This is a genomic window from Streptomyces sp. PTL18, from assembly GCF_059510295.1.
This window is the reverse complement of record NZ_JCAJZO010000001.1, coordinates 732414-846390: the sequence shown is the minus strand read 5'-3', so window position 1 is coordinate 846390 and position 113977 is coordinate 732414. Positions and strand designations below refer to the sequence as shown.

Annotated in this window: 92 protein-coding genes and 4 pseudogenes (2 of these 96 only partly in view); 56 read left to right on the top strand and 40 right to left on the bottom strand. The window is 72.1% G+C overall.

Features of this window, described 5'->3' with window-relative positions:
* Positions 1-603, bottom strand: partial view of an STM4015 family protein gene (locus AC5WS8_RS03940; RefSeq protein WP_496101817.1) — the 5' portion only. Its footprint begins 354 nt before the window's first position; the window shows 603 of its 957 coding nt (coding positions 1-603); the start codon lies at positions 601-603; its stop codon lies off the left edge, out of view.
* 172 nt (positions 604-775) lie between these two features.
* Here AC5WS8_RS03940 and AC5WS8_RS03935 point away from each other — a divergent pair, with 172 nt between their 5' ends.
* The 3 genes and pseudogenes from AC5WS8_RS03935 to AC5WS8_RS03925 all read left to right on the top strand — a co-directional run.
* Positions 776-1102: a DUF8820 family protein gene (locus AC5WS8_RS03935; protein ID WP_496101816.1), complete on the top strand. Its 327-nt coding sequence runs from the start codon at positions 776-778 to the stop codon at positions 1100-1102.
* Positions 1103-1122: 20 nt separating this feature from the next.
* Positions 1123-2166 (top strand): DUF6745 domain-containing protein, encoded by a 1044-nt coding sequence (locus tag AC5WS8_RS03930; RefSeq protein ID WP_496101815.1) that lies wholly within the window; start codon positions 1123-1125, stop codon positions 2164-2166.
* A 22-nt stretch (positions 2167-2188) separates the two neighbouring features.
* Positions 2189-2431 (top strand): annotated as a pseudogene (locus AC5WS8_RS03925) (FCD domain-containing protein); the annotation flags it as partial.
* Between the two features lie 252 nt (positions 2432-2683).
* On the opposite strand, the gene msrA reads toward AC5WS8_RS03925, so the two are convergent.
* The 3 genes from msrA to AC5WS8_RS03910 all read right to left on the bottom strand — a co-directional run bounded on the left by msrA (position 2684) and on the right by AC5WS8_RS03910 (position 4504).
* Entirely contained in the window at positions 2684-3196 is a 513-nt protein-coding gene (msrA, locus tag AC5WS8_RS03920; protein ID WP_496101814.1) for a peptide-methionine (S)-S-oxide reductase MsrA, read from the bottom strand.
* Positions 3197-3361: 165 nt separating this feature from the next.
* Positions 3362-3964 carry an Rv1733c family protein gene (locus AC5WS8_RS03915; RefSeq protein ID WP_496101813.1) on the bottom strand — a complete coding sequence of 201 codons (603 nt, stop codon included), beginning with the start codon at positions 3962-3964 and terminating at the stop codon, positions 3362-3364.
* A 117-nt stretch (positions 3965-4081) separates the two neighbouring features.
* Positions 4082-4504, bottom strand: coding sequence for an STAS domain-containing protein (locus AC5WS8_RS03910; RefSeq protein ID WP_496101812.1), 423 nt, complete (start codon positions 4502-4504; stop codon positions 4082-4084).
* Positions 4505-4681: 177 nt separating this feature from the next.
* Here AC5WS8_RS03910 and AC5WS8_RS03905 point away from each other — a divergent pair, with 177 nt between their 5' ends.
* The 4 genes from AC5WS8_RS03905 to AC5WS8_RS03890 all read left to right on the top strand — a co-directional run bounded on the left by AC5WS8_RS03905 (position 4682) and on the right by AC5WS8_RS03890 (position 9331).
* The gene (locus AC5WS8_RS03905) at positions 4682-5122 is read left to right on the top strand and encodes a pyridoxamine 5'-phosphate oxidase family protein (protein ID WP_496101811.1); all 441 of its coding nucleotides are present in this window, start codon (positions 4682-4684) and stop codon (positions 5120-5122) included.
* 182 nt (positions 5123-5304) lie between these two features.
* Positions 5305-7566 carry a formate C-acetyltransferase gene (gene pflB / locus AC5WS8_RS03900; RefSeq protein ID WP_496101810.1) on the top strand — a complete coding sequence of 754 codons (2262 nt, stop codon included), beginning with the start codon at positions 5305-5307 and terminating at the stop codon, positions 7564-7566.
* Entirely contained in the window at positions 7563-8342 is a 780-nt protein-coding gene (gene pflA, locus AC5WS8_RS03895) for a pyruvate formate-lyase-activating protein (protein ID WP_496101809.1), read from the top strand. The genes pflB and pflA overlap by 4 nt, the downstream gene beginning before the upstream one ends.
* Before the next feature lie 71 nt (positions 8343-8413).
* Complete coding sequence (locus tag AC5WS8_RS03890) at positions 8414-9331, top strand: universal stress protein (RefSeq protein WP_496101808.1); 918 nt, start codon at positions 8414-8416, stop codon at positions 9329-9331.
* A gap of 72 nt (positions 9332-9403) precedes the next feature.
* Here the strand turns inward: AC5WS8_RS03890 and AC5WS8_RS03885 are convergent, their stop codons facing one another.
* The 3 genes from AC5WS8_RS03885 to AC5WS8_RS03875 all read right to left on the bottom strand — a co-directional run bounded on the left by AC5WS8_RS03885 (position 9404) and on the right by AC5WS8_RS03875 (position 13382).
* Entirely contained in the window at positions 9404-9856 is a 453-nt protein-coding gene (locus tag AC5WS8_RS03885) for a pyridoxamine 5'-phosphate oxidase family protein (protein ID WP_496101807.1), read from the bottom strand.
* 180 nt (positions 9857-10036) lie between these two features.
* Positions 10037-12748 carry a bifunctional acetaldehyde-CoA/alcohol dehydrogenase gene (gene adhE / locus AC5WS8_RS03880; protein ID WP_496101806.1) on the bottom strand — a complete coding sequence of 904 codons (2712 nt, stop codon included), beginning with the start codon at positions 12746-12748 and terminating at the stop codon, positions 10037-10039.
* A 250-nt stretch (positions 12749-12998) separates the two neighbouring features.
* Positions 12999-13382, bottom strand: a complete 384-nt coding sequence (locus AC5WS8_RS03875) for a hypothetical protein (protein ID WP_496101805.1) — start codon at positions 13380-13382, stop codon at positions 12999-13001.
* A gap of 376 nt (positions 13383-13758) precedes the next feature.
* Between AC5WS8_RS03875 and AC5WS8_RS03870 the strand changes: the two genes are divergently transcribed.
* Complete coding sequence (locus AC5WS8_RS03870) at positions 13759-14451, top strand: response regulator (protein WP_496101804.1); 693 nt, start codon at positions 13759-13761, stop codon at positions 14449-14451.
* A 190-nt stretch (positions 14452-14641) separates the two neighbouring features.
* Positions 14642-16363, top strand: coding sequence for a sensor histidine kinase (locus tag AC5WS8_RS03865; protein ID WP_496101947.1), 1722 nt, complete (start codon positions 14642-14644; stop codon positions 16361-16363).
* Positions 16364-16423: 60 nt separating this feature from the next.
* On the opposite strand, the gene AC5WS8_RS03860 is transcribed toward AC5WS8_RS03865, so the two are convergent.
* The gene (locus tag AC5WS8_RS03860) at positions 16424-17128 is read right to left on the bottom strand and encodes a CBS domain-containing protein (protein WP_496101803.1); all 705 of its coding nucleotides are present in this window, start codon (positions 17126-17128) and stop codon (positions 16424-16426) included.
* A gap of 27 nt (positions 17129-17155) precedes the next feature.
* Complete coding sequence (locus AC5WS8_RS03855; protein ID WP_496101802.1) at positions 17156-17611, bottom strand: Crp/Fnr family transcriptional regulator; 456 nt, start codon at positions 17609-17611, stop codon at positions 17156-17158.
* 685 nt (positions 17612-18296) lie between these two features.
* Between AC5WS8_RS03855 and AC5WS8_RS03850 the strand changes: the two genes are divergently transcribed.
* The 11 genes from AC5WS8_RS03850 to AC5WS8_RS03800 all read left to right on the top strand — a co-directional run bounded on the left by AC5WS8_RS03850 (position 18297) and on the right by AC5WS8_RS03800 (position 31188).
* The gene (locus tag AC5WS8_RS03850; protein WP_496101946.1) at positions 18297-19712 is read left to right on the top strand and encodes an APC family permease; all 1416 of its coding nucleotides are present in this window, start codon (positions 18297-18299) and stop codon (positions 19710-19712) included.
* A gap of 27 nt (positions 19713-19739) precedes the next feature.
* Positions 19740-20954, top strand: a complete 1215-nt coding sequence (locus AC5WS8_RS03845; protein WP_496101801.1) for an arginine deiminase — start codon at positions 19740-19742, stop codon at positions 20952-20954.
* Between the two features lie 18 nt (positions 20955-20972).
* Positions 20973-21974: an ornithine carbamoyltransferase gene (argF, locus tag AC5WS8_RS03840; protein ID WP_496101800.1), complete on the top strand. Its 1002-nt coding sequence runs from the start codon at positions 20973-20975 to the stop codon at positions 21972-21974.
* A gap of 3 nt (positions 21975-21977) precedes the next feature.
* Positions 21978-22901, top strand: a complete 924-nt coding sequence (locus tag AC5WS8_RS03835) for a carbamate kinase (protein WP_496101799.1) — start codon at positions 21978-21980, stop codon at positions 22899-22901.
* Positions 22902-23269: 368 nt separating this feature from the next.
* Entirely contained in the window at positions 23270-23902 is a 633-nt protein-coding gene (locus tag AC5WS8_RS03830; protein WP_496101798.1) for a hypothetical protein, read from the top strand.
* A gap of 148 nt (positions 23903-24050) precedes the next feature.
* Positions 24051-24956, top strand: a complete 906-nt coding sequence (locus AC5WS8_RS03825) for a universal stress protein (protein ID WP_496101797.1) — start codon at positions 24051-24053, stop codon at positions 24954-24956.
* Positions 24957-24983: 27 nt separating this feature from the next.
* Positions 24984-26006 carry a zinc-dependent alcohol dehydrogenase gene (locus tag AC5WS8_RS03820; protein ID WP_496101796.1) on the top strand — a complete coding sequence of 341 codons (1023 nt, stop codon included), beginning with the start codon at positions 24984-24986 and terminating at the stop codon, positions 26004-26006.
* A gap of 5 nt (positions 26007-26011) precedes the next feature.
* A complete protein-coding gene (locus AC5WS8_RS03815; protein ID WP_496101795.1) occupies positions 26012-26881 on the top strand; it encodes a universal stress protein in 870 nt (289 codons plus the stop codon).
* 354 nt (positions 26882-27235) lie between these two features.
* Positions 27236-29932 (top strand): bifunctional acetate--CoA ligase family protein/GNAT family N-acetyltransferase, encoded by a 2697-nt coding sequence (locus AC5WS8_RS03810; protein ID WP_496101794.1) that lies wholly within the window; start codon positions 27236-27238, stop codon positions 29930-29932.
* A gap of 13 nt (positions 29933-29945) precedes the next feature.
* Positions 29946-30677 (top strand): CBS domain-containing protein, encoded by a 732-nt coding sequence (locus AC5WS8_RS03805; RefSeq protein ID WP_496101793.1) that lies wholly within the window; start codon positions 29946-29948, stop codon positions 30675-30677.
* A 16-nt stretch (positions 30678-30693) separates the two neighbouring features.
* Positions 30694-31188 (top strand): flavodoxin domain-containing protein, encoded by a 495-nt coding sequence (locus AC5WS8_RS03800; protein WP_496101792.1) that lies wholly within the window; start codon positions 30694-30696, stop codon positions 31186-31188.
* A 27-nt stretch (positions 31189-31215) separates the two neighbouring features.
* Here the strand turns inward: AC5WS8_RS03800 and AC5WS8_RS03795 are convergent, their stop codons facing one another.
* A complete protein-coding gene (locus AC5WS8_RS03795) occupies positions 31216-31425 on the bottom strand; it encodes an adenine nucleotide alpha hydrolase family protein (protein WP_496101791.1) in 210 nt (69 codons plus the stop codon).
* A 259-nt stretch (positions 31426-31684) separates the two neighbouring features.
* On the opposite strand from AC5WS8_RS03795, the gene AC5WS8_RS03790 reads away from it, so the two are divergent.
* The 3 genes from AC5WS8_RS03790 (at position 31685) to AC5WS8_RS03780 (ending at position 36725) form a co-directional block, all read left to right on the top strand.
* On the top strand, positions 31685-32587 hold the full coding sequence (locus AC5WS8_RS03790) for a universal stress protein (protein WP_496101790.1): 903 nt from the start codon (positions 31685-31687) through the stop codon (positions 32585-32587).
* 16 nt (positions 32588-32603) lie between these two features.
* Positions 32604-35288 carry a pyruvate, phosphate dikinase gene (gene ppdK, locus AC5WS8_RS03785; RefSeq protein WP_496101789.1) on the top strand — a complete coding sequence of 895 codons (2685 nt, stop codon included), beginning with the start codon at positions 32604-32606 and terminating at the stop codon, positions 35286-35288.
* 231 nt (positions 35289-35519) lie between these two features.
* Positions 35520-36725, top strand: a complete 1206-nt coding sequence (locus tag AC5WS8_RS03780) for a globin domain-containing protein (protein WP_496101788.1) — start codon at positions 35520-35522, stop codon at positions 36723-36725.
* Positions 36726-36866: 141 nt separating this feature from the next.
* On the opposite strand, the gene AC5WS8_RS03775 is transcribed toward AC5WS8_RS03780, so the two are convergent.
* Genes AC5WS8_RS03775 through AC5WS8_RS03755 form a run of 5 tightly spaced genes read right to left on the bottom strand, consistent with a single transcriptional unit; the run spans position 36867 to position 44229 of the window.
* On the bottom strand, positions 36867-37424 hold the full coding sequence (locus AC5WS8_RS03775) for a vitamin K epoxide reductase family protein (RefSeq protein WP_496101787.1): 558 nt from the start codon (positions 37422-37424) through the stop codon (positions 36867-36869).
* 44 nt (positions 37425-37468) lie between these two features.
* On the bottom strand, positions 37469-38233 hold the full coding sequence (narI, locus tag AC5WS8_RS03770; protein ID WP_496101786.1) for a respiratory nitrate reductase subunit gamma: 765 nt from the start codon (positions 38231-38233) through the stop codon (positions 37469-37471).
* Positions 38230-39009, bottom strand: a complete 780-nt coding sequence (narJ, locus tag AC5WS8_RS03765; RefSeq protein ID WP_496101785.1) for a nitrate reductase molybdenum cofactor assembly chaperone — start codon at positions 39007-39009, stop codon at positions 38230-38232. Before narJ ends, narI begins: the two co-directional genes overlap by 4 nt.
* On the bottom strand, positions 39006-40529 hold the full coding sequence (gene narH / locus AC5WS8_RS03760) for a nitrate reductase subunit beta (RefSeq protein ID WP_496101784.1): 1524 nt from the start codon (positions 40527-40529) through the stop codon (positions 39006-39008). Before narH ends, narJ begins: the two co-directional genes overlap by 4 nt.
* A gap of 1 nt (position 40530) precedes the next feature.
* Positions 40531-44229 (bottom strand): nitrate reductase subunit alpha, encoded by a 3699-nt coding sequence (locus AC5WS8_RS03755; protein WP_496101783.1) that lies wholly within the window; start codon positions 44227-44229, stop codon positions 40531-40533.
* Between the two features lie 338 nt (positions 44230-44567).
* On the opposite strand from AC5WS8_RS03755, the gene AC5WS8_RS03750 reads away from it, so the two are divergent.
* The 3 genes from AC5WS8_RS03750 (at position 44568) to AC5WS8_RS03740 (ending at position 49987) form a co-directional block, all read left to right on the top strand.
* Positions 44568-45605: an Acg family FMN-binding oxidoreductase gene (locus AC5WS8_RS03750; RefSeq protein WP_496101782.1), complete on the top strand. Its 1038-nt coding sequence runs from the start codon at positions 44568-44570 to the stop codon at positions 45603-45605.
* Positions 45606-46147: 542 nt separating this feature from the next.
* On the top strand, positions 46148-47383 hold the full coding sequence (locus AC5WS8_RS03745) for an MFS transporter (protein WP_496101781.1): 1236 nt from the start codon (positions 46148-46150) through the stop codon (positions 47381-47383).
* Between the two features lie 219 nt (positions 47384-47602).
* Positions 47603-49987, top strand: a complete 2385-nt coding sequence (locus tag AC5WS8_RS03740) for a phosphoketolase family protein (RefSeq protein WP_496101780.1) — start codon at positions 47603-47605, stop codon at positions 49985-49987.
* A 34-nt stretch (positions 49988-50021) separates the two neighbouring features.
* Here the strand turns inward: AC5WS8_RS03740 and AC5WS8_RS03735 are convergent, their stop codons facing one another.
* Entirely contained in the window at positions 50022-51761 is a 1740-nt protein-coding gene (locus AC5WS8_RS03735; RefSeq protein WP_496101779.1) for a sensor histidine kinase, read from the bottom strand.
* A gap of 190 nt (positions 51762-51951) precedes the next feature.
* On the opposite strand from AC5WS8_RS03735, the gene AC5WS8_RS03730 reads away from it, so the two are divergent.
* The 4 genes from AC5WS8_RS03730 to AC5WS8_RS03715 all read left to right on the top strand — a co-directional run bounded on the left by AC5WS8_RS03730 (position 51952) and on the right by AC5WS8_RS03715 (position 57158).
* Entirely contained in the window at positions 51952-53538 is a 1587-nt protein-coding gene (locus AC5WS8_RS03730; RefSeq protein ID WP_496101778.1) for a Na+/H+ antiporter, read from the top strand.
* A 432-nt stretch (positions 53539-53970) separates the two neighbouring features.
* The gene (locus tag AC5WS8_RS03725) at positions 53971-55068 is read left to right on the top strand and encodes a sugar ABC transporter substrate-binding protein (RefSeq protein ID WP_496101777.1); all 1098 of its coding nucleotides are present in this window, start codon (positions 53971-53973) and stop codon (positions 55066-55068) included.
* A 42-nt stretch (positions 55069-55110) separates the two neighbouring features.
* On the top strand, positions 55111-55893 hold the full coding sequence (locus AC5WS8_RS03720; protein ID WP_496101776.1) for an ATP-binding cassette domain-containing protein: 783 nt from the start codon (positions 55111-55113) through the stop codon (positions 55891-55893).
* Complete coding sequence (locus AC5WS8_RS03715; RefSeq protein ID WP_496101945.1) at positions 55890-57158, top strand: sugar ABC transporter permease; 1269 nt, start codon at positions 55890-55892, stop codon at positions 57156-57158. Before AC5WS8_RS03720 ends, AC5WS8_RS03715 begins: the two co-directional genes overlap by 4 nt.
* Positions 57159-57502: 344 nt before the next feature.
* On the opposite strand, the gene AC5WS8_RS03710 is transcribed toward AC5WS8_RS03715, so the two are convergent.
* Positions 57503-58495, bottom strand: coding sequence for a phospholipase D-like domain-containing protein (locus AC5WS8_RS03710; protein WP_496101775.1), 993 nt, complete (start codon positions 58493-58495; stop codon positions 57503-57505).
* 273 nt (positions 58496-58768) lie between these two features.
* Between AC5WS8_RS03710 and AC5WS8_RS03705 the strand changes: the two genes are divergently transcribed.
* On the top strand, positions 58769-59269 hold the full coding sequence (locus AC5WS8_RS03705; protein WP_496101774.1) for a hypothetical protein: 501 nt from the start codon (positions 58769-58771) through the stop codon (positions 59267-59269).
* Positions 59270-59365: 96 nt separating this feature from the next.
* Here the strand turns inward: AC5WS8_RS03705 and AC5WS8_RS03700 are convergent, their stop codons facing one another.
* The 6 genes and pseudogenes from AC5WS8_RS03700 to AC5WS8_RS03675 all read right to left on the bottom strand — a co-directional run bounded on the left by AC5WS8_RS03700 (position 59366) and on the right by AC5WS8_RS03675 (position 67405).
* Positions 59366-59908, bottom strand: coding sequence for a hypothetical protein (locus AC5WS8_RS03700; RefSeq protein WP_496101773.1), 543 nt, complete (start codon positions 59906-59908; stop codon positions 59366-59368).
* Between the two features lie 25 nt (positions 59909-59933).
* Positions 59934-60337, bottom strand: a pseudogene (locus tag AC5WS8_RS03695) (hypothetical protein); the annotation flags it as partial.
* 335 nt (positions 60338-60672) lie between these two features.
* Complete coding sequence (locus AC5WS8_RS03690) at positions 60673-61818, bottom strand: substrate-binding domain-containing protein (protein WP_496101772.1); 1146 nt, start codon at positions 61816-61818, stop codon at positions 60673-60675.
* Positions 61819-61852: 34 nt separating this feature from the next.
* Positions 61853-62932 (bottom strand): ABC transporter permease, encoded by a 1080-nt coding sequence (locus AC5WS8_RS03685; protein WP_496101771.1) that lies wholly within the window; start codon positions 62930-62932, stop codon positions 61853-61855.
* Positions 62929-64554 carry a sugar ABC transporter ATP-binding protein gene (locus AC5WS8_RS03680; RefSeq protein ID WP_496101944.1) on the bottom strand — a complete coding sequence of 542 codons (1626 nt, stop codon included), beginning with the start codon at positions 64552-64554 and terminating at the stop codon, positions 62929-62931. Before AC5WS8_RS03680 ends, AC5WS8_RS03685 begins: the two co-directional genes overlap by 4 nt.
* Positions 64541-67405: a SpoIIE family protein phosphatase gene (locus AC5WS8_RS03675; protein ID WP_496101770.1), complete on the bottom strand. Its 2865-nt coding sequence runs from the start codon at positions 67403-67405 to the stop codon at positions 64541-64543. Before AC5WS8_RS03675 ends, AC5WS8_RS03680 begins: the two co-directional genes overlap by 14 nt.
* Positions 67406-67774: 369 nt before the next feature.
* Between AC5WS8_RS03675 and AC5WS8_RS03670 the strand changes: the two genes are divergently transcribed.
* From AC5WS8_RS03670 to AC5WS8_RS03645, 6 genes are all read left to right on the top strand, one after another.
* Entirely contained in the window at positions 67775-68254 is a 480-nt protein-coding gene (locus AC5WS8_RS03670) for an SH3 domain-containing protein (protein WP_496101769.1), read from the top strand.
* Positions 68255-68477: 223 nt separating this feature from the next.
* The gene (locus tag AC5WS8_RS03665) at positions 68478-69281 is read left to right on the top strand and encodes a helix-turn-helix domain-containing protein (RefSeq protein ID WP_496101768.1); all 804 of its coding nucleotides are present in this window, start codon (positions 68478-68480) and stop codon (positions 69279-69281) included.
* A 137-nt stretch (positions 69282-69418) separates the two neighbouring features.
* Positions 69419-70063, top strand: coding sequence for a hypothetical protein (locus tag AC5WS8_RS03660; RefSeq protein WP_496101767.1), 645 nt, complete (start codon positions 69419-69421; stop codon positions 70061-70063).
* Between the two features lie 211 nt (positions 70064-70274).
* Positions 70275-72116, top strand: coding sequence for a phosphatidylglycerol lysyltransferase domain-containing protein (locus AC5WS8_RS03655; RefSeq protein ID WP_496101766.1), 1842 nt, complete (start codon positions 70275-70277; stop codon positions 72114-72116).
* Between the two features lie 153 nt (positions 72117-72269).
* Positions 72270-73283: a permease gene (locus AC5WS8_RS03650; protein WP_496101765.1), complete on the top strand. Its 1014-nt coding sequence runs from the start codon at positions 72270-72272 to the stop codon at positions 73281-73283.
* Positions 73280-74047 (top strand): TIGR03943 family putative permease subunit, encoded by a 768-nt coding sequence (locus AC5WS8_RS03645; RefSeq protein ID WP_496101764.1) that lies wholly within the window; start codon positions 73280-73282, stop codon positions 74045-74047. Before AC5WS8_RS03650 ends, AC5WS8_RS03645 begins: the two co-directional genes overlap by 4 nt.
* A gap of 207 nt (positions 74048-74254) precedes the next feature.
* On the opposite strand, the gene AC5WS8_RS03640 is transcribed toward AC5WS8_RS03645, so the two are convergent.
* Entirely contained in the window at positions 74255-74869 is a 615-nt protein-coding gene (locus tag AC5WS8_RS03640) for a DNA polymerase ligase N-terminal domain-containing protein (RefSeq protein ID WP_496101763.1), read from the bottom strand.
* Between the two features lie 89 nt (positions 74870-74958).
* Here AC5WS8_RS03640 and AC5WS8_RS03635 point away from each other — a divergent pair, with 89 nt between their 5' ends.
* Positions 74959-75414, top strand: a complete 456-nt coding sequence (locus tag AC5WS8_RS03635) for an RpiB/LacA/LacB family sugar-phosphate isomerase (RefSeq protein ID WP_496101762.1) — start codon at positions 74959-74961, stop codon at positions 75412-75414.
* 22 nt (positions 75415-75436) lie between these two features.
* On the opposite strand, the gene AC5WS8_RS03630 is transcribed toward AC5WS8_RS03635, so the two are convergent.
* Positions 75437-76216 (bottom strand): CDP-alcohol phosphatidyltransferase family protein, encoded by a 780-nt coding sequence (locus AC5WS8_RS03630; RefSeq protein ID WP_496101761.1) that lies wholly within the window; start codon positions 76214-76216, stop codon positions 75437-75439.
* A gap of 108 nt (positions 76217-76324) precedes the next feature.
* Between AC5WS8_RS03630 and AC5WS8_RS03625 the strand changes: the two genes are divergently transcribed.
* The 5 genes and pseudogenes from AC5WS8_RS03625 to AC5WS8_RS03605 form a co-directional block, all read left to right on the top strand.
* Positions 76325-77305, top strand: a complete 981-nt coding sequence (locus tag AC5WS8_RS03625) for an FAD-dependent oxidoreductase (RefSeq protein ID WP_496101760.1) — start codon at positions 76325-76327, stop codon at positions 77303-77305.
* A 186-nt stretch (positions 77306-77491) separates the two neighbouring features.
* A complete protein-coding gene (locus AC5WS8_RS03620) occupies positions 77492-77890 on the top strand; it encodes a 6-pyruvoyl trahydropterin synthase family protein (protein ID WP_496101759.1) in 399 nt (132 codons plus the stop codon).
* Positions 77887-79101, top strand: a complete 1215-nt coding sequence (locus AC5WS8_RS03615) for a glycosyltransferase family 4 protein (RefSeq protein ID WP_496101758.1) — start codon at positions 77887-77889, stop codon at positions 79099-79101. The genes AC5WS8_RS03620 and AC5WS8_RS03615 overlap by 4 nt, the downstream gene beginning before the upstream one ends.
* A complete protein-coding gene (locus AC5WS8_RS03610; RefSeq protein WP_496101757.1) occupies positions 79098-80024 on the top strand; it encodes a class I SAM-dependent methyltransferase in 927 nt (308 codons plus the stop codon). Before AC5WS8_RS03615 ends, AC5WS8_RS03610 begins: the two co-directional genes overlap by 4 nt.
* Positions 80024-81001, top strand: a pseudogene (locus AC5WS8_RS03605) (lysylphosphatidylglycerol synthase transmembrane domain-containing protein); the annotation flags it as partial. The gene AC5WS8_RS03610 and the pseudogene AC5WS8_RS03605, both read left to right, overlap by 1 nt.
* 215 nt (positions 81002-81216) lie before the next feature.
* Here the strand turns inward: AC5WS8_RS03605 and AC5WS8_RS03600 are convergent.
* Entirely contained in the window at positions 81217-82029 is an 813-nt protein-coding gene (locus tag AC5WS8_RS03600; RefSeq protein ID WP_496101756.1) for a creatininase family protein, read from the bottom strand.
* A 56-nt stretch (positions 82030-82085) separates the two neighbouring features.
* Here AC5WS8_RS03600 and ribA point away from each other — a divergent pair, with 56 nt between their 5' ends.
* From ribA to AC5WS8_RS03585, 3 genes are all read left to right on the top strand, one after another.
* Complete coding sequence (ribA, locus tag AC5WS8_RS03595; RefSeq protein ID WP_496101755.1) at positions 82086-82769, top strand: GTP cyclohydrolase II; 684 nt, start codon at positions 82086-82088, stop codon at positions 82767-82769.
* 162 nt (positions 82770-82931) lie between these two features.
* Positions 82932-85397, top strand: a complete 2466-nt coding sequence (locus tag AC5WS8_RS03590; RefSeq protein WP_496101754.1) for a SpoIIE family protein phosphatase — start codon at positions 82932-82934, stop codon at positions 85395-85397.
* 141 nt (positions 85398-85538) lie between these two features.
* On the top strand, positions 85539-86594 hold the full coding sequence (locus AC5WS8_RS03585) for a saccharopine dehydrogenase (protein WP_496101753.1): 1056 nt from the start codon (positions 85539-85541) through the stop codon (positions 86592-86594).
* Between the two features lie 47 nt (positions 86595-86641).
* Here the strand turns inward: AC5WS8_RS03585 and AC5WS8_RS03580 are convergent, their stop codons facing one another.
* Positions 86642-87886, bottom strand: a complete 1245-nt coding sequence (locus AC5WS8_RS03580; RefSeq protein WP_496101752.1) for a serine hydrolase domain-containing protein — start codon at positions 87884-87886, stop codon at positions 86642-86644.
* A 156-nt stretch (positions 87887-88042) separates the two neighbouring features.
* Between AC5WS8_RS03580 and AC5WS8_RS03575 the strand changes: the two genes are divergently transcribed.
* Positions 88043-88492, top strand: a complete 450-nt coding sequence (locus AC5WS8_RS03575; protein WP_496101751.1) for a PPOX class F420-dependent oxidoreductase — start codon at positions 88043-88045, stop codon at positions 88490-88492.
* Here AC5WS8_RS03575 and AC5WS8_RS03570 read toward each other — a convergent pair.
* Positions 88489-89388: an NAD(P)-dependent oxidoreductase gene (locus AC5WS8_RS03570; RefSeq protein ID WP_496101750.1), complete on the bottom strand. Its 900-nt coding sequence runs from the start codon at positions 89386-89388 to the stop codon at positions 88489-88491. The genes AC5WS8_RS03575 and AC5WS8_RS03570 overlap by 4 nt on opposite strands.
* A gap of 112 nt (positions 89389-89500) precedes the next feature.
* Here AC5WS8_RS03570 and AC5WS8_RS03565 point away from each other — a divergent pair, with 112 nt between their 5' ends.
* Positions 89501-90097, top strand: a complete 597-nt coding sequence (locus tag AC5WS8_RS03565) for a TetR/AcrR family transcriptional regulator (RefSeq protein ID WP_496101749.1) — start codon at positions 89501-89503, stop codon at positions 90095-90097.
* A 166-nt stretch (positions 90098-90263) separates the two neighbouring features.
* Here the strand turns inward: AC5WS8_RS03565 and AC5WS8_RS03560 are convergent, their stop codons facing one another.
* The 9 genes and pseudogenes from AC5WS8_RS03560 to tkt all read right to left on the bottom strand — a co-directional run bounded on the left by AC5WS8_RS03560 (position 90264) and on the right by tkt (position 101085).
* Positions 90264-91115 (bottom strand): glycosyltransferase, encoded by an 852-nt coding sequence (locus tag AC5WS8_RS03560; protein ID WP_496101748.1) that lies wholly within the window; start codon positions 91113-91115, stop codon positions 90264-90266.
* 256 nt (positions 91116-91371) lie between these two features.
* Positions 91372-92037, bottom strand: a complete 666-nt coding sequence (locus AC5WS8_RS03555) for a TetR/AcrR family transcriptional regulator (RefSeq protein WP_496101747.1) — start codon at positions 92035-92037, stop codon at positions 91372-91374.
* Positions 92038-92146: 109 nt separating this feature from the next.
* Positions 92147-92759: pseudogene (locus tag AC5WS8_RS03550) on the bottom strand (histidine phosphatase family protein).
* Positions 92760-92765: 6 nt separating this feature from the next.
* Positions 92766-93647: a phosphogluconate dehydrogenase (NAD(+)-dependent, decarboxylating) gene (gnd, locus tag AC5WS8_RS03545; RefSeq protein ID WP_496101746.1), complete on the bottom strand. Its 882-nt coding sequence runs from the start codon at positions 93645-93647 to the stop codon at positions 92766-92768.
* A gap of 1 nt (position 93648) precedes the next feature.
* Positions 93649-95307 (bottom strand): glucose-6-phosphate isomerase, encoded by a 1659-nt coding sequence (gene pgi / locus AC5WS8_RS03540; RefSeq protein WP_496101745.1) that lies wholly within the window; start codon positions 95305-95307, stop codon positions 93649-93651.
* Complete coding sequence (opcA, locus tag AC5WS8_RS03535) at positions 95291-96238, bottom strand: glucose-6-phosphate dehydrogenase assembly protein OpcA (protein ID WP_496101744.1); 948 nt, start codon at positions 96236-96238, stop codon at positions 95291-95293. Before opcA ends, pgi begins: the two co-directional genes overlap by 17 nt.
* Positions 96235-97848 (bottom strand): glucose-6-phosphate dehydrogenase, encoded by a 1614-nt coding sequence (zwf, locus tag AC5WS8_RS03530; RefSeq protein WP_496101743.1) that lies wholly within the window; start codon positions 97846-97848, stop codon positions 96235-96237. The genes opcA and zwf overlap by 4 nt, the downstream gene beginning before the upstream one ends.
* Positions 97845-98990 (bottom strand): transaldolase, encoded by a 1146-nt coding sequence (tal, locus tag AC5WS8_RS03525; protein ID WP_496101742.1) that lies wholly within the window; start codon positions 98988-98990, stop codon positions 97845-97847. The genes zwf and tal overlap by 4 nt, the downstream gene beginning before the upstream one ends.
* Positions 98991-99009: 19 nt before the next feature.
* Complete coding sequence (gene tkt / locus AC5WS8_RS03520; protein ID WP_496101741.1) at positions 99010-101085, bottom strand: transketolase; 2076 nt, start codon at positions 101083-101085, stop codon at positions 99010-99012.
* A gap of 146 nt (positions 101086-101231) precedes the next feature.
* On the opposite strand from tkt, the gene AC5WS8_RS03515 reads away from it, so the two are divergent.
* Positions 101232-102116: a helix-turn-helix transcriptional regulator gene (locus AC5WS8_RS03515; protein WP_496101740.1), complete on the top strand. Its 885-nt coding sequence runs from the start codon at positions 101232-101234 to the stop codon at positions 102114-102116.
* Between the two features lie 70 nt (positions 102117-102186).
* Here AC5WS8_RS03515 and AC5WS8_RS03510 read toward each other — a convergent pair whose 3' ends face one another.
* Positions 102187-103590 (bottom strand): glycoside hydrolase family 16 protein, encoded by a 1404-nt coding sequence (locus tag AC5WS8_RS03510; RefSeq protein ID WP_496101739.1) that lies wholly within the window; start codon positions 103588-103590, stop codon positions 102187-102189.
* A gap of 271 nt (positions 103591-103861) precedes the next feature.
* Between AC5WS8_RS03510 and AC5WS8_RS03505 the strand changes: the two genes are divergently transcribed.
* Together AC5WS8_RS03505 and AC5WS8_RS03500 are read left to right on the top strand one after the other, a co-directional pair.
* The gene (locus AC5WS8_RS03505) at positions 103862-104203 is read left to right on the top strand and encodes a CU044_2847 family protein (protein WP_496101738.1); all 342 of its coding nucleotides are present in this window, start codon (positions 103862-103864) and stop codon (positions 104201-104203) included.
* Positions 104200-108399 carry an nSTAND1 domain-containing NTPase gene (locus tag AC5WS8_RS03500; RefSeq protein ID WP_496101737.1) on the top strand — a complete coding sequence of 1400 codons (4200 nt, stop codon included), beginning with the start codon at positions 104200-104202 and terminating at the stop codon, positions 108397-108399. Before AC5WS8_RS03505 ends, AC5WS8_RS03500 begins: the two co-directional genes overlap by 4 nt.
* Before the next feature lie 19 nt (positions 108400-108418).
* On the opposite strand, the gene AC5WS8_RS03495 is transcribed toward AC5WS8_RS03500, so the two are convergent.
* Positions 108419-109195, bottom strand: a complete 777-nt coding sequence (locus tag AC5WS8_RS03495) for an IclR family transcriptional regulator (RefSeq protein ID WP_496101736.1) — start codon at positions 109193-109195, stop codon at positions 108419-108421.
* Between the two features lie 10 nt (positions 109196-109205).
* Positions 109206-109631: a MarR family winged helix-turn-helix transcriptional regulator gene (locus tag AC5WS8_RS03490; protein ID WP_496101943.1), complete on the bottom strand. Its 426-nt coding sequence runs from the start codon at positions 109629-109631 to the stop codon at positions 109206-109208.
* A gap of 272 nt (positions 109632-109903) precedes the next feature.
* On the opposite strand from AC5WS8_RS03490, the gene AC5WS8_RS03485 reads away from it, so the two are divergent.
* From AC5WS8_RS03485 to AC5WS8_RS03465, 5 genes are all read left to right on the top strand, one after another.
* A complete protein-coding gene (locus AC5WS8_RS03485; protein ID WP_496101735.1) occupies positions 109904-110821 on the top strand; it encodes an SDR family oxidoreductase in 918 nt (305 codons plus the stop codon).
* Positions 110821-111696, top strand: coding sequence for an amidohydrolase family protein (locus AC5WS8_RS03480; RefSeq protein WP_496101734.1), 876 nt, complete (start codon positions 110821-110823; stop codon positions 111694-111696). Before AC5WS8_RS03485 ends, AC5WS8_RS03480 begins: the two co-directional genes overlap by 1 nt.
* Before the next feature lie 12 nt (positions 111697-111708).
* Positions 111709-113214 (top strand): acyl-CoA synthetase, encoded by a 1506-nt coding sequence (locus AC5WS8_RS03475; protein WP_496101733.1) that lies wholly within the window; start codon positions 111709-111711, stop codon positions 113212-113214.
* A 23-nt stretch (positions 113215-113237) separates the two neighbouring features.
* The gene (locus tag AC5WS8_RS03470) at positions 113238-113693 is read left to right on the top strand and encodes a MaoC family dehydratase (RefSeq protein WP_496101732.1); all 456 of its coding nucleotides are present in this window, start codon (positions 113238-113240) and stop codon (positions 113691-113693) included.
* Positions 113694-113902: 209 nt separating this feature from the next.
* Positions 113903-113977, top strand: partial view of a DUF4232 domain-containing protein gene (locus AC5WS8_RS03465; RefSeq protein ID WP_496101731.1) — the 5' portion only. Its footprint extends 624 nt past the window's final position; only the first 75 of its 699 coding nucleotides appear in the window; it begins with the start codon at positions 113903-113905; its stop codon lies off the right edge, out of view.

Here is a 113977-nt window from a genome sequence, read left to right as displayed (position 1 = left end):
CGCGAGGTCGGCGACCGTCGCATCGCCGCCGTACTCCGTCACGCCCAGCCACATGTCGAGGTGCTCCAGCGCCGGGAGTTCGCTGGCGGCGACACCGCGTACGACCTCCCCCGGCAGGCCGCCGGCCTCGAAACGGAGTCTGCGCAGGTGCTTGTGGCGGACGGCAGGGAAGCGCAGTCCGGTGCCGCCGCGGATCCCGAACTCCTCGAGCAGCGGATAGGCCTCGAGGACCGGCGTGACGTCGGACTGCTCGATCCAGGAGATCTCCGCCTCCTCCATCTCCAGATCCCCGACGAACACGGCCCGAAGCGCGGTCAGCCGGTCACGGGCGTCCACCAGCCGCCGCACGATGACGCCGGAGTCGTTGTCGTACGCCTCACCCCACGGACCCACGATGATCGCGCGGACCCCGGTGGGGTCCACGGAGTCGAGGAATCGGTCCCACAGGTCCCCGAACTCCTCCTCCGAGGAGTCCCCGTAGGGATCGGCGGCCAGCCGCCAGGCCACAGCACCCGCCTCCGGCAGTTCCCGCCGCTCCTCGGGGGCGGGGAAGTCGAAGGCCGGGAGGCCGTGCAGTTCCTTGAGATGTTCGACGTGGGACATGGCGCCGGCCTCCTGAGACACGAACACGGTGCGTTACTCGCGCAGTTCTACCAAGCCGCTCTGACATCGTCGGTGACGGGTTGGGCGCAGGCCGGTCCGGGGGCGTTGTCAGACCCCTGGCGTAGCGTCGTGGACGTCGATCGGCGAGGCGCCGACGGGGAGGGAGACACGCATGTACCGGCAAGGGGACGTCCTGATCGTGCCCGTGGCGGAGGCGGCCGTGCCGTCGGGCACGGACCGGCTGCCGCGGCAGCCGCGGGACTCGCGCGGCAGGCTCGTGCTGGCTCTGGGCGAGGTCACCGGGCACGCCCACGCGGTGGTCGGTCCGGGCACCCTGTTCCGGGAGGCCGGGCCGTTCGCGGCCTCCTATCTCCACCTCCCCGACGGCGGACGGGTGGTGCACGAGGAACACGCGGCGATACCACTGCCCAAGGGCTGGTACCGCGTGGTGCGGCAGCGTGAGTACGTGCCCGGCGCGGTGCGCGTCGTGGCGGACTGAGACAGCGGGGGAGCGGAACGGTGACGACGCCGACGGAGACGGTACAGACGGACACGGTGGCGACGTGGCGCGAGGTCGGGGCGGCGACCGGCCCCGCGGACCGCGCGGCTGCCGAGGAAGGGGTGCGCCTGGCCTACCGGCTGGCGGCGCTGCCCGAGCCGGAGCGCATCGTCTGGGCGGGCTCGCCCCGCGAGGGTGCGGCACTGGCGGCACGGCTGACGGTGGAGGGCAGGGCCGGTCGCAGCGTCCGCGAGGCGGTCCGTACCCGGCCGTGGGCCGCCGCTCGGGAGCGTGCCCTCCACCGGCTCGGGCCGGCGGGCTGGGCCGGGCACTGGGCCCTGACGGGTGCTCAGCTCTGGGACGGCATGGTCATGCTGACCGAGCGGATACGGACCGGCGTGGTGGAGGCGTCGGCCGGTGCGGCAGGGGGCGAGCAGGCCGTCCGGCTCGTGCTGCTCGACGCCGTCCTGGGTCAGCACGACGCGGCCTGGCTGGCGGCCTTCGACGGGCAGGACGACGAGGGAGCGCTCGACGGCATCGTCACGGTCGCCCGTGCCGCCGGCTGGTGGTGGCCGTACGAGAAGACCGCGGTCGTCTGTGAACGCCCCGTGGAACTGCACCGGGACGAGGCGGGCCGGCTCGACCGCGGGGACGGGCCGGCGCTGGCCTTCCCCGACGGCTTCGCACTGCACGCCTGGCGCGGCATGCCGGTCCCCGCCGCATTCCTCCGCGAGCTGGCCGGGTTGACCCCGATGCGGATACGCGAGGAGGAGAACGCCGAACTTCGCCGCGTGATGCTGGAGTACTACGGCTACGACCGCTACCTCGAGGAGTCCGGGGCCGAACCCGTGCAGCGGGACGAGGCGGGTGTGCTGTGGCGTATCGAACTGGAGGGGGACGAGCCGCTGGTGATGGTGGAGGTGGTCAACTCCACCCCTGAGCCCGACGGCACCCACCGCACGTACTGGCTGCGGGTGCCGCCGCGCATCCGGACCGCGCGGGAGGGCGTCGCCTGGACCTTCGGACTGGCGGAGGCCGACTACGCGCCGGAGAGGGAGACCTGAGCCGACCCCGGCGTGGCACGCGCTGGAGACCGAGCCGGCCGCCCTCGCCGCGGTACGCCGCACCCAAGAGGATCTCGCCGAGACCGACGCCGCACCGGCCGCGATGACTGGACGCGGTCGACCGCGGGAGCTCGGCGTCGGTGAGGACCAGCGTTTCCGCTCCGCGGTCACGGCGGCCGCCCGCAGCGCACTCCTGGCCGGGGTCATGGCCGAGATCTCCCTCTCGATCGCCGAGAGCCGCACCGAGTCCCTGCGCCGGCCGGGCCGCCCCGTCGGCTCGCGGGAGCAGGGCGGAGCCCGCACCGCCCGGGTCACCGGTGATCGGGGGGCGCTGTGGCGGCGCGTGTTCGCCACGGTCGGCGGCCTGACCCGGCCAGGGGCGCGACGGTGGGGGCGCCGGGGCGAAGGGCGACGCCCGGCGCCGCACCCGACGCGTCACCGGCATGCCGGAACGCCGGAACCGGAACGAACGGCGGCCCGTCCCGCTGTGGCAGGGCCGCCGGAAGCGGCTGAACGGTCAGCCCTCCGTGCGACGGGGCAGCCGCCACCCCGGGCGCGGGAAGTGGCAGGTGTAACCGTCGGGGTAACGCTGCAGGTAGTCCTGGTGCTCGGGCTCGGCCTCCCAGAAGGGGCCGACCGGCTCGACCTCCGTGACGACCTTGCCCGGCCACAGCCCGGAGGCGTCCACATCCGCGATGGTTTCCTCGGCGACCCGCTTCTGCTCGTCGTCCACGTAGTAGATCGCCGAGCGGTAGCTGAGGCCGATGTCGTTGCCCTGGCGGTCCTTGGTGCTCGGGTCGTGGATCTGGAAGAAGAACTCCAGGATCGTACGGAAGTCGGTCTTCTCGGGGTCGAAAAGGATCTCGACGGCCTCCGCATGGGTGCCGTGGTTGCGGTACGTCGCGTTCGGCACGTCACCCCCGGTGTATCCGACCCGGGTCGCCGTCACGCCCGGGAGCCGGCGGATCAGGTCCTGCATCCCCCAGAAGCATCCGCCCGCCAGCACGGCCCTCTGCGTCTGCACTGCCATCTCGGCCCTCCCATAACCTGTCGTCCCGGTCACGCGCGCTGTTCGGCTCGCACACCGTCGCATCCCTTGCCTTGCACTTCATCAGCGCATGAGGGCCCCGAAGAATTCCGTCCGGGCGGGGTCGAAGGGATCGGGGCGGTGATCGTTTCGGGGGCGGTTCGCCGCTCAGGTCTTCCTGCGCCCCCACTGCGGCCCGACCAGGGTCCACTCCACGTCCCACTGCTCGAGGCGCCGCCGGTCCAGCCACCACCGCCCGGCCCTCCCGACGCCGTACACCACGCCGATCGAGGCGAGCGCCGCCGAGGCTCCGAAAAGTCCCGCCTCGACGGCCGCCTCGGTCGGGGTCGGCGGCCGGGTGCTCAGCTCCCCGCGAGGGCCGAGCCAGATCCGCACCGTGGAGCCGGCCCTCCTGTTCGGGGACACCAGTGTCATGCCGCTGTGCACGGAACCGTCCGGGGCGGTCCAGCGGACCTCTGCCGAGGCCAGGTCCCTGCCCAGTCCCGAGGCCGCCGCGCGCGGGACATCGGTGAGGAGCACGGCGGGGACAGGGCTCCGCTCGGTCCGCTGCCGGGCGAGGACCTGGTCGGCGGCGTGCGCGCTCACGACGCCGGCCAGCGTGCCGCCCACCACCATGAGGGCCCCCACGACCAGCAACAGCCACGCCTCGAGAACGTCGTCGCGTCGACGGATCGGGTTGCTCCGCCACCGCCACAGCAGCGACCTCGTTCGCCCGGGCTTCCCGCTCGCCGGCTTTCCCTTGCGCGTCATTCCGCACCTCCTCGACGTCTCCGACACGAAGGTGGCAGCCCGGGACAGGGTGCGACACGGGCCGACCAGGCCCACTGGAGGGCCGATCGGGGACGAGTCCGGGAGGCCGGTGGGCCGTCAGGGCCCCTGCCGTGGTTCCGGGGCCCGTCCCTCGCTCGCCGCGGTGGGGCACCCCCTGCCGGGAACGGCGGCGAGGGCCTCCGGCAGGCGGCCGTACGTCTCGAAGACGCCGTCCAGTCCCGTGACGCTCACTATGCGCAGGAACTGGACGCTGTCCGTCACAAGGCGCAGCCGGCCGTGCCGTTCCGTGGTCCTGTTCCGTGCCCGGCACAGCAGCCGCAGCCCGGCGCAGTCGATGAACGACACGGCGCGAAGGTCCAGCACGAGGTCGGGGCGGACGGCCGCCGTCAGGTCGTCCAGGCGTGCCCCCAGGGGCGGTGCCGTGAGGATGTCGATCTCGCCGCGCAACTCGACGACGGTGGTCCCGGCGACGGTGCGTTCGGTGTGGCCGGTTTCCGACCTGATGAGGGTTTCGGGCATGGTGAGAGGAAATCGGGGCCGAGGGGGGCGCCGGAAGGGCCGTTCGGCCCCGCTCGGCCGTCACGCCTGGTCGGGCCGCTCTCCGGTCAGAGTGGGACCGGTGGCCCCTCACCCGGGGCCGCCGCCGGGCTCAGCATGGAATCCGACCCCCTCCACCGGGCGAAAGACGGGTGGCCCATGTACGCGAACGACGGTTTCCGCGAGCTCGGTCCTGCGGAGTGCCTGCGCCTGCTGGCGACGGTACCGGTCGGCCGTGTCGTCCACACCCGCCAGGCGCTGCCCGCGGTGGTGCCGGTCAACTTCGGCCTGGACAGTGACGGAGCCGTGCTGCTGCGGACCTCGGCGGACTCCGAACTGGCCCGTGCGGTCGACGGCGCGGTCGTCGCCTTCGAGGCGGACGCGGTCGACACGGACACCCGCTCCGGCTGGAGCGTCGTCGTCACCGGCCGGGCAGCCGTCGTGAGGGACCGGGCCGAGGCGGAACGTCTGGAGCGGATCGGCCCGCGCTCGTGGGCGCCCTCTCCCGAGGAGGTCTTCGTGCGCATCGAGCCGGAACTGGTCACCGGACGCGAGCTCGTCGGCGGCCGCACGATGTACGGCGTGCGCTTCTCCGCCTGACCACCGGCGCACGGCCGCACTCCCCGTGACACGGCCCCAATGGCCCATGGGACGGGGGCCGAACGGCGTCGCGACGGGTTCCCGCAGGCCCTGCCCCGCCCGGTGGCCGTCGGGAAGCATCGTCGACGGAGCCGCCACGGAAGGTGTCCGTGTGCGGTGTCGTGAACGATGCGGAGGCAGTGATGACCGTGGCAACCCACGCAGACGTGGACGCATCCGCCGAGGCCTGGCGTGGCTTCGCAGGCCGGAGCTGGCGCGAGCGGATCGACGTACGCGACTTCATCCAGGCCAACTGCACGCCGTACGAAGGCGGTCCTGAGTTCCTGGCCGGCCCGACCGAGCGCACGCTCGCCGTCTGGCACAAGGTCAGCTCCCTGTTCCCCGAGGAGCGGCGCAAGGGCATCCTCGACGTGGACACCGCCACCCCTTCCACGATCACCTCGCACGCCCCCGGATACATCGACCGGGACCGTGAGCTGATCGTCGGGCTGCAGACCGACGCCCCGCTGAAGCGGGCGATCATGCCCGGCGGCGGACTCCGGATGGTGGTGAACGGGCTGAAGGCGTACGGATACGAGCCCGACCCCTTCGTGACCAAGGTCTTCGGCACCTACCGCAAGACCCACAACGACGGTGTCTTCGACGCGTACACCCCCGCGATGCGGGCCGCACGCAAAGCCGGGATCATCACCGGTCTGCCCGACGCCTACGGCCGCGGCCGGATCATCGGCGACTACCGGCGCGTCGCGCTGTACGGTACCGACCGGCTGATCGAGGCCAAGCGCGCCGAGCGGGCCGGGCTGGACGGCCGGTCCTCCACCGCGGACGTCATCCGCGACCGCGAGGAACTCGCCGAGCAGATACGGGCGCTGGGCGAACTCGCGCGGATGGCCGAGGGTTACGGGTGCGACGTCACCCGCCCCGCCGCCACCGCCCACGAGGCCGTGCAGTGGCTCTACCTCGGCTTCCTGGCCGCGGTGAAGGAACAGAACGGCGCGGCGATGTCGCTCGGCCGCACCTCGACCTTCCTGGACGTCTACCTCCAGCGGGATCTGGACGACGGGCGCATCGACGAGGCCCGGGCCCAGGAGCTGATCGACGACTTCGTCATCAAGCTGCGGATCGTACGCTTCCTGCGCACCCCCGAGTACGACGCGCTGTTCTCCGGCGACCCGACCTGGGTGACGGAGTCCATCGGCGGCATCGGCGCCGACGGCCGCCCTCTCGTCACCCGTACCTCCTTCCGCTTCCTGCAGACCCTCTACAACCTCGGTCCCGCCCCGGAGCCGAACCTCACGGTGCTGTGGTCGCCGCGGCTGCCGGAGGGCTTCAAGCGGTTCTGCGCGCAGGTCTCGATCGACACGAGCTCCATCCAGTACGAGTCGGACGACCTGATGCGCCCGCGCACCGGTGACGACACGGCCATCGCCTGCTGCGTATCGGCGATGGCGGTGGGCAGGCAGATGCAGTTCTTCGGCGCCCGCGTCAACCTCGCCAAGGCCCTGCTGTACGCGATCAACGGCGGCCGGGACGAGATCACCGGCGAGCAGGTCGCACCCGAGACGCCCGCCCTGACGGCGGAGTACCTGGAGTACGAGCAGTTGTCGGCGGCGTACGACCGGATGCTGGACTGGCTGGCCGAGACATACGTCGACGCGCTCAACGTCATCCACTACATGCACGACAAGTACGCCTACGAGCGCATCGAGATGGCCCTGCACGACTACCCCGTGCACCGCTTCATGGCCTGCGGGATCGCGGGGCTCTCCGTGGCCGTCGACAGCCTGTCCGCGGTCAGGTACGCCCGGGTGAAGGTGATCCGGGACGGGACGGGGCTGGCCGTGGACTACGAGGTCGAGGGCGAGTACCCGGCCTACGGCAACAACGACGACCGCGTCGACGGCCTCGCCGTCGACCTGGTGGAGTCCTTCATGGCCAAGGTGCGCAGGCACCCCGCCCACCGGGGCGCCGAGCACACCCAGTCCGTGCTGACCATCACCTCGAACGTGGTCTACGGCAAGCACACCGGCAACACGCCGGACGGCCGGCGCGCCGGGCAGCCGTTCGCACCCGGTGCGAACCCGATGAACGGCCGGGACCGGCACGGTGTGGCGGCCTCGGCCCTGTCGGTGGCGAAACTGCCGTACGAGCAGGCCCGCGACGGCATCTCCCTCACCTCGACCATCACACCGGAGGGCCTCGGCCACGACCCGGCCGAGCGTGCGGCGAACCTGGTCGGCATCCTGGACGCGTACATGGCCGCGGGCGGCTTCCACATGAACGTCAACGTCCTGAACCGGGCGACGCTCGAGGACGCCATGGAACATCCGGAGAAGTACCCGGAGCTGACGATCCGGGTCTCCGGGTACGCCGTCAACTTCGTCCGTCTGACGCGCGAGCAGCAACTCGACGTGATCAGCCGTACCTTCCACGGTTCCCTGTGAACACCGGGGCGACCTCAGCGGCAGAGCAGGCGGTCCCCGCGGCGGGACGGCTCACGGGCCGGGTGCACTCCTGGGACCTCTCCACGGGCGTGGACGGTCCCGGGACCCGGTTCGTGCTCTTCACCAGTGGCTGCCCGTTGCGCTGCCTGTACTGCGCCAATCCGGACACCTGGCACCTGCGCGACGGGCGGGAGACCACCGTTGACGAAGTGATGGCGCAGATCACGAAGTACCGGGCCTTCATCACCACGGCGGGCGGGGGAGTGACCGTCACGGGCGGCGAGCCCCTGCTCCAGTCCCGGTTCACCGGCGCGGTGTTCCGCCGCTGCAAGGAACTGGGCCTGCACACGGCCCTGGACACCTCCGGCTTCCTCGGAGCCCGTGCGGACGACACGCTGCTCGCCGACACCGACCTGGTGCTGCTCGACATCAAGTCCTTCGACATCGGCACCTATCGACGGCTGACCGGCGGCACCCTCGCTCCCACGCTCAGCTTCGCGACCCGCCTGGACGCGTTGGGCACTCCCGTGCACATCCGCTACGTCCTCGTCCCCGGCTGGACCGACGACCCGTCCGCCGTGGACGGCCTCGGCGCCTTCCTGTCCGGGCTGGGCAACGTCGACCGGGTGGACGTCCTGCCCTTCCACAAGCTCGGCGCCCACAAGTACGACGCCCTCGGCATCGACTTCCCGCTGCGCGACACGCCCGTGCCCGACCCGGAGCTGACGCAGCGGGTGCGGGAGCAGTTCCGGGAGCACGGCCTGCGGGCTCTGTGACCCGGCACCGTCCGCACACGCCCGCCGCGCCGGGCTTCCCCACCGATTTCGCAACCGTGAAGGAGGACGAGATGTCCCGCACCGTCACCGCAGGCCTGGACGGCTCCCCGCAGAGCCTCACAGTCGCCGACTGGGCGGCTCGCGAAGCCTTGCTCCGCGACGTCCCGCTGCGCCTGGTCCACGCCCTTCGGCGGCAGCCGTCCCCGTACGCGCCCCTGGGCGGGACACCCCAGCCGGCTCCGAACCCCCACGCGCAGAGCCGCTGGGCGGACCGCATGCTGCGCGAGGCCGAAGCGAGGATCGCGCAGCGCCACCCGGGCCTGCGGATCACCGTCGACCGTGTTCCCGGTGAGCCGGTCCCCGCTCTGCTCGAGGCAGCCGAGGAGGCCGACCTGCTGGTGCTGGGCGCCCGGGGCCCGGGCGGCGTCGCCGGGTATCCGGTGGGGTCCGTCGCCCTCGCCGTCGTGGCCGGCAGCCGACGTCCTGTCGTCCTCGTACGGGACGGCCAACGCCCCGAGGACGAACACCGGCCCGGCACCTGCGGATCCGGGGCCGCACCGTTCCGCGACGTCGTCCTCGGCCTCGACTCCGCGGCCCCGGACGACACCGTGATCGGATTCGCCTTCGACGCCGCCTCCCGCCGTGCGGCGGGGCTGCGCGTCGTCCACGGCCGGCGCCCGGAGCTGCCCTGCTTCGACAACGGCGGCGACCTCGACGCCGAACTGCACGCCGAGCTCACCGGGGGGACGGACCGTGCGCTGTCCGGGGCACTGGACCCCTGGCGCGACAAGTTCCCCGGGGTCGAGGTGAGAGAGCAGGCCGTGATCGGCAAGGCGGGCTCGCATCTGGCGGAGGCCTCGCACGACGCGTCCCTGGTCGTGGTCGGCCGCCGTCGGCGCCGGACGCCGATCGGCGCTGCGACCGGCCCGGTCACCCATGCGGTGCTGCGCCACGCAACGGCGCCGGTCGCGGTGGTCCCGCACGATTGACAGGCCATCGGGCGGGCAGACCCGGCTTCCGGCTGAACGCGGCGTGAGAACCCCGAAGGGTTCTCACGCCGCTCAGGCGTCGGCGGCGGTGAGACGGACGCCGGTGACCAGGTCGGGGCGGATGCGCACCGCGTAGTCCATGGCCTGATTCACCCAGGGGGTGAGCAGGGCCTGATAGCGGGCCAGCTCTTCGGAGTCGGTCACCAGGTGGGCGTATCCGGTGACCACGACACTCCAGCCGAGGTGCGTGTCGGGATCGATGGCGTCGGCCTCGTATGCCACGACGACGCCCTGGCCGTCGGCCTGCCCGGCGCGCGCGGTCAGTGCCGCGCCCTCGTGGGTGCGGATGACGATGTCGCCGTCGTCCAGGACGTGATTGACCGGGCGGACGGTCGGCAGCGCGTGGCGGGTGAAGACGATCCTTCCGAAGGGAACGCTGCCCAGCAACCGCAACGCTTCGTCGCTGTCCAGCTCGATGCTCCGGCGCGGCCCGACGGGGAGGGTCTGGGGGGTATCGGTGGTCATGAGAGCTTCCATGCGGGTTCGTTGCTCGTGCTGGGTGTCGTGGGCCGGCGATGCTGTCGCGCGGACTTTCGCCGTGATGGCGGCCGGTGCGCCGGTACGGCGTGTGCGCCGTCCCTTCCAGACGTGGGTGGCTGCCTGTCCGTGGCACCCGGCTGGGAGCCACGGACAGGTTCGATCAGGTCATTGGACCGGCACCGGGGCTGTGGGGACCAGGGCCGTTCGGCCCTGGTCCATGTCCGGCCGTCCCTGCTTGTCCCCGTAGTAGGCCGTGCGCATGATCTCCTGCATGTCGTCCAGCATCGGCATGCGGGGGTTGGCCGGCGCGCACTGGTCCTCGTAGGCGTTCAGGGCCTGCTGGGGCAGCGCGTCGAGGAAGGCGCGCTCGTGGACGCCGAGCGCCTTGAACGACCGTTCGATACCCACGGCGTCGCGCAGCCGTTCCACCGCGCAGGCCAGCGACTCCACGCCCTCCTGCGCGGTGGAGGCGGGCAGACCGAGGGCGCGGGCGATGTCCTGGAAGCGTTCCGGGGCGCGGTAGTTCTCGTACTTGGGCCAGCCCGTGAGCTTCGCCGGGACGGTGCCGTTGTAGCGGATCACGTACGGCAGCAGGACGGCGTTGGTGCGGCCGTGCGCGATGTGGAAGGTGGCGCCGAGGGTGTGGGACATGGCGTGGACGATGCCCAGGAAGGCGTTGCCGAAGGCCATGCCCGCGATGGTGCCCGCGTTGTGCATCCTCTCCTGTGCGTCCGGCCGCCCCGCGCGGTCGTTCACCGCCTCCGCGATGTTGTCGAAGATCAGCCGGATCGCGTGCAGGGCGAGGCCGTCGGTGAAGTCGTTGGCGTACACGGAGACGTACGCCTCGATGGCGTGGGTGAGCGCGTCGAAGCCGCTGTCGGCGGCCAGTGCCGGGGGCAGGTCGGCCGTGAGCAGCGGGTCGACGATGGCCACGCTCGGGGTCAGCGCGTAGTCGGCCAGCGGATACTTCTTGCCGTTGGCCGGGTCCGAGATCACCGCGAAGGGGGTGACTTCCGCACCGGTGCCGGAGGTGGTGGGCACACACACCAGGCGGGCGAGGGTACCGAGGACCGGGAAGCGGAAGGCTCGCTTGCGGATGTCGGAGAACTTCTGCCGCATGTCGGCGAAGTCGATGTCCGGGTGCTCGTACAGCAGCCACATCACCTTGGCGGCGTCCATCGGGGAGCCGCCGCCGAGCGCGATGATCGTGTCCGGGCGGAAGTCCCGCATGAGCTGGGCGCCACGCTGGACGGAGTCGATGCTCGGTTCGGGTTCGACGTTGTCGATGATCTGGATCGTGACCGGCTCGTGGCGCCGCTGCAGTACGCGGCTGACACGGTCGACGAAGCCGAGGCGGGTCATGGTGGCGTCGGTGACGACGGTGACGCGGTGGACGTCCGGCATCGAGGTGAGGTAGCGCAGGGACTGCGGCTCGAAGTAGATCTTCGGCGGGACCTTGAACCACTGCAGGTTGTTGCGGCGCGTGCTGACCCGCTTGATGTTCAGGAGCTGGGCGGCGGAGACGTTGTTGGACACCGAGGTGTGGCCCCAGGAGCCGCAGCCCAGGGTGAGTGACGGCAGCAGGCTGTTGTAGACGCCGCCGATGGCTCCTTGCGAGGAGGGAGCGTTGACGATGATCCGTACGGTCTTCATGCGCCGGCCGTAGGCCTCCGCGAGAGCGGGGTCCTCGGTGTGGATGACCGCGGTGTGGCCCTGGCCGTGGAACGCGACCATGCCGGCGGCCAGGTCGAAGCCCTGCTGCTCGGAGCCTGCGCGCAGCACGGCGAGCACCGGGCAGAGCTTCTCGCGGGTCAGCGGCTCGTCCGGACCGACCCGGTCGGCCTCGACCAGGATCAGCGAGGTGTCGTCCGGGACGGTGAAACCGGCCCGTTCGGCGATCCATGCCGGGCTCTGCCCGACGGCCTCGGCGTTGACCTTCGGCTCGCAGCCTTCGTTCGCCCGGCCGGCCGGGAACAGGAAGGCTTCCAGCTTGGCCTTCTCCTCGGCGGTCGCCAGGTGCGCGTGCAGGGTGCGGAACTCGGCGAGGGCCGCGTCATGGATCTCGTCGTCCAGGATGACGGCCTGTTCGGAGGCGCAGATCATGCCGTTGTCGAAGGACTTCGACAGCACCAGGTCGTTGACGGCCCGGCGCAGCTTCGCGCTCCTGTGCACGTACGCGGGGACGTTGCCCGCGCCGACCCCCAGGGCGGGCTTGCCCGCCGAGTAAGCGGCTCTGACCATGGCGTTGCCGCCGGTGGCGAGGATCAGCGAGACACCGGGGTGGCGCATCAGGATTCCGGTCGCCTCCACCGACGGGGTCTCGATCCACTGCACGCAGTGCTCCGGCGCGCCGGCGGCAACGGCCGCGTCCCGTACGATGCGGGCCGCCTCCGTGCTGCACCGCTGGGCCGACGGGTGGAAGGCGAAGACGACGGGATTGCGGGTCTTCAGGGCCATCAGGGCCTTGAAGACGGTGGTGGAGGTCGGATTGGTGACCGGTGTGATCGCGCAGACCACGCCGACCGGTTCGGCCACCTCGATCATGTCCTCGATGTCGTCGCGGGCGATGACCCCGACGGTCTTCATCGGGCCCATGCTGTGCGTGACGTGCTCGCACGCGAACATGTTCTTGGCCGCCTTGTCCTCGAAAACACCGCGCCCCGTTTCCTCGACGGCGAGACGGGCCAGCGCCGTGTGCTGGTCCAGGGCGGCGACCGAGGCCTTCTTGACGATGTGGTCGACCTGCTCCTGGGTGAGGGCGTCGTAGTCGGCGAGCGCCTTGAGCCCGTTCGTGACCAGCTGGTCCACGGCTATGGCGATGTCGGACGGCGCGTCGGCAACTGCGGTTGCCCGGGTTCCGGCGTCGTGACGGGTCATGGGGGAGCGCCTCCGTTGGCGAGGGCCGCCGACAGTGCCCGGCGGCGTGCGGACGGGAACGGCACCGTGAGAGCTCGGTGCCGCTCGCGCCTTCACTCTCGCCCGGCCACGCCCCCGATCCCATGTGCCGATGGTCCCTTCCGGGGGCTGACCGGCACCGGTTCGGACGGGCTCGGCGGCCCGGCCCGGCTCAGGAACCACCCGCATGCGAAGGAACAGCGATGCGCTCGCAGAGGAGGACCACGGGGGTCTAGTCCCGGCCGCCGCGCCACGGAGGCGGGGTGGCCGACCTGCGGTCCTCCTCCTTGCGGTGCAGGACACGGTTCACCTGACCGCGCAGCCGGTCCTGCAGGCGATCCGCCAGTTCATGCGCCGTGGCCTCCCGGGCATGCACGACCACGAGGGTGCTCCCCACGACGAGCTCGGCCCCGGCGGACCAGGGCCGCTCGGCGTGGTGGGCCACCGCCTTGGCGACCCTCACCTCACCGCTCACGGCCGGAACTCCGGGCCGGCCGAGGACCGCGTCGACCTTTTCCCGGACGTACGTGACGGCTTCCTGGTCCGCATCGCCTTCCCCGCGCACCTGTACGGCGGTGTCGGCAGCGGCGCGGGCACCGGTGTCCTTGGCAGTCATGTTCCACTCCTTCTGCTCGTTTCGCAGCGGGTCCAGACTTCTGCGGGCACCGGTCCGGGCCCAGGGCTGTCAGGCCCCATGAGCCGGGCCACAGGACCTTCACCCCGTTCGGTGGACGGACGTGGTTCCCGGCGGTGCGGCACCCGTGCGGCCCCCCGGGAGCCGCCGGGTGCGTGACACCCGATCGACGTGGATCCGCCGGGCCGCTTCGTGCCCCGGGGCGGCACCAGGTCCCGATCGCGGGACACTACGGAGGGAAAACAGGGCCGACCGGCCCTGGCCCTTCGGCCCGGACCCGAGGAGGATCCCGGCACGGAGGGCCGATTCCGTCGACGAGCGGACATCGGTGCGGAACATGGAACCAGGGAGCAGTTTGATGGCGGACAGCGAGCGGCCCGGCGCCGGCAACCCGATCCGGGTCTTCCTGCTGGACGACCACGAGGTGGTACGGCGTGGTGTACGCGACCTGCTGAACGACGAACCGGACATCGAGGTGATCGGCGAGGCCGGCACGGTGGAGCAGGCGTTGGTGCGCGTCCCCGCGTTGCGCCCGCAGGTGGCGGTGCTCGACGTCCGTCTGCCCGACGGCGACGGTGTGAGCGTGTGCCGGGAACTGCGCTCGCGCATGCCCGAGCTGGCCTGCCTGATGCTGACCTCCTTCGACGACGAGGAGGCACTGCTCGACTCGATCATGGCGGGCGCCTCCGGGTACGTCCTGAAGCAGATCCAGGGCTCCGACCTGGTGTCCGCCGTGCGCACCGTGGCCGGGGGCCAGTCCCTGCTCGACGCCAGCGCGACCACCAAGTTGATGGCCCGGCTCCGCGGTGGCGGGCAGGAGGAGCAGCAGCCGGACGGACTGCAGGGCCTGACCGAACGGGAGCGGGAGATCCTGGCCCTGATCGGCGAGGGCCTGACGAACCGCCAGATCGGCCAGCGGCTCTACCTCGCCGAGAAAACGGTGAAGAACCACATCTCCCGCCTGCTGGCCAAGCTCGGCGTGGAGCGCCGTATCCAGGCCGCCGTCATCGCCACCCAGGTCCAGGACCGGCAGCGGCAGGAAGGGCACTGAGTCCGCGGACCGTCCGGTTCGTCCCTTCCTTCACCACCCGGTCCTCTTCCGTCCCCGGCCAATGAGCCTGATCCCGTACCGTCTGCTGTCGTGGGCGGATAGCGTGGCCCGGACAGGGACGGTCGGCCGTCGACGGGCTGAGGGCTTGGAGGAATCGCTGGTGGGAGGCTCCGAGAGCGCCCGTGTACGCATGCCGCAGTTGAGGCTCGATGAGCTGCTGGAAGAGCTCCAGGCTCGCCTGGACGCGGCCCGCGGCACCCGGGACCGGGTGCACAGCCTGCTGGAGGCGGTGCTCTCGGTCGGCCGGGAGCTGGACCTGGAGCAGGCGCTGCGCAGCATCGTGGAGGCCGCGGCGGTCCTGGTGGAGGCCGAGTACGCGGCCCTGGGCGTCATCGACCCGGACGGCGAGCGGCTGTCGGAGTTCCTCACGGTCGGCGTCGCCGAGGAGCAGATCGCCCGGATCGGCCCCTACCCGCAGGGCCACGGCATCCTGGGCGAGCTGATCCGGCATCCCGAACCGCTGCGTCTGGCCAAGCTCTCCGAGCACGCCGCCTCGTACGGTTTCCCGCCCCACCACCCGCCGATGAACACCTTCCTCGGCGTCCCGATCCGGGTACGTGACCAGGTGTTCGGAAACCTCTATCTGACGGAGAAGCGGGGCGGGGCCCAGTTCGACGAGGAGGACGAGTCGGTCCTGTCGACGCTGGCCGTGGCGGCCGGCGTGGCCATTGACAACGCACGCCTGTACGAGGAGTCGCGGCTGCGTGAACGCTGGCTGCGCGCGAGCGCGGAGATCACCCACAGCCTCATGTCCGGCAGTGATCGTGGTGAGGTCCTCGGGCTGATCGCCGAACGGGCCAGGGAGATCACCTCCGCGGCACTGGCCGTGGTCGCGGTTCCCATGGAGGACACCGACGCACTCACCGTGGAACTCGCTCTGGGACACACGGCGGAGGCGCACCGTGGGCTCGTGGTGCCGGTGGACGACAACCTGATCGGATCCGCCTTCTCGAGCGCCTCGCCGGTCACCGACCCGGACGTCTCCCGTGGGGAGGCGGCGGAGGTCCTCGCGTCCGACGGCCGGGAGGGCGTCCCCGCCGCTGCGTCGCGCTTCGCCGGACTGGGCCCGGCGGTGGCCGTTCCGATCGGTTCCGGCGACAGCGTGCGGGGTGTTGTGCTGCTTGCCCGGGCGTCGGGACAGACGGTGTTCTCCGAGAAGGAGACCGAGCCGTTGCTCGGATTCGCCGCGCAGGCCGCGGTCGCCATGGAACTGGCGGAACGCCGCAGGGACGCCGAGCAGATCGCCGTGCTCAAGGACCGCGACCGTATCGCGCGGGATCTCCACGACCTGGCCATCCAACGGCTGTTCGCCACCGGCATGACATTGCAGAGCGCGGGCCGGTTCATCGAGCACGGCGAGGCCTCGGAGCGCGTGCTGCGCGCGGTGGACGACCTGGACGAGACCATCAAGATCATCAGGTCGACGATCTTCGGTCTCAGGTCCCGCGACGAGAGCCCCGCCGGAGGTGGTCTGCGGGCCCGTGTCGTACGGGTGGTCGGCGAGGCCGCGCCGGTCCTGGGCTTCGCTCCGAGTGTGCGCATGGAGGGCCTGCTGGACACCGAGGTGCCGAAGGAGACCGCCGACCATGTGGTGGCCGTCCTCTCCGAGTCCCTGGTCAACATCGCCCGACATGCGCATGCCGGGCGAGCCGAGGTCGGGCTCGAGACCGACGGGCGCGAGGTGCGGCTGACGGTCTCCGACAACGGTGTGGGCATCCCTCCCGACGGTCGCCGCAGCGGCCTGCGCAACATGGCTGAGCGGGCCGGGCAACTGGGCGGAAAACTCGAGTGGACCAGCCCGGCCGACGGGGGCACCACGCTGATATGGCGGGTGCCCGTGGCGGACGGCTAGGGGCGGCCGGGGGGTGATGCGCGTGACGGGAGCGCCGTCCGCGGCGCGGAACGTCGTCGGTCAGGCCGGGGACAGGCTCTCGTCGCCGTTGGCGGGGGTGGCGGCCGGTTCCGTCGGCTCCTCGGCACGCGTCAGCTCGAACTCCACGTCGACCACACCCTCGACGGCCCGGACCAGACGCGCGGCCACGGGCACCAAGGCCGTGTCACGGGCACGTCCGCCGAGCTTCACGACGCCGTCCCGGACCTCGACCCGCACAGCCGACCCGGGCCCCGGGAAGAGGTGTGCGACTACTTCCCGCCGGACCTCCTCCGCGATCTCCTCGTCCTTCCGCAGGAACACCTTCAGCAGGTCCGCGCGGCTGACGATGCCCTCCAGCATGCCCACTTCGTCCACCACCGGGAGCCGTTTGACCTTGGCGTGCGCCATGATCCGCGCGGCCTGCGCGAGCGTCGCGTCCGCGCGGACCGTGAGAGCGGGGCACGTCATCAGGTCCTCCGCGGTGAGCCCGCCCGCCTTGGCCAGGTCGCCGAGACGGTGCAGTTGCGTCACCCGGTCGGGGTCGCTGTCGCGGAACTCCTCCTTCGGCAGCAGATCGGCTTCGGAGACGACGCCTATCACACGGCCCTCGCCCTCGAGGACGGGCAGGGCACTGACGTTCCAGTCCTGCATCAGCCGCACGATCTCCTTGAAGGCGGCCCGGCGGCCGACGGCGGCGACCGTGTGGGACATGACGTCGCTGACGATGTGCGGGGTGCCGTGCATGGTGACTCCTTCGTGGCGTAAGCCCGTTCACACGGCGCTTCCGGCGCCGTAGGGGGCGTAGAGGTCCAGCAACCGGGTCCTGGTGGAGCGCAGGCGGTGGGCGAGCACCTCGCCGGCCCATCGGGTGACGGCCTGACCGAGTGCCGGGTCCTCCCGGCACAGGGAGCGGACGGCCGTGGCGTCGAACTCGTAGGCCCGCACGGGTGTCGCCGCCGTTGCGCCCAGATGCCACACATGCGGCGCGAACAGCCAGGAGAGGCCGACGAGTTCGTTGTGCCCGAGGGTCTCGATCGTGGCGCAGCGCCGACCGGGCACGTGCGTGTCGAGTTCGACGGAGCCCGTACGGATGATCCAGAACCGGTCCGCGCGGGCACCCTCGTCGAAGAGGCGCGTTCCCTGCGGGAAGGACACCTCGCGGGCCAGACGCATGAGCCGTTGCCGGTACTCGGTGGGCAGCGCGCGCAGCATGCTCGGGGTGTTCATGGCCTGCCTTCCGGTCGGTGGTGTGCGGAGTGGCACCTCCAGCCTGGGGCGGCGGGCGGGACGAGGGGAGGGGCCGTCCGGTCCACAGCGGGGCCACACGGTCCTGAGACGGATCCCTCCGTGCGCCACGACGGCCGCCGCCCGCGTGTCGGCGCGGGCGACGGCCGTGGCCGCGGGATTCGTGCCTCCCCCGCACGAGTCCCGGGCGGATGTCCCTCACGGCTCCTGGAGCGTGTGGGACAACTCCCCTCCTCGAACGTGCCGTCAGGAAGTGGGAGCCGCACCTCGGTTGACCGTGCGCGAAAGCCCCGGCCGCAGCTCCTGCTGCCCATTGTGGAGCCGGGGCCGTCGCCCGGGAGAGGCCGGAAGGACCCGTGCGACGGGACGAACGGCCCTTGCCCTTCCCCCGCTCGCGCGGAGGCGGGTGCCGGGGCGCCCGCCACGGGGAGAACGTTGCCCGCCGTGGCACTCGTTGGGCTGGCCGGGGCCTACGGCACGGGACCATCGGGAGCCGTCCACGGGCCGTGTGGCCGCTGACCGCCCCTGTGCACGAGCAGAAGGATCGGTCGCGGATCGACCATCAGTAACGACCTGCACAGGGAGTGCCACCATGCCCAGAACCACAAGAGGCGGAACGGGGACGGCGCCCACCGCGGCGCTCGGCCTTCCCGCCGCCTCCGCGCTCGTGATCGGCAGCATCATCGGCACCGGAGTCTTCGCGCTGCCCTCCGCCCTCGCCCCGTACGGACCGGTCTCCCTCGTCGCGTTCGTCGCCGTGACCCTCGGCGCGCTCGCGCTGGCCCTGACCTTCGGATCGCTGTCCAAGCGCGTTCCCGCGAGCGGCGGCCCGTACGTCTACGCCCGCGAGGCCTTCGGGGAGTTCGCCGGGTTCCTCAACGCCTGGTCGTACTGGATCACCGCGTGGGCCGGCAACGCGGCCATCGTGGTGGCCTGGGTGGGCTACGTCGAAGTGTTCGTCAACACCGGGCACCACAAGGGCGTTTCGGTGCTCCTCGCGCTGGTCGGGCTCTGGATACCCGCCGCCGTCAACCTCACCGGCGTCCGCAACATGGGCGCCTTCCAGGTGATCACGACCGTGCTGAAGTTCGTCCCGCTGATCTTCATGGCCACCGTCGGACTGCTGTTCATCGACTTCCGCAACTTCGGCCCGTTCAACGCCAGTGGCCAGTCGGTGCTGGGGGCGATCTCGGCCGCGGGCGCCATCGCCCTGTTCAGTTACCTGGGTCTGGAGGCCGCCTCGGTGGTGGCCGGCCGGGTTCGTGAGCCGGGCCGCAATGTGCCGCGCGCCACCGTCTACGGCACGCTCGTCTGCGCCGTCATCTACATCCTGGGTACCCTGGCCGTCTTCGGCACCGTCGCGCACGGCAGGCTGGGCGAGTCGACCGCGCCGTTCACCGACGCGGCGAACAGCATCTTCGGCGGCAGCTGGGCCGGTGACATCGTCGCCGTCGCGGCCATCATCTCCGGTATCGGCGCGCTCAACGGCTGGACCATGCTGTGCGCCGAGATGCCGTACGCCGCTGCCGGCGACGGCCTCTTCCCCCGTGCCTTCGCCCGGCTGCGCGGCGAGAGGGACGTCCCCGCCTTCGGCATCGTCGCCTCCACTGTGCTCGCTTCGCTGATCACCGTGTTCAGCTACACGCGCTTCGACGACGTCTTCACCAAGATCGTGCTGCTGAGCGTGCTCACCGCCGTCATCCCGTACCTGTTCTCCGCCGCCGCCCAGCTCTACTGGCTGCTGGTGCGCGGCCGGGAGACCCTCAGCCCGCGCGGGCTCGTCCGTGACGTGATCGTCGCCGTGCTCGCCCTCGCCTTCTCCTACTGGTCGATCCAGGGCAGTGGCTACCAGACCGTCTACTACGGCCTGTTCGTGTTGCTGCTCGGCGTGCCGGTCTACGTCTGGCTCAAGCGCGGCCAGGGCACGTACGGCGAGGAAGGGGCGGTGACGGCCGAGGCGATCCCGGCTCCGCGGGAGCGGGCTCCCGAGACGCCCCCGCCGGCCCGGCGGCTCTCCCGCGGGCTCCGTACGAGCCGCATCGGCGGGCCCCGGAGGCGGAACGGCCTCCGCCGCCACGACTGACCACTTCCACCAGCACGGAGAAAAGCGATGAACACCTTCCACGTCGACTCCGAGGTCGGCCCGCTGCGCCAGGTGATCCTGCACCGCCCGGGCCTCGAACTCTCCCGCCTCACCCCGCGCAACGTCGACGCCCTGCTCTTCGACGACATCCTGTGGGCCAAGCGCGCCCGCGAGGAGCACGACGCCTTCGCCCAGGTCCTGCGCGACCACGGCGCCCGCGTGCACTACTTCGCCGACCTGCTGGCCCGGACCGTCGAGGTCCCCGATGCCCGGGACTGGCTGCTGGACCAGGTCGTCACTCCCGCCACGGTCGGGCCTGCCCTCCTGGAGCCGGTGCGTGAGCTGTGCGTCCGCCTCGACGGGGAAACGCTCGCCGGTTACCTGATCGGTGGCCTCCTCAAGAACGACCTGCCGCTCGCCACCCGGCAGAGCCTGGTGTGGAACGCGCTCGGCGCCGACGACTTCGCGCTGGCGCCGCTGCCGAACCACCTCTTCCCGCGCGACAACTCGTGCTGGGTGTACGGCCAGATGTCGGTCAACCCCATGGCCAAGCCCGCCCGGCGGCGGGAGAGCCTGCACGCCGAGGCCATCTACCGGTTCCACCCGATGTTCGCCGGTGTCGCGCCCGCGCCCCTGCTCGACGGGCCCGTCGGCACCCTCGAAGGAGGCGATGTCCACGTCCTCGGCAACGGCGCCGTCATGGTCGGCATGGGCGAGCGCACCACCGCCCAGGCCGTGGAGAACCTGGCCGCACGTCTCTTCGCAGCCGGTACGGCGAGCCGGCTGATCGCGGTCCGACTGCCGGCGGCCCGGGCCTACATGCACCTGGACACCGTGCTGACCATGGTCGACCGTGACGCCTTCGTCATCTACCCCGGTCTCGCCGACTCCCTGCGCTCCTGGACGCTGCGGCCCAGCAGCCTGCACGAGGCAGGCTTCGACGTCACGCCGAACGCGGACCTGGCGACCGCGCTGGCCGAGGCTCTCGACCTGGACAAGGTCCGCATGCTGTCCGCACCGCAGGACATCCGCAACGCCGAGCGCGAACAGTGGGACGACGGCAGCAACTTCCTCGCCCTGGCGCCCGGGGTCGTCGTCGGCTACGAGCGCAACGTCACCACCAACACCTACCTGCGCAAGCAGGGCATCGAGGTCGTCACCGTGGCCGGAGCCGAACTCGGCCGCGGCCGGGGCGGACCCCGCTGCATGAGCTGCCCCGTCGAACGCGACCCGGTCGCCTGAGCCCCCAAGGACACCGCCATGACCGTCGACCTGCGAGGCCGCTCCTACCTGCGCGACCTCGACTTCACCACCGCCGAGATCCACCACCTCCTCGACCTCGCCGCCGACCTCAAGGCGGCCAGGCGTGCCGGCACCGAGCAGCCACGGCTCATCGGCAAGCACATCGCCCTGGTCTTCGAGAAGACCTCCACCCGCACCCGCTGCGCCTTCGAGGTCGCCGCCGCCGCCCAGGGCGCCAGCACCACCTACCTCGGCCCCGGTGACACCCACGTCGGCCGCAAGGAGTCCGTCACCGACACCGCCCGCGTCCTCGGCCGTATGTTCGACGCCATCGAGTACCGGGGCTCCGCCCAGTCGATCGTCACCGAACTCGCCGCCCATGCCGGCGTCCCCGTCTACAACGGCCTGACCGACACCGCCCACCCCACCCAGAGCCTGTGCGACATGCTCACCATGCGCGAGCACAGCACCAAGCCGCTGTCCGACACCGCCTACTGCTACCTGGGCGACGCCCGCAACAACATGGGCAACTCCCTGCTCGCGATGGGCGCGTTGCTCGGCATGGACGTGCGCATCGCCGCGCCGAAGGCGCTGTGGCCGCGATCCGCGCTGGTCGCCGCATGCCACGAAGCGGCCGACCGGAGCGGAGCGCGCATCACCCTCACCGAGGACGTGGAAACCGCCGTACACGGCACCGACTTTCTGCACACGGACGTCTGGGTGTCCATGGGAGAACCGGCCGACACATGGCGGGAACGGATCGAACTGCTGCTCCCGTATCAGGTCAACGACAAGACGCTCGCCCTCACCGGCAACCCCGACGTGAAGTTCATGCACTGCCTCCCGTCCCTCCACGACCACCGCACCCGGCTCGGCCAGGAGCTGTTCGAGGCCTACGGCCTGAACGGTCTCGAGGTCACCGACGAGGTCTTCTCCTCGCCCTCCTCGATCGTCTTCGACCAGGCGGAGAACCGGCTGCACACCATCAAGGCCGTGCTCGTCGCCACCCTGGAGGACTGAACCATGCGCATCGTCGTCGCCCTCGGCGGCAACGCCCTGCTGCACCGGGGCGAACGCCCCGACGCGGCCGTCCAGCAGGCCAACACCGACCGGGTCGCCACCGCCCTGGCGGCGCTGGCCCAGGAGCACGAACTCGTCATCACCCACGGCAACGGCCCCCAGATCGGCCTGCTCGCCATGGAGAGCGAGGCCGACCCCGCGCTCAGCGCCCCGTATCCCCTGCACCTGCTCGGTGCCCAGACCCAGGGCATGATCGGCTCCCTGCTCGCCTGCACCCTGCACGACGCTCTGCCCGGGCGCCGGATCGCCGCCCTCGTCACCCACACCCTCGTCCGGGCCGACGATCCCGCCTTCGGCCGCCCGACGAAGTTCGTCGGTCAGGTCTACACCCGGGACCTGGCCCAGAAGCTGGCACGCAGCCGCGGCTGGCACATCGCCCGGGACACCACCGGCTGGCGCCGCGTCGTCCCCTCGCCCAGGCCCGAACGCGTCCTGGAGACCGACACGATCCACGAACTGCTGACCGGCGGGATCCTGGTGATCTGCGCCGGCGGGGGAGGCATCCCCGTCACCGCCGACCGCGACACCGGTGCGCTGACCGGCGTGGAAGCCGTCGTCGACAAGGACCTCACCGCGGCCCTGCTCGCCGAGGACCTCAAGGCGGACTTCCTGCTCATCCTCACCGACGTCCCCTATGTCTACGAGGGCTACGGCACCTCCGACCAGCACCCTCTGCTCGACGCCACACCGCGGGAACTGCGGCACGGCGGCTTCCCGGCCGGCTCCATGGGACCCAAGGCCGAGGCGGCCGCCCGGTTCGTCGAACGAAGCGGTGGGCTGGCGGCGATCGGTGCCCTGGACGCGGCCTACGAGATCGTCCACGGCAGGTCCGGCACATTGGTCCGGCCGGACCTCTCCGTCGGGTGACGGAAGGGGGAGCCGGAGCGGTCCCGGACCGAAGAGCCCGCCCGGTCCGGGACCCGCTGTCCGCCGCACCGCCCGCGGCAGGCGGTGGCGGCACACCCCGTGCGGCAGGTGAGGGTGCGCGCGGGTGTCGCCGGGTCGCCGCCGGTGACCGGACCGCGGGCGACCCTGCCGCCCCGGAGCCGCGTTCCACACGGGGCCGGCGGACCGCTCCCTGACGCCCCCTCACCCCGCCAACCGGCCCTGCCGACAGGGATCGTTCAGCCCCCCGGTCGGAGACCTTCGGCATCCGGCGCCACCCGTACGCAGCCGACGAGAGTGGGGGACGTCAACAAGTCGACGGCTCAAACCTCCCCGAAGGGAACACCATCATGGCCGTGCACGAGCACTCTCACCGCGGTCCGCGCTTCCACCTGCCGGTGGGCTTCCGCCGGAACCGGACCGGCTCCGCCTCCGACCCCGTCGCGGCGGCACGTCCCGGCACGTACACCGCACAGGCCCACGCCCTGGCGTCCCTGCGCATCCTGACCGGGTTCGTCTTCCTGTGGGCCTTCCTGGACAAGACCTTCGGCCTCGGGTACGCGACCGCGTCCGGCAAGGGCTGGATCGACGGCGGGTCACCGACGAAGGGCTTCCTCAGCGCCGTCGCCGCCGGGCCGATGGAGTCGACGTTCCACTCCTGGGCCGGCGACACGTGGGCGGACTGGCTGTTCATGCTGGGCCTGCTCGGCATCGGCGCCGCCGTCATGGCCGGTGTGGCGCTGCGGCCGGCCGCGGTGGCGGGCACGGCGATGATGGCGCTGATGTGGATCGCCGAGTGGCCGCCGGCCAGGCATCTGTCGGACGGGTCGCCGAGCATGTCGACGAATCCGTTCGCCGACTACCACGTGATCTACGCCGTCGCGCTGATCGCCGTGGCGGCCGCGGGCGCGGGCGCCACCTGGGGCCTGGGCCGGATATGGGCGCGGCTGCCGATCGTCCGCGACCACACCTGGCTGCGCTGACCCGCCCGCGGCGGAACGGACCCTGGCTCCCGGCCCCTCACGGGGCCGATGGTCCCGGCCGGAGGGCCGACGGCCCCTGCCCCGCAAGACCCCCGAACACGACGCTGGTACCGGGTCCCTCGGGTCCCCGGTTCAGGAGGAGGAGAACATGCCACGCACCATCACCGTCGGCCTCGACGGCTCGCCGGAGAGCCGCGCCGCCGCGGAGTGGGCGGCCCGCGAGGCGGAGCTGCGCGGACTGCCGGTCAGGCTCGTGCAGGTCTGGGAGCCGGTACCGGAGCCCATGGCTCAGGCCCCGCTTCTGGGCCCGGAGACCCACCAGCACTGGACCGAGAGGATTCCCCGTGAGGCCGCCGAGCGTCTGCGGCTGCGCCACCCCGGTGTCGAGGTGACCACCGAGCAGATCACCGGCCGGCCCGCCGACGCCCTGGTCGTCGTCGCGAAGGACGCCGACATGCTCGTCCTCGGCTCGCGCGGCCTCAGCGGGATCGGCGGCTTCCTGATCGGCTCGGTCGGGCTCTCGGTCGTGGCGCACACCGAACGGCCCGTCGTCCTGGTCCGCGCCGGCGAGCAGGCCGCGGACGAGCCCGAGGCGGACGCGGCAGGCACGCCCTCCGCGGCCACACCGTTCCGTCCGGTCCTGCTCGGACTGGACACCGACGACCCCGACGCGGCACCGATCGAGTTCGCCTTCGAGGCCGCCACGCACCGCTCGGTGCCCCTGCGGGTGCTGCACGGCTGGAACTTGCCGTCGTACTACGCCTACGGCATGGTTCCCGTTCCCGAGGTCACCAGGATGCTGGCGGAGAGCGACGCCGGCGCCCTGACCGAACTGCTGCAGCCCTGGAAGCGGAAGTACCCCGACGTCGAGGTCGTCGCGGAGTCGCACTACGGCAGCCCCTCGCTCCTCCTGATCGACGCCTCCCGCGAGGCATCCCTGGTCGTCGTCGGCCGGCGGGTCCGCCGCTCCTCCGTCGGCGCCCACATCGGCACCGTCACCCACGCCGTCCTGCACCACTCCACCGCCCCCGTCGCCGTCGTGGCGCACGGCTGACGCACCACCACAGAGGAGAGAGAGACCATGCAGGCAGCGGTCGTACGAGCCTTCGGCGAGCCCCTGGTCATCGAGGAGCGCCCCGACCCCGAGCCGGGCCCCGGCCAGGTCCGCATCCGCGTCGAGGCCTCCGGGCTGTGCCACACCGACATCCACGCCGCGCACGGCGACTGGCCCATCAGGCCCACCCCGCCGTTCGTCCCCGGTCACGAGGGGGTCGGCCTGGTCGAGAAGCTCGGCGAGGGGGTCACGCACCTCACCGTCGGACAGCGCGTGGCGGTGCCGTGGCTCGGCAAGGCGTGCGGGCGGTGCGAGCACTGCCTCTCCGGCTGGGAGACACTCTGCGAGCAGCAGATCAACACCGGGTACGGCTGTGACGGCGGATACGCCGGGAAGATGCTGGCCTGGGCCGACTTCGCCCAGCCGGTGCCCGAGGGTGTCACCGCCTTCGACGCGGCCCCGCTGACCTGCGCCGGCGTCACCACGTACAAGGCGCTCAAGGTCGCCGGTGTCCGGCCCTCCCAACTCGTCGTCATTTCCGGGATCGGCGGCCTCGGTCACCTCGCCCTGCAGTACGCCAGGATCGCCGGCGCCACCGTCGCGGCCGTCGACGTCACCGACGACAAGCTCCGACTCGCCGCGGAACTCGGCGCCGACCTGGTGATCGACGCCCGCAAGCAGGACGTCGGCAAGGAACTCAAGAAGCACGGCGGCGCCCACGCGGCGCTCGCACTCGCGGTGGACCCAGCCGCGTTCGAGGCCGTCAACTCCGGTCTGCGGCGGGGCGGAAAACTCGTCATGGTGGCCCTGCCCGCGCACGGCACCGTCCAGGTGCCGATCTTCGACACGGTCCTGAACGGCACGTCCGTCATCGGCTCCATCGTCGGCACCCGGCAGGACCTCGCCGAGGTCTTCCAGCTCCATGCGGCCGGCCGCACGAGGGTGATCTACGAGACCCGCCCGCTCGCCTCCGTGAACGAGTCCATCGACGCCGTACTGCGCGGCGAGGTCAAGGCCCGGATCGTCTTCGACCTGGGCGCGGGAAGGTGAGCACGATGGAGTCCCCCCTGGTCGTCGGCGTGGACGGCTCGGAGCCGAGCCTGCGCGCCGTCGACTGGGCGGCCGACGAGGCCGCCCTGCGCGGGCTCCGGCTGCGGCTGGTGTACGCCTCGCTGTGGGAACGGTACGAAGGCACGGCGCTCGCGGACGATCTCGGTAAGCCCTCCGAGCAGGTGATGGCCGAGGACATCGTCGAGACAGCCGCGCGCCGGGCGCACAGCCGCCGGCCCGACGTGAAGGTCGTCACCGACGTGCTGCCCGAGGAACCCGAGTACGCGTTGGTACGGGAAAGCCGTACCGCATCCGCCGTGGTCCTGGGCTCGCGCGGCCGGAGCAGCGTGGCCGAGGCGCTCCTCGGCTCCGTCAGTGTGGCGGTGGCCGGTCACGCCCACTGCCCGGTGATCGTGCTGCGCGGATGCCACGACAACCGGGTCCGCTCCGGCGCGCGCCGCATCGTCCTCGGTGTCGGCGAGAAGCCGGCGGACGCGGCGGCGGTGCGTTTCGCCGTCGAGGAGGCGCGACGCCGAGGCGTGCCGCTGGAGGCCGTACGAGCCTGGCGCTGCCCGGCGCACGAGACCGCCGACCATCCCCTGCCGGCGGACGAGGCCTCCCGCCTGCACGAGCAGCAGGCCGTCGACGCACTGAACGCGGCCTTGCAGGACGCCCCGGCCGACGTCGAGGTGCACCGGCGCACCGTCGAAGGCTCGGCACGCAACGTGCTGCTGGACGCCTCGGCCGACGCCGACCTGCTCATCGTCGGGGCCCGGCGCCGCGCGGGCCACATCGGCCTCCAGCTCGGCCGCGTCGCCCACGCGGTGCTGCACCACTCCGCCTGCCCCGTCGCCGTCGTACCCCGGCGGGGCTGAGCGAGACGGCCGACGGCGCCCGGAGGAGCGGCTGCAGCGACTGATGCCCACGGGAGCGAGTGACGCCCCGGTGCCCTGAGCACGGGGCACAGGGGCGCGGTCCCGCTGCGGGCGCGCCTGGGGGCCGCCGGGGAGTCGCACGGCGGTCCGAAGCGCGCCCCGTCCAGGTGCGCGACTGTGAGCAGTCGCCCAGATCCCCACCTCGCGCGGACACCGCCCACATCGCGGACACGTGGCCGTGAAACGTGAGCGCTCAGGGCCGACCGGCCCAGCATCCGGCCCCGGACAGCCCATGGGACTGCCCTCCGATCCGCCGGATGCTCGAACCACCAAAAGGCTTGGAGGAGATCCGTGATGTCGGACGCCGTGCTCAACCGCCCCCCGGTCCACGCCCTGCTCACGGACGGCACCACCGTGTGCATCCGTCCTGTGACCCCGGCCGACCACGAGCAACTGCAGGGACTCTACGAGGAGATGACCCCGGAGAACCTGCGTCTTCGGTTCTTCTCGCCGAGCTCGCGCTCCGCCGCCCTGGCCGCGGACCGGGCCTGCGCCGCACCCCGCCGAGGCTACCGGGCCCTGCTGGCCGAGACGCACGGTCAGGTGATCGGGCTGGCCGAATACGACACCGGGGGCGCCGGGGACGAGGCCGAGATGTCCATCGCCGTCTGCGACGGGCTGCACCACCGCGGGGTGGGCACCCTGCTCGTCGAGCACCTGGTCTCCGCGGCCCGGGCGGAGGGCGTCACCACCTTCACGGCCGACGCGCTCAGCGAGAACCACGAGATCCTCCGGCTCTTCGCCGACCTCGGCCTGCGCACCGCCCGCCGCTTCGAGGGCCCCGAGGTGCGCTGCACCATCCGGCTCGACCAGGACGACACCTACCTGTCGGCTGTGGAGGCGCGCGGCCGGGCCGCCGACGTCGCCAGCCTCGAGCCGCTGCTGCGCCCGCGCGTGGTCGCCGTCGCCGGCGCCGGACGCAAACCCGGCTCGGTCGGCCGGGCGATCCTGCACCACCTGAAGGCGGGCGGCTACACCCGCCGTCTCTTCGCCGTGAACCCGAGCGTCAACCACATCCTCGGCGTGCCGTCGTACCCGTCCGTCAGCGCCCTGCCCAAGACCCCCGACCTGGTCGTCGTGGCCGTCCCCGCAGCGGCGGTCCCGGCCACCGCCGAGGAGTGCGGCAAGGCCGGCGTCCGGGCGCTGCTCGTCGTCACCGCCGGCCTCGACGCCGACCAGGCGCGGGCGTTGCTGGCCACCTGCCGCAGCCACGGCATGCGCCTGGTCGGGCCCAACTGCCTCGGCATCTCCAACACCGACCCCGACCTGCGTCTGGACGCCACGTTCGCCGCCGGCCACCCGCGCCCCGGCACCGCGGGCGTCGCCGTGCAGTCCGGTGGGGTCGGCATCGCCCTCCTCGACGGGTTGTCCCGGCTGGGCATCGGTGTCTCGTCGTTCGCGTCGCTCGGCGACAAGTACGACGTCAGCGGCAACGACATGCTGCAGTGGTGGGAGAGCGACGGCCGCACCGAACTCGCGCTGCTGCACCTGGAGTCCTTCGGCAGCCCGCGGGCGTTCTCGCGCACGGCTCGGCGTGTGACCCGCCGTATGCCGGTCCTCACCGTCGACGCCGGCCGCACCGACGCGGGCCGCCGCGCCGCCGCCTCGCACACCGCGGCGGCCGCGACCCGCACCATGACCCGGCAGGCACTGTTCACGCAGGCCGGTATCACCGTGACCCGTTCGGTCGGCGAACTCCTCGAAACCGCCGCCCTGATGCACTCCCAGCCACTCCCGGCCGGCAGCCGCGTCGGGATCGTCACCAACGCGGGCGGCGCCGGGGTGCTGGCGGCCGACGCCTGCGCGGAGGCGGGACTCGCCCTGCCGCCGCTCCCTCCGGACGTGATCGACGACCTGCTCGCCGTGCTGCCCGAGGGTGCGGCGGTCGGCAACCCCGTCGACGCCACCGCCGCCGTCACCGAGGAGCGGCTCGCGGACGCGGTGGACCGGCTGATGCGGCACCCGGGCGTCGACGCCGTCCTGGTGGCCCTGGTGCCCACGGCGGTCGCCACTGCGACCGGCGACGACCTCGTCCGGGCCCTCACCGGCACCCGCCGCGGGAGCCGGGCCAAGCCGGTGGCCGCGATACGCCTCGAACAGGACCTACCCGTCAGGATGCTGCCCGCCGCCGACGGCGGCACGATCCCCTCCTACGCCGAACCGCAGGCCGCAGCACGCGCGTTGGCCCACGCCGCTCGCCGCGCGTCCTGGCTCGCCCGGCCCGCGGGTACCGTCCCGGACCTCGACGGGATCGACACGGCCCGCGCCCAGGAGATCGCCGAGACCTTCCTGACCGCGCACCCGGACGGCGGCTGGCTCCACCCGCGCACCTGTGGCGACCTGCTGGCCTGCTACGGCATCCCGCAGATCCCCTGGGAATGGGCGGAGACCGAGGACGAGGCCGTCATCGCCGCCGAACGGCTGCGCGGTCCCGACGGCCGGGTGGTGATGAAGGCCCACTGGCCGGGACTGGTTCACAAGAGCGAGCAGCGTGCCGTTCACCTCGACCTACAGGGCGATGCCCAGGTGCGCGCCGCCTTCCGCGACTTCGAGACGCGGTTCGCGGGGCTGCTCACCGGGGTGGTCGTACAGCCGCTCGCCCCGCGCGGCACCGAACTGTTCGCCGGTGTCGTCCAGGACGAGGTCTTCGGCCCACTCGTGCTGTTCGGACTCGGCGGCACCGCCACCGAGGTCCTCGGTGACCACGCCGCCCGTCTGGCCCCCCTCACCGACCACGACGTCCACGACCTGATCACCGCACCGCGCTGCGCCCCGCTGCTCTTCGGGTCGCGCGGCAGTGGGCCGGCCGATCTGGAAGGCCTCGAGCAGTTGCTCCTGCGCCTGTCCCGGATGGCGGCCGACCTGCCGCAGCTCGCCGAGGTCGACTTCAACCCCGTACTCGCGACACCGGAACGGGTCTGCGCGCTCGACGCGCGCGTGCGCCTGGTGCCGCGCAGGCCACAGGATCCCTATCTGCGCCGACTCCGCTAGGAGGAACCCGGAGATGAAACACAACAAGGTCGGCTCCGTGATGACCACCGAGGTCGTCCGCGCCGAGTACGGCACCCCCTTCAAGGAAGTGGCACGATTGCTCGCCGACCACAGGATCAGCGGACTGCCGGTCGTGGACGAGGACGAGAAGGTGATCGGCGTCCTGTCCGAGACCGACCTGATGGCCCGGCAGGCGCAGACTCCCGACCCGTACGAGCCGAAGCACCGCTTCCGGTTCGCGGCGCTCACCCGGAGCGGCAGGCGGCAGGCCGCCAAGGCCGGGGCCCGCACCGCCGGCCAGCTGATGACCGAACCACCCGTCACCACGCGCGCCGAGAACACCATCGTCGAGGCCGCACGGACCATGGCCCGCAGTCGCGTGGAGCGGCTGCCGGTCGTGGACGAGGAGGACCGGCTCGTCGGCATCGTGACCCGACGGGACCTGCTCCGGGCCTTCCTGCGGCCCGACGGGGAGATCCACGACGAGGTGGTCGAGGAAGTCCTCGTGCGTGCGCTGTGGCTGGCGCCGCGGACCGTCGACGTCTCCGTGACCGAAGGTGTCGTCACGCTCACCGGGCAGCTGGAGCGCAGGAGCGAGACGGAGATCGCCGTCTCCATGACCGAGCAGATCGACGGCGTGGTCGCGGTGGTCGGCAATCTCACCTACCGGCTGGACGACAGCCACGTCCAGCCCGGCGAGCAGGCACTGCACGGGGTGGCCGACGACTGGCTGCGCCGGTTGTGAGAGGAGGCGGGCCGCCATGGCCGGCAAGGTCCTGGTCGTCCACGGGACGACGAACGGATCGACGGCGCGCATCGCCGAGGCGATTGCCGAAGTCCTCTGCAGGGAGGGGCTGACGGCCGAGGCGCAGCCCGCCCAGTCGGTGACGTGTGTCGAAGGGTACGACGCGGTGGTGGTCGGGGGCGCACTGTACGCCGGGCGATGGCACAAGGACGCGCGCCGCTTCGTCCGCCGCCACCGGCGAGCCCTGGCCGAGCGCCCGGTGTGGTTCTTCAGCAGTGGGCCACTGGACGCCCCACCCGCGGAACGGGACATCCCGCCCGTGCGCGGTGTGCGGCGCGCCATGGACAGGCTCGATGCCGAGGGACACGTCACCTTCGGGGGCTGCCTGGAGGAGGGCGCGAAGGGGTGGGGCGCACGGATCGTCCTCCGCAATGGCGGGGGCGGCGACTTCCGCGACTTCCCCGCGATCGAGGCATGGGCGGCACGGATCGCGGACGACATGGCCGCATAGCGGCGGCAACGACGGAGCCGCGGCGCCTTACGGCACGACGACGACCGGACACCGGGCTTCGCGCAGCAGGGACTGCGCGAAGCCCGGGTCCACACCGCGGCCGCGTCCCACGACCGCGAGCGCGGCGCCCCGGGCATGGTGGACCAGGGCCTCCAGGGGGCTGAGGAGCACGACGTCCTCGAGCACCGGCACCCGCGGGTACTTCGCCCGCCACGGCCGCAACGCGTCGGCCGGCATCTGCGCCTCCTGGTCCTCCCGGGTGGCGCGGTCCCTCGCGGCCCGCCCCGCCGGCGCAGACGACGATGACTCGGCTCACAACGATCCGCCCCCCTCGCTCACGGGCAGCCCGCCCCGGCGCGTCCTACCGTGCCGACCCCTCCGGTTCCGGCGCAGGGGCCGAACGGGCCGGGCGGAGACCGTGCGGCCCATTCCCGCGGGGTGACCGCAGGAAGACGCTGGCAGCACAGAGCAGACCGAAGCGCAGGAGGTGCGCACCATGCTGTCGCCCGTCATCGCCGGAGTAGACGGATCGGCCGAGAGTCTCGCCGCGGCCGAGTGGGCCGCCCGCGAGGCGGTGCGTCGTGACCGACCGCTGCGACTGGTGCACGCGTGGAACTGGCGTCCCGGCCGGCGGGAGGGCGAGCCCGCGAACGCGGCGCAACGGCATGTGGCGCGCCGCGTCCTGCGGCAGGCGGAGGAGCGCGTCCGCGCCGCCGTACCCGGCGTGCGCCTCACCGACGAGCAGGTCGAAGGCCCGGCGACCGCGGCCTTGCTGAAGTTCGCCGAACAGGCCGAACTGCTGGTGCTGGGCTCCCGAGGCCTCAGCGGCTTCACCGGAGTTCTGGTCGGCTCGGTCGCCCAAGGGGTCGTCGCCAGGGCCTCATGCCCCGTGGTACTCGTACGGACGGGAGAGGAGGCGGAGGACGAGCACTTCCCGGCCGACGACGGCGGCCCGTCCGCCGGAACCGGCTACCGCGATGTGGTGCTCGGCGTCGACCTCGCCGACGCCTGCGACGAGGTGATCGAGTTCGCGTTCGAGGCAGCCCGGGTGCGGCACGCCCGGTTGCGTGCCGTGTACGCCTGGCAGCCGCCGTCCGCGATCAGTCTCGGGCCCGGCGACATCGGTCTGGTCAACGATCCCGCGCGGGCCGAGGAGTGGCGGGAGTTCCTGTCCGCCGTGCTGAAGGTGTGGCGCGACAAGTATCCCCGGACCGAGGTCCTGGAGACCGTCGTGGAGGGCAAGGCCTCCACCGCGCTGGTTCGGGCCGCCTCCGCGGCGAGTCTCCTCGTCGTCGGCCGCTGCCTGTCCGGGCGTCCGGGATTTCCGCGTATCGGCCCTGTCACCCATTCCGCCGTCCAACACGTCGGCTGCCCGCTGGCCGTCGTGCCCCACGAGTGAGAGACCGGAGAGCGCGATGCGCACACCGACGAAGTACGTCTACGAATTCGCCGAGGGCAGCCGGCAGATGGCCGACCTGCTCGGTGGCAAGGGAGCCGGCCTGGCCGAGATGACCCGGCTCGGGCTGCCGGTGCCGCCGGGGTTCACCGTCACGACCGAGGCCTGCAAGGTCTATCTGGCGACGGGGGAGGAGCCGCTCGAGCTCGGCATGGAGGAGGCCCGCGCCCTGGCAGCTCTGGAACAGGCCGTGGGCCGCTCCCTCGGGGCACCTGACGATCCGCTCCTGGTGTCCGTGCGCTCCGGCGCCCGGTTCTCCATGCCCGGCATGATGGAGACCATTCTCGACATCGGCCTGAACGACGCGTCCGTCGCCGGACTGGCCAAGGCGTCCGGACAGGAGCGGTTCGCCTGGGACTCCTACCGTCGGCTTGTGCAGATGTTCGGGCGCACGGTGATGGGCGTCGACGGCGACCTGTTCGAACAGGCCATCGCCGCGCACAAGGCGAAGCGCGGAACGCGCGACGACCACGACCTCGATGCCGGCGAACTCGCCCTCCTCGTCGAGGAGTTCAAGGCGATCGTCCGCCGGGAGACGGGTCAGGACTTCCCGCAGGAACCCGTCGAGCAACTCCAACGCGCCATCCGTGCCGTCCTCGACTCCTGGAACGGCGAACGCGCCCGCGTCTACCGCCACCGCGAACACATCCCGGACGACCTCGGCACCGCCGTCAACGTCCAGGCGATGGTCTTCGGAAACCTCGGTCCCGACTCCGGCACCGGCGTCGCCTTCACCCGCGACCCGGCCACCGGCGCCCGCGGCATGTACGGCGACTACCTGCCCGACGCCCAGGGCGAGGACGTCGTCGCCGGGGTGCGCGACGCCGTACCGCTGGACCAGCTGAAGATCCTCGACCCCCGCTCCTACGCCCAGCTCGCAGACCACCTGCGCACGCTGGAGAGCCACTACCGTGATCTGTGCGACGTCGAGTTCACCGTCGAGCGCGGCCGGCTGTGGATCCTTCAGACGCGGGTCGGCAAGCGCACCGCCGAGGCTGCCTTCCGCATCGCCCACGACCTGCGCGAGGAGGGCACGATCACGGCCGACGAGGCACTGGCCCGCGTGGACGGCGCCGAGCTGACCCGGCTGATGTTCCCCCGCTTCGGCGTGACCCCCGACGACGTGGCCCTCGCCCGCGGCGTACCCGCCTCGCCGGGCGCAGCGGTCGGTGTCGTCGTCTTCGACTCCGCCGAGGCGCAGCGCCGGGCCGCTGAAGGACAGAACACCATCCTCGTGCGCCGTGAGACGACCCCCGACGACCTGCCCGGAATGATCGCCGCGCAGGCCGTCCTCACCAGCCGCGGCGGCAAGACCAGCCATGCCGCCGTCGTCGCACGCGGTATGGGCAAGGTGTGCGTCTGCGGGGCCGAGTCGCTCACCGTCGACCCGGTCGCCCGCCGGCTCACCACGGACACCGGAGTCGTCGTACGCGAGGGCGACACCCTCTCCGTCGACGGAACCGCGGGCACCGTGCACCTCGGGGCGCTGCCGCTCACCGCGTCCGACGTCAGTCGCGCGCTGGAGACCGGCGAAGGCACCGGCCCGCTGACCGAGTCGGTGCTGGCAGCCCTGGCCCACGCGGACTCCGTCCGGCGCCTTCAGGTACGGGCCAACGCCGACACCCCCGAGGACGCCGCACGCGCCCGCAGGCTCGGCGCTCAGGGCATCGGTCTGTGCCGTACCGAGCACATGTTCCTCGGCGATCGTCGGGCGCGGGTCGAGGCGCTGATCCTCGCCCCCGACGACAGGGCGAGGGAACGTGCTCTGGCGGAACTTCTGCCGCTGCAGCGGACGGACTTCATCGACATCCTCGAGGCGATGGACGGACTGCCGGTGACCATCCGGCTCATCGACCCTCCGCTGCACGAGTTCCTGCCCGACCGTACCGAGCTGGCCGTCCGGCTGGCGAGCGCCACCCACCCGGACGTCCACGACCGGGAACTGCTCGATGCCGTCGAGCGCATGCACGAGCAGAACCCGATGCTGGGCCTGCGCGGCGTTCGGCTCGGCCTGGCCGTTCCCGGCCTGATGGCCATGCAGGTGAGGGCGATCGCCGAGGCTGTGGCCCACCGGCTGCGCAACGGCGGCCGGCCACGGGCCGAGATCATGATCCCGCTGGTCGGAACGGTCGAGGAGCTGCGGCTGGCGCGGGCTGAGGCGGAGCGCGTGCTCGCCGAGACCGGCGTCGAGGCAGGCGAGTCGCTGGACCTCCCGATCGGCACAATGATCGAACTGCCGCGTGCCGCCCTCACCGCGGGACGCATCGCCGAAGCCGCCGACTTCTTCTCCTTCGGCACCAACGACCTGACCCAGACGACCTGGGGACTGTCCCGGGACGACGCCGAGGCGTCCTTCTTCCCGCTGTACCTGGAGAAGGGAGTCTTCAGCACGTCCCCCTTCGAGACGATCGACCAGGAGGGTGTCGGCCGACTCGTGGAACTCGCCGTCGAGGCGGGGCGCGCCGTCGACTCCCGGCTGGAGACCGGGGTGTGCGGCGAACACGGCGGCGACCCGGAGTCCATCCACTTCTTCCACCGAACGGGTCTCGACTACGTCTCCTGCTCGCCGTTCCGCATTCCGGCCGCCCGACTCGAGGCGGGGCGAGCCGCGCTCACGGACACCGACACCAGCGACAGCAGGTGACGGTCGCGCTCGGGCCCGGCAGTCGGCACTCCGGGTGCCGGCACGCGCCGCGCCGTCCGGGTGCCGTGCCGACGCCGGACGGGACCGACGGGCCCTGTGCCGGGGAAGCTCGGCCCTGTTCCGGGCGACGGCCCACAGCAATGATCGATGTGCCGGTCGGATCCGCACCACGGACCCCGGCCGCGACGGTGAACGCCGTCCCCCTACGTGCCCACGTCTCAGAGGAGTCCCATGCTTTCGCCCGAGTCGGCCGCTGTCGTTCGTGCCACCCTGCCCGCCGTCGGCGGCGCCCTGGACGAGATCACCGCGCGCTTCTACGGCACCATGTTCACCGAGAGGCCCGAGCTGCTGGACGGCCTGTTCAACCGCGGCAACCAGGCAAGCGGTGAGCAGCGCCGGGCACTGGCCGGGTCCATAGCGGCCTTCGCCCAGGCCCTGCTGGCCGACCCCGACGCCCGCCCGGACGCGCTGCTCTCCCGCATCGCCCACAAACACGCCGCGCTCGGCGTCACCGAGGACCAGTACACGATCGTCCACAAGTACCTCTTCCGTGCCATCGGCGATGTCCTGGGCGAGGCGGTCACCCCGGAAGTGGCCGCCGCATGGGACGAGGTGTACTGGCTGATGGCCGGCGCCCTCATCGCCCGGGAGGCCCGCCTCTACCAGGACGCGCAGGTCGATCCGCGCACGCAGTGGCGGCAGTGGACCGTGGTGGAGCGGCGGGAGGAAACCCCGGACGTGGCCTCCTTCCTGCTGCGCCCGGCCGACGGGGGCCCCCTGCCCGAGGCGCGTGCCGGCCAGTACGTCAGCGTCCGGATGCTCATGCCGGACGGTATCCACCAGACCCGCCAGTACAGCCTGTCCAACGCTCCCGGCGACCGGCTGCGGCGCATCACCGTCAAGCGGGTGGCGAGCGTCGCCGACGCACCGGAGGGCGAGGTCTCCAACCAGCTGCACCGCACCGTGCACGCCGGCGACGAGCTCGCCCTGTCGGCCCCGTTCGGCGACGTGGTCCTGGACGATGCCGACACCCCGCTGGTGCTGGTCTCCGCAGGCATCGGCTGCACCCCGATGGTCGCCATGCTGGAGAACCTCGCCGCCACCGGATCGTCCCGGCCGGTATGGGTCCTGCACGCCGACCGCACCCCCGCCGACCACGCCCTGCGTGCCGACACCCGTCGCCTGCTGGACCGGCTGCCGGAGGCGCGCGGGCAGTTCTGGTACGAACAGGACGCAACCGGGGAGCCCGGCTCCCGCACGGGCCTGATGGACCTCGACGGCCTGGACCTGCCCGCCGACGCCGACGTGTACCTGTGCGGTTCGCTTCCCTTCATGCGAGCCGTGCGCACCCAGCTGCTCCAAGCGGGCGTCCCCGCCCGCAGCATCCGCTACGAGGTCTTCGGCCCCGACCTGTGGCTGGCCCACGCCGAGGGCTGACAGCCGCCCGGCGGTTCGGCCGGGCCTTGTCCGGCCGGCGCCGCTCCGCCGGCGAAGCGCTCCTGCGACGCGACCCCGGCCGCCCCCCTTCGAGGGGACGGCCGGGGTCGCGCTTTCCGCATCCCGGGACCGGGCGGTCCCTCACAGAAGGCTGCTCCAGTAGGGCCAGAACCGCGTCAGGACGAGGACGACGATCACTCCGTACCAGGCGGCGAGAAGCATCCAGTGCGTCTCCAGCACAAGGGCGGACAATCTCCGCCCTGCTGCCGGGACGGGGAGGACGCCGTGTCCGAGGTTGTGCACCGTGACGTACCAGAACAGGGCGATGGTGACGACCCAGACCACGGCGCAGTAGGGGCAGAGCCGGCCCAGGCCGAAGAGGGACTGGTGGATCAGCCAGTGCACGAACACCACGCCGGTCAACGCCCCGGCGTTCAGGGTGAGCCACAGGGCCCGGTGCAGTCGGGCCCCGGTGAGCACGGCCAGGCCGAGGACGGCGACCGCGGCGAAGGCGCCGAGGCCCAGCAGCATGTTGGGAAAGCCGAACACGCTGCCCTCGGGACTGGACATGACGCTGCCGCAGCTGACGACCGGGCTGATGTTGCACGGCGGTTGGTAGGCCGGGTCCTTCAGCAGCCGCCAGTCGTCCACGGTGAGCTGGAAGGAGGCGAGCCAGCCGGTGATCCCGGTCACGGTCATCAGCCAACCGATGCGCCGGCTCCCCTGCGCCGGGTGGGACGCTCTCATGCGGCGTGCCCGGTGGGCGGTTCGGCTGCGGGGACGCCGCTCACCACTGGTGCCGCAGTGGCTGCGCGTCGCCGGTAGACCAGGTAGGGCCGGACGAGGTAGCCGATCGGGGCGCTCCAGACGTGGACGAGGCGAGTGAACGGCCATGCCGCGAACAGCAGGCATGCGCTCAGGGCGTGCAGTTGGAACAGGAGCGGTGCGCCGGCGATCGCCTCGGGGCGCGGGTGGAGGGCGAAGACGCCGCGGAACCAGACCGAGACGGTGGAGCGGTAGTCGTAGCCGCCGCCGAACACGTTGTGCGTGGCAGTGGCGGTGACGCCGAGCAGGACGGTGGCGGTGAGCAGCGGAAACAGCAGTTTGTCGCTGCGGTCGGTGGTGAGGCGGATCCGGCGGGCGAGGAGCCGGCGGACGCACAGCATGCCCAGACCGGTGACCATGGTGGCCCCGGCGACGGAGCCCAGCGCGACGGCCGTGGTGTGGTAGGCGTGCTCGCTGATCCCGGCGGCCTCGGTCCAGGACGCGGGAACCGCCAGGCCGACCACGTGACCGGCGATCACGGCGAAGGCGCCGAGGTGGAACAGGGGGCTGCCCCGGCGCAGCCAGCGGTGTTCGAGCAGTTGCGTGGTGCGGGAGGTCCACCCGAACTGGTCCTGGCGGTAGCGCCGGACGTGCCCCACGGTGAACACGGCGAGGCAGACATAGGGCAGGGCTACCCACAGCAGCAGGTCGGTGCTCGTGGTGGCGGCCGCGATCGGGTTCATCGGAGACCTTCCGCGTGGTGGGTCGGCGGGGCGGGCGGGGGCGGGACGAAAGCATCGGGCGGCGCGAACTCTCCGGCGCCGTAGGCTCCGTAGGGGTGCAGGCCGACTTCCTCGTTCGGCGGACCCTCGGCGGCCAGCTTCGCCACCGCCTTCTCATCGGCCTCCGTCGGAGGCGGCAGGAGGGTGAGCAGCGCGGCCAGGAGGTGGTGGTACGGCGAGTCGGCCTCCTCAAGGGCCCGGTGGATCAGGTCCAGTCCCCGGCGGTGCTGCCGCAGAGGCGCCTCGCCCGCGCCGGTGCCGGCGAGCGCGGCGAACTCCAGGACGACCGGCAGGTGGTCGGGCAGTTCCCCGCCGTCGACGTCCCAGCCGGCGGCCAGGTAGCGGCGGGCCAGGGTGAGCAGGGCCATGCCGCGGCGGCGGGTGTCGCCGTGCAGGTAGTACGTGAGGTAGAGGCTGCTCCTGCGACGCAGGTCGAAGACCTCCACATAGTGGCGTTCCAGCGCCTCGGGGTCCTGCGCTGCGAACCAGGCGGTGAAGTCCGTCAGGGGCCCGGCGGCGGGCGTGGGCCGCAGGGCGCGGACCAGGGCCGCCAACTCGTCCCGTGCCGCGGCCAGTTCCTCATCGGGGTACTGCAGGAGCAGCGAGATCAGTCTCAGCAACAGGGCCCGGTCCCCGGTCTCCCGGGGCGACAGTCGGGACGGACGTGCCGGCCGGCGGACCGCGGCGCGCAGGCGGGTGCGCACGATGGCGGGAACGGTGGCGGGCAGGGGACTCACGCGCGGCCTCCCGCGGTGTCGCGGCGCAGGGTGGGGATGCCGAGCATGACCTTCCGTCCGGCCGGCTCACCGGAGGGCTCGACCGGGCAGCGGTTCTCCGTCGCGCTCAGCGCGGCGGCGTCCTCCCGGTGGGCGGCCGGGACGACGTACCGGTCCCGGTACTTGGCCACCGCCAGCAGTCGGTGCAGGCTCTCCGCCTCCCGGGCGGTCAGCCCGACGGCCTCGAGCACGGCCTCGTCGCCGTCCTCGCCGAGCGTCTTCTCCCGCATGTACGAGCGCAGCGCGGTCAGCTTCATCAGCACCCCGGCGACCACGTCGGTGTCCCCGGCGGTGAACAGTTCCGCCAGGTACTCCAGCGGGATGCGCAGCCGGGTGACGGCGGCGAAGACGTGGTCCGGGTCGTCCTGGTCGCCGCCCGCGGAGGTGACCGCGTCCAGGACCGGGGAGAGCGGGGGCACGTACCAGACCATCGGCAGCGTGCGGTACTCCGGGTGCAGCGGGAGCGCCACCCGGTACTTCGACACCAGTGCGTACACCGGGGAGCGGCGCGCGGCGTCCAGCCAGTCCTCGGGTATGCCGGCCGCACGGGCCGCCACGATCACCTCGGGGTCGTCCGGGTCGAGGAAGACGTCGCGCTGGGCGTCCAGCAGGTCCCGCTCGTCCGGGGTCGCCGCGGCCCCGCCCACCCTGTCGGCGTCGTACAGCAGCAGCCCCAGGTAGCGCAGCCGGCCGACGCACGTCTCCGAGCAGACCGTGGGCTGCCCCGCCTCGATGCGCGGGAAGCAGAACGTGCACTTCTCCGCCTTGCCGGTGGCGTGGTTGACGTACACCTTCTTGTACGGGCACGCCGTCACGCACATCCGCCAGCCGCGGCAGCGGTCCTGGTCGACCAGGACGATGCCGTCCTCCACCCGCTTGTACATCGCGCCGGACGGACAGGCCGACACACAGGCCGGGTTGAGGCAGTGCTCACACAGCCGGGGCAGGTGGAACAGGAAGGTCTGCTCGAACTCGAACCTCACCTTCTCGGCCCACGCGCCGCTCAGGTTCGGGTCGCCGCCCGCGTGCGCGGGTGCCCCGCCCAGGCCGTCCTCCCAGTTGGCGCCCCAGGTGATGGAGGTCGGCCTGCCGGTGAGGACCGAGCGCGGGCGGGCGACGGGCATGTCGGCTCCCGCGGGGGCGCTGACCAGGTTGTCGTAGTCGTACGTCACCGGCTCGTAGTAGTCCTCGATGGCCGGCAGGTCCGGATTGGAGAACAGCGACAGCAGCCGCTTGACCCGGCCACCGGAGCGCAGCACCAGCCGGCCCCTGCGGTCCAGCCTCCAGCCGCCCTTCCACTGCTCCTGGTCCTCGTACCGGCGCGGGTAGCCGACGCCCGGCTTGGTCTCCACGTTGTTGAACCAGGCGTACTCCACGCCCTTCCGGTTCGTCCAGGTCTGCTTGCAGGTGACCGAACAGGTGTGACACCCGATGCACTTGTCGAGGTTCATCACCATCGCCACCTGGGCCATCACTCGCATGTCAGTACTCCACCCGCTGGCTGCGGCGGCGGATGACGGTGACCTCGTCACGCTGGTTGCCGGTCGGGCCGTAGTAGTTGAAGGCGTAGGTGAACTGGGCGTGGCCGCCGGCCAGATGGGTCGGCTTGAGCAGCAGCCTCGTCAGCGAGTTGTGGATGCCGCCGCGCTTGCCGCTGACCTCGGTCCTCGGCACGTTCACGGTGCGGTCCTGGGCGTGGTACATGTACACGGTGCCCTCGGGCATGCGGTGGGTGACCACGGCGCGGGCGGCGACGACGCCGTTGCGGTTGTACGCCTCGATCCACTCGTTGTCCCTGACGCCGATCCTCTCGGCGTCGGCCTGGGACATCCAGATCACCGGGCCGCCGCGGGACAGGTCGAGCATGTACTTGTTGTCCTGGTAGTTCGAGTGGATGGACCACTTGGAGTGCGGGGTCAGGTAGCGGACCGTGACCTCCGCCCGGCCGTCCTCGCCGAGGTGCTCGTCGCCGTAGTGCCGGATCGCGTTCAACGGCGGCCGGTAGACGGGGAGTTGCTCGCCCAGCTCGGCCATCCAGTCGTGCTGGACGAAGAAGTGCTGGCGGCCGGTGAGGGTGTGCCAGGGCTTCCGGTGCTCGACGTTGATCACGAAGGGGGAGTACCGGCGCCCGCCGGCCTCCGACCCCGACCACTCGTACGACGTCATCACGGCGCGGGGCTGGGTGCGGGTGTCGGCGAACGTGATCCGCTCGGCCTCACGTTCGGAGGCCAGCTCCACCAGGCCCCCGCTGCCGGTCTGCCGCTCCAGCTCCCGGAAACCCTCGGTCGCCAGACGGCCGTTGGTGGTGCCGGACAGTGCGAGGATCGCCTCGCACATGTCGGTGGCGGTGGCCAGGGCGGGACGCCCGGCGGCGAGCCCGTCCCGTACGGTGCCGCAGCGGTGGCGCAGCTCGTCGAGCTCCCGGTCCGGGTGGACGGTGACGCCCTTGGTGGTCGTACCCAGGGTGTCCAGCAGTGGGCCGACCGCCCGGATCTTCTGCGCCACGGCCGCGTAGTCCCGCTCGACCACGACCAGCTTCGGCATCGTCCGGCCTGGAATCGGCTCGCACTCGCCGTTCTTCCAGTCCCTCACCACTCCTCCCGGCTGGGCGAGTTCGTCCGGGGTGTCGTGGGCCAGCGGTACGGCCAGGACGTCGGTGCGGGTGCCCAGATGCTCGGCGGCCAGCTCGCTGAACCTGTCGGCAAGGGCCAGGAACGTGTCGTAGTCGGTGCGCGCCTCCCAGGGCGGGGCGATGGCCGGGGTGAAGGCGTGTACGAAGGGATGCATGTCCGTGCTCGACAGGTCGTCCTTCTCGTACCAGGTCGCGGCGGGCAGCACCACGTCGGAGAGCAGCCCGGTGGAGGTCATCCGGAAGTCCATGGAGACCAGCAGGTCGAGTCTGCCCTCGGGTGCCTCCTCGTGCCACACCACATCCTCGGGGCGTTCCCCGGGCGGGGTCTCGGCAGAGCGGACCGCCGCGTCCGTGCCCAGCAGGTGGCGCAGGAAGTACTCGTTGCCCTTGCCGGAGGACCCCAGCAGGTTCGCCCGCCACACCGTCAGCACACGCGGGAAGTTGACCGGGTCGTCCGGATCTTCCGCGGCGAACCTCAGCCGCCCGGACTTCAGCTCGTCCACGATGTGCTCGGCGATGTCGCGTCCCCCGGCCGCCGCCTCGTCGGCCAGGTCCAGCGGGTTGCGGTTGAAGCCGGGGTGACCCGGTGTCCAGCCGAGACGCACGGCCTGCGCCAGGCAGTCCGCGAACGCCTTGCCCTTGAACCGGCCGGCACCGAGCGGCGAGGCCAGTTCCTCGGGACCGAACGCCTCGTAGCGCCACTGGTCGGTGTTCAGGTACCAGTAGGAGGTGCCCGCCATGTGCCGGGTGGGCCGCTGCCAGTCGAAGGCGAACGCCAGGTGCTGGAAGCCGGTCAGCGGACGGACCTTCTCCTGACCCACGTAGTGGGCCCAGCCGCCGCCGTTCACGCCCTGGCAGCCGGTCATCGTGGTCAGCGCCAGGAACGCGCGGTAGATCGTGTCGGAGTGGAACCAGTGGTTGGTGCCCGCGCCCATCGCGATCATCGACCGGCCGTTCGTGCGCTCGGCGTTACGGGCGAACTCCCGGGCGATCCGCGCCGCCTGCCCGGCCGGCACCGAGGTGATGGTCTCCTGCCAGGCCGGGGTGTACGGCTGGCTCGCGTCGTCGTACGCCGGCGGCCATGCGCCCGGCAGGCCGGGCCGGACCACCCCGTACTGGGCGAGCATCAGGTCGAACACGGTGGTGACGAGCCGGCCCCCGACGCGTCGCACCGGCACGCCGCGCACCATCACCGAGCCGCCCTCGGTGGCGCCCTCGTCAAACCGGGGCAGTGCGACCCGCACCCGGTCCTCTGCCGTCTCCAGCAGGCTCAACTCCGGCTCGATGCCGTCGAGTCCGAGGTTCCAGCGGCCTCGCCCGGCTTCCCCCCACCGGAAGCCGAGCGAGCCGCCGGGGACCACCGGTTCGCCGGTGGCCCGGTCCAGCAGCACCGTCTTGAACGCCGCGTGCTCCTCGTCGCGGCCGAGGTCGGCCGCGGTCAGGAACCCGTCCGGGACGAGCCCGTGCTCGCCCTCCCGCAGCGTCACCAGGAACGGTGCGTCCGTGTAGCTCCGCAGGTAGTCCCGGAAGTACGGCACCTCGCGGTCGACGAGGAACTCGCGCAGGATCACATGGCCCATGGCCATCGCCAGGGCCCCGTCCGTTCCCGGGTGCGGGGCGAGCCACTCGTCGGCGAACTTGACGTTGTCGGCGTAGTCGGGGCTGACCGCGACCACCTTGGTGCCGTTGTAGCGGGTCTCGGTCAGGAAGTGCGCGTCGGGCGTGCGGGTGACGGGGATGTTGGAGCCCCACATCACCAGGTAGCCCGCGTTCCACCAGTCCGCCGCCTCGGGAACGTCGGTCTGGTCGCCGAAGACCTGCGGGGAGGCGACCGGCAGGTCGGCGTACCAGTCGTAGAAGGACAGCAGTGTCCCGCCGATCAGTGACAGGAAGCGGGCGCCGGCCGCGAAGGACGCCATGGACATCGCCGGGATCGGGGAGAAGCCCGCCACCCGGTCCGGCCCGTACGTCCCGACGGTGTGCACGTGGGCGGCGGCGACCAGTTCGGTGACCTCGTCCCAGTTCGCGCGCACCAGGCCGCCCTTGCCGCGGGCCCGCTTGTAGGCGCGGGCCTTCGCCGGGTCGCCGGTGATCTCGGCCCAGGCCGCCACCGGGTCGCCGAGCCGCCGCCGGGCCTCGCGCCACAGCTTCAGCAGCGCGCCCCGTACATACGGGTGGCGGACCCGGCTGGGGGAGTAGGTGTACCAGGAGAACGACGCCCCCCGCGGGCAGCCGCGAGGTTCGTACTCGGGGCAGTCGGTGCCGATCGACGGGTAGTCGGTGGCCTGGTGCTCCCAGGTGATGATGCCGTCCTTGACGTAGACCATCCACGAGCAGGAACCGGTGCAGTTGACGCCGTGCGTGGAGCGCACCACCTTGTCGTGCGCCCAGCGGCCCCGGTAGAAGCCCTCCCACTTCGGGTCGCCTGCACCGAAGACGGCGCGTCCGTCGGCCGACACCTCGCGGCGGGTCAGCAGCCTGCGGGCGGCCAGCGGCCAGCCCTCGCCTGCGCGCCGCTGCGACGGTCGCGCGATCTCGTCGTTCTCCATGGCCACGAACGCTAGGCGTCGGTCCGGTTCCGGGCCTGGGGCCGAACGGCCCCGACCGGCAGACCTTCCGGCCCGGACCCTCCCGTGCCGGCCCGGAACCCAGGTCCCCATGACGCGCCGAGGGGCGGTGCGGCCGTCACGAGCCGGCCGTGGGACCGCCGGCGACCATCCGGCCCTGCGGCCCGTCCGGCACTGCCGGATCACTGCAGCGAGGGACACTCGGCCCCCGTCGATGGGCTCATCGGCCGCCGCGCCGACACCGCCCGATCGCGGATGCTGACCGCTGATCCGATCCGTTCCCGGCCCCCGGTGTCGTCGACTCGCACGAGGGAGGAAGCATGGTGCGCAGGCCCGACCTGGACGCGGGCGCCCTGGAGGCGCTGCTCGCGGCGGCTGTGGCGGCCCCGTCCGTCCACAACACACAGCCCTGGCGTTTCCGCGTGGACCCGGAGAGCCGGCTCCTGGAGGTCCGCGCGGTGCGGGAGCGGCTGTTGCCGTTGGCCGACCCCGACGGCCGTGCGGAGCATCTGTCCGTGGGCGCGGCCGTGTACAACCTCCGGCTCGCCGCCGAGCACCTGGGATGGCGCCCGGAGGTGTGGCTGCTGCCCGACCCGGGCGAGCCCGATCTGCTGGCTGCCGTACGGCTCACCGCCCCGGCAGGTCCCCACGACCGCCACGGGCAGGAGGCGAAGCTGTACGACGCCATCGCGCGGCGGCACACCAGCCGGATGCCGTTCACAGGGCGCCCGGTGCCCGATCCGGTCGTGGTGGAACTGTCCGCGGCGGCGCACTCCGAAGGCGCGCGACTGCATCTGCCGGACATCGCGGGAACCCGGAGGCTGCTGCACCTGACCGCCGTCGCCGAGGCCCGCAACCAGGCCAGCCGGTCGCGCTCCGCCGAGGCCCGCGCCTGGATCACGGCCCCCGGGTCGGACCGGCCGTACGGCATCCCGGTCACGGCACTCGGCCCGGCGGACGCGGCCGGGCGGATGCCGATGCGGGACTTCACCGGCCCCCTGCCGACGCTGCGGCTGCCCGCTCTGCGCTTCGAACGCCACGCCCAGGTGGCCCTGTTGTGGACCTCCCAGGACCGGCGCGAGGACTGGCTGCGCGCGGGCCAGGCCCTGCAGCGCGTGCTGCTGACGGCAACCGTGCACGGGGTGCGTACCTCGCTTCTGCACCAGGCGATGGAATGGCCGGACCTGCGGGAGGCCGTCGGCCTCGCCCGCAGGCGGTGCCACCCGCACCTGCTGATCCGCATGGGCTACGGTCCGGACGGCGGCCGCACCCCCCGCGCCCGCGTGCAGGCGGTGCCGGCGCCTGCGAACGAGCCCCGCGCGGCACCCCCGGCGACCGGCACCGGATCGGAGACCTGAGCGGGCGCGTACGCCCCGGGCCGGTCTCCCGGCGACCGGCTCCGGCTGCCGAGGCCGCGCACGGTCGCTGCGAACCGGTCCGCGGTCAGTCCGGCCGCGCGCGCCCGCGAGCTCCCGGCCGGCGACCACTGGGCCTCGATGTCTGCGAAGGCCCCGTCGCGCGTGACCACCGAGGAGCGCTCGCCGGTTCGCGACGGCCGTTGGTGTTCGGCGCGTCCCCCACCGCGGTCGCCCGGCCGGTGACGAGCACACTCTCCCGCCGCAGCGGGTCCCGGTGTCGGAGTCGCCGGCCTCGAAGGCCACGACGACGGTGCCGCGGCCAGAGCCTGTGCCCCAACGCGGTACGGGAGCGGGATGCCCGTCCCGGGTCGGCCGGGAACCGAGGACCGCCGGGCCGGCGGATGAGGCCTTGTGGCCCACCCCCCGAGGGGGTCCGAATCCGGATATTCGCATCAGGTCACTGGCACGCGGCACGCGGTCGTCAGGTCCCGCGGCCCCGGTACGACCCCGGGCCGCACGGCGAACACGAAGGGACGGGCGGCATGCTTCAGCCGTCGAGGGAGAAGAACGAGGCACCGGCACGGAATGCGACCGTGTCCGGCCGGGCGGGCCTGATGCTGGCGTTGGCCACGGTGGGCTTCGCCGTCAACTTCTGGGCGTGGGCGCTGCTCAGCCCGCTCGGCCCCCGGTTCAAGGACAGCCTGGGCCTCAGCTCGTTCCAGCAGTCGCTGCTGGTGGCGGTGCCGGTCGTGGTCGGCTCGCTGGGCCGGATCCCGGTCGGTGCGCTGACCGACCGGTTCGGCGGGCGCGTGATGTTCCCGCTGGTCTCGGCCGTCACCATGGTGCCCGTGCTCTACCTGGGCCTGGCCGGGCACTCCTCGCTCGCCGCCCTGCTGGTGGGTGGCTTCTTCCTCGGTACCGGCGGCACCGCGTTCGCCGTCGGTGTGCCGTTCGTCAACGCCTGGTTCCCGCCGGAGCGGCGCGGCCTGGCGATTGGGATCTTCGGGGCCGGCATGGGCGGCACCGCGATCAGCGCGCTGACCACGGTCGGGCTGGTGAAGGCGCACGGCATGGCCGACCCCTTTCTGATCACCGCCGCCGTGCTCGCGGTCTACGCGGTGGTGGCCGCCCTGGTGCTGCGGGACGCGCCCGGCCGTACGGTGCCCACCGAACCGCTGGCCCGCCGCCTGGCCGCCACCCTCGAGCTCGGGATCACCTGGCAGGCGTCCGCCCTGTACACGGTCGCCTTCGGCGGATACGTCGCCTTCTCCGTCTACCTGCCCACCTACCTGAAGACCGGCTACGGCCTGACCCAGGCGGACGCGGCGAACCGCATGGCCGGCTTCGTGCTGCTGGCGGTGGCCATGCGCCCGGTGGGCGGCTGGCTTTCGGACCGCATCGGCCCGGTGCGGGTGCTGGCCGGTGTGCTGACCGTGGTCGTCGTCGAGTCGTTCACCCCGTCCCTGGCGGCGGTGGGCACGATCGCGTTCCTGGCGATGGCCGCCGCGCTCGGCGCGGGCAGTGGTGCCGTGTTCGCCCTGGTCGCGCTGCTGGCCCCGGCGAACACGGTCGGCTCTGTCACCGGCGTCGTCGGCGCCGCGGGGGGCATCGGCGGCTTCGTCCCTCCGCTGGTGATGGGCTCGCTCTACGGAGCCTACGGCTCGTACGCGGTCGGGCTGGCCCTGCTCGCGGTGGTGGCCGCCGCGGCCCTCGCCTTCACCGGCACGGGTGTGCGCCGCGCGCTCACCCGGCGCGTCCCCGCGACCCCGGCCCACTGATCCCCCGGGCCGGGAACGCGGCCTGCCGGATGCTCCGTTCCGGTCGGCTCGGCGGCTGTGGCCCGAACGGCCCTGTTGGGTAACCGGCGCGTCGACGGAGGGTGGCCGTACACACCGGAGCACAAGACGCGCACGACACCAAGACACACGAGACCCGCAAGACGCCAGACACCCCGACCACTGCCCCTGGGACCCGACCCGGCACGGAAAGGAATCCTGATGCCCGCCGACACGCAGCAGGCACCCGCTCAGCTGGAGGAGGACGAGCTGAGGTCGCTGGACGCCCACTGGCGCGCCGCGAACTATCTGGCCGTCGGCCAGATCTACCTCATGGCCAACCCCCTGCTGACCGAACCCTTGCGTCCCGAGCACGTCAAGCCGCGCCTCCTGGGCCACTGGGGCACATCACCGGGCCTGAATCTGGTGCACACCCACCTCAACCGCGTCATCAAGGCCCGAGAACTGGACGCCCTGTGCATCTGGGGCCCCGGTCACGGCGGACCCGCGGTGCTCGCCAACTCCTGGCTGGAGGGCTCCTACTCGCAGACGTACCCCGACATCACACGGGACGCGGCCGGCATGGCCCGGCTCTTCAAGCAGTTCTCCTTCCCCGGCGGAGTGCCGAGCCACGTCGCACCCGAGACGCCCGGTTCGATCCACGAGGGCGGTGAACTCGGCTACTCGCTCTCGCACGCCTACGGCGCCGCGCTGGACAACCCCCGCCTGCTGGTCGCGTGTGTGATCGGTGACGGTGAGGCCGAGACCGGGCCGCTGGCCGCGTCCTGGCACTCCAACAAGTTCCTCGACCCCGTCCACGACGGCGCCGTCCTGCCCGTCCTGCACCTCAACGGCTACAAGATCGCCAACCCGACGGTGCTCTCCCGGCTTCCCGAAGCGGAACTCGACGACCTGCTGCGCGGCTACGGCCACGACCCGATCCATGTCACCGGTGACGACCCGGCCACCGTGCACCGCGCGATGGCACAGGCCATGGACACCGCCCTGGACCGTATCGCCTCGATCCAGCGCGCCGCCCGCGAGGACGGTGCCACCGACCGGCCCCGCTGGCCCGTCATCGTGCTGCGCACTCCGAAGGGCTGGACCGGGCCGGCTCAGGTCGACGGGCTGCCCGTGGAGGGCACCTGGCGTTCCCACCAGGTGCCGCTGGCCGCCGTACGGGACAACCCGGAGCATCTGCGGCAGCTGGAGCAGTGGCTGCGCTCCTACCGGCCGGAAGAACTGTTCGACGAGCACGGCGCCCCGCGCCCCGACGTGCTGGCGTGCATCCCCGAAGGGGCGCGTCGGCTGGGCGCCACCCCGTACGCCAACGGTGGACTCCTGCTGCGTGAGCTGCCCCTGCCGCCGCTGGAGCGGTACGCCGTCGAGGTCGACAAGCCCGGCGCCACCCTGCACGAACCCACCCGAGTCCTCGGCGACATGCTCCAGGACGTCATGCGGGCCACCGCCGACCGCCGCGACTTCCGTCTCGTCGGCCCCGACGAGACGGCCTCCAACCGCCTCCAGGCCGTCTACGCGGCCAGTGGCAAGGCCTGGCAGGCCGCCACCCTCGAGGTGGACGAACACCTCGACCGGCACGGCCGGGTGATGGAGATCCTCTCCGAACACACCTGCCAGGGCTGGCTGGAGGGCTACCTCCTCACCGGCCGGCACGGGCTGTTCTCCTGCTACGAGGCGTTCGTGCACATCGTCGACTCGATGGTCAACCAGCACGTCAAGTGGCTGCGCACCTCCCGCCGCCTGTCCTGGCGCGCTCCCGTCGCCTCCCTCAACTACCTGCTCACCTCGCACGTGTGGCGACAGGACCACAACGGCTTCTCCCACCAGGACCCCGGTTTCGTCGACCACATCCTCAACAAGAGCCCCGAAGCGGTACGGGTCTACCTGCCGCCGGATGCCAACACCCTGCTGTCGGTGGCCGACCACGCACTGCGCAGCCGTGACTACGTCAACGTGATCGTCGCCGGCAAACAGCCCTGTTTCGACTGGCTGTCGATGGAGGAGGCCAAGGTGCACTGCGCACGCGGCGCCGGCATCTGGGAGTGGGCCGGCACCGAGGACGGCTCACGCGAACCGGACGTGGTACTGGCCTGCGCGGGCGACGTACCCACCCAGGAGGTCCTCGCGGCGGCCCGGTTGCTGCGCCGCCACCTGCCCGAACTGGTCGTGCGGGTGGTCAACGTCGTCGACATCGCCCGGCTGCTGCCGAGCGAGGAACACCCGCACGGCTTGAGCGAGTTCGAGTACGACGGGCTGTTCACCCCGGACAAGCCGGTGATCTTCGCCTATCACGGCTACCCGTGGTTGATCCACCGCCTGGCCTACCGGCGTACCGGCCACCGCAACCTCCATGTGCGCGGCTACAAGGAGATCGGCACCACCACCACGCCGTTCGACATGGTGGTCGGCAACGACCTCGACCGCTACCGCCTGGTCATGGACGTCATCGACCGCGTCCCCGGCCTCGCGGTCCGCGCGGCGGCCGTACGCCAGCACATGGAGGATGTCCGGCAGCGCCACCACGTCTGGATCCGCGAGCACGGCACGGATCTCCCCGAGGTCGCCGACTGGACGTGGGACGGCTGAGCAGCCGCGTGCCCTCCCGGCCGGGCGGGAAGCGTCAGGCGGATGCGCCGAGCGGGACCGCCCACTCGACGACGGTGCCGCTCGGCCGGTTCGCGGACAGGGTGAACGTGCCGCCCATCTCGTCCGCGCGCCGGCGAAGGTTGGCCAGGCCGCTGCGGCGGGTGACCGCCGGGTCGATTCCGCGGCCGTTGTCGGCGACACGCAGCTTCAGGGCGGCGTCGGTGACCTCGACGCCGATGTCGACAGCGGTGGGGTGCGCGTGCCGGGCGGCGTTCGACAGGGCTTCGCCGAGCACGGCCAGCAGGTGCTCGGCCTGCCCGGCGGACACGGCCGTGTCCAGCAGCCCGGTCATGCGCAGCGCGGGGGCGAAGCCGAGCGTTTCGGTGGCCCGTTCGGTGGCCGCCACCAACTGGGCACGCAGCCCGGTGCCACGACGGGCCTGGTCGTGCTCCCGGAGCGCGTAGACGGTGGAGCGGATGATCTTGATGGTGTCGTCCAGGTCGTCCACGACGCGCTGGATCCGTTCGCCCACCTCGGGCAGGCCGGAGACCCGGCTCAGCGTGGACTGCAACGTCAGCGCGCCGGCGAACATCCGCTGGATGACCAGGTCGTGCAGGTCCCGCGCGATCCTGTCGCGGTCGTTGAGCACGACCATCCGCTCGGCGTCCCGCCGGTGCTCGGCGACGTCCAGGGCCAACGCGGCCTGGTTGCCGAACCCGGCGACCATGTCGATCACGGCGTCGGTGAAGAGGTCCCCGCCCGGCACGTTCGCGACCTGCAGCACTCCGCGGACGTGCTCCCGGGTGCCGAGCGGTGCGAAGAAGGCCGGCCCGAGCTCCACCACCGAGGCGCTGCCGCCCTCGGAGCGGGGGTCGGCGCTCACGGCCTCACTGATGATCGTCTCCCCGGACGTGTAGACCTTCGCGGCCAGAGTCGTGGCGGGCAGCACCAGCCCGCGGACCTCCTCGGCCAGCGGTCCGGAGGCCGCCTCGATGACCAGCTCGCCACGGTCACCGACCGGCACCGCCAAGGTGACCAGATCCGCTCCGGCCATCTCCCGCACGGTGCCGGTGCAGGACTGGAGCACCGCGGCGGGCTCAGCGCCCGACAGCAGATTGCGGGTCAGCTCGTTGCTCGCCGCCAGCCACCGCTGCCGGCGGTGCGCATCGTCGTACAGCCGGGCGTTGTCGATCGCCACGCCTGCCGCCGCAGCGAGGGTGCGCAGCACCGCCTCGTCGTCGCTGTCGAACTCCGCGCCGCTCTGCTTGTTCGTCAGGTACAGATTGCCGAAGACCTGGTCCCGCACCCGGACGGGGGCGCCGAGGAAGCTCGTCATCGGCGGGTGCCCGGACGGGAAGCCGACGGACGCCGGATGCTCCGCCAGGTTCGCCAGGCGCAGCGGCTCGGGGTGCCGGATGAGCAGCCCGAGGATGCCCTCGCCGCGCGGATAGTGCCCGATCCGGGTGATCGTCTCCTCGTCCATGCCGACCGTGACGAACTGCTTGATCGTGTCTTCCTCGCCCAGCACGCCGAGCGCCCCGTAGCGGGCGTCGACCAGGGCGACCGCCGACTCCACGATGCGGTGCAGCACCACCTCCAGGTCCAGGTCGGAGCCGACCGCCAGTACCGCGTCGAGCAACGTGTGGACCCGGTCCCGGGCTCCCCGGACCTGCGCCACCTGCTGCTGCAGGTCGTCCAGCAGTGCGTCCAGCCGCAGCTGCGGAGACACCCCGGATGCCTCCACCTCGCGCGAATCGTGCGCGCGTTCGCCCACCACAGCTCCCTTCACCGTGCCGTCGGCCCACCCCAAGAATGCCCGACGAGCCGACCCCGCTCGACCGTACCCGTGCCGGGCGTCCCCCGGCGTCCCCGGAGCCTGCCGCCTGCGGCACCGCCCGAGTTCGGTTACGTTGATGAAGCACCTGGTCGGAGGGGATCGAGTCGTAACCCATCGGGGACGCACCATGACCGGCCTGACCGTTGTCCTGCTGCTCGTGGTCCTGGCCACAGCCGTGGCGACCGGTGCCCGCCACTGGAGCCTGCCCGCCCCTTCGCTCCTCGTGGTCGCCGGACTGCTCGTGGGGCTGATGCCCTGGGTCCCCGAGGTTCGCGTGCCGCCCCACGTGATCAACGTGCTGGTGCTGCCCCCGCTGCTCTACGCCTCGGCCGGGGAGATCTCCGTCCGCGACCTGCGCACCGTCTGGCGCCCGGTCACCGGCCTGGTGTTCGGCCTGGTCCTCGCCTCGGCCGTCGCCGTCGGGTACGTCGCCCGGGCGATCACCCCGCTCAGCGGGGCGACCGCGTTCATCCTCGGCTCCGTCCTGGCCAGCACCGACCCCGTCGCCGTCACCGCACTGGGCCGGCGCCTGTCCCTCCCTCCGGGCGTGCAGGCCATGGTGCAGGCGGAAAGCCTGTTCAACGACGCCACGTCGCTGGTCCTGTACAAGGTCGCCGTGGTCACCGCGGTCACCGGAAGCGCCGTCTCCGTGTCCGGGACCGTCGAGCAGTTCCTGACCCTTGCCGGTGGAGGGGTGCTCATCGGGGCGGCGGTCGCCGTCGTGGTGACACTCGTCCGCAGACGGACCGAGGACCCCGTGCTGGAGACCGTCATCGCACTGGTCACCCCGTTCGCCTCGTACGTCGTCGCGGAGCAGTCCCACGCCTCCGGCGTGACCGCCGTCATCGTGTCCGGGGCCGTTCTCGGCAGCACGGGCCACAAGCTCGGCAACGCCCCCATCCGCCTCCAGGTCCACGCCGTCTACGACACCCTGACCTTCCTGCTGGAGAGCGTCGTCTTCGCCCTCATCGGCCTCCAGCTCCCCTCCGCCGTCCGTCACCTCGCGCACGACGAGCGCGGCTGGCCGCTGTGGGTGCCGTTGATCGCCTTCACCGTGCTGGTGATCCGACTGCTGTGGGTCTTCCCGTTGTCCGCCCTGATCCATCACCGGCACGGGGAGGGCGACAGGCGCCTGTCCTGGCGGGTTCCGGCCGTTCTGTCCTGGGCAGGAACCAGGGGCGTCATGCCGCTGGCCGCCGCTCTCTCCATCCCTCTGGTCACCCACACGGGAGCGCCGTTGCCGCACCGGGCGCTCATCCTCACCCTCACCACCGGGACCGTCGCGCTCACACTCGTCTTCCAGGGTTTCACCCTCGCCCCCGTCGTCCGCCGCTCCGGTATCGCCATGGAACCGGAGCACACCGCCCGAGAGGAGGCCCGGACCCGCCGGCACATTGCCCGCGCCGCTCTCGAAGAGCTCCAGCAGCTGGGCGACCCCGACCAGCTCGCCGAACTGGGTGCCGCCGCCGAGGCCGCCCTGAAACAGGCCCGTCGCCATCTGGAGGCGCGCATCCACCAGGTCGAGGACGCGCACTACAGCGACCCGGACGCCCGTCCGGCCGACGCCTACCGCGAGATACGCCGGGCACTCATCGCCATCGAGGCGGCCGAGCTCCAGCGCCTCTACGAAGAGAACAAGATCAGCAACGCCACTCGGCGCCGGATCCAGCGGGAGCTCGACCTGGAAGAAGCCAGCCTCCGCGACCGCGGCTGACCGCCGGGCCCGGTGACCGCTCGTGCGGGCCGACCGGGGCGCGCGACAGTGCTCCTCCGGGCGCGTTCGCCGGGCCCGGACGGCGATGAGCGGTTCGGCGACCGGTAGTGCCCCGGCCGGCCCGGGCCGCCGCCACGGACCTGTTGCGCTCGCATGCCACCGTTACGGACCCGTTGCGCTCGCAGGTCGCCGCAGCCGATGCCAGACTGACGACGAGGCCGTCATGTCACTCCCGGTCGGCACGTTGCGGGCGCGCCATGTGCGGGCGCCCGCATCGTCGCCGTCTGCCTTCCGGCGGGCCTCGGCCTGCCGGTCCGCGTGGCGACGACTCCCCACCCGGGCCCGGGACCTCTGGCGCCCTCGTCCACAGCGGCCCTGACCGGAGGACTGATCGGGCCTTGCCCCGGTGGAGGGCGCAGGGAGGTCTCCCGCATGAAGACCTGCATACGGAACGCCGTCATCGCTGGGGCCGCCGTCTCGGTGGCCGTTGCCCTCGCGTCCTGTGGACAGGGCGGGGGGAGCGGCCACCGAGACGGCGGCGGGAGCGGCCCGAGCATCGCCCTGCTGATGCCGGACGCCATCACGTCCCGCTGGGAGACGGACGACAGGCCCCTGCTGGAGAAGAAGATCAAGGAGTTGTGCGGCGACTGCACGGTCGAGCACGCCAACGCCCGGGGCGATGTGGCCACCCAGCAGCAGCAGGTGGACTCCATGATCACCAGAGGGATCGACGCGGTGGTGCTCGTGGCGGTCGACGCCAGGGCGCTCACCACGGCGGTCAGGAAGGCGCACGAGGCGGGCGTCCCCGTCATCGCCTACGACCGCCTCTCCGAGGGCCCGATCTCGGGCTATGTCTCCTTCAACGGTCAGGAGGTCGGCAGACTCCAGGGCAGGGCACTTGTGCGGGCCATGGCTCACAGAGGGCGCGGCGACGAGATCGTCATGATCAACGGCGACCCCACCGACCCCAACGCGGTCGCGTTCAAGGAGGGCGCACTGTCGGTACTCAAGGGCAAGGTCAAGATCGCCAAGATGTTCGACACGCCCATGTGGCGGTCGGACCTCGCCAACTCGGAGATGTCAGGTGCCATCGCCGGCCTCGGCGCCGCCAACATCGACGGCGTCTACTCCGCCAACGACGCCCTCGCCTCCGGCATCATCTCCTCGCTCAGGGCGAACAAGGTCAGCCCGCTGCCCCCGGTCACCGGGCAGGACGCGGACATCGGAGCGGTGCGGCGCATCGTCGCCGGCGAGCAGTACATGACGGTCTGGAAGCCGTTCCAGCCGGAGGCCGCCGAAGGCGCCGCCATGGCCGTGGCCGCCGCGCGCGGTGAGAGCCTCGACCGTGTCGCCACCACCACGGTGGACACCCGCGGCGCGAAGGCGGTTCCGGCCGTCCTGCTCACCCCGGTGTCCGTGACCGCCGGCAACATCAAGGACACCCTCGTGAAAGGCGGGGTGTACACGATCCAGCAGATCTGCATCCCCCGCCTCAAGGCTGCCTGCGACAAGCTGGGACTCATCGGGTAGGCCGGTTCAGACCGGTCCACCACGGCCGGGACCGGGAAGGAGATGGTTTCCGTGCCGGCTCCACCCCTGCTGGCACTGCACGGCGTCTGCAAACGCTTCGGCGTCGTCCAGGTCCTCGCCGACATCGAACTGGAGGTTCGGGCCGGTGAGGTGGTGGCACTCCTGGGCGACAACGGCGCCGGCAAGTCCACCCTGGTCAAGGTGATCTCGGGCGTCACGCCCGCGGACACGGGCGTCATCGAGTGGGAGGGCCGGCCGGTCCAGATCAGGCGTCCCCAGGACGCCCGGGCACTCGGCATCGCCACCGTGTACCAGGACCTCGCCCTGTGCGGGAATCTCGACGTCGTCGGCAACCTGTTCCTCGGGCGTGAGATCCGCAGGTTCGGATTCCTCGACGAAGTGGAGATGGAACGCCGCACCCGGGACCTGCTGAAGCGCCTGGCAACCGGCCTTGCCGATCTGCGCAGCCCGGTCGTCTCCCTGTCGAGCGGCCAGCGCCAGATGGTCGCCGTCGCCCGCTCGCTCCTCGGCGACCCACGGTTGCTCCTGTTGGACGAGCCGACGGCATCCCTCGGCATCCAGCAGACGGTCGAGGTCCTGGACCTGGTCGACCACCTGCGGGACCGCGGCATGGGAGTACTGCTGATCAGCCACAACATGGCCGACGTCAAAGCTCTCGCGGACCGGGCCGCGGTGCTGCGACTCGGCCGCAACAACGGCTTCTTCAACGTGAACACCGCGTCTCAGGAAGAGATCATTTCTTCCATCACCGGGGCCACGGAGAACGTTCCCCGCCGGATGGCCCACCGGGAGGTGGAGTGGTGAAGGAAAGCCGCAGGAGGGCGGACGACACGCGGACCGACCCCGCCGTCGGCCGTCAGCCGCCGCCAAGGCGGAAGAGCGCCCGTGTCCTGGCGGGCTGGGCCGCCGCGTCCCGGCGCAGGTTCATGGCCGGCGAATTCGGCTCCGTCCCGGTCATCCTCGTCCTCGCCGCGGTATGGATCGTCTTCCAGTGCCTCAACAAGAACTTCCTCTCGCCCCGGAACCTGTCCAATCTCAGCGTGGACATCGTGGGTACGGGCCTGATCGCGGTCGGCATCGTCTTCGTGCTGCTGATCGGTGAGCTCGACCTGTCGGTCGGCTCGATCAGCGGTCTCGCGGCGGCCGTCTTCGCCGTGCTCGACGTCAGCAACGGCGTACCGGAATGGCTCGCCGTCATCCTCGCGGTGCTCACGGGCACCGCCGCCGGGACCGTCCAGGGCTTCTCCGTCGCCAGAACCCGCGTGCCCGCGTTCGTCGTCACGCTCGCGGGACTGCTGACCTGGAACGGCCTGATGCTCTACATCCTCCGGACCAGCGGCACCATCGACCTGCCCGAGAACGGCTTCGTCGCCAACCTGACCAACTACTACTTCGCCAACGACGGCGTCGCCTACGGTCTCGCGGCGTTCGGCGCCGGCCTGCTCTTCCTCATCTCCTACCGGGACAGGCGGCGCCGTCGCGCCTGCGGCCTGCCGCACCGCTCGCTCGCGGAGGTCGGCGTGCGCTCGGGCGTGCTCGCGGTGGTCGCGTTCGCCGCCGCCTACGTGCTCAACCGGTTCCAGGGCCTGCCCCTGGCCCTCCTGATCTTCCTCGTCATCACGGCCGCCCTGGACATCCTCCTGCGCGGCACCCACTACGGACGACAGATCTACGCACTCGGCGGCGGCATCGAGGCGGCCCGCCGCGCCAGTCTCAGCGTGGTGCGGGTGCAGACCGCGGTGCTCGCCGTCTCGGGCACGATGGCCGCGATCGGCGGCCTGTTCCTCGCCTCGCGCATCACCTCGGTGAGCCAGTCCTCCGGTTCGGGCGTCCTGCTGCTGAACGCCATCGCGGCCGCGGTCATCGGCGGCACCAGCCTGTTCGGGGGACGCGGCACCACCTGGTCGGCGGTGCTCGGCGCGCTGATCATCCAGTCGATCTCCTCGGGCATGGCGATCACGGACATCCCCATCGCCCTCCAGTTCGTGATCACCGGCGGAGTGCTGTTCGCGGCGGCGGTCGTCGACGCGCTGTCACGGCGGTCGCAGGAGGCACACGGGCGGGCTTGAGCGGACCGGGACGGCCGGGGCGCCGCAGCCGCGGCACCGAGTCGACCACCACGCGTCGGCAGTCGTCCCGCAGGCGAGGACGCAGCCGAAGCCGCCTGACTCCCGGCGCGGTACGGCGCCGATGAGCAGGCCGCGGGCACAGAGCCCGCAGGCACCTAAACGGCTGAGACTTCTTGGGATCCCGGCGTTCTCGACCGGCTCCAGACCTCCTCCGACAGTCGGGCCTCAAGGTGGGCGGACTCCGCATACCGGCGGCGCGACGGAGTCCGAAGGGCGCGACGAGTCCCGATGCCCGCGGGAGCAGAGGTGCCGCAGGGCATCGGGACAGGGGCACCGGTGTCGGATCAGGCGGGAGTGCCGCCCGCGTAGTCGCTGCTGAAGGTGGTCTCGACGGTGGTGGCCACCGCCTCCGCCACCCCGGTACCCGTGAGGATGAGGCCGAGCTCGCGGTTGTTGTTCAGCGAGTTGCTGCTGATGTTCATGGAACCCGCCTCCACCTTCTGGGTGGACAGACCGTAGTCGGCGACCATCGCCTTGGCGTGGATGTAGAAGCCGTTGGGGTCGGAGTAGCCGACGACGGTGCCGCCCGCGGCCTTGATCGCGGACACCTCGCTGGAGTAACTGGACGGGTTCTCCAGGACCACGCGCACGGCCACGCCCGCCTGCGCCCGCGCCACGATGGCGTTGACCACCGTGCTGTCGCTGAGTTCCAGCTCTTCGACGTCGAGCTTCGCGGTGGCGCCGTCGATGACGGACAGCAGGCGGTTGCGGGAGTCGGTGGGGGACCAGAGCAGGTGGTCGCCGTCGGTCGGGGTGATCGAGGTGCCGGTGTAGTCGGCGTTGAAGACCTTCTCGATCGAGGCGACGTCGCGGCTGTCGTCGTCGAACACGCCGTAGTCACGGCTGGTCGTGTAGTACTGGGAGGTGAGGTTGCCTGTCATGATCAGCGACTTGACGTCGTCCACCGTGATGGTCTTCTGGTGGGTGTAGACGAAGGTGGACGGCGACCACACCACTCCGACCCCGGCGCTCCTCAGGGAGTTGTACGCCGAGCTGTTGGCGGACTGGTGCTGGCGGTCCAGGATGACCCGCACGGTGACGCCCTTGTTCTCCAGGGCTATGAGGTCGTTGACCGCGGTGGTGTCCTCCAGCTCGTACATGGTCATGTCGAGAGAGGTGGTGGCCGAGTTGATGAAGTCGTAGATGGTGGGCTGGCTGCCGCTCTGCGAGAAGGCGAACGCGGAGTAGCTCGCTGCGTTCGCGGGGAGGGCGGTGGCGAGTACGACGACGCCGGCCGCGAGGGCGACACCTGCCCGGCCGAGGGCCTTCCACAACATGTCTGACTCCTGGTCGAGTTGACGTTCGGAGCGGGGGGTGGGCGCGTGCATGACACCACGCGCGTAGACGTCGAGGAAGGGCAGCACGGTGAACTTGGGGTGACCGGCCGGCCGCGCGCGCGGACAAAGTGGACCCGGCGCAGGTGGCAGGCGAGGTGAGCGATCCCCTCGAAAGCGCAAAGGTTTCGTATGCGGCGGCCCGGGGTCCGCGTACGCCGGGAGGACTACGGCTCCGGTGCGCCGAGGGGCCGGACCCCGACCATGGTGATCGGCATGCCGTCCACGCACCTGCTGATCATCGGAGACCGTGCCGCCCTGAGCTGGGTGGTGACCGAGCAGCGGATGGCATTCCCGGCGGGCCGGGCCAGGGCGGCTCGTGCGTTGGAACGGGGAGACGAGATCTTCCTGTACACCACCCGGGGCTGCTTCCGGAACCCGACGCGTGACCTCGGACGCGTCGTCGGCCGTGCCACGGTCGCCAGTTCCGTGCGGGCGCTGGAGGAGCCGGTCCTCTTCGGGGAGCGCTCCTTCACCGAGGGCTGCCGCCTGGAGGTGTCCGGCCTGGCACGGTTCCGTGAGGGGCTGGTCCTGCGCGACCTGGTCCCGCGGCTGGCGGTCTTCCCCGATCCGGCGACGTGGAGCGTACGCATGAGGCGGGCGTCGCTGACGTTGCCGCCGGGTGACGCCGACCTGGTGCGTACGGAACTGGAGCCGCTGTTGCGTCCCTACGGTCTGGCCGTCGAGGGGTACCGCTGGGAGTCGGCGCCGACCTGAACCGGTACGAGGCGCAAGCCGTGCACCGGACCGCGGCGGTGGAGAGATCAGCGGCAGGCGATCGACCTCGGCCGACCTGGTCCTCGCCGGCCGGCCTCACCGGTAGTCGTCGGGGTGGGACTGCATCCAGGTGTTGACCTTGTCCCGGGTGCTCAGCAGGAGTTTCTGGTGCCGTTTGAGGTTCGGGAAGGCGACGTCGCCCTTGAGGGTGTCCTGCATCGCGCGGATCGAGTTGAGGGGCCCGGCGAAGTGGCCGCTTCCCTTCGGGCTGGCTTTCATCGAGTTGTACAGGTCGTCGAGATTGGTCAGCACCCGGGTGAGGAAGTACTCGCAGTTGCCCGGCGTGGTGCAGCCGTCGTTGTAGGTGGCCTGGAGCACGGCGAAGGCATCCCGGACCTGCGGCACCGCGGCTCCCGGCGCGGCTTCCGTGGTCGGGTAGCCCGACGCCCCGGAAGCGGTCGCGGCCGACGCGCCGGGACTTGCCGCGGCGCTGCTCGCAGAGGAGGCCGGTGCGGTGGGGGACGAGCCACCACCGGGGGCCGCCGGCGCAGTGCCGTCGTGTCCGGACGAGCACGCTGCCAGCAGGACCGCCGCCAGCAGTGTCGGCGCTGCGCGACGCGCGGCTGTGGCTGAGTACACGAGACCTCCGGTTGATCGACTACCCGTGGATGTCACCGGGCGCCCCCTTCGACGCCATCGGGCGAACGATGCCCTGACCGAACCGGGCGGCAACCTTCGCCGGACCACCATGCGGTACAGGCCTTCGCCGGCAGCGGCAGCCGTGGCCGCCACAGAGGAACTTCGCGCAGATTGCGTGATGAGCTGCGACAGGTGCTGCCCCAAGGGACTCGCGGCATCGAGCGGGATACCTCGGCCGCGGTCGAGGGTGTCGGGCAGCGGATGTACCTCACGTGTGGCAACCGGCTCGTCCGCCGGGCCGGCCGGCACACCGCGCAGTTCAGCCAGGCGCTCAGCCGTCATCGGCTCGTCTCCGGTCAATGCGGGCACCCGGACGTCAGCGGTCGCCGGCGTCCACAGCGGAACGATCGCCTTGCGGTCGTCAGTCATCGTCTCCCCTTGATTTCCGACCACAGCCTACGGCTGACGTCCGACAAGAACAGCCAGGATCTCGTGTATCCGGCTACGGGCGCTGTCTGCGGGTGAACTGACGACCCGGCAGCAGAAGGACGTTCCTCACCCGCGTCGAGGATTGCCCAGATCAAGCACGTCGCGAGGCGGGGGCCCAGGAGGTGAGTCGCGGCCCGAGGGAAACGGCCGCGTGGAAGCCCCTCGCGCTGCACCGCAGACCCGGCGTGCCCACTCATTTCCCGGGCTGGGACACGGAACCACCGCTGCTCGCTCCGGAGGAGGCGGGCGAGTTGCCGCGCGGCTGACACAGTCCGCTACGTGCCCCAGATCCCCCGATAAGCGTCCCGATACCCCACCGGATCCCACGACGTCGCCGCTCCGATGTTCTGTGCCGTGGCCACATGCACCGGAGCCACGTACCCACTCGCCGGAGCCCCCGCGAACGCCCGGTTGAACTCGTCCACGATCTGCCAGCCCTGCTGCGTGAGCGGTTCCGGGACCGTCGCCGCCTGGTACCGGCCGTTCCTGATGCGCTCGAACGCGGACGGATCCCCGTCTCCCGCGCCGATGTTGAAGGGAGGACCCGAGCCCTTCCTGCCCGCGGCGCGCAGGGCCGGGGCGGCGTCCGCGAAGTAGAGGTCGTTGATGGCCGCCGAGTGGGTCCAGCGGTCGCCCAGGCGGGCCGCCAGCGAGGAGACCTCCTGGGGCACGCGGCTGCTCGCGTCCGGGAGCGGGATGTTCTCGTACGACAGGAGACGGACGCCTGCGCAGGTCGACAGCTCCTTCCTGATCAAGTCCGCCTTGTTCTTCGCGAACGGGATCGAGTCGTCGGTGAACAGCACGGTGCCCGCCCGGCCGCCGGAGTGTGTGATGATCCAGTCCGCCGTGGTCCTCGCGACGTCCTCCACCCTGGTGGTGATGTTCGTGAAGAGCCGGGGTCGCGCGCTCGGGCCGGGCCTGTCCACCGCGTGCCAGCCGATCAGCGGGATGCCCTCCGCGTTGGCCCTGGCCACCTGCTGAGCCGTGGAGCCGGGATCGAAGCCGCCCAGCACGATGCCCGACGGCTTGAGCGCGATCGCCTGGCTCAGCGCCGCCTGGATGCCGGCCGGTGTGCCCGCTCCGTCGATGACCGTGAACTTCCAGCCGATGACCTTCGCAGCCTCCTGCGCGCCGTTCGCCGTGCCGGCGACGCCCGGGTTGGTCATCGTCTGCGCGACGTAGACGATCGTCCGGCCTCGCACCGCCCTGGGGCCGGTCGTGGGGCCGTTCCAGGCGGTGTGGGGCTGCTCGGCCCGGCGTACGGCCGACTGCGCCCGGGCGAAGGCCGCCGGGCAGCCGGACGCCGACGGCTCGACGGAGGTCCGGGTGCCCGGCGGCGATCCGCGTTCGCAGCCGGCGGCGAGGACGACGACGACCGCCAGGGCGGCGGTGCCGACGGCGGTTGTGCGGTTCACGTGCACAGTTTCCCGCTTTCGGTCGCGTCGAGGCGGTCACTCAAGGAGGGCGCGGCGGGTCTTCGCCGGTCATCCGCGTGGGGCGGCAGTCCCCTGCGGCCGCGCGGACGCGGCGGCGCGCCGCGTAACCCGCCAGGCCGACCGCCAGCAGCAGGGTGCCGCCGTCGAACAGCGGTGTGACCCAGAAGTCCGCGCCGAGCTGCTGAATTCCGGCCAGACCGATCGCCAGTACCGCGACGGCGACGAGGGTTCCGGCGGCGTTGGCGCGGCCCGGCCTGATGGCGGTCGAGCCGAGAAGCGCGCCGACGAAGGCGGGGAGCAGGTAGTCCATGCCCACGCTCGGGTTGCCGAGCTGTTGCTGCGCCGCCAGCAGTACTCCCGCGGCGCCGACGACCAGCCCGGAGGTGGTGAAGGCGTAGACGCCGTAGCGGCGGGCGGGGATGCCGACCAGGTCGGCGGCGCGCGGGTTGGAGCCGATGACGTAGAGGTAGCGGCCGAGCGGCAGGCGTTCCAGCAGCAGCCAGAGCAGGACGGCCAGCGCCAGGACGTAGAAGGCGGGGAGGGGCAGGCCGAGGAACGTGGCGTCGTAGAGGCCGGTGAAGGCGGGCGGCAGGCCCGCCGGGCCGGGTACGATCCGCGCGCCGCCGGTGACCCAGCCGGTGATCCCGTACATCACCGTGCCCGTGCCGAGGGTGGCGATGAAGGAGTTGATCCGGGCGAACTCGACCAGCAGGCCGTTGCAGACGCCGACGACCCCGCCGCCGACGACGACGGCGATGCAGGCCGCGGGCCAGGGCCAGCCGTCGGCCGCCATCAAGTGCAGGACCATCACATGGGCGAGGCCCAGGCCGTATCCGATGGACAGGTCGAACCGGCCGGTGGCGATGGGAATCGTCGCGCCCAGCGCGAGGGTCGCCGACACCGACTGGTTGGAGAGGATCGAGGAGACGTTGTCCAGCGTCGGAAACGTGCCCGGCAGGGCCAGGGAGAAGACGAGGAACAGCAGGGCGGTCAGGAGCAGCAGGCCGTAGGCGCCGATGACGTGGCCTCGCGCACGGGCCGAGCGCCGGCGGGGCGGGCGGGACGGGCCGCGTGGGGACCGCGGGGCGGGGCCGGTCATCGCTCCGTGGCCGTTCCGGTGATCCCGGGCATGGCCGACGCCGCGCGGGTCAGTCCCGGGACCGTGAGGGCCCCGCCGGTCAGCTCGGCCACCATGGTCCCGCGGGCGAAGACCAGGGCACGGTGGCACACGTGGGCGACCTCCTCGAAGTCCGTGGAGCACAGCAGGACCGCCGCGCCGGAGGCCAGTGCCTCGTCGAGCAGGCGGTGGATCGCCGCCTTCGCGCCGACGTCGATGCCGGCGGTCGGCTCCTGCAGCACCAGCAGACGCCGGCCCAGCCTGAGCCACCGGCCCACCATGATCTTCTGCTGGTTGCCGCCGGACAGCGTGTCGATCCGGGCCTCGGTGTCGCGGGGCCGCACCCCGTACCGGTCGAGCAGGGCCAGGGCGGTGGCGCGCTCGTGCCGCGGGTTCATCCAGCGAGGCGCGCGCGGGACCTCCGCCCGGGGGTTTGCCAGGAGGTTCTCGCGGACGGTGAGGTCGTGCAGGCAGCCCTCCTCCTGCCGGTCGTCGGTCACGAAGCCGACCCCGGCGTCGACGGCGGCGGCCACCGTGCGGGGGCGGTAGGGGCGGCCGTCCAGCAGGACGCGTCCGCCGAGGATCGGCCCCGAGCCGGCGAGCGCCCGCCCCAGAGCCATGTGACCGGCGCCGGTGAGCCCGGCCGCGCCCAGCAGCTCACCGGACCGAAGCTGGAGGCTGACCGGCCCCGCGGTCTCGGTGCGGACCTCCTCCAGGCGGAGCACGACCGGTCCGTGCCCGCGTGCAGTCGCAGGCCGATGGACTGCCGGTCCGTGTGCGGGACCGGTCGTGGGCGGGTGGTCGTCCGGTCCGTGCGCGGGGCCGGTCGCAGGCGGGTGGAGGTCGTGCTCATGTCCGACGATGTCCCGGACCAGACGCGCCGGGGGATGGTCCGCGAGGCGGCCCCGGCTGACGACGCGACCGTCGCGCAGCACGGCGAAGCGGTCGGCCACCCGGTACACCTCGTCGAGCCGATGGCTGACGTACACGATGCCGTGACCGCGGTCGCGCAGGGCGTGCAATACGTCGAACAAGCGTGCGCAGTCGGTCGCGGGCAGGCTCGCCGTGGGCTCGTCGAGCACGATCAGCGCGGCGCGGGTGGACAGCGCGCGGGCGATCGCCACCAGCGAGCGCTCGGCCCGGCCGAGGTCGGCGACCCGGGCGTCCGGGTGGAGATGGCCGCCGACGGTTTCCAGGGCCTCCGCGCCACGCTCGCGTGTCCGCCGCCACGAGATCATTCCGAGGCGCCGCGGGTACCCGGTGCCCAGCGCGATGTTCTCCGCGACCGTCATCCATCCGACGAGCCCCAGGTCCTGGTGGATGAAGGACATGGCCCGTGAGGCGGCGTGGGTGCCGAGCGGGTGTCCGGCCACCGTCACGTCTCCCTCGTCGGGGCGGTGCACCTGGGCGAGCACCTTGATGAGGGTGGACTTGCCGGCGCCGTTGGGACCGAGCAGCGCGACGACGCTGCCCCGGTGGACATCGAGGTCGACCGAGTCCAGCGCGAGCGTGCCGCCGAACCGCTTGCCGAGCCCCCGGATGCGCAGGAGGGGTTCCGCACCGCTGTCGTTCGCGGCGAACTCCGGGACGTCATGCCGGGCCAGCGAGGTCCCCTCCGTCCATGTCGTGCGGCGTGGCCTCCGGCGGCCCGCCCGACGGCGCCTGAAGGGCGCACTCCGCCCAGATGACCTTGCCCTCGGCGGTGTAGCGGGTGCCCCAGGCCTGGGCGAGCTGCGCCACGAGGAACAGGCCCCGGCCGCCCTCGTCGTAGGTGGCCGCGTGGCGAAGGTGCGGTGCGGTGTCGCTGGTGTCGGCGACCTCGCAGATCAGGGTGCGGTCGTGGATGAGGCGTACGCGGATGGGGCCGCTGCCGTAACGGACGGCGTTGGTGACCAGTTCGCTCAGCAGCAGTTCCGCGGTGAACGACACCTCGTCCAGGCCCCAGTCGGCCAGGCGGCGGATGGCGGCGGCGCGGACGTCCTTGACGCGGGCCGGGTCGGCGGGCAGCGACCAGTCGGCGACCCGGCGCGGATCCAGTGCGCGGGTGCGGGCGACCAGCAGCGCGATGTCGTCCTCGGGGTGCTCCGGCGCCACGGTGGCGAGGATCGCACGGCAGGTCTCGTCCGGGGTGTGGTCCGGCTGCGCCAGCGCCCGGCGCAGCAGCTCGAAGGAGGTGTCCAGGTCCCGCTCGCGGTCCTCGACGAGCCCGTCGGTGTACAGGACGAGTTCGCTGCCCTCGGGAACGGGGATCTCGACGGACTCGAACGGCAGGCCGCCGAGGCCCAGAGGAGGGCCGGCGGGCAGGTCGGGGAACGCCACGCTGCCGTCGGGGTGTACCAGCGCGGGCGGCAGATGGCCGGCGCGTGCCAGTGCGACCTGCTGCGAGATGGGGTCGTAGACGGCGTACAGGCAGGTCGCGCCGATGGTGCCGGTGGAGCGGCAGTCGGTCTCGTCCCGGTCGATGCGGCTCACCAGGTTGTCGAGGTGGGTGAGGACCTCGTCGGGGGCGAGGTCGAGTTCGGCGTAGTTGCGCGCGGCCGTGCGCAGCCGGCCCATGGTGACCGCGGCGTGCAGGCCGTGGCCCACCACGTCGCCGACGACGAGCGCGACCCGGGTTCCGGAGAGGGGGATGACGTCGAACCAGTCCCCGCCGACCTCCCACTCGGCGGGCTGGTAGCGGTGCGCGATCTCGAGGGCGTTCTGCTCCGGCAGCCGGTTCGGCAGCAGGCTGCGCTGGAGCGCCAGGACCATGGTGTGCTCGCGGGTGTAGCGGCGGGCGTTGTCGATGCAGATCGCGGCGCGTGTGGCGAGCTCCTGGGCCAGCGAGCGGTCGTCGTCGTCGAAGGGCGACGGGGTCGCGCAACGGTAGAGGCCGGCGACGCCGAGGACGACGCCGCGGGCGAGCAGCGGGACGGCGACCAGGGAGTGGACGCCGAGGGCGACGAGGCGTTCGGTGTGCGCGGGCTCCTGGGAGATCCAGCCGGTGGAGACCCTCAGATCGGGTACCAGCACGGCCTGCTCGCGGTCCAGGGCCCGGGACTGGGGTGTCGAGGGGCGCGGGTCGACCCGCGCGCCGACCGGGTAGAAGGGGAGGTCGTCGCGGGTGCCGTGACTCACCGCGCGCACCATGCCGGTGCGCGGGTCGGCCGCCTCCTCGCCGCTCAGGACGGCCTCGGGCAGGTCGATGACGATGTGGTCCGCGAGAAGCGGTACGGCCATCTCGGCCAGTTCGAGGGCCGTGCGGCGCACGTCCAGGGTGGTACCGATACGGGCGCTCGCCTCGGACAGCAGCTCCAGACGGCGGCGCGCCGCCATGGCGTACGTTCCCACGCCGGGCTCCCCGACGAGGACCAGCCGGCCGTCGGCGGTCGCCGGCGCGGGTTCACCCTCGCGGAGCTGCTCGGGCGACTGTTCGGGAGAACCGACTCTCACGCGCCCGGACGTCCTGGGCGGCACACCGGGCAGGCTCCGGGGCACGGGAACGGCGAGCGCGTCCCGCGGGGCGAGGGCGCGGGGCTCGCCGGGCAGGGTGAGCCCCGGCCCGAGGCCGTCCTCGTCCAGGACCGCCTCGACGGCGACGCCCTCCATGCCGCCGGGGCCGGTCACCACATGGCTCAGCAGGGTGAGCCGGCGGCCTTCGGAGAGGACCACATCGACCGCGCCGCGCTGAGCCGTGGAGATCAACTCGGCGGCCTTCTCCTGGACGGTCACCCGGTCGCGCCCGGCCAGCCCGCTCAGGGGCGGCTCGTCCACGCCGATGCCCGCGGTGCCGGGCATCTGCGCACCGACGGCGGCGCGGCGCCGGGCGGCGAGGTACGCCTGAAGCAGGGCACGTTCGCGCGCCGAACTCTGTTCCAGCAGGCGGCGCTCGATCGCGCGGGCGGCCTTGGCGATCAGGACGTCCGTGATCAGGCTCGCGTCGGTGCGGGCGCAGCCGAAGCACAGGACGCCCTCGATACGTCCGCTGAGCAGGTCCCGGATCGGGGTGGCCGCACAGGCGTTGTCCTGCGACCGCTCGGCGAAGTGCTCCGCGCCGTACAGCCGGCACAGCCGTCGCTCCGCCAGGGCGAGACCGATGCCGTTGGTGCCCGCCACCTCCTCGGCGAACACGAATCCGGGGACGACCTGGAACGGGGGCAGCCTGCGCGGCAGCGACGGCTGCCCGAAGCGACGGGCGAGCACCGTGCCCTCCGCGTCGGTCAACCCAATGTTCATCCGGCTGCCGGCGAACCGGCACTGCAGCCAGTCGAGCACGGGGTCGGCCGCGCGGACGAGCCGTGCGTCCGTGTCGACGTCCGGACGGTAGGGGAGGTCGGCCCGGTCGGGGGAGAGGCCCAGCAGGACGGAGCGCCGCCAGGAGTTGAGGATCATGCTCCGTACGCCGCTCTCGACGCTCCCACCCTGCAGGAACCGCTCGCGAAGCGGGGCGAGGTCGATGCCATCGTCCACGACCATGTGCATCACTCCCCTCGCGACCCCCGCGGGGCTGCTCCGCCGCCCTCCTCGGGGAAGGTGGGCGTACGTACTTTTAGAGGCTATCTCCCTATAAGGTGCTAATCACTCATTTCGGACATCCCGTCGTCGGTGAGGTCGGCCGAGCCTGGATGCCGGTGATGTGTACAGGCTCCTCCCGCCTGTCACGACCGCACGGCCGCGAGCGCCGCCTGCTGGCGCGTCCCGATGGCTCGTCGTCGCCCCTCGTCCCACGGGACGTCCCCCGTATCCCTGGCACAACGGGACGGAATCCCCGGCCCTCGGCGCGGAAACGCTGGGCGACATGAGATCACGCAGACCGTGATCGGCATCGTCAGCACGGAGGTTCCCATGATTCGCCGGACACTGCAGAGCGGCCTGGTGGCCGCGGTCGCGCTGTTCGCGTTGGTGCCCACGGCCGCCGTCGCCGCCGACGGGGGCCGGCCCACCCCGGCGCCGGTCGTCCGGACGGTCCCGCACCGCCCGCACATCCCGCTCCCCGTCCCGGCCCGGCACCGCGCGCACCGTTCCGCACGGTGCTCGCAGCCCGCCCGCCACACCCGGCACGTCACGCACGTCGTCCACCACCGGCGCGCCGTCCGCGTCGTGGGGTACGTCGCCACACGTCACCTCGGGCTCAACGTCCGCTCCGGTCCCGGCTTCCGCTACCGCGTCGTCGGCCACCGTCATGTCAACGGCCGCCTCGTCCTCGTCTGCAAGAAGAACGGCTCGTACGTCCTCGGCAACCCGCGCTGGTACAAACTGTCGGGCAACCGGGGGTACGTCTCCGCCCGCTACGTCCACACGCGGGGCGCCCTGCCCTGGTGCTGACAAGCCGATCGCTCTCCCCTCCAAGGGGCGGCCTGCCCGGTCACGCGCGTGACCGGGCAGGCCGCCGGCGCGTTCCGCCCCGGCGACCGGACATTTCTCATACCGGTCCCGATGTGTGGCGACACCGCACCCCCGGGAACACATCTCGACAACCAGGGCGAACCACCCAAACAGGATTAGGTGTTGAGGGACAGGTCATGCGACAGCCCCAAGGATCGAGACCGTGAAAGCCGGCGCGGCACGGACGGCGGCGCCGTGCGGTCCCCCGGCCGTACCGCCCGCACAGACGGACGAGGCGTTCGTGACCACGCTGCGCGATCTGAGGGAGCGCACCGGTCTCAGTCTCGCGGCCCTGGCCACACGCACCCCGTACAGCAAGTCCGCCTGGCACCGCTATCTCAACGGCGCCCAGCGGCCCCCTCGTTCGGCGGTCGAGGCGCTCGCCGCACTCGCCGGTGCCGACGCCGGCCCGGTGCTGGCCCTGTGGGAGGCGGCCGACCGCCCGCCGACCGCGGACACCCCGCCGCACGACGGCCCCCCATCGCACGCCGCCCGGCTCCGCAGGCTGCCGCTCTCGGCGGTCGCGCTGATCGTCACCGTCACCGCGGTCGCCGTCGCCCTCCTCGCCGCGGACCGCTCCGGTGCGCCGGGCGGGCGCCTCGCCGCGGCCTCGCCCCGGTGCCGGGGCGACGCCTGCCAGGGACAGCTGCCCGACGTGTCCGCCTGCGACCGGGACGCGCAGACCAAGAGCAAGGTCCGCGACACCTCCTACGCGGTGCGCCTCGAGTACTCCCCGGCCTGCGGCACCGCCTGGGCCGAGGTCGACGCGGCGGCCTCCGACGCCCGCGTCATCTCCGTCCGCAAGGGGCGGGACGTGCTCTCCGCGGCGTATCCGGGAGACGGCTCCGGCGGCTCGGCGAGCCCCATGCTCGCCGTGACGTCGCCCGACGACGTGGAGGCGTGCGCCAGGGTGGACGGCAAGCTGGCGTGCACGGGCCTGGACGCCGAGCCCGCCGAGGAGCACTGACCGTATGAACGCACCGCCCCGGCCGGTGTCCGGTGTTCGCGCTCTGGCCCGTGCGGATGTCCTACATGTTGTAGGGTTTGGCCCGTCCGTCCGCCGGTCGGTATCGGCCGGCCCGTTGAGCGCCGATCGGGGGATCTGTGCGGGAGTCCGAGGAGCCGTCACCAGCGGGCGGCCCGATCTTCGAACGGCTGCTGGACCGGGCTCTCGGCCATCCGCGGACCGTGGCGGCGATCGGCGCCACCTGCGCGGGACCGGTGCGCGAGCGGCTGCGTGCGCGGGCGCTGGAAGCACGCGACCGCCTCGCCGGGACCGCCGCCGACGAGTACGACCACTACCTCGCCCTGCGGGCCGCGGCCGCCGGCCGCGACGCGCCGGAGGGGGAGGAGCACGACGGCGATCGTATGCAGAAAAGGCTCCTGCCCGCGCTCGCGGTCCTGGTACCGAGCCTCGGAGCCGCCGCCACGGGGGTGTTCCTGCTGTGCGGCTTCGGGCTGCGGGCCTTCGCCGTGCGCCCGCACATCGGCGACGGACTCGTGATGTCCGGGGTGATCGCCGCCGTCGTGACGGCGGGAGCCGCCCTGGGGGACCTCGGCTGGCTCCTGGCGGCCCGTGCCCGGGCCCGCCGCGGCGACGGCGACCCCGCGGAACGCGATCCCCGGGTGCGCCGGGCCCGCGAGGTCTGGGAGCGGGCCCTGCTCGAGCGGGCGATCGTGCCGTTCCTGCTCGAACAGGCGGACGTCGAACGCGCCGGTCTCGAGCACGCCGAGGAGAGAGCCCCGTAGACTTTGGTCGGGCTCTCGTCCCGGTGAACCTCTCGCCCCGCGGCGAGTACCCCGCGCCGCCCCTGCCGGGCCCGCGGGGCTGGGATTCGTCCTTGCCGGACTCCTACCCCGGGAAGAGTCACCGTTACCCTTACGAAATGTAGGGTCGATCAGATTGCTTCCATCCACGCCGGTCGCTCCGGCCTCTTACTCGTCAAGGTGAGTCATCGCGGTGCCCGCACAGCAACAAGCAGAGATCGTCCAGCAGCGCGCCCGGCGTCCGCAGGGCACGGCGGGGGAGGGACCCTCCCTGCCCGCGCGCCTGGGTCCCGGGGCGGCCGTCGCCACGGTCTGGTACCTGCGGCTGATGGCCCTGCTGAACATCGTGGCCGTCCTCTCGCTGCCCTTCCGCGAGGAGGTCCACGAGCACAACGGCGGTCAGTTCTTCACCCCCTACCTGGCCACGGCCGGCCTGGTCTCGGCGGTCCTCGCCCTGTTCCTGGCCACGGTCATGCGACGCCGCAAGCGGGCGGCGTGGATCGTGAACGTGCTGCTCGCCGGCCCGCTGCTCGCGCTCTACGCGGCCGCCCTGACCCAGCACACGTACAACCGGCACGTCTTCAACTGGATCTCCGCCCTGCTCACCGGCCTGTTCGTGGTCGCGCTGCTGCTCGGCCGCAAGGAGTTCCGGGCCGTGGGCGACCGCTCCAACCCCAAGCTCGCGCTGATCGTCGCCGCCTGCGGCATCGTCGTCAGCGGCACCATCGGCACCCTGCTGGTGGACGCCACCAACAAGGCGCACTCCGGAGCCTCGGCGTCCTTCACGGACAAGATCGTGTACGCGCTGCTGCGCGGCGTCAGCGTCGGACCCCTCGCCGACCACATCGAGCACGTGTACGCCCCGCGCTGGGTGGACATCACCATCAACGTGCTGACCGCGGCGACCTTCCTCCTCGTGCTGTACGCCTGCTTCCGGGCCCCCCGCGGCCGCGAACTCCTCGGCGAGGAGGACGAGCAGCGGCTGCGTGCACTGCTCGTCAAGCACGGCGAGCGGGACTCCCTCGGATACTTCGCGCTGCGCCGCGACAAGGCCGTGATCTGGTCACCGAGCGGCAAGGCCGCCATCACCTACCGGGTGGTCGGCGGTGTCACCCTCGCCTCCGGCGACCCGATCGGCGATCCCGAGGCCTGGCCCGGCGCCATCGAGGAGTGGCTGGAGGAGGCCCGCCGGCACGCCTGGACGCCCGCCGTCATGGGCGCGAGCGAGGAGGCCGGCACCATCTACGCCCGGCACGGCCTGGACGCCCTCGAACTCGGCGACGAGGCGATCGTGGAGGTCGCCGAATTCACCCTCGAAGGGCGTGCCATGCGGGTCGTGCGGCAGGCGCACAACCGGGTCCGGCGCGCCGGGTACACCGTGACGATCCGCCGCCACGGGGACATCCCCGAGTCCGAGATGGCCGAGCTGATCGAGAAGGCCGATCACTGGCGCGACGGCGGCACCGAACGCGGCTTCTCCATGGCGCTCGGCCGCCTCGGCGACCCCGCCGACGGGTCCTGCATGATGCTGGAGTGCCGTGACGGCGAAGGGGAGCCGCGGGCCCTGCTCAGCTTCGTCCCCTGGGGCGAGCACGGCCTCTCCCTCGACCTGATGCGCCGCGACCGGGACTGCGAGAACGGCCTGATGGAGTTCATGGTCATCGAGCTCCTGCTGCGCGCCCGCGACCTCGGTATCGAGCGGGTCTCGCTGAACTTCGCCATGTTCCGCGCCGTCTTCGAACGGGGCTCCCGCCTCGGCGCCGGCCCCGTGCTGCGGCTGTGGCGCTCGGTGCTGACGTTCTTCTCCCGCTGGTGGCAGATCGAGTCCCTGTACCGGGCCAACGCCAAGTACCGGCCCGTGTGGGAGCCCCGCTTCGTGCTGTTCGAGAACACCCGCGACATACCGCGCATCGGTATCGCCAGCGCACAGGCCGAGGGCTTCCTCACCGTGCCCAGCCTGCCGTCCCTGTTCCGCCGCAGGCACGCTCCGGCCGCCGGGGGACAGACGAAACCGGCGTACGGAAGCGGCCGCTGACGGCGGCCACCACGGCCGCACGCCATTGAGCGAAAGGTCATCGAGCGGCAAAGTCCCGGGTTCGCGGTGAGACACCGCGCCCGGGACTTACGTATGGGCGGGGAGGGGGAACCCCCCCGGCGCCGCCCGCCCCTTCCCGGAGGTACCCCGCCCGTGACCGTCGTCAAAGCACCCCCGGCCCCGGTAGACCGGGGCCACGACGAGGAGCCTTCGCAGGGCTGGCAGTTCAACTCCTCCCTGGGCCTGACCCTGCTGCTGCTCGTGCTGGTCGTCGCGCAGGGCCCGGTCCGCCGGGCGCTGGGCGCGCCGGTGATGCAGAGCTGGATGACCGTGTTCCTCGCGGTCGTCGTCCAGGCACTGCCGTTCCTCGTCCTCGGCGTACTGCTCTCCGCGGCGCTCGCGGTGTTCGTCCCGCCGTCGTTCTTCGCCCGCGCGCTGCCCAAGCGCCCTGCACTCGCGGTGCCGGTCGCCGGGGTGGCCGGTGCGGTCCTGCCCGGCTGCGAGTGCGCCTCGGTGCCGGTCGCCGGGGCACTGGTGCGCCGTGGGGTGACGCCCGCCGCGGCACTGGCGTTCCTGCTGTCCGCCCCCGCGATCAACCCGATCGTGCTGACCGCCACGGCCGTCGCGTTCCCGCGCGACCCGGAGATGGTCCTCGCCCGGTTCATGGCCAGCCTGCTGGTGGCGTGCGCGATGGGCTGGCTGTGGCAACGGCTCGGCCGCACCGACTGGCTGCGGCTGCCGGCGTCGGCCGCCTACGAGGGGCAGAGCAAGGGGGCCGCTTTCTGGGGCTCCGTACGGCACGACGTGATGCACGCCGGAGGCTTCCTGGTCGTCGGGGCCATGGCCGCGGCGACCCTCAAGGCCGTGGCACCGGCGAGTTGGCTGCGGACGGCGGCCGGCAACCCGGTGGTGGCGGTCCTCGCGCTCTGCGTGCTCGCGGTGCTGCTGTCCATCTGCTCCGAGGCGGACGCGTTCGTGGCGGCCTCGCTGTCGCAGTTCTCGCTGACCGCACGGCTGGCGTTCCTCGTGGTCGGACCGATGATCGACCTGAAGCTGTTCGCCATGCAGGCCGGCACCTTCGGCCGCTCCTTCGCGCTGCGGTTCGCGCCGACGACCTTCGCACTGGCCATCGTCGGGTCGGTCCTGACCGGGGCGGTGCTGCTGTGAACCGCCAGGCGCAGGCGGCCGTCCTGTTCCTGGTCGGCGGGGCGCTGCTGCACGCCGGGACCACCGGCCTGTACCTGCGCTACGTCAAGGCGGGACTGCAACCGCTGCTGCTCGCGGCCGGCGCGGTCCTGATCGCGGCGGCGGCCGCCACGGTCTGGTACGAACTGCGCGGCGCGCGGGCGGCCCGCCAGCACCCCGGAGGCGGCGAGGCCCCCGACGAGCACGGCGAACACGACGACGGGCACGGCCATGCCCACCGCGAACCGCGGATCTCCTGGCTCCTCGTCCTCCCCCTGTTCGCCCTCATCCTGGTCGCCCCGCCCGCGCTCGGCTCGTACAGCGCCGTGCGCGCGGGTACGGCTCTCCAGCAACCCCTGGCCTATCCGGCCCTGCCGTCCGGCGATCCGGTCGGACTCGGCCTGGTGGACTACGCGGGCCGCGCGGCGTACGGCCACGGACGGTCCCTCGGCGGACGGAAGGTGGAGATCACCGGGTTCGTCGCCCTGGACCACGCCGGGACGCCCTACCTGGTCCGCATGGCACTCAACTGCTGCGCCGCCGACGCCCAGCCGGTCAAGATCGGCCTCACCGGCAAGCTGCCGCCCGTGCTGCAGCCCGACTCCTGGCTCGACGTCACCGGCACCTACACCCCGAAGCGCACCAAGGACCCCGTCAACGGCGGGGTCATCCCGTACCTCGACGTCATCCGGGCGAAGCCGGTGGCGACGCCGAGCGACCCGTACGACGAGAGCTGGAACAGCTGAGCCGGTCGGGGGCCCGGAGACGGTCGGGCGCCGGGCGCCCGGACCCCGACCGGGTGAGCGCGCGGCACAGCAGCGACTCGCGGGTGCCCGGCGGCAGCCGCCCGGCGCCCGCAGCCGTCGGATCTCCGCTCCCTCCAGCCCGGCAGGTCGCCGGCCCGGCGGCGCTGCTCGGCGGGCACCGTCCGAAGTCGGGCCGCCCATGACCCCTCACCCCTCGCCGCCGTCCGCGGCCACCTGCGCGAGCGTGCGTCCACTGCGGACCGACCGGGCCCGGCGCGGGTCGGGCGTCCCATGGCCGCCGGAGCCGGTACGCCCCGCCTTCACCAGCAGCCAGGCCTCCTCCCTGCCGTCCCTCTCGCCGCCGCGGAAGCGGGTGAGGGCGTACTCGCCGTGCAGCTTCGACCCGTCGAGCCGGAACGTGGCATGCCCGCGCTCCAGCGACTCCTCGAAGGGCACGGGGTGCCCGCGCCGGTCATGGCTGAGCGGCCGGTAGGTGCCGTGGTCCCAGACGATCACGGTGCCGCCCCCGTACTCGCCCGCGGGAATGACACCCTCGAAGTCCTCGTACTCCAGCGGATGGTCCTCGGTGGGCACGGCGAGCCGCTTGTCACCGGGGTCGGCGGACGGGCCCTTCGGAACCGACCAGGACTTCAGCACGTCGCCGACCTGGAGCCGGAAGTCGAAGTGCAGGGTGCTCGCGTCGTGGATCTGCACCACGAAGTGGGGCTCGGCGCCGGATACCGCGGTGTCGCCCCTGGGCTCGGCGGTCCGCTCGAAGTCACGTTTGCCGCGGTACTCCCGCAGCCGATCGCTGCCGCTCACGTCCGGCTCCTTCCGACTCGGTCCGGCGCCCGAGTACCCCGCGGGTTCCCCGGACCACCCGGCGGGTGCGAGCGGGTACCCTCCGAGACATGCGGATCTCCGTCTCCTCGGACATGGACGAGCCCGTCGCCCGCGGCCTCGTCGCGGAACTGCGCGCCCGCGGCCACGAGGTGCTGGCCCACGGGGCGCTGAACCCCGGGGACGACCCCCAGTGGGCGGTGTGCTCCCGGGCCGCGGCGCGCGACGTCGCCGACGGGCGCTCCGACCAGGCGGTCGTGTGCTGCTGGACCGGTACGGGAGCGTCGATCGCCGCGAACAAGGTGCCGGGCGTACGGGCGGCCCTGTGCACCGACGCGTACACGGCGGACGGCGCCCGCCGCTGGAACGACGCCAACGTGCTGGCCCTCAGCCTTCGCCTGACCTCCGAGCCGCTCCTGAAGGAGATCCTCGACGCCTGGTTCGCCGCCCGCCCCAGCGAGGACCCCGAGGACCGGGAGAACGTGGCCCGCATCGGACGGCTCGACGCCACACGGGCCGGCTCCTGACGACCTGAGGCGGCGGCGCCGCTCAGCCGCCCGCCACCAGTTCCGCCACCGGTTCCACCACGATCGCGGCGGACGACTCGGCCGTGACGCCGCCCCGCACACTCCACAGCCACAGCACGTCCCGCCCGAACGACCACACCAGCGACGCCAGCGCGCACCCGACGACCCCCACGTTCGCCGCGTACGGCAGCAGCCCCGACGCGGCCAGCAGCAGTGCGACGCCCTGCACCGCCGCCACCGTCTTGCGGGCCATGCTCGGCGGCAGCTCGCCGTTCAGCCACGGGAGCACCCGGGCCGCCGCCACGAACGCGTACCGCATCGCGCCGATCAGCAACACCCACGGGCCGAGCGCCGTGGACACGTACACGCTCAGCACCAGGATCAGGAACGCGTCGACCTCCATGTCGAAGCGCGCGCCCAGCGCCGTGGACGTGCCCGTGCGGCGGGCCACCTTGCCGTCCACGCCGTCCAGGATCAGCGCCACCGCCGTCAGCCCCACGAACACCGCCACCGGCGGCGCGCTCTCGAACGAGTCCGCGACCAGCGCCGTCACCCCGCCCACCAGGATCGACCGGCCCAGCGTCACCCGGTTGGCCGGGCCGAAGGAGGCCAGCCGGGAGCGGAGCACGGCCCTGGTGAGCACGGCCCAGGTGGCGAGCGCGAACGCCAGGCCCGTCAGCCAGCCGGCCGGGCCCATGCCGATCGCCGTGCCGAGCAGGGCCAGCAGCAGCACCTGCACGCCCGCCCCCACGGTCGTCTCCTGCTGCAAGAGCCTCGCCTCGTATGTGTGGTTCAGGGCCACCGCTCACCCTCCGGCCAAGTGACAGATTCGATCTTCGCCGCGTACCTTGTGCGCGACTTCTCGTAGCTGCGTACGTGGTGAAACGCCGGATCGTTCAGGGAGACGCACATGGACCTCAGAGCTCGTGCCTTCTGGCTGCGTTCGCCCGGCCACGGAGAGCTGCGGGACGTGCAGCTGCCCGAGCCCGGTGACGGCGATGTGCTGGTGCGCGCGCTGTACTCCGGTGTCAGCCGCGGCACCGAGACCCTGGTCTTCCGCGGCGGTGTCCCCGAGAGCCAGCACGCCGCCATGCGGGCCCCGTTCCAGGAGGGCGACTTCCCGGCCCCCGTGAAGTACGGCTACCTGAGCGTCGGGCAGGTCGAGCAGGGGCCGGACGAGCTGGTCGGGCGGACCGTCTTCTGCCTGTATCCCCACCAGAGCCGGTACGTCGTTCCCGCCTCGGCCGTCACCGTCGTCCCCGACGCCGTGCCCGCCCACCGCGCCATCCTGGCCGGCACCGTCGAGACCGCCGTCAACGCCCTGTGGGACGCGGGCCCGCAGATCGGGGACCGGATCGCGGTCGTCGGCGGCGGTATGGTCGGATGCTCCGTCGCCACCCTCCTCGCCCGCCACCCCGGCGTCCGCGTCCAGCTCGTCGACGCCGACCCGGAGCGCGCCGCGACCGCCCGCGCGCTCGGCGTCGACTTCGCGCCGCCCGAGGACGCCCTCGGCGAGTGCGACCTCGTCGTCCACGCCAGCGCCAGTGAACAGGGTCTCCTACGCTCCCTGGAACTCCTCGCGCCCGAGGGCACCGTGGTCGAACTCAGCTGGTACGGCGACCGGCGCGTCACCCTGCCGCTCGGCGAGGCCTTCCACTCGCGCCGGCTCACGATCCGCAGCAGCCAGGTCGGCACCGTCTCGCCGCGCGCCCGCACCGGACGCACCTACGCCGACCGCATGGCCGTCGCCCTCGAGCTGCTCGCCGACCCCGCGTTCGACGCACTCGTCACCGGCGAGTCCGCCTTCGAAGACCTCCCCGACGTGCTGCCACACCTCACCCGTGGTGAGCTCAAGGGGCTGTGCCACCGCATCCTGTACCCCGCCGACTGAGTCCCACAGGCTCCACGAGGCACCCCTGACCGCCCGAGTCGCCCGCCCTTGGGGCAAACTCCCAAGGAACTCCCGAGGAACCTCCGAACAAGGAGAACGGGCAGCTGAACAACGCGGAGGGGTCAGCCGTACTACACGGCATACCCCGGAAGGGGACCAGACGCACCGCACCTGGAGGGTCGTCCGTTGTTCAGCATCACCGTCCGCGATCACCTGATGGTCGCCCACAGCTTCCGCGGCGAGGTCTTCGGCCCCGCGCAGCGCCTGCACGGAGCGACGTTCCTCGTGGACGCCACCTTCCGCCGCGCCGAGCTGGACGACGACAACATCGTCGTCGACATCGGACTGGCCACGCAGGAGCTGGGGGCGGTGGTGAGCGAGCTCAACTACCGCAACCTCGACAACGAGCCGGACTTCGCGAACACCAACACCTCGACGGAGTTCCTGGCCAAGGTGATCGCCGACCGCCTCGCCGAGCGGATCCACAAGGGCGCCCTGGGCGAGAGCGCCCGGGGCATCGCAGCCATCACCGTCACGCTGCACGAGTCGCACATCGCCTGGGCGAGTTACGAGCGTGCCCTGTGACCGACACGACCATCGACCACGCGTCCGTGAACACCACCGGGCAGCCCGCCCAGCCCCGTCTCGGCTATGTGCCCGTGCAGAACGCCGCCCTCGGGAACGCCGACATCATCCCCATGTCCCTGCGCACCGTGCACTTCGTGATGCCGGGCGGCGTCGACGACCCGGCCACCCCGAGCGGGGGCAACGCCTACGACCGCCGTATCTGCCTGGACCTGCCCGGCTTCGGCTGGCAGGTGGAAAGGCACCTGGTCGAGGGTTCCTGGCCCCGCCCCGGCGCGCAGGCCAGGGCGCAACTCGCCCGGACGCTGCGCGACCTGCCCGACGGCACGGTCGTCCTGCTCGACGGCCTGGTCGCCTGCGGCGTCCCGGAGATCGTCGTGCCCGAGGCCGAACGCCTGCGCCTCGCCGTGCTGGTGCACCTGCCGCTCGGCGACGAGACCGGTCTCGACCCCGAGGCCGCGGCCGAACTCGACGCCAAGGAGCGCGCCACCCTGCGGGCCGTACCCGCCGTGGTCGCCACCAGCGACTGGGCGGTGCGCCGACTGGTCTCCCACCACGGCCTCGCCCCCGAACGGGTCCATGTCGCAGCCCCCGGCGCCGACATCGCTCCCATGGCCCCGGGAACCGACGGCGTCTCCCGGTTGCTGTGCGTCGCCGCCGTCACCCCCCGCAAGGGGCAGCACCGGCTCATCGAGGCCCTCGCCACGGTCAAGGACCTGCCGTGGAGCTGCGTGTGCGTCGGCGGCCTCGGCCACGACCCGGAGTACGTCGAGCGGCTGCGCTCCCTCATCGACGAGCACGGACTCGGCGACCGGCTGCACCTGGCCGGTCCGCAGTCCGGTGCCGAACTCGAGGCGAGCTACGCCTCAGCCGACCTCATGGTCCTCACCTCGTACGCCGAGACGTACGGCATGGCCGTCACCGAGGCCCTGGCGCGCGGCGTCCCGGTCCTCGCCACCGACGTCGGAGGCCTCCCGGAGGCGGTCGGGCGCGCTCCGGACGGCGGGGTGCCCGGCATCCTCGTCCCGCCGGAGGACCCCGCCGCGATCGCCGCGGAGCTGCGCGGCTGGTTCGGCGAAGCGGACGTACGGCGCCGGCTCAAGGCCGCCGCGCGCGGCCGCCGGGCGGCACTGGACGGCTGGGCGACCACCGCACGCAGCCTGGCGGGTGTGCTGGGCCGGCTGGGACACGACCCTCGGAGGGCGGCATGAGCACGGGTACGACGTCGACGGGGTCCGAGACGTCCACGGAACCGGAGCCCGCGGCGCTCCCCGCGGTCCCCGCCCCCGGCGGCGGCGAGAGCGAGGTGCCCCGGTACGCCCCGCAGTGGCTGACGTTGCGGGAGCCCGCCGACGCGGCGGCGCGGGCGCACGAGCTGCTCGACCCGCTGCGGATCCGGCTGGCGAACCGACCCCGGAGCGGCCCCGGGATCATCGTGCACGACCTGGGCTGCGGCACCGGGTCCATGGGCCGCTGGCTCGCCCCGCTGCTCGACGGCACCCAGCACTGGGTGCTGCACGACCGGGACCCCTACCTGCTGCACTTCGCGTCGGTGGGGGCACCCCGCGCGGCGGCCGACGGCAGCCGGGTGACCGTCACCACCCAGCGCGGCGACATCGGACGGCTCACCGCCGACGCGCTCACCGGGGCGTCGCTGGTGACCGCGTCCGCGCTGCTGGACGTGCTCACCGCCGACGAGATCGACACGCTGGCGCGGGCCTGCGTGGACGCGGGCTGTCCGGCGCTGCTGACCCTCTCCGTCGTGGGCCGCGTGGAACTGACGCCCGGGCACCCCATGGACCGGGAGGTCGGCGAGGCGTTCAACGCCCACCAACGGCGCGGTGACCTCCTCGGCCCCGATGCCCTGGGCGCGGCCTGCGAGGCCTTCGACCGGCTCGGGGCGAGCGTTCGGGTCCATCCGAGTCCCTGGCGACTCGGCGCCGAGCAGCGGGAGTTGACGCAGGAGTGGCTGCGCGGCTGGGTCGGCGCGGCCGTGGAACAGTGCCCTGACCTCGCGGCCCGCGCAGCGACGTATCTGCGGGAACGCCTGGCCGCCTGTGCGGCGGGCGATCTGCGCGTCGTGGTCCACCACAGCGACGTACTGGTCCTGCCCCACCCGACGGGAGGCGCGTGATGACGACGCGCACGGCGGCTGCGGCGACGGCGCAGGAGGCGCTCGGACCCGTGGCGGAAACCGCCCCCGTGGCGCCCGCCACCCCCATCCCGGCGCCGTCGCGCCGCCGGGTCCCGCGCGCCCTGCGCGCCCACGTCGGGACCGTCGCCGGGGCGCTCATCCTCGGTCTGCTGCTGTGGCGGCTCGGGACCGGGGTGCTGCTCGACGGGCTGCGGCGGATCGATGTGCCGATCCTGCTCGCCGGACTCGGGATCGGCATGCTGACCACCGTGTTCAGCGCCTGGCGCTGGTGCCGGGTCGCCCACGCGCTCGGTATCAGGCTGCCGTTCGGCGCAGCCGTCGCCGACTACTACCGCGCCCTGTTCCTCAACGCGGCGCTCCCCGGCGGCGTCCTCGGCGACGTGCACCGCGCGGTGCGGCACGGGCAGAGCGCCGGTGATGTGGGCCGCGGGGTGCGCGCCGTGGTCCTGGAGCGCACCGCCGGCCAGGTGGCCCTGGTCGCGGTGGGCGTCCCGGTGCTGCTCACGCTGCCCTCGCCGGTGCAGGTCCAGGCCCGTCAGCTGGCCGGCCTGACGGCGCTCGCCACGCTCGGCGCGCTCTCCGTCGTCGTGGCGGTCCGCATGGGCCGCGCCCCCCGCCCGTCCCGCCGCCGGGCCCTCGGCGCCGTGCTCGCCGAGGCGCGCACCGCCCTGCTGGCCCGCGGCAGTTGGCCGTCCGTCCTGCTGTCGTCGGTGATCGTGCTCGCCGGGCACCTGCTGATGTTCCTGGTGGCCGCGCGGGTCGCCGGATCGCACGCCTCCCCGGCCACGCTGCTGCCGCTGGCGCTGCTCGCGCTCATCGCGATGGGCCTGCCGCTGAACATCGGCGGCTTCGGCCCCCGCGAGGGCGTCACCGCCTGGGCCTTCGGCGCGGCGGGCCTCGGTGCGGACACCGGGCTGGGCGTCGCGGTCGTCTACGGCGTCCTCAGCTTCGTGGCGAGCCTGCCCGGCGTACTCGTCCTCCTCGCCCGCTGGTGCACGAGCCTTCGGCACCCGCGCGCCGCGACGGAGAACGCCGCCGGCGAGGGCGAAGCCCCCGCAGCCCTCTCCCGGCCCCCCGTACCGGACGCGGAGCGCACCCCCCACGCGCTCCGCGTCCCCCGTCCGCACACCCGCCGCGCCCGCTCGGCTTCCGCACCCTTCCTGACGCGGCGTCAGTGGCGCTGCGTCGCACTGCCGTCGCCGTCGTCCGAGGCGACCAGGGAGAAATACGGCTCGAAGGACTCGGCGAGCGTCGCGAGCAACTGCTTCCCCTTCTCCGCGGAAGCGAGCGAAGGACGCCCGATGACACCGGACGCCGTATAGGCCGACATGCCGAGGGTGAGTAGATGACGTCGGTCGTCGGCGATGAAATCCATGGTCTCGTGACCGGGCCCGACCAATTCGGGATGACAGTGCAGAAGAATGGAGGTCTCGATTTCCCCGGCATGCATGTCGCTGAGCAGCGAGGTGCGCACCCCCGCCCGTTCCCGGGCCGACTCCCAGTCCTCCGGGGCCGGGAAAAGCGCCATCCGCACGCCCCGGCCCGAGGAATCCCGGACGGCATTGCCTTCCTGGACGACATTGCCGAGGACGTAATTCCCGCCGTGACCGTTGACCACGACCAGGGCCTCGACGCCCGAGCGTTCGAGCGATGCTGCGATGTCCCGTACGACCGCATGGAGGGTGACGGAGGAGATGCTCACCGTTCCCGGCCACGCCGCGTGCTCGTGCGAGCAGGAGATCGTCACCGGAGGAAGGAGGTGAACCGGATACGAGGCGGCCAGCTCGCGGGCGATCGCGCAGGCGACCAGGGTGTCGGTCGCCAACGGAAGGTACGGGCCGTGCTGTTCGAAACTGCCCACGGGAAGGACGGCCACCTGGCGGTGCGAACCCTTCGCCCGCTCCCGTACGTCCCGCGAGGTGTCCGACGGGAGCACACCCGAGATGTGACCCCCGGCAGTATCCGCAGTTCCCGAACCGCTCATCTTTTTCACGGCCTTTCGTCTCGTACCGCCTGCGCTTACCAGATAGGAATCAGATCATGACAGACGTTGACGGCGTGCTCGGCGGGAACGCCCCCTCGGGAGTCACCCGGATCGCGAACGTCCCCACCGGGGTCACCCGAGTCGTGAATGCCCCCCTGCCCACCAAGTACGGTGATTTCCAGGCCGTCGGCTACCTCGACCACGACCGCGGCGACGAGCAAGTTGCGCTGGTGTACGGCGACATCGAGGAAGAGGGCATGCTCGTCCGCCTGCATTCCGAGTGTCTGACCGGGGACGCCTTCGGGTCCACGCACTGCGAGTGCGGGCCCCAGCTCTCCACCGCCCTCAGGCAGGTCGTGGCCGAGGGTCGCGGCATCGTCGTCTACCTGCGCGGCCACGAGGGCCGGGGCATCGGCCTGCTGGCCAAGCTGCGCGCGATGAAGCTGCAGTCGGAAGGCCTGGACACGGTCGAGGCCAACCTCGCCCTCGGCCTGCCGGTGGACGCCCGCGACTACCGGGTCGCGGCGGAGATCCTGCACGACCTCGGCGTACGGTCCGTGCGGCTGCTCTCCAACAACCCGCGCAAGCGGGAGGCGCTGCTGCGGCACGGCATCAAGGTCGACGAGCAGGTGTCGCTGCTGATACCGCCGTGCGAGAACAACATCACCTACCTGCGCACCAAGCGGGAGCGGCTCGACCACTACCTGCCGCACCTGGACGCGGTGGTGCAGTCCTCGTGAGCGGTCCGCGCGGCGGCCGTCCGGCGCCGGCCGCCGCGCACCGGGCCGCACCCCTTGTGACAGGCGGCGCTGCCTCCGTCGCCGTCTGCACCCATGACGCTTTTTGCGATACTTGAGCCAATTGTGCCGACAAGGTCGTTTCGACCAAGGTGATGATTGGTGATGCGCACACAGCAGGGCGGGGGGCTGCCGTTCCGCGAGCCCGCCCTGGCCGCTGCTCGCGTCGTGGCCCAGGGCGCGTCCCTGGTGGCCGCCGCGCTGGGCGCGGTGGGCCTGGCCGGCTGGATCCTCGGGATCGGTGTCCTGAAAAGCGTGCTGCCGGGCGTTGCCGCGCCCATGAAGCCGAACGCCGCCGTGGCCCTGCTGGCGGTGGGCCTGTCCGTCTTCCTGGTGGCTCTCGGACCCGTGACCCCGCGGGCGGTCACCCTGGCCCGGGCAGCCGCCGTGCTGGCCGCCCTGATCGGCGGACTCACCGTGCTGGAGTACCTGACGGGGACGCGCCTGGGCATCGACGAGCTCCTCTTCCATGACGACACCGCTTCGACGACTCCGGGGATGCCCGGACGGATGGCACCGAACACGGCTGCGGCACTGACGCTCGGCGGCGTCGCGTCACTGTGTGCGAGCACCTCCCGACTGCCCGCCTGGACCAGTCAGATCCCGGGTCTGGCCATCCTCGCCCTCGGCGTTCTGCGGCTCTACGGGTTCGTCTACGCCGTGCCCGAGCTGGAGCGGTTCGGCGTCTACACCGGCATGGCCCTGCACACCGCCCTCGCCACGGTGCTGCTGGGCATCGCCGTGTTCCTGGCCCGGCCGGACGAGGGCCCCGCGGGACTGCTGACGAACGCCGGCACCACGGGCGCGCTGGGGCGCCGGCTGTTCGCCACCATCCTGGTCATGCCGCTGCTGCTGGGCTGGGCCGTCCTGGCCGGTGAGGACGTCGGACTGTACGGGAAGCGGCTGGGCATCGCGCTGCTGGTGTGCGGGCTGGTGATCGTGTTCACCGTGGTCGTCCTGGTCGCCCTGGCCGTGGGCCGCCGGATCGAGGTGGCGCACGCCCGCGCCGAAGGGCAGGTGCGGCAGAACGAACTGCTCCAGGCGTTCATGGACCGCACGCCCGCGGTGGTGTTCATCAAGGACCTGGACGGCCGCTTCCTGGCCGTCAACTCGATGTTCGAGGAGAGCACGGGTCTGTCCCGCGAACAAGTGCTGGGCCGCCTGGACTGGGACGTCCTGCCGCCCGACCTCGCGCGTCAGGCGTGGGCCGCCGACCTCGGCATGCTGGCACACGGCACTCCCGTGCAACGGGAGGAGCGCCTCCTCCTCGCGGACGGCCCACGGGACGTGCTCACCACGTTGTTCCCCCTCAACGATCCGTCCGGCAGGCCCTACGCCCTGTGCGGGATCGTCACCGACGTCACCCAGCGGGTCGCCGCTCAGCGCGAGGTGGAGCGGGCCAACCGGCGCTTCCTCGCACTGCTGGAATCGGCACCCGACGCCACCCTGATCACGGACGGCGCCGGCACCATCGTCATGGCCAACGCACAGGTGCGACGACTCTTCGGCCATGAACCGGACGACCTCGTCGGCGCCGGCGTAGTCGACCTGGTGGCCGGCCCGCGGCGCCGGCGCCACGGCGCGCTCCTCAACGCCTATCTGCGCCTGAGCGACCCGAAGCCGATGGTCCTGGACAGGGACCTGTACGGGATGCGCAGCGACGGCAGTGAGTTCCCGGTCGAGGTGAGCGTCAGCACCCTCCAGGCGGAGCAGGAGACCGTGCTGTTCCTGACCGTGCGGGACATCACCGAACGCAGACAGGCCGAGGCCGAACGCGCCGAGCGCTACGAGCAGCAACGGCGCATCGCCTACACCCTGCAGCACAGCCTCATGGGCGAGCCGCCCCGCCTGCCGCACCTTCCCAGCGCCTACCGGTACCTCGCCTCCGTCCAGGATCCCGGGGTCGGCGGCGACTGGTTCGACATCATTCCCCTCGACCGGGACCGCACCGGCGTCGTCATCGGCGACGTGATGGGCCGGGGCCTGGACGCGGCGGCCGTCATGGGGCAGCTGCGCGCCGCCTCCCACGCGCTGGCCCGAACGGGCGTATCGCCCAGCCGGCTCATGGCCGGGCTCGACGCGTTCGTCAGCGACCTGGCGGACCAGCTCGTGACCTGCGTCTACCTGGTGGTGGACCAGGGCGCCCACGAGGTCACCCTGTGCTCGGCCGGACACCTGCCGGTCATCGCCCTTCCCCCGGACGGGCCCGCCGGCCGGCTGCAGGCACCGGTCAGCGTGCCGCTGGGCGTCAGCGAGGTGTGCGGCGGCGGGCCGTACCGGCAGGCGACCCATCGGCTGCCACCGGGCAGCACGCTCGCCCTCTACACCGACGGACTGGTCGAGCGGCCGGGCACCGACATCGACGCCCAGATCGACGTCCTCGCGCACAGTCTCGACCTCGCCCTGGCGGGCGCGCCGGCGGACCCGGAGATCCTCGACCAGGCCACGGCCCGGCTGATCGAGACCCTCATTCCGGACACGGCCGCCCACGACGACGATGTGACGCTGGTCCTGATCGGCGTGCCCCGACAGGAGGAGACCACCGAGGGTACGACCGTACGGGCCGCCTGAAGAGCCCGCTCCCGGTGCCGTCGTCAGGGGCCCGCGACACCACCGGGATCTCCGCCCCGGGCGCGTACCCTTCGTCGACGTCAGCCCCCGTCGGCGTCGGCCCTCACACCGCCGACGCCCCGCGCCCGGAGGTCAACCGCCATGACCGCACTCCACCTGTGGCTCCGCCACGAGTCCCGCACCACCGAACGGCGCACCCCGATCGTGCCGTCCGACGCCCGGCGCCTGGTCGAGAGCGGCGTGACCCTCACGGTCGAGGACTCTGCGCAGCGGGTGTTCCCGGCCGAGGCGTACGAGCAGGTGGGTTGCCGTGTCGTCGAGCCGGGGTCCTGGGTGACGGCGCCGCCCGACGCGGTGATCGCCGGCCTGAAGGAACTCCCCGACGAGCCCGCCGCGCTGGTCCACCGCCACCTGTTCTTCGGGCACGCGTACAAGGGGCAGCCCGGCGCCGAGGCCCTGCTGCGCCGGTTCACCGCGGGCGGCGGCGCCCTGCTGGACCTGGAGTACCTGGTCGACGACGACGGGCGGCGGCTGGTCGCCTTCGGCTACTGGGCCGGCTACCTGGGCGCCGCACTCGCCCTGCTCCAGCACCGGGGCCGGCTGACCGCGCCGCTGCGGCCGACGTCCAAGGAAGAGCTGGACGAGCAACTGCGCGCCGCCTCGGGCGAGGTGCGGGCGCTGGTGATCGGCGCCCTCGGCCGCAGCGGACGCGGCGCCCGGGTCGCGCTCGGCGTCGCCGGAGCCGACCCCACCTGCTGGGACCAGGCCGAGACCCGGGACCTGGACCGTCAAGCCCTGCTCGGCCACGAGCTGCTGGTCAACACCGTCATGACGAACCGTCCCGCTCCGCCCTTCCTGACGGACAAGGACCTCGACGAACCCGGCCGCCGGCTGCGCACCCTGTGCGACGTGACGGCCGACGTGGGCTCGCCCCTGAACCTCCTGCCGGTCTACGACACCCCGACCGACTGGGAGCACCCGGTGCGCCGGTTGCGCGAACAGCCCGTGCTCGACCTCATCGCCATCGACAACCTGCCGTCCCTGCTGCCCCTGGAGGCGAGCACCGACTTCTCGGCCGCGCTCACTCCGCTGCTGCTGGACTTCGAGGTGGGCGGCGCCTGGGGCCGCTGCCGGGAACACTTCGAGGCGGCGGTCCGGGCACTTCGGGCCGGGACAGGGGAGCCGGGCGGGGCCTGAGGCGGAACGGCTCGCAGAACCGGTCGGGGACGGGCCGGCGCCGGTGTTCACGCCGCGGATCTGACACGTCCCGGCAGGGCCTCGTGCACGAGCCGCTTCAGCTCCGGGTAGACCGTGTGCGAGCCGGTGGGCCGCAGCTGGGTGAGGAACTGGACCGTCAGGTCGTGGCGCGGGTCCACCCAGAAGGTGGTGGTGGCCACCCCGCTCCAGCCGAACGCGCCCCGCACCGCCGGGGACCGGGTGAGTGCCGGGTCGGTGACGACGGAGACGCCCAGGCCGAAACCGAGACCCGCCTTGCCGGGCTCGCGGTGCGCCCGGCTGCCGTAGGACCGCAGATCGGCGTCGCCCGGGAGGTGGTTCGAGGTCATCGCGGTGACCGTCTCGGCGGACAGCAGCCGGGTGCCGTCGAGCTCACCGCCGCGGCGCAGGAACTCCATGAAGCGGTGGTAGTCGTACGCCGACGCCACCATGCCGCCGCTCCCCGAGAGAAGACGGGGCCGTCCGTGCAGCGGCAGGCCGGGGACCGGGGTGATGCCGCCGCCGTCCGTCTCGCCGTACAACTCCGCGAGGCGCGGCGCCTGGGACTCGGTGACGTGCAGACCGGCGTCCTCCATGCCGAGCGGCCCGAAGACCCGTTCGGCGAGGAAGGCGTCCAGGTCCCGGCCCGAGGCGACCTCGACGAGCCGGCCCAGGACGTTGGTCGCCACCGAGTAGTTCCACTGCGTGCCCGGTTCGAACTGCAGTGGCAGCCGCGCGTACGCCTCGCAGGTCTGAGCGAGGTCCGTGCCGGGCACCACGGACGAGTCGATGCCCGCCTCCCGGTACAGCGCGTCCACGGGGTGGGAGTGGTAGAAGCCGAACGTCAGGCCGGCCGTGTGCGTGAGCAGATGGCGGACCAGGATGGGCCGTTCCGCGGGGCGGGTCCGCACGGCCGGTCCGGAGCCGTCCACGTACACCCGGGGCTCGGCGAACGCCGGCAGGAAGTCCGCGACGGGCGTGTCCAGCCCGAAACGGCCCTCCTCCATCAGGATCAGCGCGGCGACGGACGTGACCGGTTTGGTCATCGAGTACATCCGCCACAGCGTGTCGGTCGCGACCGGAAGCCGCTCGGCCACGTCGCGGTGTCCGTACGTGGTGAGGTGGGCCATGCGGCCGTGCCGGGCGACGGCCACCAGGTAGCCGGGCAGCCGGCCGTCGTCGACCTGGTGTGCGAAGTGCTGGTCCAGGCGGTCCAGCGCCTTCGCGTCGAGGCCGACCTCCTCCGGCTCGACCTCCTGCCGCAGGTGTCCCATCGTTCTCCTCCCTCCCGGTGCGGTCCCGGGCTTCCGGGGCCAACCTTTCATGGTTCCCCGTGCGACCGGGACCCGCACGTCCTGCGGTGCGTGACCGCTCCTGTGACAGCGTTCCCTGCGGGAATGCGCGGCTCGGCCCGGCGGGTTGACCCGGGTATGACTCAGGACGGGACACAGAACGCACTGCTCGCGCTGCTCTCCGAAGTCCGAGGTGGGGTGCTGGTCACCCTCAAGCGGGACGGCCGGCCGCAGCTGTCGAACGTCAGCCACTCCTATGACACCGACGAGCGGATCGTCCGGGTCTCGATCACCGACGACCGCGCCAAGACCCGCAACCTGCGCCGGGACCCCAGGGCCTCCTACCACGTCACGAGCGCCGACCGGCGGGCGTACTCGGTCGTCGAGGGCACCGCCGAGCTCTCGCCCGTCGCCGAGGACCCGTACGACGCGACGGTCGAGGAACTCATCCGGCTCTACCGCGACGTCCTGGGCGAGCACCCGGACTGGGACGAGTACCGCGCCGCCATGGTCCGCGACCGCCGCCTGGTGCTGCGCCTGCATGTCGAGCGCGCGTACGGCATCCCCAAGGGGATGAACCGGGGTTAGTGCCCCGGGAGGCGACCTTCGAGGCCGTCCTGGGTGCGGGACTCGATCGCGTGCAGGACGGCCACCATGTCCTCGTGGCCGTGGCCGAGCGTCACGGTCTCCTCGAACAGGGCGTGGCAGACGTCGAGCAACGGCGAGGCGACCCCCGCCTCGCGGGCGGCCCCGGCGATCAGCCGGTTGTTCTTCAGCACGTCGTGGGCCGACGCCTGCACCGCGAAATCGCGGGCGTACAGCTTGGGCGCCTTCATACGGGACACCCCGCTGGCCATGGGGCCCGCGTCCAGCACGTCCAGGAGGAGCCGCCGGTCCAGGCCGTGCCGGTCCGCGAAGTGGTACGCCTCCGACAGCCCGGTCACCAGCGTGATCAGGAACAGGTTGACCGAGAGCTTCGTCAGCAGGGCGTTGGGCGCGGCTCCGCAGACGAACGTCTCCCGGCACAGCGGCGCCAGCAGCGGCCGTACGAGCTGCACGGCCGACGCGTCCCCGGCCAGCATCGCCACCAACCGCCCGCTCTCCGCGGGCACCCTCGACCCGGAGACCGGCGCCTCGACATAGCGGCCGCCCGCCGCGTGCACATCGGCCTCGAGGGCGCGTGAGTAGTCCGGCGACGTCGTACCCATGTGCACCACGATGCGCCCGGCGACGCGTGCCGCGAAGTGCGGTGTGCCGCGGCCGAGGACGGAGTCGATCGCGAGGTCGTCGGCCAGCATGAGGATCACCACGCCCGTCCGCGCGAACACCTCGGCGGGATCCGCCGCCACCCCGGCGCCGGCCGCGCGCAGCGGGTCGGTGCGGGCGGCCGTGCGGTTCCAGACCAGGAGCGGGGTGCCGGCCCGGACCATCCGGAGCGCCATCGGCTGACCCATGACCCCGAGACCGATGAAGCCGACGTCCATGGGGACCGCCCTTCGTGCGAGGCGTCGTCAGGAGTTATGACAGCGGTCATAGTAGCGGCCTTTATGACGGCGGTCATAGGGTGGGGGCCGACAGATCGGGACGGAGGTCACGATGGCGGTGTCCGAGCGCGGGCCACGCGAGCGGATGGTCTTCAGCGCGGCCCAGCTGATCCGGCGCGACGGCGTCACGGCGACCGGCATGCGGGACGTCGCCGCACACGCGCGGGCACCGCGCGGCTCGCTCCAGCACTATTTCCCCGGCGGCAAGGAACAGCTCGTCAACGAGGCCTTGGAGTGGGCCGGCCGGTACGCCGCCGAGCGGATCGCCCGCTTCCTCGCGTCGATGGCCGAGCCGGCACCGAGCGGGCTGTTCGCCGCGATGGTCCGGCAGTGGACGGAGGAGTTCGCCGACACCGGCTTCGAGGGCGGTTGCCCGGTGGCCGCCGCCGCGGTGGACTGCGCACAGTCCACCGACTCCACCCGAGCCGCGGCCGCGGCGGCGTTCGCCCACTGGGCACGCCCCATCACCGAGGCGCTGACGGACATGGGAGTCCCGGCGGCCCGCGCGGAGCCACTCGCGACGCTCATGATCAGCGCCCTGGAGGGTGCCCTGCTGATCGCCCGCGCCGAACGGGACGACCGGGCCCTGACGACCGTGGCGCGCGAACTCGGACCGCTGCTCGACGAGAGTGTCGACAGCGGCACCTGAGGGCGGTCCTGGGAGGTACGGCCTGTGGCCCCGTGACCAAGCGGGTGCTCTCACCCAACCCCTGCGGGAACGAGTGGGGGTGTCAGGACCGAGGACCCGGACGGCTACCGCCTGCTGCTGTGTCGGCGGGGCCGGTCCAGCGCATGGCTGCGGCGCGCCGGACGTCTCACAGGCATCCCAGTGCTTGATACGTGGCGCGGGTCGTGGCGGCGATCTGCGACCAGGTGCGGTCACGGGCGACGATGCCCCACCAGGCGCGCGGATCGCTGCCGTCGGGCGGGGGCTGAAGGACGACGGGATCGACGACGTCCGGGACGACGCGCACCCGCTCCTCGGGCACGCCGCGCGCGAGGATCTCGGCCTTCACCGTATCGCTGGGCGCGAGCACGGCGTCGGCCTCGCGCAGGCAGTACGTCTCCGACGGGGACAGGGCACGGGCCGGTCCGCCGGCGGCCGGACGCCCGGGAGGCCGCGTCCGGCGGGGCTCCGCCGGGAGGGTGCGGACCTCGTAGACCACGGGAAGCCCGAACGCCTCGCGCAGGGCGAGCGCCACACGACCGTTGCCGTGGTCGCTCGCCGCGTGCAGCACCGAGGGCCGCAGCCGTTCGACGAGCCGCGCGGCCAGCTCGGCGTTGCGCGCGAGGAGCGGTCCGCCGCCGTGGGGCAGCCACCGGGGCAGGAGCCGGTGCTGGGGCACTCCGTCCAGCAGATCCAGCGACCGCGCGTCGAACACGCCGTGGGTGACCGGGAAGCCGATGCGCGTCACCACATGCGGATCGAGCCCCGCCTCCCACTGCGCCCGGACGAGCGCCTGGGTGCGCAGGGTGTAGCCCGTGCGCTGGTGCGGCAGCCCTTCGGTGACCAGGTGCAGCACACGCCCGGGCACGCGCCGGATGGGGCGCCCGGCCGGTGCCGGCACGGGTGCCTCCGACGGCCGGCACGAGCGGGTTCGTGCGGCGAGGACGGAGGCGGCCAGCGTCAGGGCGCGTACGGGACGACGGGACGGATCAGGGGGCATGCCGCCAGGCTAGGGCGCGCGGATGGCGGTCGGGTCACACGGGGTGCGGGCCACTCGGACGGCGGGCGCGCGGGGTGCGACCCGGCCCGGGGCGGGCGCGGGGGTGCGATGCGTGCGCGGGCGTTCGCCGGGGGAGCGGCGAGGGCAGGGGGTCGGGGTCCCCGGACCACAGGCCCGGACGGTCAGTAGCAGTGGCTGGGATGTTGCGCCCGTGTCCCCGGTGCCAAGAGGTGCTGCCGGGCCGTCCGCGGGGAGGTCAGTCCTCCGTGCGGTCCGCCGTCAGGTACGCGATCACCATGTCCCCGAGCATCCGGCGGTAGTGCTCGCGCCGGCCGGCGGCGACCAGGTCGCGGCCGAACAGGACGCCGAAGGTGTGCCGGTTGGCGACGCGGAAGAAGCAGAACGAGCTGATCAGCGCGTGCAGGTCGACGGCGTCGACGTCCGCCGTGAACAGCCCCGACGCCCGGCCCGCCGCCAGGATGCGGCCGGTGACCTCCAGGGCCGGCGAACCGATCGCGCCCAGCTCCGCGGAGGCGGCGATGTGCTCGGCGCCGTGGATGTTCTCGATGCCGACCAGGCGGATGAAGTCCGGGTGCTGCTCATGGTGGTCGAAGGTGAGCTCCGCGAGCCGGCGGATGGCCGCCACCGGGTCCAGGTGCTCGACGTCCAGTTCCTGTTCGGCCTGGCGGATCACCCCGTACGCCCGCTCCAGGACGGCCGTGAACAGCTGCTCCTTGCCGCCGAAGTAGTAGTAGATCATCCGCTTGGTGGTGCGGGTGCGGGCGGCGATCTCGTCGACCCGGGCCCCGTCGTACCCGGCGCGCGCGAACTCCTGGGTGGCCACGTCGAGGATCTCGGCCTTCGTACGGGCGGCGTCGCGGATGCGGCCGCCTGGTCGTGCCGGTTCGTCGACGCTGGTCATCGGGTTCCTCCGGACGGGTTGGTGCCCGCGATTGTAGAAGCCCGTGCCTGCGCCGGTGCCAGGAGGTCCACCCCTCCGTCCGCCTCTGCTGCTGTTGCTGACGTACTGGTCACGGCTGCGTGTCCCATTCCGCGACCACGGGCCGGCCGGGCTCGGTGGAGAGCCGGCTGAGCGTACCCGTGACCGGCTGGAACAGCCGGCACTCGGCGGCCGTGAGGTCGAGGCGGCGGGCGGTGAGCACCGCAGGAGGTGGGTGTGGGCCACGGGGACCGCGTCGTCCTCGGCGGGGCGGGAACGACGCGGGCCGGTACCCGGTCGGCGCGCGTCCCGATCGCGTCCGGCGACTCGCCGGGGTGACCGGTCGGGCCCGGTGGGGACCGTCGGTCCACAGGTACCGATCGGGGCGGGTGCGGTGGATCTCGGCGGTGGTGACGCCCTCGTGGCCGCCGTGGTCCCTCCCCGAGCTCTTCGAGCGGGAGGAGCCCCCACGTGGAGATCCGGGTCGGGGACCGCGCCGGACGGACCGGCGAGGTGGGCGGTGCGCAGGGCGCGGTCCAGTGGGCTGGTGAGGAAGCGGGCGAAGGTGCGTCCGGCGAGCAGCGGGGCGAGAGACTTGCCTGTTCCTCGCCCCGCTGGGTGAGCGGGAGGCCGGTGAAGCCGGTGTGCTTCCCCGTGACGCTCCAGTCGGTCGCGCCGTGGCGGACCGGCAGGAGCGCGCCCACGGCTGGTTACTCCTTCGTGGACTCGACCGCGTGGCCGCCGAACTGGTTGCGCAGCGCGGCGATCATCTTCATCTGCGGGGAGTCGTCCTGCCGCGAGGCGAACCGGGCGAAGAGGGACGCCGTGATGGCGGGCAGCGGCACCGCGTTGTCGATGGCGGCCTCGACGGTCCAGCGACCCTCGCCGGAGTCCTCGGCGTAACCGCGCAGCTTGACCAGGTGCTCGTCCTCGTCCAGGGCGTTGACCGCCAGGTCGAGCAGCCAGGAGCGGATGACGGTGCCCTCCTGCCAGGAGCGGAAGACCTCGCGGACGTTCTCCACCGACTTGACCTTCTCCAGCAGTTCCCAGCCCTCGGCGTAGGCCTGCATCATGGCGTACTCGATGCCGTTGTGGACCATCTTCGAGAAGTGCCCGGCGCCGACCCTGCCCGCGTGGACGTAGCCGTACGGCCCCTCCGGCTTGAGCGCGTCGAAGATCGGCTGGAGCCGGTCGACGTGCTCCCTGTCACCGCCGACCATCAGCGCGTAGCCGTTCTCCAGGCCCCACACCCCGCCGGAGACACCCGCGTCGATGAAGCCGATGCCCTTGATGCCGAGCTCGGCGGCGTGCTTCTCGTCGTCCGTCCAGCGGGAGTTGCCGCCGTCCACCACGACGTCGCCGGGGGAGAGCAGAGCGGCGAGTTCGTCGATCGTCGACTGGGTGGGGGCGCCGGCCGGGACCATCACCCAGACCACTCGCGGCGCTTCGAGCTTCTCGACGAGTTCGTTGAGGCTCTTGACGTCCGAGACCTCGGGGTTGCGGTCGTAGCCGACGACGGTGTGGCCCGCGCGGCGGATCCGCTCGCGCATGTTGCCGCCCATCTTGCCGAGACCGATGAGTCCGAGCTGCATGTCAGTTCACTTCTTCCGGATCGTTCTTGAGCGTGCGGTAGGCCGCCACGAGGGCGGCCGTCGACGGGTCCAGGCCGGGGACGTCGGCACCCCGGGTCAGGGCGGGCTCGACGCGCTTGGCGAGCACCTTGCCGAGTTCGACGCCCCACTGGTCGAAGGAGTCGATGTGCCAGATCGCGCCCTGCACGAACACCTTGTGCTCGTAGAGGGCGATCAGCTGCCCGAGGACCGACGGCGTCAGCTCGGCGGCCAGGATCGTGGTGGTGGGGTGGTTGCCCTTGAGGATGCGGTGCGGCACCTGCTCCTCGGGCACGCCCTCCGCGCGCACCTCCTGCTCCGTCTTGCCGAAGGCGAGCGCCTGGCCCTGGGCGAACAGGTTGGCCATCAGCAGGTCGTGCTGCGCCTCGAGCTCGTCGCCGAGCCCGGCGACCGGGTTCGCGAAGCCGATCAGGTCGGCCGGGATCAGCTTGGTGCCCTGGTGGATGAGCTGGTAGTAGGCATGCTGCCCGTTGGTGCCCGGGGTGCCCCACACCACCGGCCCGGTCTGCCACTGCACCGGGTGCCCGTCACGGTCCACCGACTTGCCGTTGGACTCCATGTCCAGCTGCTGCAGATACGCGGTGAACTTCGACAGGTAGTGCGAGTACGGCAGCACCGCGTGCGACTGGGCGTCGAAGAAGTTGCCGTACCAGACGCCCAGCAGGCCGAGCAGCAGCGGTGCGTTGGCCTCGGCCGGCGCGTTCCGGAAGTGCTCGTCGACGATGCGGAAACCGTCCAGCATCTCCCGGAACCGCTCCGGGCCGACCGCGATCATCAGAGACAGTCCGATCGCGGAGTCGTAGGAGTACCGGCCGCCGACCCAGTCCCAGAACTCGAACATGTTCTCCGGGTCGATACCGAACTCGGTGACCTTCCCGGCGTTCGTCGACAGGGCGACGAAGTGCCTGGCGACCGCCTTCTCGTCGCCCTCGAACGCCGTGAGCAGCCAGGACCGGGCCGAGGTCGCGTTCGTGATCGTCTCGATCGTGGTGAACGTCTTCGACGCGACGATGAACAGCGTCTCCGCCGGATCCAGGTCGCGCACCGCCTCGTGCAGGTCGGCCCCGTCCACGTTCGACACGAACCGGAACGTCAACTCCCGTGCGGTGAAGGCGCGCAGCGCCTCGTACGCCATCGCGGGGCCCAGGTCCGAGCCGCCGATGCCGATGTTGACGACGTTCCTGATCCGCCTGCCGGTGTGGCCGGTCCACTCGCCCGACCGGACCCGGTCGGCGAAGTCGGTCATCTTGTCGAGCACCGCGTGCACCTGGGGCACCACGTTCTCGCCGTCGACCTCGATCACCGCGTCACGCGGTGCGCGCAGCGCGGTGTGCAGCACGGCCCGGTTCTCGGTGGTGTTGATCCTCTCGCCGCGGAACATGGCGTCGCGCAGCCCGAACACGCCGGTGGCGGTGGCCAGTTCCTGGAGCAGCGCGAGGGTCTCGTCGGTGATCAGGTGCTTGGAGTAGTCGATGCGCAGATCACCGACGCGCACGACGTAGCGTTCCGCACGCCCGGGGTCCTGGTCGAACAGCTCCCGCAGGTGCGTGTGCCACCGGGCACGGTGGTCCTCCAGTTCGGTCCACTCGGGCCGCCGGGTGAGCCTAGGGCTGTCGGACATGAGCGGCCTCCTCCCTGACACCGTCACCGCCGCGCAGGGCGATGGCGTACATGTCGTCCGCGTCGAGGCGGCGCAGCTCCTCGGCGATCAGTTCGGAGGTCGGGCGCACCTTCAGCGCCAGGGTGCGCGAGGGCTGGCCCGGCAGGGTGAGGGTGGCCAGCGGGCCCTCGGGCCGGTCGATGACGATCTCGCCCTTGTCGGTGCCCAGCCGGACGGCCGTGACGACCGGTCCCGCGGTGACGACCCGGTCGACGGACACCTTGAGGCGGGCCTCCAGCCAGCGGGCCAGCAGTTCGGCGGCCGGGTTCTCCGCCTCGGCCTCCACGGCCGCGGAGATCACCTCGGTGCGGGCCTGGTCGAGCGCGGCGGCCAGCATCGACCGCCACGGCGTCAGCCGGGTCCAGGCCAGGTCGGTGTCGCCCGGCGCGTACGAGGCGACTCGGGCCCGCAGCACGCGCTGCGGGTCCTCGACGGCGTACAGGTCGGTGATGCGGCGCTGCGCGAGGGCGCCCAGCGGGTCCTTGGCCGGGTTGTCCGGCGCGTCCACCGGCCACCACACGACGACGGGCGCGTCCGGCAGCAGCAGCGGCAGGACCACCGAGTCGGCGTGGTCGGACACCTCGCCGTACAGCCGCAGCACGACCGTCTCGCCGGTCCCGGCGTCGGCACCCACCCGGACCTCGGCGTCCAGGTGCGACCGGGTGCGGTCGCGTGGGGTGCGGGCCTGCCGCTTGATGACCACCAGGGTCCGCGAGGGGTGCTCGTGCGAGGCGTCCTCGGCCGCCTTCATCGAGTCGTAGGCGTTCTCCTCGTCGGTCACGATGACCATGGTCAGGACCATGCCCACCGCCGGGGTGCCCAGGGCGCGGCGGCCCTGCACCAGTGCCTTGTTGATCTTGCTTGCCGTGGTGTCGGTCAGGTCGATCTTCATGGCCTGCGCCAGCTCCGTCCGTCTCGTGCGAGCATCTCGTCGGCTTCCTCGGGACCCCAGCTGCCCGAGTCGTACTGCGCGGGCTTGCCGTGCGTCGCCCAGTACTCCTCGATCGGGTCGAGGATCCTCCAGGACTCCTCCACTTCCTCCGTACGGGGGAAGAGGTTGGCGTCGCCGAGCAGTACGTCCAGGATCAGCCGTTCGTACGCCTCCGGGCTGGACTCGGTGAACGACTCGCCGTAGGCGAAGTCCATCGTGACGTCCCGTATCTCCATCGATGTACCCGGCACCTTGGAACCGAAGCGAACGGTCATCCCTTCGTCCGGCTGCACCCGGATGACGATCGCGTTCTGGCCGAGTTCCTCGGTGGCCGTGGTGTCGAACGGAGAGTGGGGCGCCCGCTGGAAGACGACCGCGATCTCGGTGACGCGGCGGCCCAGGCGCTTGCCCGTCCTGAGGTAGAACGGCACGCCCGCCCAGCGGCGGTTGTCGACCTCCAGCTTGATCGCCGCGTAGGTGTCCGTGGTGGACGCGGGGTCGATGCCCTCCTCCTGGAGGTAGCCGCGCACCTTCTCACCGCCCTGCCAGGCGGCCGCGTACTGGCCGCGCACGGTGTGCGCCCCGAGGTCCCCCGGCAGCTTCACCGACTTCAGGACCTTCATCTTCTCGGTGACCAGCGACGCGGCATCGAAGGCGATGGGCTCCTCCATGGCCGTCAGGGCCATCAGCTGGAGCAGGTGGTTCTGGATGACGTCCCGGGCGGCGCCGATGCCGTCGTAGTAGCCGGCGCGGCCGCCGATGCCGATGTCCTCGGCCATGGTGATCTGCACGTGGTCCACGAAGGACCGGTTCCAGACCGGTTCGTACATCGTGTTGGCGAACCGCAGCGCCAGGATGTTCTGGACGGTCTCCTTGCCCAGGTAGTGGTCGATGCGGAACACCTGCTCCGGCTCGAACACCTCGTGCACGATCCGGTTCAGCTCGCGGGCGCTCGCCAGGTCGCGGCCGAACGGCTTCTCGATGACCGCGCGCCGCCAGGAGCCCTCCGGGGCGTCGGCGAGGCCGTGCTTCTTGAGCTGCTGCACGACCTTCGGGAAGAACTTCGGCGGCACCGAGAGATAGAACGCGTAGTTGCCGCTGGTGCCCCGGGAGGCGTCCAACTCGTCGACAGCGGACTTCAGCTGCTTGAACGCCATGTCGTCGTCGAAGTCGCCCGGGATGAACCGCATGCCCTCGGCGAGCTGCTGCCACACCTCCTCGCGGAAGGGCGTACGGGCGTGCTCGCGCACCGCGTCGTGCACCACCTGCGCGAAGTCCTGGTCGGCCCAGTCGCGTCGGGCGAATCCGACGAGGGAGAAGCCCGGCGGCAGCAGACCACGGTTGGCCAGGTCGTAGACCGCCGGCATCAGCTTCTTGCGGGACAGGTCGCCGGTGACACCGAAGATGACCAGTCCCGACGGGCCCGCGATTCGGGGCAGACGACGGTCCCGGGGGTCGCGCAGCGGATTGCCCCAGGCGGACGAACCACTGTCCGGAGGGGTGAGGGCGGCTTCGAGGACCAGCGTGCTCTCGGCCGGAGCCGCGCCCTGCGCCATGTTCCCGTCGCTCATTCCGCGTCAACTCCCTTGCCGTTCAGGGACTTCGTCACGGCGTCCAGCAGGTCCTGCCAGGCCGTCTCGAACTTCGCGACGCCCTCGTCCTCGAGCTGCCGCACGACCTCGTCGTAGGAGATCCCGAGCCGCTCCACGGCCGCCAGGTCAGCGCGGGCCTGCTCGTAGCCACCCGTCACCGTGTCGCCCCGGATGTCGCCGTGGTCGGCGGTGGCGCCGAGAGTGGCCTCCGGCATGGTGTTGACCGTGCCGGGCGCGACCAGTTCGTCGACGTACAGGGTGTCCTTGTACGCCGGGTCCTTCACACCGGTGGAGGCCCACAGGGGGCGCTGCCTGTTCGCGCCCGCGGTCTCCAGTGCGCTCCACCGCTCGGCCGCGAACACCTTCTCGTACGCCTCGTAGGCGAGACGCGCGTTGGCCAGGGCGGCCCTGCCCTTGAGGGCGAGTGCCTCGTCCGTGCCGAGCTTCGTCAGGCGCTTGTCGATCTCGGTGTCGACGCGGGAGACGAAGAAGGAGGCGACGGAGTGGACGGCGGACAGGTCGAGCCCGGCGGCCCGGGCCTTCTCCAGGCCGGCGAGGTAGGCGTCCATCACCTGGCGGTAGCGCTCCAGGGAGAAGATCAACGTCACGTTGACGCTGATGCCCCGGCCGACGACCTCGGTGATGGCCGGCAGGCCCGCCTCGGTCGCCGGGATCTTGATCATCACGTTGGGGCGGTCGACGAGCCAGGCGAGCTGCTTGGCCTCGGCGATCGTCGCCGCCGTGTGGTGGGCCAGTCGCGGATCGACCTCGATCGAGACCCGGCCGTCCCGGCCGTCCGTCGCGTCGTACACCGGCCGCAGGAGGTCGGCGGCGGCCCGGACGTCGGCGGTGGTCATCATGCGGACGGCCTCCTCGACCGTCACACCGCGCACGGCCAGGTCGGCCAACTGCTCCTCGTAGCCCTCTCCGGAGCCGATGGCGGCCTGGAATATGGACGGGTTGGTGGTGACGCCCACCACGTGCCGGGTGGCGATGAGTTCGGCGAGGTTGCCGGACGCGATCCGCCTGCGGGACAGGTCGTCCAGCCAGATCGACACCCCCGCCTCGGACAGGCGCTTCAGGGGCGCCGCGGGTGCGGTTGCTTCGGTCACTGTGATCATCTTCCTTCTGGCGATCGGATCAACCGCGGACGGCGGCAAGAGATTCCTTGGCGGCGGCGACGACGTTCTCCGGCGTGAAGCCGAACTCGCGGAAGAGCACCTTGGCGTCGGCCGAGGCGCCGAAGTGCTCCAGGGACACGATGCGGCCCAGGTCGCCGACGAACCGGTACCAGGTCAGGCCGATACCGGCCTCGACCGCCACCCTGGCCTTCACGGACCGCGGCAGGACGCGCTCGCGGTACTCGGCGGGCTGCTCCTCGAACCACTCCACGGACGGCATCGACACCACCCGGGTGCCCACGCCCTCGGCCTCCAGCAGCTCCCGCGCGGCGACGGCGAGCTGCACCTCGGAACCGGTGGCGATGAGGATGACGACCGGGGTCCCGGTGGAGGACTCCTTCAGGACGTAACCGCCCTTGGCCGCATCGGGGTCGGGGGCGTACGTCGGCACGCCCTGACGGGTGAGCGCGAGGCCGTGCGGGGCGGGGTTGGTGGAGTGCCGCTTGAGGATCTCGGCCCAGGCGACGGCGGTCTCGTTGGCGTCGGCCGGGCGCACGACGTTCAGGCCCGGGATGGCGCGCAGCGCGGCCAGGTGTTCGACCGGCTGGTGGGTCGGGCCGTCCTCGCCGAGGCCGATGGAGTCGTGCGTCCACACGTACGTCACCGGGAGCTGCATCAGGGCGGACATACGCACGGCGTTGCGCATGTAGTCGGAGAACACCAGGAACGTGCCGCCGTAGATGCGGGTGTTGCCGTGCAGCGCGATGCCGTTCATCTCCGCGGCCATCGAGAACTCGCGGATGCCGAAGTGGATCGTGCGTCCGTAGGGGTCCGCCTCCGGCAGCGGGTTGCCGACCGGAAGGAAGGAGCTGTTCTTGTCGATGGTCGTGTTGTTCGACCCCGCGAGGTCGGCGGAGCCGCCCCACAGCTCGGGGATCACCGCACCCAGCGCCTGCAGCACCTTGCCGGAGGCGGCACGCGTGGCGACGGGCGCGCCCTCCTCGAACTCCGGGAGCGCCTGCTCCCAGCCGTCGGGGAGCTGGCCTGCCACGACACGGTCGTACAGCTTCGCGCGCTCGGGCTGGGCGCCGCGCCACTCGGCGATCCGCTTGTCCCAGGCGGCGTGCGCCTCGGCGCCCCGGTCCAGGGCCTGACGGGTGTGGGCGAGGACCTCGTCCGCGACCTCGAAGGACTTCTCCGGATCGAAGCCCAGGACCCGCTTGGTGGCGGCGACCTCGTCCGCGCCCAGCGCGGAGCCGTGCGCGGCCTCGGTGTTCTGCGCGTTCGGGGCCGGCCAGGCGATGATCGTGCGCATCGCGATGATCGAGGGGCGCTCGGTCTCGGCCTGCGCCGCCTTGAGCGCCGCGTACAGCGCGTGGACGTCGATGTCGCCGTTCTCGGCGGGCTCCACGCGCTGGGTGTGCCAGCCGTAGGCCTCGTACCGCTTCAGCACGTCCTCGGAGAACGCCGTCGCGGTGTCGCCCTCGATGGAGATGTGGTTGTCGTCGTAGAGGAGGACGAGGTTGCCGAGTTTCTGGTGGCCGGCCATCGAGGAGGCCTCGGCGGAGACGCCCTCCTCCAGGTCGCCGTCGGAGACGATCGCCCAGATCGTGTGGTCGAAGGGGGACTCGCCCGCGGGAGCGTCCGGGTCGAACAGGCCGCGCTCGTAGCGGGCGGCCATCGCCATGCCCACCGCGTTGGCGGCGCCCTGCCCGAGCGGGCCGGTGGTGGTCTCGACACCGGCCGTGTGCCCGTACTCGGGGTGACCGGGGGTCTTTGAGCCGTGCGTGCGGAAGGCCCTGAGGTCGTCCAGCTCGAGTTCGTAGCCGGCCAGGAAGAGCTGCGTGTAGAGGGTGAGCGAGGTGTGGCCGGGAGAGAGGACGAAGCGGTCGCGGCCCGTCCACTCCGGGTCCGCCGGATCGTGGCGCATCACCTTCTGAAAGATCGTGTACGCGGCCGGGGCCAGGCTCATCGCGGTGCCCGGGTGGCCGTTGCCGACCTTCTGCACGGCGTCGGCGGCCAGGACGCGGGCGGTGTCGACGGCACGCCGGTCGAGCTCGGTCCATTCGAATCGGTCGGTGCTCTGCGCACTCATCTTCAAAAAGTCCTCACTGGATGCGGAATCACTGGTGGAACGCGTTCAAACCTAAAAGTCTGACTTTTGCGAGGGAAGGTGCACCTGTGTCAGCCTTCGGTGAAAGTGGGACATCGGTGGCGGTACCGAGGCGGCACGAGAAGGACATGGCGCACAGAACCATGCAAGACGGCGGGATAAGGACATACGCGTTCCCGGTCGACCTGAGCGTCTGCGGCGTGGGCATGCAGGTGGGGCCCATGAAGCCGGAGCGCACCTGGCACCCGGACGCGCCGCTCGAGCGCGTCCATCGCATCGACTTCCATGTCGTGATGCTCTTCACTGGCGGCCCCGTGACACACATGGTGGATTTCGCCGAGTACGAGATGACCGGCGGCGACCTTCTGTGGATCCGCCCCGGGCAGGTCCACCGCTTCTCCCGGGCGAGCGAGTACCGCGGCACCGTGCTCACCATGCAACCCGGCTTCCTGCCCCGTGCGGCGGTGGAGGCCACGGGCCTGTACCGCTACGATCTGCCGCCGCTGCTGCACCCGGACCCGGCGCAGCTCGCCGCGCTCCGGGCGGCACTCGCCCATCTCCGGCGCGAGTACGAGGACACCACCACGCTGCCGCTCACCGCGCACACCGAGGTGCTGCGGCACTCGCTGACCGCGTTCCTGGTACGCCTCGCCCACCTCGCGGCCGGCTCCGTCGAGGCGTCCCGCGACCAGGCCGACACCCCCTTCACCCGCTTCCGCAACGCGGTGGAGAGGGACTTCGCCACCAACCACAGCGTCAGCGCCTACGCCGACGCCCTCGGCTACTCCCGCCGCACCCTGGTCCGCGCCGTGCGCGCCGCCACCGGTGAGACGCCCAAGGGTTTCATCGACAAGCGCGTGATCCTCGAGGCCAAGCGTCTGCTGGCGCACACGGACCTGCCGATAGGGCGCGTCGGCGCCGCCGTGGGCTTTCCCGACGCGGCGAACTTCTCCAAGTTCTTCCACCAGCACACGGACACGACGCCGGCGGCGTTCCGGGCGGAGCTGCGCTGAGCCCGGTGCACGGGAGAGGGGCCCCACACGCGGGCGGGCGCGTGTGGGGCCCCTCTCCGACGGGGACGGGTCAGTGCCCGAAGTCGAACCAGTTCACGTTCACGAAGTCGTTCGGCTGCCCGCTGGTGAAGGTGAGGTACACGTCGTGCGTACCGGTCACCGAGCTGATGTTCGCCGGTACCGTCTTCCAGTTCTGCCAGCCGCCCGTGTCGGCCACGGCGAAGCTGCCGATCGGTGCGTTGCTCCGGCTGTCCAGCCGCACCTCGACCAGTCCGCTCACCCCGCTCGCCGCACCGCTCGCGACCCGGCCGTAGAACTGCTTCGCGGCCGTGGAGCCGAAGTCGACTCCCTTGTACAGGGCCCAGTCACCGTTCGCCAGCGAGCCGATGTCCTGGCCGCCGCCCGTGTCCGTGGTGGTCTCGGTGGCCACGCCCGACTGGCTGTCGTACGACTCGGCCTGGATCGCGCTGTAGGCGTCCCGGTTGCCTGACGGCGGAGGCGTGGTACCGCTCCCACCGCCCGAGGACTGAAGAACCTGCACGTAGTCGACCACCATCGGATGGCCGGGCTGCGTGTCGTTGTCCAGGCCGCCGCCGAACGCGTCCGGGAAGGCGCCGCCCATCGCCACGTTCAGGATGACGAAGAATCCGTGGTTCGTGGCATTGGCCCACGTCGTCGCGTCGACCTGGTTCGCGGTGACCGTGTGGTAGTTGACGCCGTCGACGTAGAAGCGGATCGCCTCCGGGCTCACCGAGCGGTCCCACTCCACGCTGTAGGTGTGGAAACCGGACTGGCACGTGGTGTTCGGGCACGCGGTGGAGTTGCCGATGCCGGTGGTCTCGTTGCACGGGCCGCCCGGGTTGGTGCCGCAGTGCATCGTGGCCCACACCTTGTTCAGGCCTTGGACGTTCTCCATGATGTCCAGCTCGCCGACGCCCGGCCAGTTCTGGTAGTTGCCGCGGTAGGGCGCGCCCAGCATCCAGAACGCGGGCCAGTAGCCCTCGGCGGCGGTGCCGGTGACGTTCGGCATCTGCAGCCGGGCCTCCACGCGCAGCTTGCCGCCCGCCGGGGGCTGGAAGTCGGTGCGGGTGGTCTCGATACGGCCCGAGGTCCAGTGGCCGGAGGCGTCGCGGCGCGGGGTGATGAGCAGGTTGCCGTTGCCGTCGAGCGCGACGTTGTGCGTGCTGGAGGTCATCGTCTCGACCTCGCCGGTGCCCCAGTTGGCGGGGCCGCCCGGGTAGCCGGTGCCGGTGTCGTACTGCCAGTTCGAGGTGTCGACGCCGGAACCGGCCGCGCCGTTGAAGTCGTCGAGGAAGACCTGGGTCCAGCCCGACGGGGCGGCGGGGGCCGAGGCGTTCGCGGACGGAGTGCCGACCGTGGCGGCGGCCACGGCGAGCACCGTCGTCCCGAGGGCGGCGATGATCGCCCGCCTCGCACTGCGCCGTCTGCGGGGTATGCCGGAGGGATCGCTCATGGTGGGGGTGCCTCTCGGTACGGGGAGTTGATGCGCGGGTGCCTGCCGGGAGAGTGCCCGTGGCTCTTTTGAGAGCGCTCTCACGCGATGGTTGCGCGCTCAATGTGCTCTCCGTCACTCCGGCCGTCAAGAGGTGAAGCAGAGAAAGTCCCTCACACAGGACGGGAGTTCAGGCAATGAAGTGAAGAGGGCCGGCCCGCCCCGACCCCATCGGGCCCGCGACTGACTACTATCCTCAACCGAGCCAGGCGCCACCGGAGTTGGGGGAACCATGCCGAACGTCCTGACCATTCCGCTCGACGGCGGTGAGCAGCTGCACGTCGAGGTCCAACAGGGGGACGAGAACGGCTGGGCCCGGGCAGGCCGGGCGCAGGACGCGGCCCAGGCGGCCGGCAGGAGCCTGCAGGAGGTGCTCGCCCCCATACGCCCCGCCATGCAGGCGGTGGTCAACCAGCTTCGCGCGGGTGTCACACCGCCGGAAAGGATCAGTCTGGAGTTCGGGATCAAGTTCTCCGCCGACGCGGGAGTGGTGGTCGCGCGAACGGCGACCGAGGCGAACTTCACCGTCGCAGTGGAGTGGAGTCGCCCGACCGAAGGCCCCGCCGAACCGTGATCGTCGGTGAGTCCGTGCTCCCCGATGCCCTCGCCCGGGTGCACGGCCGGGGCGGCATCGTCGGTGCCGCCTTTCTCGTGGCCCCCGGGCTGCTCTGCACCTGCGCGCACGTCGTGGCGCGTGCCCTGGGCACGGACGCGGGGAACCCTGCCCCGCCGCCCGGCCGGGTCGCACTCGACTTCCCGCTGGCGGCGGCGAAGGGGACGGGTGACGGCCCGCCGCTCGTCCACGCCACCGTTGCCGGCTGGCACCCGGTACTCCCCGACGAGACCGGGGACATGGCGCTGCTCCGCCTCGAGAGCGGTGTGCCCTCCGGCACGGCGACACCGTGGCTGGTGGAGGCGGACGAGCTGTGGGACCACGCCGTACGTCTTTTCGGTTTCCCCTCCGGCAGTGACCACGGGGTATGGGCCGCGGGCCGGCTGAGAGCCGTGCAGGGAGCCGGTTGGCTGCAGATGCAGAGCGAGGCCGGGCCGCAGGTGGAGCCGGGGTTCAGCGGCACGCCGGTGTGGGACGTCGAGCTCGGCGGAGTCGTCGGCATGGCGGTCGCCGCCGGGCGGGGCACCGCCGTCGGCACGGCCTATCTGCACCCGGCCTCCTCGATCCTGCGCGCCTGGCCGGAGCTGGCCGCACACGCGCAGCCGTCCTCCCCCTACCGCGGTCTGCAACCCTTCACAGAGGCGGACGAACCGGTCTTCTGCGGCCGGGAGGAGGACGCCCTGCAACTGGAGGAGCTGGTCACCCGGCAACCGGTCGTGGTGCTGTCCGGTCCGTCGGGCAGTGGGAAGTCCTCGCTCGTCCGTGCCGGACTGATGCCCAGGCTGAGGCGGGCCGGCCAGGTGACGGCGGACTTCCGGCCCACTCCGGGGCTCGGGCCCGAGGAGACGCTGGCCGGCGCGCTGCACCCGCTGCTGGACGGCGAACTGGGGCCTGCGGAGCTGGTCGAGCGCCTGTCCGCCGGGAACACCACCGAGGTGGCCGCGCGCCTGGCGCGCCGTCACCCCGACGGCGTCCTGCTGTTCGTCGACCAGTTCGAGGAAATCGTCACCACCGATCCTGCCACCGGCCGGGAACTGCTCAGGCTCGTCACCGCACTGGCCGAGGGCAGTCCGCGGTCCCGGCCGGTGCGTGCGCTGCTCACGGTGCGGTCCGGCTCCCTCGACCGCCTGCTGACCCACGACAACCAGAGCGGGCTGCAGGACGGCATCATGTTCCTGGCTCCCATGGACAGGCGCCAGTTGCGGGCGGCGATCACCGGTCCACTGGCCGCCGCTCCCGGTGTCGTGCACGAGGCGGGCCTGGTCGAGCGGATCCTCGACGACGCGGGCGACGGCCCCGGACGTCTTCCGCTGGTGGAGTTCACGCTGACCCGGCTGTGGAACCGGCGCCGCAGCAGGACGCTCACGCATGAGGCCTATGACGCCATGGGCGGCGTCTCGGGCGCGGTCGCCGGATACGCCGAGGAGGTGTACCACCGCCATCTGCGGGACGCGGAACGGGACGCCGCACGGCGCCTGTTGGTCCAGCTCGCCCGGCCGGAGGACGACGGCGGCTTCGTGCGGCGCACCGTGCGCGTCGACTCCCTCCCCGAGGACCAGCGGCGGGTGGCGAGCCTGCTGATCGACCGCAAACTGCTGGTCTCCACCCAGGCGGTGGACGGCGCGGAAATGATCGACGTCGCGCACGAGGCGTTGATTCACCACTGGGACCGGCTGCTGTCCTGGCTGGCCGCGGACCGTGACTTCCGGGACTGGCAGGAGCGGCTCAGACAGAGTCTGCGCCAGTGGCGGCAGCTCGACGGCGGGAGCAGAGGGACGCTGTTACGGGGAGCTCCGCTGGCGGAGGCCGTCCGTTGGCGCGAGCAGCGGATGCGGGAGATCACGGCCGAGGAACACGCGTACATCCAGGCCTCGCAGGCCCGCCAGAGCTGGGAGGTGCGACGGTGGCGGCTGATCACCGCGGTGATCACCGTGCTCGCTGTGCTGGCCGCCACGATGGCGGGACTGACGTATCAGCGTTCCCAGGACCTGAACCGGCAGTTGCGTGCCCAGACGGCGCGTCTGCTCGGCTCGGACGCGGTGCGCAGGGCCGCCGACAGCCCGAGCACCGCAGCCCTGCTGGCCCTGAAGGCATGGCGCACCGACCCGAACCAGCCCGAGGCGTACGGCGCTTTGCTGACGCTCTACTCGCAACTGCGCGAGACCGAGTACGCCCTGGATGTCCCCGGCACCGACCACGTGCTGTTGTTCACGGCCACACCGGACGGCAAGGCCGCGGCGGTGGTCGACCAAGTGGGGGCGGTGCGGATCCTCACCGGCCTCACCGGCCGGGTGACCGTGCACACGTTGCCCCGGATCAGGTCGATCACCGCGCACGAACCGATCGTGCGGCTCACCCGCGACGGCCGGAAGGCCGGCGTGCTCGACGACAGGGAGGGGCTGTCGGTGTGGGACGTCGCGCACCCGGACCGTCCCGTGCGGCTGCCTGTGCCCCCTTCCTGGAACGCGGCTGAGAACACCCGGGACATCGACTTCTCCTCCGACGGCTCCCGGCTGCTCGCTCTGTTCGCGGCCGACGGTGACAACGCCAGGGAACGGCTCGGGGTCTGGGACCTGCAACGCAGGGCGCTCGTGTCCACCACGCTGCTGCCCGCGGGCCGCGCCTTCTACACCGCGCGCTTCTCCCGGCCCTCCGGAACCGTCGCGCTCAAGGAGACGGGAGGCTATGAGCGGTTCGACCTGCGCACCGGAGTGCAGCTCGGCAAGGTGCCGGTCGTCGGCCTGGACGGCCTCGGGCTCGACGCCCAGGCGGTCGTCGACTGCCCCTCTGATTCCTTCCGGGTGCGACCTCTGACCGGGCGGACACCACGGTACGAGGTCCGCGGGATCAACTGTGGGGGCGCGCCCCTGGACGCCACCGGCCGGTACGCCGTGATGCCGGCCGGGGACGACGGGGTGGACTCCGCCATGGTGATCGACCTCCGGACGGGCGGAGTGTCCCGCGGCCCCGTCCCGGTCACCGACCACGGCGCCAAGGAAGCCGACTACGCGGTGCTGCCCCGGCAGGACGGGCGACTGACCGTGCTGGGCGTCAGGGACGGGACGCTGCTGCGCTTCACCCTGCCTCGGCCAGGCGCCGACCCTGCCCTGCCCACACCGGAAAACGGGCCTCTTCCGTTGTTCACTCCGGACGGACGGTTCCGCGTCCTGGAGAACGTCTACGCGGGCGAGGAGGCACTCGCGGTCCTCGACACCCGAACCGGCAGAAGGTACCAGGCCGGGACGGCGGCGCGTCAGCAACTCATGCCCACCTTCATGGCCATGCGCCAGAACGCCGTCACCTCCGACGGCCGCCATCTCGTCGCCCGGGTCGGGGACCGGCTCGCCGTGTACTCCCTGCCCCGTCTGTCACTGGAGCGTCTTCTTCGGCTGCCGGACGACGCGGCGTTGCGCAAGGACGCCACCGGGGCCGTCGTGGCCGCCGGTGACGGCAGTGTCATCACCCTCTACGCGGGCGTCCTCGCGCGCTGGGACCCCTCCACCGGACGGGCCATCGGCGCACCGCTTCCGCTGCACACGCGTGACACGACGCAGCAATGGCTCGCGGCCAACGGCCAGTCGCTGTGGCCGCGCCCAGGGCACCCGCAGCAGGTACTGGTCCGCGGCCGCGACGGGGAAATGAGCCTGTGGGATCTCGGCGAACGCCGCCCGGTCGGGGAGTTCCAGGCCAACCCCGATGCGATCAGCGATGCGGAGACGGAAGTCTTCGACCCGTCGGGGAACACCCTCGCCACGCTCGACAACATCAAGGTCCTGAAGTCCGGGCGGATCGAGTTCCGCAGCGTGCCGGACTTCCGTCCGCGGCCGCCCGCGATCTCCGCAGGCGACACCGGCCGACTGATCGGCTTCACCCCCGACGGGCATCTTCTCTCCACCGATTTCGAGAACCTCGACATGTGGCAGCCCGGAACCACGCTGGGGATCGCTGAGCTCCCCGTGCAGCTGACCTCCACGCAATGGTTCCTGCGGGGCAACTCCGCCGTGGTAGCGACCACCTGGGGCACTCTGACGCTCCCGCTCGACCCCGACGTCTGGTACAGAGGGCTCTGCCGGGCCTTCAACCGACCGCTGACCGCCGGCGAACGTCTGCTCCTGCCCTCCGGCGCCGACACCTCGGAACCCTGCCCCGAGGTCTGAGGCGCGCACCCCCCGGATCTCACCGCGACTCCGGCTGCCACCCCAGCGCTCGTGAGATCCCCCGTGCCGCGAGCCGCACCGCCGGGACGAGGGCCGGTACCTGGGCCGTCGCGTGGGGGACCACGACCGACACGGACGCGGTCACCCCGCCGTCGCGGCCGCGTACCGGGGCCGCCACCGACAGGGCGTCGTCCGTGACCTGACGGCTGCTCACCGCCGCGCCCGAGCGCCGGACTTCGGCCAGTTCGCGGCGCAGCCGCACCGGATCCGTGACGGTGTACGGGGTGAACGCGGTCAGCGGCCCCGCGCAGTACTCGTCCTGGAACGCCTGCTCGCTGTGGGCCAGCAGCGCGAGCCCCACCCCGGTGGCGTGCAGCGGCCAGCGGGCGCCGACCCGGATGTGCACGCCGACGGCCGACCGCCCCGAGAGCCACTCGATGTACACGACCTCCGCGCCGTCGCGCACCGCCAGCTGCACGTTCTCGTGGGTCGCCTCGTACAGGTCCTCCAGGTACGGCAGTGCGACCTGCCGCAGCTGCAGGCCGCGCGGGGCGAGCGCCGCGACCTCCCACAGTCTGAGGCCCACGTGGTAGACGCCGTCCGCGTCGCGCTCCAGCGCGCCCCACCCGGTCAGCGCGCCCACCAGGCGGTGCGTGGTGGTGAGGGTGAGCCCGGCCCGGCGGCTGATGTCGGTCAGGCAGAGCGCGGGATGCGCGTGGTCGAAGGCGGCGAGGACGGCGAGCAGCCGGTCGGGTGCGGAGCGCACCGTCTGCGGCGGGATGGCGTCTGCGGTCATCGGCTCGGTGTCACCCGAGTCTGGTCTCGGCGACTCTGAGCAGCAGCGTGTGCAGGACGTCCCGCTCGTCGGCGTCGAGCGGGCGGAGCAGTTCACCGGTGACCCGGGAGCCGGCCTCGTCGGTGTCCCGCAGGAAGGCCCGGCCGTTCTCGGTCAGTACGACGACACGGCTGCGCCGGTCGTCCGGGGAGGGGCGGCGCTCGGCGAACCCGAGCTTCTCCAGGTCGTCGACCAGGCCGACGATCGCGCTGGGGTCGTACCCGAGGGAGGTGCTCAGCTCGCGTTGCAGGGCGCCCTCGGAGGTGGCGAGGAAGCGCAGCAGCGCGTAGTGGCGCAGCCGCAGGCCGGACTCCTGGAGGAAGGCGTTGAACAACTGACCCGAGCGCAGCCCGAGCCGGTACAGCAGATAGCCGGCGTCCGCGTGCAGACCGCGCATCCACGGCTCCCGGGCGTCGATGGGTGCGGAGGTCGGGGCGGCGTGCTGCTGGCCGGTGATGGCGGACTCCCTGGGCCGGGCCTCCGGGCGGAGGCGGTGGAGGCGGTCGGACGTGCTGTCGCACAGCATGCCGCACCGACGGGTCGGCAACAACTATTGACGACAACAATAATTGTCCTTAGCTTCGATCTCGTAGCCGCACGCCACCGCGTGCCCGCAGGCACCCTCACCGCGGTGCACCCGGTGGCCGACCCGTCTGGAGGGACCCGCTCGTGCCCAGCATCGATCTCACCGGCAAGGTGGCCGTCGTCACCGGAAGCGGCCGCGGCCTCGGCCTGGCCTACGCCCATGCCCTGGCCGCCCACGGCGCCGCCGTGGTCGTGAACGACGTCGAGGAGACCGTCGCCGAGCAGGCCGTGAAGTCCCTCACCGGGGCGGGCGGCAGGGCCGTGGCCGAGGTCGTCGCGGTCGGCACCAGCGAGGCCGCCGATCGCCTGGTCACCCGCGCGGTGGAGGAGTTCGGCCGACTCGACGTCCTGGTCACCAACGCCGGCATCCTGCGCGACGGGGTGCTGTGGAAGATGACCGACGACGACTTCGACGCGGTGCTCACCACGCATCTGCGGGGCACCTTCACCTGCGCCCGCGCCGCCGCCGTCCGGATGCGCGCGCAGGGCGAGGGCGGCACCCTGGTCCTGGTCGGCTCCCCGGCCGGCCAGCGCGGCAACTTCGGCCAGACCAACTACGCCGCCGCCAAGGCCGGCATCGCCGCCATGGCCCGCACCTGGTCGATGGAGCTGGCCCGCGCGAACATCACCGTCAACGCGATCGTGCCGGTCGCCGCCACCGCCATGACCGAGACCATCCCGGCCTTCGCCCCCTACGTCGAGGCCATGAAGAACGGCGAGCCGCTCCCGGACTTCCTCCGCAAGGGCGAGGGCTTCGGCACCCCCGAGGACTGCGCCGCCCTCGTCCCCTTCCTCGCCTCCGAGGCGGCACGCGGAGTGACCGGCCAGTGCATCGGCATCGGCGGTGACAAGGTGGCACTCTGGTCGCATCCGCAGGAGACCAGGGCGGCGTACGCCGACGGCGGCTGGTCCCCGGAGGCCCTCGCCGACGTGTGGGCCACCTCGGTCGGCGCCGAACCGCAGACCGTCGGCATCCCCGCGCCGAAGCTCCCGGAGGCGTGATGGACCTGAACGAACTCGTCGCGATCGACGTCCACACCCACGCGGAGGTCTCCTCCAAGGGCCACTCCTCACTGGACGACGACCTGCACGACGCCTCCTCCGCCTACTTCAGGGTGGAGGGCAAGCGGAAGCCGACCATCGAGGAGACGGCCGCGTACTACCGCGAGCGGAAGATGGCCGCCGTGATCTTCACGGTCGACGCCGAGTCCGCCACCGGCACCGAGCCCGTCCCCAACGAGGAGGTCGCCGAGGCCGCCGCCGCCAACCCGGACGTGCTGATCCCGTTCGCCTCCATCGACCCCTTCCGCGGCAAGGCGGGCGTGAAGCAGGCCCGCCGTCTGGTCGAGGAGTACGGGGTGAAGGGCTTCAAGTTCCACCCCGGCATCCAGGGCTTCTTCCCCGACGACCGCTCGGTGGCGTACGGCCTGTACGAGGTCATCGAGGAGACGGGGACGATCGCGCTCTTCCACACCGGCCAGACCGGCATCGGCGCCGGCGTGCCCGGCGGGGGCGGGATCCGCCTGAAGTACTCCAACCCGCTGCACGTGGACGACGTCGCCGCCGACTTCCCCCACTTGAAGATCATCCTGGCGCATCCGTCGTTCCCCTGGCAGGACGAGGCCCTCGCCGTCGCCACGCACAAGCCGGGCGTCCACATCGACCTGTCCGGCTGGTCGCCGAAGTACTTCCCGCCGCAGCTCGTGCAGTACGCCAACACCCTGCTCAAGGACAAGGTGCTCTTCGGCTCCGACTTCCCCGTCCTCACCCCCGACCGCTGGCTCGCCGACTTCGGGAAGCTGTCGATCAAGGACGAGGTCCGACCGAAGATCCTCAAGGAGAACGCCGCCCGTCTGCTCGGGCTGACGAAAGCGTAAAGGGGCCGTGAGATGCGCAACGAGGGACTCGGGTCGTGGCCCGCACGCCGGGCCCGCAAGACCCCGTACCGCACCGCCCTGATCCACGGCGACCGAAGCGTCACCTACGCGGAGCTGTACGAACGCACCACCCGCCTCGCGCACGCCCTGCGCGTCCGCGGCGTCCGCCGCGGCGACCGGATCGCCTACCTCGGCCCCAACCACCCCGGCTACCTGGAGACGCTGTTCGCGGCGGGCACCCTCGGCGCGGTCTTCGTCCCGCTCAACATCCGCCTCGCCGGGCCCGAGATCGCCCACCAGCTCGCCGACTCGGGCGCCAGGGCCCTCGTCTACGCACCCTCGCCGGCCGCGCTCGTCGCCGGGCTGCCCGGCAGCACCGATGTGCGGACGTACGTGGAAGTGGGACCGGAGTACGAGGAGTTGCTGGCCGCCGCGAGCGACGAGCCGATCGACCAGCCCGTCCTCCTCGACGACACCTGCATCATCATGTACACCTCGGGGACCACCGGCCGCCCCAAGGGCGCCATGCTCACGCACGGCAACCTGGTCTGGAACGCGTTCAACGTCCTCGTCGACCACGACCTGATCGCCGACGAACGCGCCCTGGTCTCCGCCCCGTTGTTCCACACGGCCGGGCTGAACATGCTCACCCTGCCGGTCCTGCTCAAGGGCGGCGCCTGTGTCCTGGTCGAGGCCTTCGACCCGGACGCCACCTTCGACCTGATCGAACGCCACCGGATCACCTTCATGTTCGGGGTGCCGACCATGTTCGACCAGGTGGCCCGGCACCCGCGCTGGGCGGGGGCCGACCTGTCCAGTCTGCGCATCCTCACCTGCGGCGGGTCCCCGGTACCGATCCCGCTGATCGCGAAGTACCAGGAGCGCGGGCTCACCTTCCTCCAGGGTTACGGCATGACCGAGGCGGCACCCGGCGCGCTCTTCCTGGACGCCGAGCACGCCGTCAGCAAGGCGGGTTCGGCGGGGGTGCCGCACTTCTTCAGCGACGTCCGTGTCGTACGGCCCGACCTCACCCCGGTCGACGTCGGCGAGACCGGCGAGGTCGTGGTGCGCGGCCCGCACGTCATGCCCGGCTACTGGGGCCTGCCGGAGGAGACCGCCGCCGTGTTCGCGGACGGCTGGTTCCGCAGCGGGGACGCGGCGCGCGTGGACGAGGACGGCTACGTCCACATCGTCGACCGCATCAAAGACATGATCATCTCCGGGGGTGAGAACATCTACCCGGCGGAGATCGAGGACCAGTTCCTCGCCCACCCCGACATCGTCGAGTGCGCCGTCATCGGCGTGCCCGACGACAAGTGGGGCGAGGTGCCGCGCGCCGTCGTCGTCCCCCGCGAGGGCGTCACGCTCGACCCGGACGAACTCATCGCCTCGCTGGCCGGACGGCTCGCCAAGTACAAGATCCCCAAGTCGGTGGTGATCGCGGACGCCCTTCCGCGCACCGCCTCCGGAAAACTCCTGAAGTCCCGCGTCCGCTCCCGGTACGGCACCGACTCCTGAACATCCCAGACAAGGAACGCCACATGAGCATCACCGTCAACGGCCTCGACGAACTCAAGAAGCTGGCCGGCAGCGACCTCGGCACCAGCGAGTGGATCGAGGTCACCCAGGAGCGGATCAACACGTTCGCCGACGCGACCGGCGACCACCAGTGGATCCACGTCGACCCGGAGAAGGCGCAGGACGGTCCGTTCGGCGCACCCATCGCGCACGGCTGTCTCACCCTGTCCCTCTTCATCCCGCTGTTCACCGAGTTGCTCGAGGTCGAGGGCGTGTCGACGAAGGTCAACTACGGCCTGAACAAGGTGCGCTTCCCGGCACCGGTGAGGGTCGGCTCCCGTATCCGGCTGGTCGCGAAGCTCGTGTCGGTGGAGGACGTGCCGGGTGGGGTGCAGATCGCCGTCGACGGCACGATGGAGATCGAGGGCGGCGGGAAGCCCGCCGCCGTCCTGCAGAGCCTGTCGCGGTTCTACGCCTGAGCCGGAGCGTTGTGTCCGAGGCAAGGCGTTCCGCCTCGGTCAGGGGCACGGGCATGCCCGAAGCGCTGCCCGGGGTTCCCCGGGCGGCGGGTGACAATGCGCACGGGCGTCCTTCCGGCGCCCGCCGCAACCTCGCCTCCCCTTTCCCCGTCTAACTGGCATGCGGGGCCCGCGCGACGGGTCCCGCATCCAGAGCAGGGGGAAGGCTCATGCGTGTGCAGCAGTTCCACAAGGTGGCGGCCGCCGCCTCGGTGCTCGCGGCGGGACTCGCGCTCACCGGCTGC

Excerpts from the sequence above, each read along its gene's own strand:
- AC5WS8_RS03725 (WP_496101777.1), top strand. The coding sequence starts at position 53,971 with ATGAAGACCTGCATACGGAACGCCGTCATCGCTGGGGCCGCCGTCTCG.
- AC5WS8_RS03800 (WP_496101792.1), top strand. The coding sequence starts at position 30,694 with ATGGCCGGCAAGGTCCTGGTCGTCCACGGGACGACGAACGGATCGACG.
- AC5WS8_RS03600 (WP_496101756.1), bottom strand. The coding sequence starts at position 82,029 with ATGAGCGGTTCGGGAACTGCGGATACTGCCGGGGGTCACATCTCGGGT.
- AC5WS8_RS03490 (WP_496101943.1), bottom strand. The coding sequence starts at position 109,631 with ATGCGCGGTCTGCACGCGGACGCCGGCTATCTGCTGTACCGGCTCGGG.
- AC5WS8_RS03635 (WP_496101762.1), top strand. The coding sequence starts at position 74,959 with ATGCGGATCTCCGTCTCCTCGGACATGGACGAGCCCGTCGCCCGCGGC.
- pflB (WP_496101810.1), top strand. The coding sequence starts at position 5,305 with ATGACCGTGGCAACCCACGCAGACGTGGACGCATCCGCCGAGGCCTGG.
- AC5WS8_RS03830 (WP_496101798.1), top strand. The coding sequence starts at position 23,270 with ATGGCCGTGCACGAGCACTCTCACCGCGGTCCGCGCTTCCACCTGCCG.
- AC5WS8_RS03580 (WP_496101752.1), bottom strand. The coding sequence starts at position 87,886 with ATGGGACACCTGCGGCAGGAGGTCGAGCCGGAGGAGGTCGGCCTCGAC.
- adhE (WP_496101806.1), bottom strand. The coding sequence starts at position 12,748 with ATGACCCGTCACGACGCCGGAACCCGGGCAACCGCAGTTGCCGACGCG.
- msrA (WP_496101814.1), bottom strand. The coding sequence starts at position 3,196 with ATGGCAGTGCAGACGCAGAGGGCCGTGCTGGCGGGCGGATGCTTCTGG.
- AC5WS8_RS03555 (WP_496101747.1), bottom strand. The coding sequence starts at position 92,037 with ATGACCAGCGTCGACGAACCGGCACGACCAGGCGGCCGCATCCGCGAC.
- AC5WS8_RS03515 (WP_496101740.1), top strand. The coding sequence starts at position 101,232 with ATGGCGCACAGAACCATGCAAGACGGCGGGATAAGGACATACGCGTTC.
- AC5WS8_RS03810 (WP_496101794.1), top strand. The coding sequence starts at position 27,236 with ATGTCGGACGCCGTGCTCAACCGCCCCCCGGTCCACGCCCTGCTCACG.
- AC5WS8_RS03815 (WP_496101795.1), top strand. The coding sequence starts at position 26,012 with ATGGAGTCCCCCCTGGTCGTCGGCGTGGACGGCTCGGAGCCGAGCCTG.
- opcA (WP_496101744.1), bottom strand. The coding sequence starts at position 96,238 with ATGAAGATCGACCTGACCGACACCACGGCAAGCAAGATCAACAAGGCA.
- AC5WS8_RS03860 (WP_496101803.1), bottom strand. The coding sequence starts at position 17,128 with ATGCACGGCACCCCGCACATCGTCAGCGACGTCATGTCCCACACGGTC.
- ppdK (WP_496101789.1), top strand. The coding sequence starts at position 32,604 with ATGCGCACACCGACGAAGTACGTCTACGAATTCGCCGAGGGCAGCCGG.
- AC5WS8_RS03475 (WP_496101733.1), top strand. The coding sequence starts at position 111,709 with ATGCGCAACGAGGGACTCGGGTCGTGGCCCGCACGCCGGGCCCGCAAG.
- ribA (WP_496101755.1), top strand. The coding sequence starts at position 82,086 with ATGACAGACGTTGACGGCGTGCTCGGCGGGAACGCCCCCTCGGGAGTC.
- AC5WS8_RS03705 (WP_496101774.1), top strand. The coding sequence starts at position 58,769 with ATGCCGTCCACGCACCTGCTGATCATCGGAGACCGTGCCGCCCTGAGC.
- AC5WS8_RS03825 (WP_496101797.1), top strand. The coding sequence starts at position 24,051 with ATGCCACGCACCATCACCGTCGGCCTCGACGGCTCGCCGGAGAGCCGC.
- narH (WP_496101784.1), bottom strand. The coding sequence starts at position 40,529 with ATGCGAGTGATGGCCCAGGTGGCGATGGTGATGAACCTCGACAAGTGC.
- AC5WS8_RS03775 (WP_496101787.1), bottom strand. The coding sequence starts at position 37,424 with ATGACCGTGACCGGGATCACCGGCTGGCTCGCCTCCTTCCAGCTCACC.
- AC5WS8_RS03625 (WP_496101760.1), top strand. The coding sequence starts at position 76,325 with ATGGACCTCAGAGCTCGTGCCTTCTGGCTGCGTTCGCCCGGCCACGGA.
- AC5WS8_RS03795 (WP_496101791.1), bottom strand. The coding sequence starts at position 31,425 with ATGCCGGCCGACGCGTTGCGGCCGTGGCGGGCGAAGTACCCGCGGGTG.
- AC5WS8_RS03855 (WP_496101802.1), bottom strand. The coding sequence starts at position 17,611 with ATGAACACCCCGAGCATGCTGCGCGCGCTGCCCACCGAGTACCGGCAA.
- AC5WS8_RS03510 (WP_496101739.1), bottom strand. The coding sequence starts at position 103,590 with ATGAGCGATCCCTCCGGCATACCCCGCAGACGGCGCAGTGCGAGGCGG.
- AC5WS8_RS03915 (WP_496101813.1), bottom strand. The coding sequence starts at position 3,964 with ATGACGCGCAAGGGAAAGCCGGCGAGCGGGAAGCCCGGGCGAACGAGG.
- AC5WS8_RS03505 (WP_496101738.1), top strand. The coding sequence starts at position 103,862 with ATGCCGAACGTCCTGACCATTCCGCTCGACGGCGGTGAGCAGCTGCAC.
- AC5WS8_RS03570 (WP_496101750.1), bottom strand. The coding sequence starts at position 89,388 with ATGGACGTCGGCTTCATCGGTCTCGGGGTCATGGGTCAGCCGATGGCG.
- AC5WS8_RS03585 (WP_496101753.1), top strand. The coding sequence starts at position 85,539 with ATGACCGCACTCCACCTGTGGCTCCGCCACGAGTCCCGCACCACCGAA.
- AC5WS8_RS03710 (WP_496101775.1), bottom strand. The coding sequence starts at position 58,495 with ATGTTGTGGAAGGCCCTCGGCCGGGCAGGTGTCGCCCTCGCGGCCGGC.
- AC5WS8_RS03495 (WP_496101736.1), bottom strand. The coding sequence starts at position 109,195 with ATGACCGCAGACGCCATCCCGCCGCAGACGGTGCGCTCCGCACCCGAC.
- AC5WS8_RS03610 (WP_496101757.1), top strand. The coding sequence starts at position 79,098 with ATGAGCACGGGTACGACGTCGACGGGGTCCGAGACGTCCACGGAACCG.
- AC5WS8_RS03755 (WP_496101783.1), bottom strand. The coding sequence starts at position 44,229 with ATGGAGAACGACGAGATCGCGCGACCGTCGCAGCGGCGCGCAGGCGAG.
- AC5WS8_RS03805 (WP_496101793.1), top strand. The coding sequence starts at position 29,946 with ATGAAACACAACAAGGTCGGCTCCGTGATGACCACCGAGGTCGTCCGC.
- AC5WS8_RS03865 (WP_496101947.1), top strand. The coding sequence starts at position 14,642 with ATGCCGCAGTTGAGGCTCGATGAGCTGCTGGAAGAGCTCCAGGCTCGC.
- AC5WS8_RS03685 (WP_496101771.1), bottom strand. The coding sequence starts at position 62,932 with ATGACCGGCCCCGCCCCGCGGTCCCCACGCGGCCCGTCCCGCCCGCCC.
- AC5WS8_RS03745 (WP_496101781.1), top strand. The coding sequence starts at position 46,148 with ATGCTTCAGCCGTCGAGGGAGAAGAACGAGGCACCGGCACGGAATGCG.
- AC5WS8_RS03875 (WP_496101805.1), bottom strand. The coding sequence starts at position 13,382 with ATGACTGCCAAGGACACCGGTGCCCGCGCCGCTGCCGACACCGCCGTA.
- AC5WS8_RS03720 (WP_496101776.1), top strand. The coding sequence starts at position 55,111 with ATGGTTTCCGTGCCGGCTCCACCCCTGCTGGCACTGCACGGCGTCTGC.
- AC5WS8_RS03590 (WP_496101754.1), top strand. The coding sequence starts at position 82,932 with ATGCGCACACAGCAGGGCGGGGGGCTGCCGTTCCGCGAGCCCGCCCTG.
- AC5WS8_RS03890 (WP_496101808.1), top strand. The coding sequence starts at position 8,414 with ATGTCCCGCACCGTCACCGCAGGCCTGGACGGCTCCCCGCAGAGCCTC.
- AC5WS8_RS03565 (WP_496101749.1), top strand. The coding sequence starts at position 89,501 with ATGGCGGTGTCCGAGCGCGGGCCACGCGAGCGGATGGTCTTCAGCGCG.
- AC5WS8_RS03730 (WP_496101778.1), top strand. The coding sequence starts at position 51,952 with ATGACCGGCCTGACCGTTGTCCTGCTGCTCGTGGTCCTGGCCACAGCC.
- AC5WS8_RS03675 (WP_496101770.1), bottom strand. The coding sequence starts at position 67,405 with ATGGTCGTGGACGATGGCATCGACCTCGCCCCGCTTCGCGAGCGGTTC.
- zwf (WP_496101743.1), bottom strand. The coding sequence starts at position 97,848 with ATGAGCGACGGGAACATGGCGCAGGGCGCGGCTCCGGCCGAGAGCACG.
- AC5WS8_RS03740 (WP_496101780.1), top strand. The coding sequence starts at position 47,603 with ATGCCCGCCGACACGCAGCAGGCACCCGCTCAGCTGGAGGAGGACGAG.
- AC5WS8_RS03820 (WP_496101796.1), top strand. The coding sequence starts at position 24,984 with ATGCAGGCAGCGGTCGTACGAGCCTTCGGCGAGCCCCTGGTCATCGAG.
- AC5WS8_RS03870 (WP_496101804.1), top strand. The coding sequence starts at position 13,759 with ATGGCGGACAGCGAGCGGCCCGGCGCCGGCAACCCGATCCGGGTCTTC.
- narI (WP_496101786.1), bottom strand. The coding sequence starts at position 38,233 with ATGAACCCGATCGCGGCCGCCACCACGAGCACCGACCTGCTGCTGTGG.
- argF (WP_496101800.1), top strand. The coding sequence starts at position 20,973 with ATGACCGTCGACCTGCGAGGCCGCTCCTACCTGCGCGACCTCGACTTC.
- AC5WS8_RS03910 (WP_496101812.1), bottom strand. The coding sequence starts at position 4,504 with ATGCCCGAAACCCTCATCAGGTCGGAAACCGGCCACACCGAACGCACC.
- AC5WS8_RS03470 (WP_496101732.1), top strand. The coding sequence starts at position 113,238 with ATGAGCATCACCGTCAACGGCCTCGACGAACTCAAGAAGCTGGCCGGC.
- gnd (WP_496101746.1), bottom strand. The coding sequence starts at position 93,647 with ATGCAGCTCGGACTCATCGGTCTCGGCAAGATGGGCGGCAACATGCGC.
- AC5WS8_RS03905 (WP_496101811.1), top strand. The coding sequence starts at position 4,682 with ATGTACGCGAACGACGGTTTCCGCGAGCTCGGTCCTGCGGAGTGCCTG.
- AC5WS8_RS03845 (WP_496101801.1), top strand. The coding sequence starts at position 19,740 with ATGAACACCTTCCACGTCGACTCCGAGGTCGGCCCGCTGCGCCAGGTG.
- AC5WS8_RS03835 (WP_496101799.1), top strand. The coding sequence starts at position 21,978 with ATGCGCATCGTCGTCGCCCTCGGCGGCAACGCCCTGCTGCACCGGGGC.
- AC5WS8_RS03885 (WP_496101807.1), bottom strand. The coding sequence starts at position 9,856 with ATGACCACCGATACCCCCCAGACCCTCCCCGTCGGGCCGCGCCGGAGC.
- AC5WS8_RS03670 (WP_496101769.1), top strand. The coding sequence starts at position 67,775 with ATGATTCGCCGGACACTGCAGAGCGGCCTGGTGGCCGCGGTCGCGCTG.
- AC5WS8_RS03750 (WP_496101782.1), top strand. The coding sequence starts at position 44,568 with ATGGTGCGCAGGCCCGACCTGGACGCGGGCGCCCTGGAGGCGCTGCTC.
- AC5WS8_RS03560 (WP_496101748.1), bottom strand. The coding sequence starts at position 91,115 with ATGCCCCCTGATCCGTCCCGTCGTCCCGTACGCGCCCTGACGCTGGCC.
- tkt (WP_496101741.1), bottom strand. The coding sequence starts at position 101,085 with ATGAGTGCGCAGAGCACCGACCGATTCGAATGGACCGAGCTCGACCGG.
- AC5WS8_RS03780 (WP_496101788.1), top strand. The coding sequence starts at position 35,520 with ATGCTTTCGCCCGAGTCGGCCGCTGTCGTTCGTGCCACCCTGCCCGCC.
- pgi (WP_496101745.1), bottom strand. The coding sequence starts at position 95,307 with ATGTCCGACAGCCCTAGGCTCACCCGGCGGCCCGAGTGGACCGAACTG.
- AC5WS8_RS03480 (WP_496101734.1), top strand. The coding sequence starts at position 110,821 with ATGGACCTGAACGAACTCGTCGCGATCGACGTCCACACCCACGCGGAG.
- AC5WS8_RS03790 (WP_496101790.1), top strand. The coding sequence starts at position 31,685 with ATGCTGTCGCCCGTCATCGCCGGAGTAGACGGATCGGCCGAGAGTCTC.
- AC5WS8_RS03935 (WP_496101816.1), top strand. The coding sequence starts at position 776 with ATGTACCGGCAAGGGGACGTCCTGATCGTGCCCGTGGCGGAGGCGGCC.
- tal (WP_496101742.1), bottom strand. The coding sequence starts at position 98,990 with ATGATCACAGTGACCGAAGCAACCGCACCCGCGGCGCCCCTGAAGCGC.
- AC5WS8_RS03575 (WP_496101751.1), top strand. The coding sequence starts at position 88,043 with ATGACTCAGGACGGGACACAGAACGCACTGCTCGCGCTGCTCTCCGAA.